Source organism: Agrococcus sp. UYP10 (assembly GCF_040547205.1).
Lineage (GTDB): Bacteria > Actinomycetota > Actinomycetes > Actinomycetales > Microbacteriaceae > Agrococcus > Agrococcus jenensis.
On sequence record NZ_JBEPPG010000001.1, the window covers coordinates 2732381 to 2844213 of the forward strand.

Here is a 111833-nt window from a genome sequence, read left to right on the forward strand (position 1 = left end):
ACGTAGACGAGGGCGAAGGAGTTGAAGTTGTTGATGAAGTCGAGCGTGGTGATCGCGATGATCACCGGCTTCAGCGCCGGCAGCGTCACCGAGAAGAAGCGCTGCCAGGTGCCGGCGCCGTCGATCTGCGCCGCCTCGTGCAGCTCGGCGTTCACGCCCTGCAGGCCGGCGAGCAGCGTGATGGTGGTCTGCGGCATGCCGGCCCAGACGCCGACGACGATCGCGGCGGGGAGCGCCGTCGACGCCTGGCCGAGCCAGTTGATGGAGTCGGGCAGGCCGACCGCGCCGAGGCCCCCGTTCACCGCGCCGTAGGTCGGGTGCAGCATGAGGCGCCACATGATCGCGATGATCACCGGCGGCATCGCCCACGGGATGAGCGCGAGCGTGCGCGCGATGCCCTGGCCCCAGAGGTTCGCGTTCAGCAGCAGCGCGAGGCTCAGCGACGCGAAGAACTGGATGATCGTGACCGAGAACGCCCAGATGAGACCGATCCCGAACGAGTTCCAGAAGAGCTCGTAGCCGGCGAGCTCGACGTAGTTCTCGACGCCGGTGAACTCGACGGTCGCGTTCCGCGCGGCCGTCGCGTTCGTGAAGCCCAGCGCGATGCCCTGCAGCAGCGGCCAGACGCTGAAGACCAGGATCGGCAGCATCGCGGGCAGGAACAGCAGCCACGCGCCGCGCTCGGGACCGAACCGCGATCTGCGGTGCAGCCTCCGCTCGGCGACGACGACATCGACGGCGCTCATGGGCGGTCCCTCCTGGTGGACGACTCGCGCACGACGAGGCGCGGCACGACGGTGGCGTGCGAGGTGGCATCGGCGTCGCCGCGGAGCGACGCGAGCAACTGCTGGGCGGCGAGCGTGCCTCGCGCCTCGGCGCCGAGGTCGACGCTCGTGAGGCTCGGGATCGCCATCTGCGCGAGCTCGGTGTCGTCCATGCCGACGACGAGGCAGTCGCCCGGCACCGCGATGCCGGCGTCCGACAGCACGCGCAGGGCGGCGAAGGCGATGAGGTCGTTCGCCGCGACGATCGCGTCGAACGATCGCGCGGACCGCTCGAGCAGCGCATCGATGGCGGGCAGCGCGGCCGCGTGCGTGAAGTCGTCGGCGGCGACGACGAGCACGGGATCGAAGGCCATCCCCGCGGCGTCGAGCGCCAGGCGGTAGCCCTCGAGGCGCATGCGCCCCGGGGTGGTGTCGACGGGGCCGTTCACGAACGCGATCCGCTGCGCGCCCTGCGCCACGAGGTGGTCGATCGCGAGCTGGACGCCGGCGCGCGAGTCGGCGCCCACGGCGCCGTGCACGGCCGTCGGCGGGAGGGAGCCGATCACGACGGTCGGCACGCGCGCCGCGTCGAGCGCCTCGAGCACCTGCTGCTCAGGGCGCAGCGGGACGACGATCAGGCCGTCGATCGTGCTCGGGCCGAAGCGGCCGATCGCCGCGGCGACGTCGGCGGGGTCCTGCGCCTGGGCGACGAGCAGGTGGCGGTCGTCGGCGGCGAGCTCGTGCTGCACGGCGCTCGTCATGCGGGCGTAGACCGGGTTGGCGGCATCCGGCACGATCATGGCGATCTGGCCGATCGTCCCGCCCTGCAGCGCACGTGCCACCGCGTTGGGCCGGTAGCCGAGCTGCTCGGCGACGAGGCGCACGCGCTCGGCCGTGGCGGCGGAGGCCCCACCGCCGTGCAGCGCGCGGCTCGCGGTGGCGACGGAGACGCCCGCGACCTGCGCGACCGCGGTGATCGTCGGGAGACCGGCCATGCCCTGCTCCGCTCCGAGCGCCATCGCTCATCCCGTGGTCGTCGCGACTGGAAACGTTTCCAATCGGTCGAGTGCGACGATACGACACGGCCGACCCGGAGCGCAAGCCCGACCTCGGAGCCGCCGACCTCAGATCCCCGGACGCGAAGCAGCGCGCGGCCCGGAGGCCGCGCGCTGCGTCGATCGTCGAGGGTGGAGGGCTACTGCGTGGAGGACTCCGGTGCCGCGGGCAGCTGCAGGTCGATCACGCCGGCATCGCGCCAGAGCCGCTCGAGCTGGTAGTAGGTGCGCTCCTCCTCGTGGAAGATGTGCACGACGATGTCGGAGAAGTCGAGCAGCACCCAGCGGCCGTCGGCGCGGCCCTCACGGCGCACCGGCTTCGCGCCGACGAGGATGAGCGCATCCTCGATCTCGCGGGCGATCGCGCTCACCTGGCGCTCGTTGCGGCCGGTCGCGATGAGGAAGACGTCGGTCAGCGGCAGCTGGCCGGAGACGTCGAGCCCGACGAGATCGACGGCGAGCGCCTTGTCGGCGGCGAGCGCCGCGGCGCGGGCGAGCGCGACGGCCTTCTGGTCGGCGCTCATCGAGCGCCCGTGGTGTTCAGTGCCATACCTGGTCAGAGCCATCCCTGCGTGAGCGCCAGCGCGAGGAAGCCCGCGACGGCGACGGCGAATCCGCCCGCACCGACGCCGATGGCGATGGGCCACACGGTCGAGCGCTGCTTCTGCGGTGCGATCTGCACCCGAGCGTTGGCATAGGAGGAGACGGCCTTCGATGCGCGCACCGGCGCCGCCTCGGGGCTCGAGACCTCGCCGTCGGCGACGTCGGCGTCGACGTCGCTCCCGTCGATCGAGGCGCTGCCGCGGCCGGACGAGGCGAAGCCCTCCGGCACGTCGATCGAGCCGGTGACGAGGAGGCCGTCGGCGCCCTCGAGCTGGAAGTCGGGGGCGTCCGAGCCGGCGGGCAGCACGAGCGCGTTCGCCGTGATCGACGAGGCCGACGAGCCGCCGGTGCCGGCGACGCCCTGCTCGCGCAGGTCGGCGATGTGGTGCTCGGAGGTGTCGGAGACGACGTTGACGATCACGGGGAGCCGCTGCGACTGGCCGCGGGTCGGTCCGGTCTGGATGATCTCCTCGGCCTCCGCGGCGGCGCGGTGGTCCTCGAGCTCGGCGGGCGTCGACTCGGCGACGCGGCGCGACGAGACGCGGGGCAGCTCAACGATGACCTCGTCGATCTCGAGGCCGTCGACCTCGGCGTCGTCGACGGTGTCGAGGCCCTGCACGTCGTCGACCGGCACGGCCGAGCGGCGCGCGGACGACGGCGCGGGCACGGATGCCTTCGGCTCCGGCGCGATCTCCGCCTCGATGACGTCGAGCTCGTCGACCTCGTCGGGCTCGATGCGGTCCATCGCGACCGTGGCCTCGAGGACGGGCTCCTCGCGGACCGGCTCCTCGCGGACCGGCTCCTCGACCTTGGCCTTGCGGCGGCCGAAGAAGCGGCCGACCGGGCTCGCGGAGCGCTCCGGCTCGACAGCCGGCTCCGGCTCGGGCTCGGGTTCGATGGCCTCGGCCTCGACCGGCTCGGCGTCGACGGGCTCCGCGTCGACCGGCTCGAGCGCGGGCGCTGCGTCGTCGAGGGACTGCGCCTCTTCCGGCGCGGCGGGCACGCTCGGCGCGGAGTGCCGGCCCTCGTGGGCCGGAGCATCGCTCGGGGCGGGGTGCTCGGGCTCCTCGTCGGGAACCGGCGGCGCCTCGCCCGTGCGGGCCAGCTCAGCAGCGCGCTCGAGCTCTCGAAGCTGCCGTCGCGTCAGCGGGCGGCCCTCGTTCGCATCGGTCATGCTGTCAGTCTCCGGTACAAGTCGTGCTTGCTGATGTATTGAACCACCCCGTCAGGGACCAAGTACCAGACGGGATATCCGGCGCGGACGCGCGCACGGCAATCGGTCGAGGATATCGCAAGTGCCGGGATCTCCAGCAGTGAGACACGTCCCGGCGGGAATCCGGAGATCGAGAGGTGGTGCCCAGGGCGGGTGACGGCGACGAAGTGGGCGAGCTCCCAGAGCTCGTCCTGGTCCTTCCACTCCACGATCGAGGCGAACGCATCCGCCCCCGTGATGAAGAACAGCTCGGCCTCGGGATGCATCGCCCGCACGTCGCGGAGCGTGTCGATCGTGTAGGTCGGGCCGGCGCGATCGATGTCGATGCGGCTGACGCGGAAGCGCGGGTTCGAAGCCGTCGCCACGACCGTCATGAGGTAGCGGTGCTCGCTCGGCGACGCGTGGCGCTTCTGGTACGGCTCTCCGGTCGGCACGAACACGACCTCGTCGAGGCCGAAGTGCTGCGCGACCTCGCTCGCCGCGACGAGGTGGCCGTGGTGGATCGGGTCGAACGTGCCGCCCATGATGCCAAGGCGGCGGCGACGCTCCGGTGCGGCGTCGATGTCAGGCGTTGCCGTGGACGTCGTGCCGCTCAGCGCGGTGCGAGACGTCGCGGAAGGAGCGCAGCACGATGGCCGAGATGATGAAGACGGCAGCGGCGATGCCGCCGGCGATGTACGGGCCAGCGCCCGCAGCCTCTTCGGCGTGCTCAGCCGCGGCGGCGAGGAGTGACAGGGTCATCATGGGTGTGCCTCCGATCCAGCAGCAAGCCTAGCGCGGGTCAGGCCCGCACCTGGCCCGTGCCGCGCACGATCCACTTGCTGCTCGTCAGCTCCGGCAGGCCCATGGGCCCGCGCGCGTGCGACTTCTGCGTCGAGATGCCCACCTCGGCGCCGAAGCCGAACTCGCCGCCGTCGGTGAAGCGGGTGGATGCGTTGTGCATGACCACCGCGGAGTCCACCTCCGCGAGGAACCGCGCCGCCGCATCCGCATCGTCCGTCACGATCGTGTCGGTGTGGTGCGTGCCGTAGCGGTTGACGTGCTCGATCGCCGCGTCGACGTCGTCGACGACGCCGATCGCGATGTCCATCGACAGGTGCTCGGTCGACCAGCCGCCCTCGCGGAGCGGCGCGGCGTCGACGACGCCGGGGAGCTGGCCGTCGGCGTGGATCGTGACGCCCGCCTGCTGCAGGGCGAGCGCGATGGCCGGCACGGCGGTGTCGGCGATGTCGCGGTGCACGAGCACCGTCTCGAGCGAGTTGCAGACGCTCGTGCGCTGCGTCTTCGCGTTGAGCACGATGTCGAGCGCCATCGGCAGGTGTGCTGCGCGATCGACGAAGGCGTGCACGACGCCCGCGCCGGTCTCGATCACGGGCACGGTCGACTCGGTGACGACGCGCTCGATGAGCGCGGCGCTCCCCCGCGGCACGAGCAGGTCGATGAGGCCGCGGGCGCGCATGAGGCGGCCGGCGCCGTCGCGGCCGAAGCGGTCGATGGTCTGCACCGACGCGCGTGGCAGTCCGGCGCGCTCGATGGCGCCCTGCATCGCCTCGACGAGCACGGCGTTCGTCCGCTCGGCAGCGGAGCCGCCGCGCAGCACGACGGCGTTGCCGGAGCCGAGCGCGATGCACGCGAGGTCGACCGTGACGTTGGGGCGCGCCTCGTAGATGACGCCGATGACGCCGAACGGCACGCGCACCTCGGTCAGCTCGAGGCCGTTCGGCAGCGTGCGCTCGCGCAGCACCTCGCCGATCGGGTCGGGCAGCACGGCGAGGGCCCGCGCGGCGGCGGCGAGGCCCGCGATGCGCGAGGCGTCGAGCAGCAGCCGGTCGAGCAGCCCCGCGTCGAGCCCGGACGCGCGACCGCGCTCGAGGTCGTCGGCGTTCGCGGCGAGGATCGCGTCGGCGGCCTCCTCGATCGCGCCGGCGATCGCCTCGATGGCGGCGTGGCGCTGCTCGGCCGGCGCGACGCCGAGGCTGCGCGATGCGCGCTTCGACTCGGTCAGCAGCGCGTCGAGCTCGTCAGGCATGCCTCGATCCTAGGAGCCTCTGAGATTCTCAACGTCGCGGGTGGCGGCTCGTCGCGCAGAGCGGCTCGTGCGACCACAGGCGACGTTGAGATCCTTGGCGGTCAGCGGCGGGCGTCGGGGTTCGGCTCGAACTCGGTGCCGAGCCGCTCGCCGCTGATGAGGCGCTCGAGCAGCGGCGTCGCCGTGACCGTCACGCGCACGCCCGCGTCGGCCGCGAGCCGAGCCGCGTCGACCTTCGTCATGGCGCCGCCGGAGCCGATGTGCGAGCCGCTCGCGCCCAGGCGCACGCCGTCCAGCGGGTCACCGTAGGCCACGTGCTCGATGGGCTCGGAGCCGGGCTCGTCCGGCGGCGCGGTGCGCAGCGAGGCGATGTCCGAGAGCAGGATGAGCCGGTCGGCGCCGACGAGCCGCGCGACGAGCGCCGCGAGCCGGTCGTTGTCGCCGAAGCGGATCTCGTGCGTCGCGACCGTGTCGTTCTCGTTGACGATGGGCAGCATCCGCAGCTCGAGCAGCCGCTCGAGCGCGTTCCGCGCGTTGACGCGGTGCGAGTCCATGTCCATGTCGGACGCGGTGAGCAGGATCTGCGCCGCGACCAGCTCGTGCCGCGTGAGGCTGCGCTGGTACCGGTTCATGAGCACGTTCTGCCCGACCGCCGCGGCCGCCTGCTGCATCGGCAGGTCGGCGGGACGCGCGTCGAGGCCGAGGTACGGCATGCCCGTCGAGATCGCGCCCGACGAGACGAGGATGACCTGGCCCTCGCGGTGCAGCCGGGCGAGCCCGTCGACGAGCGGCTCGATCTGGCCGCGCCGCTCCCCCGAGATCGACGACGAGCCGACCTTCACGACGATCCGCTCGCCGGCCCGCAGGTCGAGGGTCGTCATGCCTTCTCGTCCCAGCGCTGGACCTCGAACCCCTCGTCGTCGGTCCAGACGCCGCCGTCGCGCTCGCCCAGGAGGTCGTCGCGCGCCGCCTGCTTGGCGTCCATGCGCTCGTGGTACTCGCGGCGGCGCTGCTCCGTCGTGCGACGGTCGTTGCGGTCCAGGCGCGGGTCGGTGCCGCGGTTGCCCACGAGCTCGGCAGCGGAGGCGATGGTCGGCTCCCAGTCGAAGACGATGCCGGCGCCCGGGCCGATCACGACGGTCGCACCCGCCACCGCGCCGGCCTTGAGCAGCGCGTCCTCGGTGCCGAGCTTCGCGAGCCGGTCGGCGAGGTAGCCGACGGCCTCGTCGTTGCGGAAGTCGGTCTGCGCGACCCATCGCTCCGGCTTCGCGCCGAGGATGCGGTAGACGGGTCCGTCGTGGCTGCCCTCGACCTTGACGACGTAGCCGTGGTCGTCGATCGCCTTCGGGCGCAGCACGATGCGCTCGGGCACCGGCTCGACGGCCTTCGCCGCGCGGTCGGCCTCGACGAGGTCGGCGAGCGCGAACGACAGCTCGCGGAGGCCCGTGTGGGCGACCGTCGAGATCTCGAACACGCGGTAGCCCATCGCCTCGAGCTCGGGCCGCACGAAGTCGGCGAGCTCGCGCGCCTCGGGCACGTCGATCTTGTTGAGCGCGATGAGCTGCTGGCGCTCGAGCAGCGGCGTCTGGCCGTCGGGCACCGGGTACGCCTCGAGCTCGCGCAGGATGACCTGCAGGTCGGTGATCGGGTCGCGGCTCGGCTCGAGCGTGGCGCAGTCGATGACGTGCAGCAGCGCCGAGCAGCGCTCGACGTGGCGGAGGAACTCGAGGCCGAGCCCCTTGCCCTCGCTCGCGCCCTCGATGAGGCCGGGCACGTCGGCGATCGTGTAGCGGGTCTGGCCCGACTCCACGACGCCGAGGTTCGGGTGCAGGGTCGTGAACGGGTAGTCGGCGATCTTCGGCCGCGCGGCGCTCATCGCGGCGACGAGGCTCGACTTGCCGGCGCTCGGGAAGCCCACGAGCGCGACGTCGGCGACGGTCTTCAGCTCGAGCGTGACGTCGCCCTCGACGCCGGGTGTGCCGAGCAGCGCGAAGCCCGGGGCGCGGCGCTTCGTGCTCGATAGCGCGGCGTTGCCGAGCCCGCCCTGGCCGCCGGCGGCGACGACGAGCCGCATGCCGGGCTGGTTGAGGTCGGCGAGCTGCTCCCCCGACGCATCCGTCACCACGGTGCCGACGGGCACGGGCAGCTCGAGGTCCTGGCCGGACGTGCCCGACTTGTGGTCGCCCTGGCCGGGCATGCCGTTGTCGCTTGAGCGGTGCGGTGCCCGGTGGTAGCCGAGCAGCGTCGTGATCTGCGGGTCGGCGACGAGCACGATGTCGCCGCCGTCGCCGCCGTTGCCGCCGTCGGGGCCCGCGAGGGGCTTGAACTTCTCGCGCTTGACGGAGACGCAGCCGTGACCGCCATGCCCTGCGCGCAGGTGCAGCGTCACCTGGTCGACGAATGTCGCCATGAACTGTCTCCTTCGATGCGAGAGCGGGGCGGGCCGAAGCCCGCCCCGCTCATCGGATGCTGATGTGGTGCGTCAGACCGCTGCCACGATGTTGACGACCTTGCGGCCGCCCTTGTTGCCGAACTCGACAGCGCCGGCCTCGAGGGCGAACAGCGTGTCGTCGCCGCCACGGCCGACGTTGGCGCCGGGGTGGAAGTGGGTGCCGCGCTGACGGACGATGATCTCGCCCGCCTTGACGACCTGGCCGCCGAAGCGCTTCACGCCGAGGCGCTGCGCGTTCGAGTCACGACCGTTGCGGGTGGACGATGCGCCCTTCTTGTGTGCCATTGTCTGTCAGCCCCTTTACTTGATCTCGGTGACCTTGAGGCGCGTGAGCTCCGAGCGGTGGCCCATGCGGCGCTTGTAGCCGGTCTTGTTGCGGTAGTGCTGGATGCGGATCTTCGGGCCGCGCAGGTCGGTGACGACCTCGGCCGTGATCTTCACCTTGGCGAGCGCGTCGACATCCGTCGTCACCTTGTCGCCGTCGACGAGCAGCACGGGGGCCAGCTCGACGTTGCCGTTGTCGTCACCGGCGATGCGGTCGACGACGAGCACGGTGCCGACCTCGACCTTCTCCTGCCGGCCGCCGGCGCGCACGATTGCGTACACCACGATGGGATCCTCACTGTTGGTACGACTCCCGGCCGAACCGGGACGAAGCTTGTAGCGCGCGCGAAGTCGCGACGTGCGCCAGCGAACAACGATACAGGTTCGCAGCGCTCTCGGTCAACACGGCCGGGCCAGCGTGGCGCGGACTACGGTGGGCGGATGGCGATCCTCGTCGACGAGCCCCTGTGGCCGAACCACGGCACGATGTGGGCGCACCTCGTGAGCGACGCGTCGCTCGACGAGCTGCACGCCTTCGCGCGCGCCGCGGGCATCCCGGCGCGCGGGTTCGACCACGACCACTACGACGTGCCGGCGGAGCGGATCGACGCGCTCGTCGCGATGGGCGCGCAGCGCGTGCCCCCGAAGGAGCTCGTGCGGCGGCTCATCGCGAGCGGGCTGCGCGTGAAGGAGCGCGACCGCCCCTAGCGCTGCTCGTCGGGCTTCGCGGTGATGACGCCCGAGGATGCGCGGCGCGACCGCCGAGCGGCCTTGCCGGTGCCGGGCGCGGGCGTCGCGATGGCGTCGAGCGCGCTGCCGAGCAGCCCGTCGAGGTCATCGGGGGTCGCCTTCGCCGCGACCGGCTCGTGCGCGGGAGCGACCGGGATGTCGAGGATCGTGACGACCGGCTCGGCCGCGACGGCCTCGACCGCCGCCTTCGACGGGGTCACGATGCCGCTGACCTGCTCGGCCTGCTGCTCGGTGCGCCGCTCGCGCTGCTCGGCGGGCTGCTCGACGTGCTGCGGTGCCTGCTGCTCGTCGTGCGCATCGCCGACGGGCGCGTGGTGGCCGTGCTGCTCGCCCTCGACCTTGCCCTTGCCCGCCGCGGCGATCTGCGAGAGGCCCTTGCGCAGGTCCTCCGTGATCGCGTGCGTGCCGCCCGCGGGCTGCTGGTGCTGGTGCTGGTCGGGCTGCTGCGAGTCCGACTGCTTGCCGCGGCCACGTCGGCTGCGGCCGTTGCCTGCGCCGCCGCCGCTCTCGGGCTGCTGCTGCTGGCGCTGCGACTTCGAGATCGGCTCGTGGTGCACGATCACGCCGCGCCCCGCGCAGACCTCGCACTGCTCGGAGTACGACTCGAGGAGCCCGAGGCCGAGCTTCTTGCGCGTCATCTGCACGAGGCCGAGGCTAGTGACCTCTGCCACCTGGTGCTTCGTGCGGTCGCGGCTCAGGCACTCGATGAGGCGCCGCTGCACGAGGTCGCGGTTCGACTCGAGCACCATGTCGATGAAGTCGATCACGATGATGCCGCCGATGTCGCGCAGCCGCAGCTGGCGCACGATCTCCTCGGCCGCCTCGATGTTGTTCTTGGTGACCGTCTCCTCGAGGTTGCCGCCGGCGCCGACGAAGCGGCCGGTGTTGACGTCGACGACCGTCATCGCCTCGGTGCGGTCGATCACGAGCGAGCCGCCAGAGGGCAGCCAGACCTTGCGGTCGAGCGCCTTGTCGATCTGCTCCGAGATGCGGAAGTGCGAGAACGGGTCGTCGGTGCCCTCGTAGGCCTCGACGCGGTCGAGCAGGTCGGGCGCGATCGCCTCGAGGTACTCGCGGATCGTGGTGAGCGCCTCCGAGCCCTGGATGACGAGCTTGTGGAAGTCCTCGTTGAACACGTCGCGGACGATCTTCACGAGCAGGTCGGGCTCGGCGTGCAGCCGCTGCGGCGCGGAGCCGGTCTTCTTCTGCTGCTGGATGCGCTCCCACTGGCGGGTGAGCCGCTCGACGTCGCGCGTGAGCTGGTCCTCGGTCGCGCCCTCGGCGGCGGTGCGCACGATGACGCCCACGCCCTCCGGCAGCACCTGCTTCAGGATCTTCTTGAGGCGCGCGCGCTCGGTGTCCGGCAGCTTGCGCGAGATGCCGTTCATCGAGCCGCCCGGCACCGACACGAGGTAGCGGCCGGGCAGCGAGATCTGGCTCGTCAGGCGGGCGCCCTTGTGGCCGACCGGGTCCTTCGTGACCTGCACGAGCACCGTGTCGCCGGGCTTGAGCGCGAGCTCGATCTTCCGGGGCTGTCCCTCGAGCTCGGCAGCGTCCCAGTCGACCTCGCCGGAGTAGAGCACGGCGTTGCGGCCGCGGCCGATGTCGACGAAGGCGGCCTCCATGCTCGGCAGCACGTTCTGCACGCGGCCGAGGTAGACGTTGCCGATCAGGCTCGACTCGGATGCCTTGGCGACGTAGTGCTCGACGAGCACGCCGTCCTCGAGCACGGCGAGCTGCACGCGGTCGTGCTTCGAGCGCACGATCATCTGGCGCTCGACGGCCTCGCGGCGGGCGAGGAACTCGGTCTCGGTGACGACCGTGCGGCGACGACCGGCGTCGCGGCCCTCGCGGCGGCGCTGGCGCTTGGCCTCGAGGCGGGTCGAGCCGCGCACCTTCTGCGGCTCGGTGATGAGCGGCTTCTCGTCCTCGGCCTCGCGGGGCGTGCGACCGCGCGTGCGGGTGCGGCGCGAGCGGCGGCCACCCTGCGGGCGCTCGTCCTCGTCGTCGTCGTCCTCGTCGTCCTGCTCGTCGTCGTCGCGCAGCGACGGGAGGGCGGGCAGCGCGGCGAGGTCGGGCGCGTGGAACACGATCCCGAACGGGCTGGTCGGCAGCTCAGGGAGCGCCATCGCGGCGGCGCGCGGGTCGTCCGCGGGCTCGTCGGAGGCCGGGGCCTCGCTCGCGGGGTCGGTGAGGCCGGGCTCGTGGCCCGGCTCCGCCGCCTGCGAGCCGGCGAGCGCCGGCTCGGCAGTGTCGGCCGCGGTGGTCTCAGGCTGGACGCGCTCGAGCACGGTGTTCGCCGTGATCGGGTCGGCGGCGCCCGCCACGAGGTCGGTCGCGGCCGCCTCGGTGCCGGCATCCGGCGTCTCGGGCACCGCATCGAGCGTCGCGTCGTGCGCCGGCGCATCCGCTGCAGACCGCTTGCGCGTCGTCGCTCGCTTGCGCTTGGGCCGCTCGGCGGGCGCCTGGGCCTCGCCCGCGGTGCTCTCGGTCGGGCGGGTCGTGTCGTTGTCCACCATCGCTGGCGCTCTCCTGCCGCAACCGGCGCCGCCGGTCGCCATCTCGCTCGCGACCGGGGCGCGCCCCGGCGCGAATCCTTCCTGGCACCCCCTTGCGGGGATGGCCCGGGCTAGACGTGCTGCCCGGAAAACTGTGGTGTGCGCCCGGAGGGCGCGCTGCCGGGAAGTCTACCCCACGGCCGACGATCGCTCACGGCAGCACGACGCGCACCGCGAGGGCGACGAACGCGAGGGCCGCGACGAGGGTCGCGACGATCGCCGGCCAGCCGTGCGGCTGCACGCTCCTGCCCACTTTCGCGCCGATCAGCACGACCGCCGCGAGGTAGGCCGCGGAGATGAGCTCGAGGATCAGCATGAGCACCGCGAGGTCGGCGAGCGGCGTCGGCGAGTCCGGGTCGATGAACTGCACGAAGAACGACGCGAAGAACAGGATCGCCTTCGGGTTGAGCAGGCTCGTGACGAGCGCGGTGCGGAACGGCGCGAGCCGCGGGCGGGCGATGATCGGGTTCGGGGCGGTCGGCGGGTGCGTCGGGTTCTCGGTGGGCGCAGGCTCAGCGGAGCGGCGCCGCTTCGCCGCGATGCGGGCGACGGCGCTGCGCACGAGGCCGATCGCGAGCCAGCAGAGGTAGGCGGCGCCCGCCCACGTGAGGATGCGGAAGACGATCGGGTTCGTCGAGAGCGCCTGCGCCGACAGCACCGCGAGCACCATGAGGATGGCATCGCCGAGGAAGACGCCGAGCGTCGCCCGGAAGCCCGCGCGGCGGCCGGCGCGCAGGGCGGTGGTCGCGACGTAGAGGCTGTTGGCGCCCGGCAGCAGCACGATGACGACGACTCCCGCGGTGAAGGCGGCGAGCGTGGCCGCGTCGAGGCTCATCGGGCCGCGCCCGGGCGGATCGCATAGCGCGGGCTGGTTGGATGGGGCGCAGGAGGCTCCATGAACGACACCCGTCCCGCCCAGATCGCCGCACCCGTGTGGCTCGGCGTCGTGCTCATCATCACCGGCCTCCTCGGCCTGCTCGGGGCGTTCTCGCTCTCGGTCGAGCGCATCGAGCTGCTGCTGCACCCCGAGGAGGCGCTCGGGTGCGACCTGAACCCGTTCCTCACGTGCTCGGGCGCGATCGAGTCCGACCAGGGCGCCGTCTTCGGCTTCCCCAACCCGTTCCTGGGACTCATGGCGTTCCCGGCTCCGATCATCATGGGCGTCCTCACCCTCGGCCGCGTCGCGATGCCCCGCTGGGTGTGGACGATCTTCTCGATCGGCGTGCTCGGCGCGATCGTGCTCGTGCTCTGGCTCGCGCAGCAGTCGATCTTCGTGCTGGGCTTCGTCTGCCCGTGGTGCTTCCTGGTGTGGCTCGCGATGTACGCGATGGCGTTCCCGCTCTGGACCTGGGCCTTCGGCGCCGGTGCGCTGCCGGCGCCCGCGGGGCTGCGACGCGTGGCGGCGCGCTACTCGGCGTGGGGCTGGGTGCTCTCGCTCACCCTCGCGGTGATCCTGGTCGTGACGATCATGATCGCCCTCCCCGGCATCCCCCGCTTCCTCTTCGCCTTCTAGCCCTTCTACGCCGAACTTCCCGAGAACGCGAGTTCTCGAGCGGATTCTCGCCGTTCGGGGAAGCTCGCGGCGGGACTTGCGCCGAGCTTCCCGAACTCGCGAGCTTCGCGCGGGGATCGCGCGGTTCGGGGAAGCTCGACGGTCGGGGCGGGACGGGTCAGGCGAACCAGAGCGCGAGCTCGCGCGCGGCCGACTCCTCGGAGTCGGAGCCGTGCACGAGGTTCTGCTGCACCTTGAGGCCCCAGTCGCGGCCGAGGTCGCCGCGGATCGTGCCGGGGGCGGCGGTCGTCGGGTCGGTGGTGCCGGCGAGCGAGCGGAAGCCCTCGATCACGCGGTCGCCCTCGAGGCGGATCGCGACCGACGGGCCGGAGAGCATGAACTCGACGAGCGGCTCGAAGAACGGCTTGCCGCGGTGCTCGTCGTAGTGCTCCTCGAGCAGCGCGCGCTCGGGCTGCACGAGCTTGAGGTCGGCGACGACGTATCCCTTGGCCTCGATGCGGGCGAGGATGGCGCCGGTCAGCTGGCGCTGGACGCCGTCGGGCTTGATGAGGACGAGGGTGCTCTGCATGCCGCCAGCCTACCGAGCAGCGCTCGGCCCCTCTGGCGCCGCCGTCGGCACCATCGGCGCCTGCGCCCATGTGCGGCTCGCCGCGAGCACGAGGAGCAGCGAGCCCATCACGCCGACGAGCGCTTGGGAGACAGCGCCTGCGAGCTCGGCACTCGAGTCCCAGGGGACCATCTGCGGCATCACCAACGAACCGAGCGCCCCGGCGCTGCCCAGCCCGACCACCGCCAGGGCCGCGCTGCGCCGACGCACGGGCGGCCTGCCGCGCACCTCGGCCGCCATCCGACCGAGTGCGAGACCTGCGACGCACCCGACCAGCATCGCGAGGGACGCGAAGATGGAGCCCATGGCGATCGTGAGGCTCACCGCGCCCTCGCCAGCCGGGTTCACGCGAACGTCGACGTGCGCCGCGACGAGCAGCCCCGTGCCTGCGTACACCGCGACGAGCGATGCTCCGAGGACGGCGAGGTCGCCGCCCGTGCGTCCCCACCTGGCGGCCCCCGGTGCCTCCTCCGGCGCCGCGCGCGCGGTCCGGAAGGCCCCCACCGTCGTCATCGCGATGACGAGCGCGGCGCCCGGCGCCCACACCCAGGCAGCCGGTGTCAGCGCATCCGCCAGCTGCCCGAGCGTCGGGGAGGTCCGGTTGGAGAACGTCCATGCCACCAGCGCGAGCCACCCGGTCGCGAACAGCATCTGCGCGGCGATCGCCAGCAGGATCCGAGGCGCTCGAGACCCACGCGGGTGTGCACCCCGATGGATGATGCAGACCGCAGCGCCACAGAGCCCGGGCACGGCACCACTGATGGTGATGACGACGATGCTGAGGATGGCCCCCACATCGTTGACGTCCACGCCGGGCCCGTAGATCTGCACCAGGGTCGGCAGCAGGCCGACGCTCGCGAGCACCCCGCTCCACACCGCAGCCCGGCGAGCGACGCGGGAGACCGGGTTCCGCCACGACTCCTGCGTCGCCGATCCATCGATCATGCGCTCACTGTCGCACGGGGTCCGGGTGCTCTCGCCGCTGGCGCAGCGGGTGTCGTCGATGCCGTCGTCGTCGAGATCGGCCATGGAGCCGCTAGGTGCCCGGGGCACCCCGGGGGTCGAGGCCCTGCGCGCGCCGCTGCCGCTCAATCTGGCGCGCCTTCACGAAGCAGTAGATCCACAGCCCCACGAGCACGATCGCGACGACGCCCCACACGGGCTCGAACCAGGTGAGCGCGACGACCGCGGCCTGCGTGACGAGGCTCACGATCCAGCCCCACGGGCGGCGCAGCAGCGGCATCGTCGCGATGAGCAGCACGCCGACGACCGCGAACGCGAGGGGCCCCGGCCAGTCGCGCGTCACGCCCCAGACGGCGAGCGCCCCGAACGCGATGCCGGCGGTCTGCAGCCCGTGCACGATGCGGAGCAGCGACTCCATCGCGCCGCGCGCCGGGCGCTGCCGCGGGCTCACGGCTGCTCCTCGTCGGTGATCTCGACGGTCGCGGCCTGGCGGCGCGCATCCGGGCGTCGCAGCCACCCCTGCTCGCGCGCGTGCCCGAGCACGTCGCCGAGCAGCGTGATCGAGCCCGTGACGACCACGGCGCCGTCGCGGTCCGCGGCTGCCTCGCGCGCCGCCTCGACGGCGGTGCCGAGCTCCGGCTCGACGAGCACGCGGTCGGCGCCGAGCACGGCGACGGCCTGCGCGGCGAGGTCGTCGGCGGGCAGCGCGCGCTCCGACGTCGACTGCGTCACGACGAGCTCGTCGATGACGGGCTCGAGCTCGGTGAGCACGCCCGTGACGTCCTTGCCGACGAGCACGCCGAGCACGAGCGTGACCTTCTCGAGCCCGAACACGTCGCCGAGCGCCGCGCGCAGCGCGCGGGCGCCGTGCGGGTTGTGGGCGGCGTCGAGCACGACGAGCGGATGCGCGCCGACGACGTCGAGGCGGCCGGGCGAGGTCGCGGCGGCGAAGCCCTCGGCGAGCACCTGCGCGGTGAGCGGCTGCGAGCCGCCGCCGAGGAAGGCCTCGACCGCGACGAGCGCGAGCGCGGCGTTCGCGCCCTGGTGCGCGCCGAGCAGCGGCACGAGCTGGTCGATGTACTCGGCGGCGAGGCCGCGGACCGTGATGAGCTGCCCGCCGACCGCGACGGTCTGCGAGGCGAGCGCGAAGTCGCGGCCCTCGACGAGCAGCCGCGCGCCCACCTCGGCGGCGCGCTCCTCGAGCACCGCGAGCGCCTCGGGCTCCTGCGCGGCCGAGACGGCGATCGCGTCGGGCTTGATGATGCCGGCCTTCTCGCGCGCGATCGCCTCGACCGTCGTGCCGAGCCGGTTCGTGTGGTCGAGCGCGACGGGCGTGATGACCGCGACGTCGCCGTCTGCCACGTTCGTCGAGTCCCAGGTGCCGCCCATGCCGACCTCGAGCACCGCGACGTCGACCGGCGCATCCGCCATGATGGCGAAGGCGAGCACGGTGAAGGCCTCGAAGAACGTCAGCCGCCGCTCCCCCGCCGCCGCGAGCTCCGCGTCGACGAGGTCGAGGAACGGCGCGATGTCGTCGTAGCCGCGCGCGAACGCCTCGTCGCTCACCGGCTCGCCGTCGATCGCGATCCGCTCGTTGACGCGCTCGAGGTGCGGGCTCGTCAGCAGCCCCGTGCGCAGGCCGTGGGCGCGGAGCAGCGCATCCGCGATCCGCGCGGTCGAGCCCTTGCCGTTCGTGCCGGTGATGTGGATGATCCGGAACGCCCGCTGCGGGTCGCCGAGCAGCTCGACGGCGCGGCGGGTCGCCTCGATGCGGGGCTCGACGGCCTGCTCCCCCGCGCGCTCGAGCAGCGCCTGGTAGGCGGCCTCGGCCGCCTCGCGGTGCTCGAGCGACTCGAGGATGCGGTCGTCGATGCTGCCCTGGTCGTCGCTCCCCTGGTCGGCGGTGAGGTCGGTCATGCGGTCACCTTCTCGATCGTGATCGCGAGCGGCGACCCGTCGCCCACGCGGTGCGCGGTGCGGCCGTCGGCCAGCTCGCCCATGGTGTCGTCGACGCGCTCGACCGAGAGCTCGGTCGAGAGCGTCTCGGCGGCGATGAGCGCGCGGTTCGCCTCGAGGGCGGCGACGCCGTGGGCGTCGGACCCGAGGCCGAGGCGGATGCGGTCGGAGACGTCGAGGCCGGCCTCCTTGCGCGCCTGCTGCACGGCGCGGACGACGTCGCGCGCGAGGCCCTCGGCCTCGAGCTCCGGCGTAAGCGACGCGTCGAGCTTCACGATCGTCGCTCCCATGACGGAAGCGAGGACGCGGTCACTCGCCTCTGAGTCCGCGGTGACCAGCCGCTGGAACTCATTGGGGAGCAAACGGTGCCCAGCCACGACCGGGGTCTCGCCATCCATCGTCCATTCCCCACGCTTGACCGCTGAGAGCACCGCTTGGAAGTCACGGCCGAGTCGCGGGGCCGCCTCTCTAGGAATGACGACGAGCTCGATCTTGACCCCGGGGATTTTCGTGAAGTCCCCTTCGTGCTGGAGCAGCTGCACTTCCTTGACATTGACTTCGTCGGCGACAATCGCCTCGAAGCCTCGGAGGTCGTACGGCGTATAAGCGACGAGCAGAGGAAGCGGCTGCCGAACGCGAATCTGATGCTCCTTGCGCCGCGCATGCGCGGCATTGACCACCAGGCGCACCGCGTCCATCTGCGCGACGAGCTCGGCGTCCGCCGGGAGGTCCGCAGCATCCGGCCAGTCCGTCAGGTGCACCGAGCGGCCGCCGGTGAGGCCCTTCCAGACCTCCTCGGTGACGAGCGGCGAGAGCGGGGCGGCGACGCGCGCGAGCGTCTCGAGCACCGTGAAGAGCGTGTCGAACGCCTCGGAGCCCGAGCCGTCCTCCTGCACGCCCTGCCAGAAGCGGTCGCGCGAGCGGCGCACGTACCAGTTGGTCAGCACGTCGATGAACTCGCGCACCGCGAGCGTCGCGCCGGTCGCGTCGAGGCGCTCGAAGGCGGCGGTCGCCGTCTCGACGGTCTCGCGCAGCTTCGCGAGGATGTAGCGGTCGAGCACGTCGGTCGACGTCGTCGAGCGCTGCGCGAGGTACGGCTGCCCGCCGCGCGCGCGGTTGGCGTAGGTGGCGAAGAAGTACCAGGTCGACCACAGCGGCAGGTGGAACTGCCGCAGCGCCTCGCGGATGCCCTCCTCCGACACGATGAAGTTGCCGCCGCGCAGGATCGATCCCTGCATGAGGTTCCACCGCACCGCATCCGACCCGTAGGTGTCGAACGACTCGTTCACGTCCGGGTAGTTGCGGCGCGACTTCGACGCCTTGAACCCGTCGTCGCCGAGGATGATGCCGTGGCTGATGACGTTCTCGAACGCCGGGCGGCCGAAGAGCGCGACCGAGAGCACGTGCATGACGTAGAACCAGCCGCGCGTCTGGCCGATGTACTCGGTGATGTAGTCGGCGGGGCTGTGCTCCTCGAACCACTGCTCGTTCTCGAACGGGTAGTGGAACTGCGCGAACGGCATGGAGCCGGAGTCGAACCAGACGTCGAGCACGTCGGGGATGCGGCGCATCGTCGAGCGGCCCGTCGGGTCGTCGGGGTTCGGGCGCGTCAGCTCGTCGATCGCCGGCCGGTGCAGGTCGGTCGGGCGCACGCCGAAGTCGCGCTCGAGCTCGTCGAGCGAGCCGTAGACGTCGACGCGCGGGTGGTTCGGGTCGTCGCTCTTCCAGACCGGGATCGGGCTGCCCCAGTAGCGGTTGCGGCTGATCGACCAGTCGCGCGCGCCCTCGAGCCACTTGCCGAACTGGCCGTGCTTGACGTTCTCGGGCACCCAGTTGATCTGCTCGTTCGCGGCGAGCAGGTCGTCCTTGATCTCGGTGACGCGCACGAACCAGCTCGAGACCGCCTTGTAGATGAGCGGGTTGCGGCAGCGCCAGCAGTGCGGGTACGAGTGCACGTAGGAGGCCTGGCGCAGCACGCGGCCGGCGTCCTTGAGCAGCTTCGAGAGCGGCTTGTTGGCCTCGAACACCTGCATGCCGGCGACCGGCGCGACCGCGTCGAGGAAGCGGCCCCCGTCGTCGACCGAGAGGATCGTCGGGATGCCCGCGGCGTTCGACACCCGCTGGTCGTCCTCGCCGTAGGCGGGCGCCTGGTGCACGATGCCGGTGCCCTCGCCGGTGGCGACGTAGTCGTCGACGAGGATCTGGAAGGCGTGCTCGGTGCCCCAGGCGTCGGCATCGGCGTAGAAGTCGAAGATGGGCGCGTAGCGCACGCCCGCGAGCTCGGCGCCGGCGAGCGTGCGCGTCGCGGCGTCGACCGCGTCCTCCGCGGAGTCGTAGCCGAGGTCCTTGAAGTAGCCCGCGATCGTCGCGGTCGCGAGCAGGAAGTCGCCGTCTCCGGCGGTGGTGCCCTGCGGGCCCCCGGGCACGACCGAGTACTCGACCGCGGGGCCGACCGCGAGCGCGAGGTTCGTCGGCAGCGTCCACGGCGTCGTCGTCCAGGCGAGCGCCTTGACGCCGGTGAGGCCGAGCGCGTCCGCCGCCTCGCCCTCGAGCGGGAAGGTCACGGTGAGCGTGGTGTCCTGGCGGTCCTGGTAGACGTCGTCGTCCATCCGCAGCTCGTGGTTCGACAGCGGCGTCTCGTCGCGCCAGCAGTACGGCAGCACGCGGTAGCCCTCGTATGCGAGGCCCTTGTCGTGCAGCGTCTTGAACGCCCAGATGACGCTCTCCATGTAGGTGATGTCGAGGGTCTTGTAGCCGCCCTCGAAGTCGACCCAGCGCGCTTGGCGGGTGACGTAGTCCTCCCACTCGTCGACGTAGCGCAGCACCGACTCCTTCGCCCGCGCGTTGAAGACGTCGACGCCCATCGCCTCGATCTCGGCCTTCTCGGTGATGCCGAGCTGCTTCATCGCCTCGAGCTCGGCCGGCAGGCCGTGCGTGTCCCAGCCGAACACCCGCGGCACCTGCTTGCCGCGCATCGTCTGGAAGCGCGGGAAGACGTCCTTCGCGTAGCCGGTGAGCAGGTGGCCGTAGTGCGGCAGCCCGTTCGCGAACGGCGGGCCGTCGTAGAAGACCCACTCCTCGCAGCCCTGGCGCTGCTCGAGCGACGCCTTGAAGGTGCTGTCGCCCTTCCAGAAGGCGAGGATCCCCTGCTCGATCGCCGGCAGGTCGGGGCTCGCGGCGACGCTGCGCTGGGCGCCGGCCTCGGAGGTGAGCGGGTATCGGCTCTGCTCGGTCACGCTGGGTCTCCTGCATCCTCGGACTATCGGATGCGGGGACGCTCTCGCGCGGTACCACCCCGCTTGCGGCCCGCACGCGGACCGCCGCTTCGTGCTCGGGCTGTGACGGGCCTGCCCCGTTCGGATCTACTGGGCGTCGCCGCCGTTCTCCCGACCGCTCCCCGGTGATGGCCGGATCGATGCGTGTGCCCCGATCCTACCGGCTCTCGCCCCGCAGCGCGACGCTGCCGGCGCTCACCTGCACGTCGATCGTGGCGCGCGCATCCGCGTTCTCATCCACGTCGATCGTCGCGTCGCCCGCCGAGACGTCCTGCGTCACGGCGTAGTCGCCCGCGGGGATCCCGAGCTCGATGCTGCCCGCGCTCACCTCGGCGTCGATCGACGTCGGCTGCTCGCCGGTGAGGGCGCCGATGATGCGGCCCGCGCTCACGTCGAGCACGACAGCGCCGGGGGTCGCCAGATCGAGCCGGGCCTCGCCGGCGGAGACCTGCAGGCCGAGCGACTCGGCGTCGCCGGCGAGGTCGATGCTGCCGGCGCTCAGGCTCACGTCCGCCGTGCCCCAGGTCGCGTCGGCCTCGAAGCTGCCGGCGGCGACGTCGGCCGCGAGGTCGAGACCCTCCCGCTCGAGCTCGGCGGGCAGGGTCAGCACGACGTGCTCCTCGCCGCCGCGGCCGCCGAACCAGCCGCCGAAGCCCCACCAGCCCCAGCGGCGGTCGGTGTCGACGCGCAGGGTCGCGCCGTCGCGCTCGAGGCGCCACCGCTGCACGGGGCCGCCGTCGGTCGAGGCGTCGAGCCGGGCCTCGGCGACGTCGTCGAAGCGCACCTCGAAGCCAGCGGCCGCGCTGTCGATGCGCAGCGCCTGCACGCCGTCGGCCGACGCCGTCCACGACTGGCTCGTCGGGCTGTGCGCGGCGACCCCGCGGATGACGCCGCCGCCGACGGCGAAGACGAGGCCGATCGAGCCGAGCACGATCAGGATGATGCTGATCCACCGGCCGGGCCGGGTGGAGGTGGTGGGGATGGTCATCGGATGCCTCCGGGCTGGTCGTTCGGTCGGTGCGAGTCGTGGTCGGTCGGCGCGTCGAGGTGCGCGAGCACCGCGAGCACGCGGCGGTTGCCGTCCTCGGGCTCGAGCTCGAGCTTCTGGAACACCGCCGAGATGTGCTTCTCGACGCTGCCGGCCGAGACGTAGAGGCGGTCGGCGATCGCCTGGTTCGACGACCCCTCCGCCATGAGGGCGAGCACCTGTCGCTCGCGCGGCGTGAGCCGCTCCATCCGCGCGTCGCGCCGGCGGCGGGCGAGCAGCTGGCTCACCACCTCCGGGTCGAGCACCGTGCCGCCCGCGGCGACCTGCTCGACCGCGCTGAGGAAGTCGCGGATGTCGGCCACGCGGTCCTTCAGCAGGTAGCCGAAGCCCGACGGGCCGCTCGCGATGAGGTCGGCGGCGTAGCGCTCCTCGACGTACTGCGAGAGCACGAGCACCCTCGGCCGGTCGCCGCGCGAGCGGATCCCGATCGCGGCGAGGATGCCCTCGTTCGTCCGCGTCGGCGGCATCCGCACGTCGAGGATGGCGAGGTCGGGGTCGGTGGCCGCGATCGCGGCCTCGAGCGCGCTCGCGTCGGGCAGCTGCGCGACCACGTCGTGGCCGGCGTCGGTGAGGAGCCTGGCGATGCCCTCGCGGAGGAGCACGCTGTCCTCGCAGATCAGGATGCGCACGGGACCGTCACCTCGATCGCGGTCGGGCCGCCTGCGGGGCTCGTGAGGGTGAGGGTGCCGCCGACGCCCGCGACGCGGTGCGCGAGGCCGTCGATGCCGCCGCCGATCTGGCGCTCGGCGCCGCCGATGCCGTCGTCCTCGATGCGCGCCCAGAGGGTCGCGACGCCGTCCTGCGTCTGGCGCGTGCGGATGGCGACCCGGATGCGGCTCGCCCTCGCGTGCTTCTGCGCGTTCGTGATCGCCTCTGCGATCGCGAAGTAGACGGCGGTCTCGGCGTCGCGGGAGCAGCGGCGGTCGAGCCGCGCGTCGACCTCGACGGGGATGGGGCTGCGGGCGGCGAGCGCCGAGATGGCGGCGTCGAGGCCGCGGTCGTCGAGCACGGCCACGTGGATGCCGCGGGCGAGCTGCCGGAGCTCGGTGACCGCCGACTTCGACGAGGCGTGCGCCTCCTCGATGAGGGCCTTCGCGCCCTCCGGGTCTGCCTCGATGCGGTCGCGGGCCATGCCGAGCTGCATCGCGATCGAGACGAGCCGCGGCTGCACGCCGTCGTGGAGGTCACGCTCGATGCGGGTGCGGTCGAGGTCGGCGGCGCGCACGGCGCCGTGGCGGCGGTCGCGCTCCTCGCGCGCCTCCTGCTCGAGCCGCTCGCGGTCGTCGGGCACGAGCAGGCCGAGGGTGACGTTGCGGTGCGCGATGGCGAGGCCGATCGTGCCGGCGATGCCGGCCGCGAGGGCGAGGATGCCCAGCAGCGGCGCCCACTCGACGGGGACGGCGAAGCTCGTGAGCGGCACGGTGACCGTCTCTGCGGCACCGAGGCCCGCGAGGGCGAGCGGCACGCCGATGCCGACGAGGCCGAGCAGCGGCAGGGTGATCGCGCCGAAGATGCTCGCGAGGAAGAAGCTGAGGAGCGCCCGCCAGTGCTGGCCGTCGGAGACGATGCGCAGCAGGCGGTGCGGCACCCGCAGCCAGTCGGTGCGCGGCGAGCCGCGCCAGACGGCAGCGGGCACGGGTGCGCCGTAGAGGCCGGCGATGCGCTCCCGCTCGAACCACGCGACGGCGAGCATCGCCAGCATCGCGAGCGCGAGCAGCAGGAAGCCGACGAGCACGACGAGCGTGGCGATGCCGGTGGCCGTCAGCACGGCGATCGCGGTGAGGACGGGGAGCCCCAGCGACCCGAGGAGCGCGAGGTGCGCGACGGTCGCGAGGATGGTGCCGGTTCGTTGCATGGCTCCACGCTAGGACTGGCGGGAGCGCCCGGTACGGCGGCTGTCCAGAAGCCTTGCGGGGGCTATCCCCCAGCATCCGCAAGTCGGCGCACCCATGGTCCTCACCGGTACCCTCGCCCCATGATCGACACGCGCATCCGCACCGCCGCCGCAGCGCTCGTCCTCGCCGCCGGCCTCGTCGTGAGCGGCTGCGCGAGCGCGCCGACGCCGAGTCCCACGGCGACGGCAGACGCGGCGACGCCGACCGCCGAGCCGCAGACGCAGGCGCAGCAGTGCGCGCGGCTCATGACGGATGTGCAGGGCATCGCCGCCGACGTGCCGCGCGTCGGCGAGCTGCTCGGCACCGACCCCTTCGGAGCGCTCGCGCTCGTCGGCGACATCTCGAACCGGGTCGGCGACCTGCACCTGCGGGTGACCGACCCGGAGCTCGTGCAGCGCATCGAGCAGATCCAGGCCGGCTGGGACGCGATCGTGCAGGACGCCCAGGAGTCGCTCGGCTCCGGCGACGTGACCGCGATCGAGCGCGTCAGCGCATCGCTCTCCGAGCTCGGCCAGCAGGTGTCCGACCTGCAGCAGCTGTGCGCGGGCACCCCGTGATCGTGAACGGCACAAACGCCTACGGCACGGGCGCCCGCGCTCGCCGCGCGGGCCTCGTCGTGCTCGCCGCGCTGGCGATGAGCGGCTGCGTGATCCTGCCGCCGCCGCTGCCGACGGCCGCGCCGGTCCCGGTGCCGACCGTCGCCGAGCCCGCCGTCCCGTCCCCGTCGGCGAGCGAGCCGGGGCCGGCCGAGCCCGAGCCGAGCGAGCCGGCGCCGAGCCCGGAGCCGGCTGAGACCGAGCAGGCGCCCGAGCTGCCCGAGCCGACGGCCGAGGAGTGCGCCGCGGCCGACCAGGCGCTCGCCGCGATCGTCACCCGCTCCTCGCAGGTGCTCGACGCGGTGCCCGCCGACGGCGAGCCCGACTGGGCGGCCGCCGACGCGGTGGTGGCCGAGCTGCCGGTCATGCGCGACGCGTTCATCGCCCAGACGACGAGCGTCGCGCTCGCCGAGAGCTTCCGCGAGCTCGACCAGCCCATCGTCGACATGACCGAGGCGGTGGCAACGCGCGACAGCCTGGTCGTGACGCTCTCGTCGGCATCCGTGGCGTTCGCGGCCCCCGCCGCGCTGCTGCCGTGCGCGGGCATCCTCTGATCGCGCCCCTACGCTGAGCGCATGGCCGCTCCCCTGCTCGCACTCCTCGACGGCACGATCGCCGACGTCACCTCCCCGCTCGTGCGGGCCGACGACCTCGGCGTGGTCCGCGGCGACGGCGTGTTCGACGCGACCCTCGTCCGACGGGGCGCCGACGGCGCGCCGCACGTGCGCGACCGCGAGGCGCACCTCGACCGGCTCGAGCGCTCCGCCGAGATCCTGCAGCTGCCCGCGCCCGACCGGGCGGGCTACCAGCGGGCGATCGACGCGCTCGTCGCGGCGTGGGACTTCGACACCCGCCCGGAGGCGCTCATCCGGCTCGTGCTGACGCGCGGTCCGGAGTCGGGCGGCGACCCGACCGCGTTCGCGCTCATGGCGCCGCTCGCGGGCTCAGCGGTCGAGGAGCGCGAGCGCGGCATCGCGATCACGCTGCTGGGGCGCGGCCACGACGGCGACGAGGTCGCGGCGATGCCATGGCTGCTGCCCGGCGCGAAGAGCCTGTCGTACTCGATCAACATGGCGGCGAAGCGGCATGCCGTGCAGCACGGCTTCGACGACGTCGTCTTCGTCGCGCCCTCCGGCCGGCTGCTCGAGGGACCGACGTCGACGCTCGTCATCGACCGCGGCGGGAGGCTCCTGACGCCGTCGCAGGACGGCATCCTCGCCTCGATCACGCTCGAGCACCTGATGCGCGACGCACCGGATGCCGGGCTCGAGGTGGCGTTCGCGGCGCTCGAGCCGGCCGACCTGCTGGGCGCCGATGGCGCGTGGCTGCTCTCGTCCGGGCGGCTGCTCGCCGCCGTCACGAGCGTCGACGGGGAGCCGCTGCCGCGCTCGCCGCTCGACGGGGAGCTGCGCCGCATCCTCGACGTCTGAGCCCGCCTCAGGGCACGGCCGCGACCTGCGCCCGCACGAGCGCGGTGACGGCCTCGGTCGGCGCGCCCTCGTGGACGACCGCGATGAGGATGGCGCCGTCCGCGGCAGCATCGACCACGAGCGCGGCGCCGTCGCCCGACAGGACGGCGGCCGCCGCGAGCGTCGGGACACCGCTGCCGAGCGTGCCGTCGGGGGTCACGACCCCCTCGCAGGCCGCGCCGAGCGCCTGGATCGCGGCGACGGCCGCTTGGGCGGCGGCCTCGCTCGGGTAGCGCACGATCACGAGGTCGATCGGAGCGCCGGGCGCGGGATCGGCGTGCAGCGTCGTGGATGCCGCCTCGAGCGCCTCGCCGTCGACCGCGTCGGCGGCGCTCGCGCAGCCGCCGGTCGCCGACCTGGCTGCCGCGACGTGCGGCAGCGCGACGTCGGGCGCGACGGCGCCGGGCGGCGCCACCTCGACCCAGGGGGCCGTGTGCGAACCGGTCGCGTCGGCCCACTCGAGCGGCGCGAGCGCCGCGGCGCGCGGGAGCAGCGCGACGAGCGAGGTGGGTTCGGGCGTCGGCGAGGCCGACGGGGTCGGTGAGGGCGACGGCGGTCGCGACGGCGTCGGGGTCGCAGGCCGCGGCGTCTCCCGCGACTCGGGCGGCGTCGCGCTCGGCCGGAGCGGCGTGTGGCGCACCGTCGGGGCCGGCGGCTCGGGCACGCCGATCGGCGGGGAGAGCGAAGGAGGCTGCGCGACCGCGACGGGCGCCGGCGTGACGATCGGCGGCGGCGACACCACGGCGACCGGGGGCGGCTCAGCCGGCAGGGCGCAGCCCGCGAGCGCCGCGCCCGCCACGATGGCGGCGGCGGCCATCACCGAGCGAGGAGGGCGCCACACGAGCACCATGATGCGCCTCGATGGCGCTGTCCCCCATCAGCCGCGCGGATCGTTGCCCAACCGTGACGCCGCGGCGATCGGCTCGAGCGCGGCGCGCATCGCGTCGGCCGCTCGAGGACGGCCTGGTGTGCCGGCCCAGGCGACGAGCGCCGCGCACGCAGCGGCGACGATCGCGACCGGGGCGACCGCGGCATCCACCGACTCCGGCAGCGCGTCGCGCTCGAGCGCGAGCGCGAGCGCGGCGCGCTCGACGAGCGGCTGCAGGCGCGCGGGGGCGCCGTCGCGCAGCGCCTCCTCGGCGCGCATGGCGCGCGCATCCCGCAGCGCGGTCGGCGGGGTCGCGTTCCACGGCTCGACCGCGCGTGCGATCGCCGCGACGAGCCGGCCGACGGCATCCGAGCCACCGGCGTCGAGCGCCGCGCCGGCGCGCGCGATAGCGGCGTCGAGCTCGACCCAGAGCGCGTCAGCCTTCGAGTCGCAGTACGTGAAGACGGTGCCGCGGGAGACGCCCGCACGACGGGCGATGTCGTCGACGCTCACGGCGTCGTAGCCGTGCTCGAGGAACAGCTCGAGCGCTGCCTCGTGGATCGTCGCGGCGCTCGACGCGCGCGGCCGACCGGGGCCCTTCTTCGCGGTCATGGGAATCCTCTCGTGGCGCTATTGTTGCACTCGGTACGACAACCCCGCGCCGCGGACGGCGCGCCTGAGGAGCAACCGTGAGCACCACCACCGCGCCCGCGCGCACAGCCACGTCCCGGGTCGCGGCCGCCGCCACCGTCGGCACCGCGCTCGAGTCCTACGACTTCTACACCTACTCCTACTTCGCGGCGTTCTTCGCCGGGCCGTTCTTCTTCTCGGCGCTCGGCGCCACCGGCGCGCTGCTCGCCTCCTTCGCGACGATCGGCATCGCCTTCGTCGTCCGGCCGATCGGCGCGGTGCTCTTCGGCCACCTCGGCGACCGAATCGGCCGCCGCGCCACGCTCATCATCACGATCACCCTCATGGGCGTCGCGACGGGGCTCGTGGGCCTGCTGCCGACGGGCGAGGGCTGGGCGATGTTCGGCGGGGTCGCGCTCGTGCTGCTGCGCGTCGTGCAGGGGCTCTCGCTCGGCGGCGAGTGGGGCGGCGCCGTGCTGCTCGCGACCGAGCACGCCGATGCCCGTCGGCGCCCGTTCTTCGCGTCGCTCCCGCAGCTCGGCTCCCCCATCGGCTCGGTCGCTGCGGGCGGCCTGATGCTCGTGATGTTCTCCGCCCTCGGCGGCGAGGCGATGGCCGCGTGGGGCTGGCGCATCCCGTTCCTGCTCGCGATCCCGCTCATCGCCGTCTCGCTCTACCTGCGCTGGTCGGTCGACGAGACGCCCGTCTTCAAGGCCATCGCCGCGCAGGGCACGCGCGAGCGCAACCCCGTGTGGGCCGCGGTCCGCACGCAGCCGGCCGCCTTCGGCGTCGCGATCCTCGTCGCGCTGCTCGGCATCGGCTCCTACTCGCTCATGAACACCTACACGATGGGCTACGGCGTCGCGGAGCTCGGCTACGACGAGATGCAGCTGCTCGCCGCGGCGACGATCGGCGGCCTGCTGCAGTTCGTGACCGTGCCGTTCTTCGGCTGGCTCGCGACGCGCATCGGCTCTGCTCGTGTCGTCGCGCTCGGCGCGGTCGGCACGCTGCTCATCGCCTTCCCGATCTACTGGCTGCTCGGCTCCGCGACCTTCGCGGTGCTCGTCGCGCTCATGGTGGTCGGCGGCATCCTGCCGACCGCGTCGTGGGCCGCGCTCGGCGGCACGATGCAGGAGCTCTTCCACGGCCGCCACGCCTACTCCGCGCTGTCGCTCGCGTACGCGATCGCCGCGGTGCTCTCGGGCTTCATCCCCTACCTCACGGCCGAGCTCGGCACCCTGACCGGCGGTGCATGGTGGCACCCGGGGCTCGTGCTCGCGGCGCTCTCGGCGCTCACGCTCGTCGGCGCGATCGCGGCCGGCCGGATGCGTCGCCTCGGCGACGAGGACGCCGACGCCGCGCAGGCGATCGTCGCGGAGGAGCAGCCCGTCCCGGCCTGAGTTCGAGCCTGCGCCTGCGCGGTCCCGGCGTCAGAGCTTCGGCGGCAGCGCCTGCAGCATCGCGGGCGTCGCGCGGTCGACGCTCGCTCCCCACTCGTCGGCGTGCCGCTCGACGTACTGCTTGACGAGCGGGCAGACCGCGACGATGCGGAGGCCCTCGTCGCGCGTCGCCGTGAGCGCGTGCTCGATGACGAGGTTCGCGAGGCCGTGACCCGAGAACTCGGCGCTCACGACCGTGTGGAAGAAGATGCGATGCCCGTCGTGGTCGTGGAACTGCGCGAAGCCCGCGGCGGTGCCGTCGGCCTCGACGACGAACCGGTCCGGGCCGCTCTGCCTGCTGACGGAGGTCTCCATGCGGCCAGCCTGGCACCGCTGGCGCGCGACGGCGAGCCCCATCCGCGTCCCGCTCAGCCGAGCGTCCGGGCGACCTCGATCGCCCGCCCCGCGTAGCCGCCGCCGAACAGCAGCGTGTGCACGAGCAGCGGCTGCAGCTGCTGCATCGGGATGCGGCCCTGCCAGCCGTCGGCGAGCGGGGCCGCCTCGTCGTAGGCGTCGAGCACCGCCTCGAGGCGCGGGAGCCCGAAGAGCGCGAGCATCGCGAGATCCGTCTCGGCGTGCCCGCCCTGCGCGTGCGGGTCGATGAGCACCGCGCCGGTGTCGACGTCGCTCCACAGCACGTTGCCGCTCCAGAGGTCGCCGTGGATGCGCGCGACCGGCGGCACGCCCGCCGGCTGCGGCGCGTCGAACGCGCCCTCGGCCATCCGATCGACGGCACGCCCGACGACGCGCGCCCCATCGGCGTCGAGCCTGCCGAGCGCGACGCAGCGCTCCAGGATCGGCCGCACCGAGGTGGCCGCCCACGCCTCGCCCCAGCCCTCGCCCGTCGGCTCGGCGGCGAACAGCGTGCGCGACGAGCCCACCTCGAACGGCGCCGTCGCTCCGGGCGGCGGGCAGCAGTGCCAGCCGGCGCCGCTCCCGTGCAGCGCGGCGAGGCTGCGCCCGAGCGCCTCGGCGCGAGCGGGCGTCGCCGCAGCCTCCGCCACCCGGGCGACGTGCAGCGCCGAGCCGTCGAACCGGGCGCGCGCGATCCGCGTGCCCCCGACGTCCTCGGCCTCCGCGAGCCACGCGAGCCCGGCGGCCTCCATCGCGAGCGCGTGCGGCGCGCCCGCGCGCGCCCGCTTCACCACGTCCATGGCGCAACCCTGGCACGGCGCGGCCGATAGCGTGGTCGGCATGGCACGCTCCCCCAAGCCCGCGCCGCTGTGGATCTGGATCGTCGCGGCGGCATGCTTCGCGATCGCCGCGCTGCTGCAGCGCGACATCCTCAGCCAGGTGCTCTTCGGCGTCGCCGCCGCCGCCCTCGCGGTCACCGCCCTCCTGCAGTGGCGCAGGTCCAGCGCGCGCTGACCGCCGTAGACTCTCCCCAGCACAACCAGGCATCAAGCCGCGGCCTCGTCCCGAGGTGGCAGCACAGACGCGATGCCGCGCACATCGAAAGCGAGACGCCATGAGCGCCATGCCCACGTCCGGGACGCCCGCCACGCCGGGGATGCCCGAGAAGCCCGCCCTCGAAGGACTCGAGGCCAAGTGGGGCGAGCACTGGGAGGCAGCGGGCACCTACCGCTTCGATGCCGCCGAGCTCGACCGCGACGCGATCTACTCGATCGACACGCCGCCGCCCACCGCATCCGGCTCGCTCCACGTCGGCCACGTGTTCTCCTACACGCACACCGACCTCATCGCGCGGTTCCAGCGCATGCGCGGCAAGCACGTCTTCTACCCGATGGGCTGGGACGACAACGGCCTGCCCACCGAGCGCCGCGTGCAGAACTACTACGGCGTGCGCGTCGACCCGACCCTCGCGTACGACCCCGACTTCACGCCCCCGCAGCAGGGCGGCGAGGGCAAGAGCTCGAAGGCCGCCGACCAGCTGCCCGTCTCGCGCAAGAACTTCATCGAGCTGTGCGAGCGCCTCACCGAGGAGGACGAGGAGCGCTTCGAGCACCTGTGGCGCACGCTCGGCCTCTCGATCGACTGGTCGCAGACCTACCGCACCATCTCGGACGACGCCCGCCGCACCTCGCAGCTCGCGTTCCTGCGCAACTTCGAGCGCGGCGAGGCGTACCAGGCGGATGCGCCCACGCTCTGGGACGTGACGTTCCGCACCGCCGTGGCCCAGGCCGAGCTCGAGGACCGCGAGCAGCCCGGCGCGTACCACACCATCGTCTTCACCAGTCAGGACGGCGACCTGCGCATCGACACGACGCGCCCCGAGCTGCTGCCGTCGTGCGTCGCCGTGGTCGCGCATCCGGACGACACCCGCTACCAGCACCTCTTCGGCACGACGGTGACGACGCCGGTCTTCGGCGTCGAGGTGCCGTTCGTGGCGCACGAGCTCGCGCAGATCGACAAGGGCACGGGCGTGGCGATGATCTGCACGTTCGGTGATGTGACGGATGTCACGTGGTGGCGCGAGCTGCAGCTGCCGAACCGCTCGGTGATCGGCTTCGACGGCCGCTTCGCCGCTGAGGCGCCCGAGGCGCTCTCGAGCGACGCCGCGCAGGCCGCCTACGCGGAGCTCGCCGGCAAGACGGTGTTCAGCGCCAAGAAGGCGATGGTCGAGCTGCTGCAGGCCGCCGGCCGCATGATCGGCGAGCCGAAGCCCATCCAGCACCCGGTGAAGTTCTACGAGAAGGGCGACAAGCCGCTCGAGATCGTCTCCACCCGCCAGTGGTACATCAAGAACGGCGGCCGCGACGAGGCGCTCCGCGAGCGGCTCGTCGAGCTCGGCCGCGAGATCGCCTGGCACCCCGAGCACATGCGCACCCGCTACGAGAACTGGGTGCACGGCCTCAACGGCGACTGGCTCATCTCGCGCCAGCGATTCTTCGGCGTGCCGATCCCCGTCTGGTACGCGCTCGACGACGAGGGCGAGCGCGACTTCGACCGCGTGCTGCTGCCGACGCCCGACCAGCTGCCGCTCGACCCGACGAGCGACGTGCCCGAGGGCTACGACGAGTCGCAGCGCGGCGTGCCCGGCGGCTTCGCCGGCGAGATCGACATCATGGACACCTGGGCGACCTCGTCGCTCACGCCGCAGCTCGCCGGCGGCTGGGCGCGCGGCTCCGAGCTGTGGGACAAGCTGACGCCCTTCGACCTGCGCCCGCAGGGCCAGGACATCATCCGCACCTGGCTCTTCTCGACGCTGCTGCGCTCGATGTTCGAGGACGGGCGTGCGCCGTGGCAGCACGCCGCGCTCTCCGGCTGGATCCTCGACCCCGACCGCAAGAAGATGTCGAAGTCGAAGGGCAACGTCGTCACGCCGCTCGGCATGCTCGAGGACCACGGCTCCGACGGCGTGCGCTACTGGGCGGCGTCGTCGCGCCTCGGCGTCGACGCGACGCTCGACCCGCAGAACCCGAAGATGATCAAGATCGGGCGCCGCCTGGCGATGAAGGTGCTCAACGCGGCGCGCTTCGTGCTGTCGATGGAGGGCGCGCCGGGCGAGGTCACCGAGCGGCTCGACCGCGAGATGCTCGCCGAGCTCGCCGCCGTCGTGCGCGCCTCGACGCGCGCGTTCGAGGGCTACGACCACGCGAAGGCGCTCGAGACGACCGAGGCCTTCTTCTGGACCTTCTGCGACGACTACCTCGAGCTCGTCAAGGAGCGTGCCTACTCGGGCGACGCGGCCGGCCGTGCCTCGGCGATCGCGGCGCTCCGCACGGCGATCGACGTGCAGCTGCGGCTGCTCGCGCCGTTCCTGCCGTTCGCGACCGAGGAGGTCTGGTCGTGGTCGCACGACGGCTCGATCCACCTCGCCGCATGGCCCGACGCCGACGAGCTCGCCGCCCTGCCCGGCATGACGGATGCCAGCCCGACCGGCATGCTCTCGGCCGTCGGCCAGGCGCTCATCGGCATCCGTCGCGCCAAGACGGATGCGAAGGCGAGCCAGAAGACGCCCGTCGCCTCCGCCGTGATCGCCGTGCCCGAGGCGCTCCGCGAGCACCTCGAGGCCGCCGCCGTCGACCTCAAGGCCGTGGGACGCATCCGCGACCTGTCGATCGTCGAGGGCGACCAGCTCGCCGTCGGCGAGATCGTGCTCGAGGAGTCCTGATGCAGATCGGCACCCGGTGGGCGGTCGGCGGCGAGGCGCCGCAGACCGTGCCGGTCGCGATGCGCGCGGCCATCGACGACGAGGAGCGCACCCTCGTCGAGCTGGGTGCCGACACCTCGTCGTGGCGCTGGACGCTCACGTGGCTCGAGGGGCTGCCGGTCGTCGAGCTCGACGACGGCACCACCATCCGCCTCGACGGCGACGACGTCCTCGTCACCCGCGCCGACTGACCCGATTCTCAACGTCGCGGGTGGTCGCGCGTCGCGCTCTGCGCCTCGAGCGACCACTGGCGACGTTGAGAGATCAGTTGCGGGGCGGCGGACCGCCGACGCGGATCAGGTTGTTGTCGGGGTCCATGAACGAGAACTCCCGCAGCCCCCACGGCTCGTCCTGCATCGGCGTCGCTCGAGCGAGCGACTCGCCCCGCGCCCACCGCGCCCGCAGCTCGGCGTGGCTGAGCGCGAGTGCATCGTCGAGGTCGAGCGCGGCGCGGACCGCCTCCACGTCGTCGACGAAGACATACGCCATGCCGGCCTGCGAGAAGGGGTCGAAGCCGCCGGTCTCGGAGACGTGCAGCTGCACCCCCTCCGACCGCACGAACGCGTAGCGCCCCTCGGCGGAGATCTCCACGTCGAAGCCGATGCCGCGGTAGAACGCGACCGAGCGGTCGAGGTCGTCGACCGGCAGGATCGGGACCGCAGCTCCACGCCAGACCGCGACCATGGGCTGCACGCTACCCGGCGGTTCCGTCGCTCGCGAGGATCCAGCCGTGGACCATGGCCATCCAGCCGTCGTCGTCCGCCGTCCAGTCTGCCCAGGCGGCCGCGATCGCCTGGCGCTCCGGCGCGTCGGCGAGGCCGTGGCGCTCCGTGCCGTCGGCGAACGCCGAGTGCAGCGCGCGCTCCTGCCACTGCCCGCCCCAGAACGCCCGTCCGCGCTCCGACTCGAAGCACCACGTCTCGACGTCGGTCTCGATGCGGCCGAACCCCGCGGCGCGCGCCCAGGCCTTGAGCCGCGCGCCGGCGTCGCCATCGCCGCCGTTCGCGCCCTGCAGCGCCACCATGAGCTCGCGCCAGCGGGCGAGCTCGGGCGAGAGCGGATGGATCGTCGTCGCGGAGTAGATGACGTCGCGGGCCGCGACGAGGTCGCCGACGGCCCGCCAGGCGCTCAGCGCCGCGACGGGGTCGCCGAGGTGCTGCAGCACCTGGTGCGCGTGGACGACGTCGAAGCGCTCGCCCGGCGCGGGGTCGTAGGCGTCGCCGACGCGGAACTCCACGTTGGGCACGCCCGCCTGCTGGGCCGCCGCGCGCGCCGTCTCGACGACCTCCGCGCTCATGTCGATGCCGACGACGCGGCCGGTGCTCCCCACCCGCCGGGCGAGGTCGATCGTGATCGAGCCCGGGCCGCAGCCGACGTCGAGCACGCGCATCCCCGGCGCGAGCAGCGGCGAGAGGTAGGCGGCGGAGTTCGCGACGGTGCGTGCGGCATGCGCGGCGACGACGCTCGCGTGGTGGCCGTGGGAGTAGGTGGCGTGCCCCATGCCCGGAGTCTACGACCGCTGATTCTCAACGTCGCCAGTGGTCGTTCGCCGGGCATATCGGCCCGAGCGACCACTGGCGACGTTGAGAAGGGCGGGCGTCCTAGGGTGGTGGGATGACCAATCCCTTCCTCTCGCCCAGCACGCTCCCCTACCAGCTGCCGCCGTTCGCCGACATCCGCGACGAGCACTACGAGGAGGCGCTCGAGGCCGGGTTCGCCGAGCAGTCCGAGGAGGTGCGCGCGATCGTCGAGGCTGACGACGAGCCCACCTTCGCGAACACGATCGAGGCGCTCGAGCGCAGCGGCCAGGTGCTCTCGCGCGTCGCCCACGTCTTCTTCAGCATGACCTCGACCGACTCGTCGCCCTTCCTGCAGGAGCTCGAGGAGCGCTACGCGCCCCGCTTCGCCGCGCACGCCGACTCGATCACGCTCGACCCGCGCCTCTACGCCCGCGTGGCCGCGCTGCACGAGTCGCCCGACCCCTCCTGGACCGAGGAGCAGCGCTACCTCGTCGAGCGCAAGCACACCGAGATGACGGTCGCCGGCGCCGGGCTCGAGCCCGAGGCGCGCGAGCGGCTCAAGGAGCTCAACCAGCAGCTCGCGACCCTCTCGGCGCGCTTCGACAAGCACCTGCAGGCCGACACCAACGACCTCGCCGTGGTCATCGACGACGCCGCCGAGCTCGACGGGCTCTCCGCCGGCGAGATCGAGGCGGCCGCGCAGGCCGCCGCCGACCGCGGCCTCGAGGGCAAGCACCTCGTCACGCTCCCGCTCTTCTCGGGCCACCCGTGGCTCGCGTCGCTCACGAACCGGGGCGTGCGCCAGCGCATCATGGAGGCGTCGCTCGCCCGCGGCACGCGCGGCAACGAGCACGACAACCGCGCGACCGTGCTCGAGCTCACCGCGCTCCGCGCCGAGCGCGCCGCGCTGCTCGGCTTCGCCACGCACGCGCACGCGATCATGGCGGATGAGACGGCGCGCGACCCCGAGCGCGTGCTGTCGATGCTCACCCGGCTCGCGACGCCCGCCGCGGCGAACGCCGCCACCGAGGCTGCCGCGCTGCAGGCGCAGATCGACGCATCCGGCGAGTCCTACGAGCTCGCCGCCTGGGACTGGGACTACTGGACCGAGAAGGAGCGCACCGCGCGCTTCGACGTCGACACCGCGGCCCTCCGCCCCTACTTCGAGGCCGAGCGCGTGCTGTGGGACGGCGTCTTCCATGCCGCGAACCAGGTGTACGGCATCACGTTCGAGGAGCGCGCCGACCTGGTCGGCTACCACCCCGAGGTACGCGTGTTCGAGGTGCGGAACGAGGACGGCAGCGAGGTCGGCCTCTACCTGCTCGACCTCTACACGCGCGACTCGAAGCGCGGCGGCGCCTGGATGAACTCGCTCGTGCAGCAGAACGCGCTGCTCGGCCACCCGACCGTCGTGATGAACAACCTCAACGTGCCGAAGCCCCCGGCCGGCACGCCGACGCTGCTCACCTTCGACGAGACCACGACGCTCTTCCACGAGTTCGGGCACGCGCTCCACGGGCTCTTCGCCCAGGTGACGTACCCGTCGTTCGGCGGCACGAACACGTTCCGCGACTTCGTCGAGTTCCCGAGCCAGGTGAACGAGATGTGGATGCTGTGGCCCGGCATCGTCGAGCACTACGCGAAGCACATCGAGACGGGCGAGCCGCTCCCCGCCGACGTCATCGAGCGCCTGCAGGCCTCCGAGTCGTTCAACCAGGGGCACGACACGAGCGAGTACCTCGCAGCCTCGCTGCTCGACCAGGCCTGGCACGCGCGCACGGCGGGCGACGAGGTGACGGATGTCGCGGCGTTCGAGCGCGACGCCCTCGAGCGGGTGGGCCTGCTGAGCGACACCGTGCCGACGCGCTACTCGACCGGCTACTTCCAGCACGTCTTCTCGGGCGGCTACTCCGCCGGCTACTACTCGTACATCTGGTCGGAGGTCATGGACGCCGACACGGTCGAATGGTTCAAGGCGCAGCCGTCGATCCGGGAGGCCGGGCAGCGCTTCCGCGAGCGGCTGCTCGGCGTCGGCGGCTCGAAGGACCCGCTCGAGGCGTTCCGCGACTTCCGCGGCCAGGACGCCGACCTCGCGCACCTGCTGAAGCGCCGCGGGCTCGACGCAGCGGCCTGACCGGCGCTTCCGACCGGCGCGGCCGCTGACTCGCAGGGCGTGTCAGCGGCCGCGTCAGCGGGAGCGGCCAGCCTGCAGCACGAGCCAGATGAAGTACGGGATGCCGACGAGGGCGGTCATGATGCCGGCCGGCAGCTGGGCCGGCGCGATGAGCGTGCGGCCGAGCGTGTCGGCGAGCAGCGTCAGCGATCCACCCAGCAGCGCAGCGAGCGGCAGCAGCACCCGGTGCCTCGCGCCGACGATCGCCCGCGCGGCATGCGGCGCGACGAGCCCGACGAACGCGACGACGCCGATCGCGGCGACCGCCGTCGAGGCCAGCACGACCGCGATGGCGAGCGCGATGATCTGCACGGCCGTGAGCCGCACGCCGAGGAGCCTCGGCGTGGCCTCGTCGAGCTGCGCGAGGTCGAGGTCGCGGTGCATCCAGGTGAGCGCGAGCAGCGACAGCACCACGGCGATCGCGACCGGGATCACGTCCTCGAAGCCGCGGCCGTAGGTCGAGCCCGAGAGCCAGACGATCGCCTTGCCGCGGTTCCACGGGTCGGTGATGACGATGAGCATGCTCGTGAGCGCCGCGGTCGCGGCCGAGAGCGCGAGCCCCGTGAGCACGAGCCGGAGGCTGCCGAGCCTGCGCCAGCCGACCAGCACGAGCACGAGCACACCGGCGATGGCGCCGCCGGCGAGCGCGCTGCCCGCCACGAGCCAGCCGGTCGCGACCGGCACGAGGGTGATGATGCTCACCGCACCGAGCCCCGCACCGCCGGCGACGCCGAGCAGGTAGGGCTCCGCGAGCGCGTTGCGCGCGACCGCCTGCACGAGCGCGCCGGAGAGCGCGAGCGCCACACCCGCGAGCACCGCGGCCGCGACCCGCGGGGTGCGGGTGTCGAGCGTCACGCGCACAGCATCGCCGGCGCGACCGGCGAGCCAGTTGACGACGTCGCCGAGCAGCAGCAGCCGGTCGCCCAGCAGCACGGCCGCGACGGTCATCGCCGTGAGCACGACCGCCGCGATCACGATCGGCACCCACGCGTGCTTCGCGATCGTGCGGGCGCCGAGCACCGACATCGACTCGGTCTCGGCGGCACCGGCCATCGTGCGGGCGAGCACGATGATGCAGACCGCGCCGACGAGGCTCGTCACGACGCCGGTCGGCACGTCGAGCGAGGCCGTGCCGGGCAGCACTGCGCGCAGCAGCACATCCGCGCCGACGACGAGCACGGCGCCGGCGAGCGCCGCGAGCGGGATCGCGACGACGTGGCGGGCGGCGCCCGGGATGCGGCGCGCGACCATGCGGATCACGATGGGCGCGGCGAGGCCGACGAAGCCGATCGGGCCGGCGATCGCCACCGCGGCCGCGGCGAGCGCGACCGAGGCGATGAGCGTGCCGAGCCGCAGGCGCCCGACGCCGACGCCGATCGTGGTCGCGGCCTCCTCGCCGAGCGCGAGCACGTCGAGCCGGCGGGCGAGCACGAGCAGCACCGCGATGCCGACGAGCACGATCGGCAGCAGCTGCGCGACGGTCTCGATGCCGTTCTGCGACAGCCGTCCGACGCCCCACGCGTAGAGGCCCGCCGTCTCCTGCTCGTTGAGGATGATCGTGACGGTCGTCACCGACTGCAGCGCGAGCGCGAGCGCGGTGCCGACGAGCACCATCTGGGTCGTCGACCCGCGCCCGCGGCCGATGGCCACGACGGCGAGGGCGGCGATGAGGCCGCCGACGAAGGCGATGCCGGCGCCGCCGATGCCCGGCAGGCTGATGCCCGCGACGGCCGCGATCGCGATCGCCGCGCTCGCGCCGCCGTTGACGGCGAGCGTGTCGGGCGAGGCGAGCGGGTTGCCGGTGAGGGTCTGCATCGCGTAGCCGGCCGCGCCGAGCGCGAGCCCGACGACGATCGCCGCGGCGATGCGCGGCAGCCGGCTCTCGACGATCACGGACGCGTGGCTCGCGTCGCCGCCGAGCCAGCCCAGCAGCTCCTGCAGCCCGAGGTCCGTCGTGCCCTGCGTGGCGTGCCACCCCGAGAGGGCGACGAGGCCGACGAGGAGGGCCGCGCCGAGCGCGAGCCCTCCCGGTCGGATGCGTGTCACGGGGCGGGCGAGAGCGCCGCGACGAGCGCGTCGAGGTAGGCGGTCATCGACTGGACGCCGCCGAAGAGCCAGATGCCGTCGGGCAGCCGGTGCACGTTCCCGGCCTGCACGGTCGGCAGGTCGGTGTAGATCGCGTTCGACGCGAGCTGCTGGGTGAAGACGTCGCGCTCGCCCACCGTCATGTAGACGATGTGCGTGCCCTCCTCGAGCGCCGTCAGGCCCTCGACGTCGGTGACGCCGAGCCCGTACTGCGCGTCGCCCTCGCCCGGCCAGCCGTTGACGAAGCCGATCGACTCGAAGGCGGCGGGCAGCAGCGCGCCGTCGGCGTAGGGCCGGATCTCGACCTGGCCGCCGTTCTCGTAGCCGTCCATGTGCGCGAGCGGCGTGCCGGTGAGGCCCGCCTCCTCGACGGTCGCCGAGAGCTCCTCGACGTGCGCCTCGTACTCGGTGATCGCCGTCTCGACGGCGTCCTGGCCGCCCACGGCCTCGCCGACGAGACGGAGGTCGGCGTACATCGTGCCGATCGGGTCGGCGGCGTCGGCACCCTGCAGCACGAGCACGGGCGCGATCGCCTCGAGGTCGGCGTAGGCCGCGTCGTCGGCGCCGAGCACCGTGACGATGAGGTCGGGCGCGAGGCCGGCGATCGCGTCGATCGAGGGCTCGATGCGCGTGCCGACGTCGGTCGGCTCGCCCTCGAGGGGCGCGCCGGTGCCCGACCAGTCGGTGTAGCCCGCGACGTCGGCGACGCCGACCGGCGGCAGGCCGGCGACCTGCAGGTGCTCGACGGCGGCCCACTCGAGCGCCACCACGTCCTCGACCTCGGCGGGGATCTCGACCTCGACGCCGCGCGCGTCCGTCAGCGTGACGGCCTCGCTCGAGGCGCCGGGCGCGGCGCTCTCGGCGGGCGCCTCGGTGGTGCCGCACGCGGCGAGGGCGAGCGCGGTGAGCACCGCGACGCCAGCCAGGACGGGCCTGGCGGGCAGGATTCGCTGGGACATGGTCAGCCTTCCTCGGCCCGAGGCGGAGCCTTCGGGCCTGATGTGGAGCGAGTCACGCGGCGCGGGACACGGTGAGCCGGCGGCGGAGCCGCTGCGGCCGGATGCGCAAGCCCTCTGCGAGGGGCTCGACGTCGATGGGCACCTCGTACGCGGCGCTGAGGCGCTCGGCCGTCAGCACCTCCGTCGGGGTGCCGGTGGCGATGATGCGGCCGTGCACGAGCAGCACGACCTCGTCGGCGACCTCGGCCGCCTGCTCGAGGTCGTGGAGCACGATGCCGACGGCCACGCCGTCGTCGGCGAGGTCGCGCACGATCTCGAGGATCTCGCGCTGGTACCGCATGTCGAGGTAGGTCGTGGGCTCGTCGAGCAGCACGATCCCGGTCTGCTGCGCGAGGCATGTGGCGAGCCAGACGCGCTGGCGCTGCCCGCCCGAGAGCTGCGAGACGGGGTGGTCGGAGAGCTCGGCGATGCCGGTCGCGGCCATGGCCCGGTCGATGACGTCGGCGCCCTGGGGGTCGCCCGCACGGAAGCGGCCGCGGTGCGCGAAGCGGCCGTAGGCGACGACCTCGCGCACGCTCACGCCGGAGGGGTCGGGGTGCGACTGGGCGAGCAGCGCGATCCGGCGGGCGAGTTCGCGCTCCCCCAGCCCCGAGGCGCTGGCGCCGTCGGCGAAGACGACGCTGCCGTGGGTGGGGCGGTGCAGCGCGGTGAGGCCCCGGAGCAGCGTCGACTTGCCGCTGCCGTTCGGGCCGACCAGCGCCGTGACCGAGCCGGGCTCGAGCGCGATGGATGCGTCGTGGACGATGCGCTCGCGGCCGTAGGCGAGGCTGACGTCGGTGGCGCGCAATGCGCCGGGTCCCGTGGAGGTCACGAGGTAAGGATAGCCTTACCTCAGCGCTGGGAGCAATCCGGGCGGCGAGGCGGCCCGGATCCGCTCAGGCGGAGAGCTCCTCGATGTCGTCGGCCGTGAGGATCACCGGCGACTCGGTGCCGGCGACCGACTCCTTCGTGACGATGACGCGCTCGACGGAGTCCCGCGACGGCACCTCGAACATCACCGGCGCGAGCACGGTCTCGAGGATGGATCGCAGGCCGCGGGCGCCGGTCTTCCGCTCGACCGCGAGGTCGGCGATCGCCTCGAGCGCCTCGGCCTCGAAGTCGAGCTTCACGCCGTCGATCTCGAACATCTTCTGGTACTGCTTGACGAGCGCGTTGCGCGGCCCGGTGAGGATCTCGACGAGCGCCGACTGGTCGAGCGGCGAGACGGTCGCGATCACCGGCAGGCGCCCGATGAACTCGGGGATGAGGCCGTACTTGTGCAGGTCCTCGGGCAGCACGTCCTGGAAGACGTCGAGGTTGGGCTTGAGCGACGCCACCGGGGCGCCGAAGCCGATGCCGCGCTTGCCGGAGCGGTTCGCGATGATGTCCTCGAGGCCCGCGAACGCGCCGGCGACGATGAACAGCACGTTGGAGGTGTCGATCTGGATGAACTCGGAGTTCGGGTGCTTGCGGCCGCCCTGCGGGGGCACCGACGCGACCGTGCCCTCGATGATCTTCAGCAGCGCCTGCTGCACGCCCTCGCCGGAGACGTCGCGCGTGATCGAGGGGTTCTCGGCCTTCCGCGCGACCTTGTCGATCTCGTCGATGAAGACGATGCCGGTCTCGGCGCGCTTCACGTCGTAGTCGGCGGCCTGGATGAGCTTCAGCAGGATGTTCTCGACGTCCTCGCCCACGTAGCCGGCCTCGGTGAGGGCGGTGGCGTCGGCGACCGCGAAGGGCACGTTGAGCTGGCGCGCGAGCGTGGCGGCGAGGTACGACTTGCCGCAGCCGGTCGGGCCCACCATGAGGATGTTCGACTTCTGGATCTCGACGCCGTCGCCGGCCTTGTCGGCCGACTCGAGCTGCTGCATCGCGGCGATGCGCTTGTAGTGGTTGTAGACGGCGACCGCGAGCGACTGCTTCGCGCTGCGCTGCCCGACGACGTACTCCTCGAGGAACGCGAAGATCTCCCGCGGCTTCGGGAGCGTGAAGCCCTCCTGCGCCGTCGTCTCGCCGGCCTCAGCCATCCGCTCTTCGATGATCTCGTTGCACAGCTCGACGCACTCGTCGCAGATGTACACCGCGGGCCCCGCGATCAGCTGCTGCACCTGCTTCTGGCTCTTGCCGCAGAACGAGCACTTGAGCAGGTCGCCGCTCTCTCCGAGTCGCGCCATGTCGCTTCTCCACATCGTCGTAGGCGCAGGCCGCGCCCGTGCTACGAGCCTAGGACACCCCGGTGACACGGGTGACGCCCACGCCGAGGCGGCGCAGATCCGCGGCGCGTACGCTGAGCGCATGATCGCCGCCATCACCGCCGTCGCCGTCGCCCTGCTCCTGCCCGCCCACGCATCCGTCATCGGCTCGACGCCCGAGGACGGGGGCACGATCACCGAGCAGCCCGGCTCGGTCAGCGTCGTGCTCAACGAGGCGATCATCGACGTCCCGGGGGCCGAGGGCGGCAACGCCCTCGAGATCACGGATGCCGCAGGCCTCTACTACGGCGACGGCTGCACGACCGTCGACGGCGACACCATCTCGCTCGACGCCGAGCTCGGCGCCGCGGGCGACTACACGCTCGCCTACCAGGTGGTGTCGGCCGACGGCCACGCGGTCTCCGGCGAGATCGCCTTCGCGTTCGAGCCCGTCGACGCCGTCGGCGGCCCTGACGGCGCGGCCGCCGCGCCGGTGTGCGACACCGCGGCCGCCCCCGTCGAGACGCCCTCCGGCACGACCCCCGCGACCGCCGAGCCGGCGACCTCGGCACCCGCCGAGACCCCGTCCTCGAGCGGCGAGGTCGCCGCACCGCAGACCACGGCGACCGGCCCCGACGAGCCCGAGTCGACCGATGCGCCGGGCGTCGACCCCGGCACCGACTCGACCGGCCCGTGGCCGACGGTCGCCGTCTTCGTGCTCGCGATCCTCGCGGCGCTCGCCTTCATCGCCTACCGCGTGAACCGCCGTCGCAAGGACCGCGGCAACGCCTGACGCCCACAGAGCACGCAGGAGGGCCGGCCCCGCGGGGCCGGCCCTCTTCCATGCGATCGCGCTGCGGTCAGACGACCAGCTGCGCCGTCTTGCGGCTGCCGAGCACCTGGTCGATGAGCCCGTACTCGAGCGACTCCTCGGCCGACAGGAACGTGTCGCGCTCGATGTCCTTCGACACCCGCGCCACGTCGTGGTTCGAGTGCTTCGAGAGCGTCTCCTCGAGCCATCCGCGCATCCGCAGCACCTCGCGCGCCTGGATCTCGATGTCGGAGGCCTGGCCGCGGCCGGCGTCCGAGGTCGCCGGCTGGTGGATGAGGATGCGGGCGTTCGGCAGCGCCAGGCGCTTGCCGGGCTCACCGGCAGCGAGCAGCACGGCGGCGGCGGACGCCGCCTGGCCGAGGCACACGGTCTGCACCGCGGGACGGATGTACTGCATCGTGTCGTAGATCGCCGTCATGGCCGTGAACGAGCCGCCGGGCGAGTTGATGTACATCACGATGTCGCGGTCGGGGTCCTGCGACTCGAGAACGAGCAGCTGGGCCATGATGTCGTCCGCGGACGCGTCGTCGACCTGCACGCCGAGGAAGATGATGCGGTCCTCGAAGAGCTTCGCGTAGGGGTCCTGGCGCTTGAAGCCGTAGGGCGTGCGCTCCTCGAAGCTCGGCAGGATGTAGCGCGAGCCGGGCATCTGCAGCGCGTTGCCGCCCGCCTGGAACGTGGGAGTGTCCATCAGTTGCCCTCCTGGCCGGTCGTGTCGTCGAAGGCTGAGCCCTCCTGGTCGGTGCCGCCGCCGCCGGTCACGTCGGTCGCGGAGTCGCGGACGTGGTCGACGAAGCCGTACTCGAGCGCCTGCTGCGCCGTGAACCAGCGGTCGCGGTCGCCATCCTCGTTGACCTGCTCGACGCTCTTGCCCGTGCGCTCGGCGGTGATCTCGGCGAGGCGCCGCTTCATGTCGAGGATGAGCTGCGCCTGCGTCTGGATGTCGCTCGAGGTGCCGCCGAAGCCGCCGTGCGGCTGGTGCAGCAGCACGCGCGCGTTGGGCGTGATGTAGCGCTTGCCCGCGGTGCCGGCGGTCAGCAGCAGCTGCCCCATCGAGGCGGCCATGCCGATGCCGACGGTCACGATATCGTTCGGCACGAACTGCATGGTGTCGTAGATCGCCATGCCGGCCGTGATCGAGCCGCCGGGCGAGTTGATGTAGAGGTAGATGTCCTTGGTCTGGTCCTCAGCCGCGAGGAGCAGGATCTTGGCGCAGATCTCGTTCGCGTTCTCGTCGCGCACCTCCTCGCCGAGCCAGATGATGCGATCGCGCAGCAGTCGGTCGAAGACCGACGGCGCGAAGACGGGTTCAGCCACGGGTGACTCCTTCTCTCGATTCGTCTCCAACCCTAGGCGGCGAACACGGCGCGATCTGCCGTGTTCGCCGCAGGCGGAGGGTGCGGCGGAGGACGCCGCCGGGCACGCGAGAGGGGCCGGGCACGCAGCCCGGCCCCTCGTCGTGGATCAGTCCTCGGTGTGCTGCGCGGCGAGCTTCGCCTCGGCCTCGCGGATGGCGCCCTCGACGTCGTCCTCGTCGACCTCGTTCGACGGCAGGAAGTCCGACAGGTCGACCGTCTCGCCCTTGTCGTCGACGACCGTGACGCGGCCGAGCAGCGTCGACAGCGTCTTGCCGCGGAGGATGTCGCCGAGCAGCACCGGCAGCTGGCCGTTCGCCTCGAGCGCGGTGACGAGCTCCTGCGGCGCCATGCCGTACTGCGCGGCCTGCTGCACGATGATCTGCGTGAGCTCCTGCTGCGTGACCTGCAGGCCCTCCTCCTCCGCGAAGCGGTCGAAGATCATCTGCTGCTTGAGCACCTTGCGGGTCTCCTGGCGGACCTCCTCGCCGTGCTCGGCGTCCTCGGCGCGGTTCTCGGCCTCGAGGTGGCGGACGACCTCGTCCTCGACGACGGCCGAGGGGATCTCGATCTCGACGGCGTCGACGAGCTCGTCCTGGAGGCGCTGGCGCGCCTGCTCGGCCTGGCCGAGGCGGCCGCTGCGGCCGGCCTGCACCTTGAGGTCCTCGCGCAGCTCGTCGATCGTGTCGAACTGGCTCGCCATCTGGGCGAAGTCGTCGTCGGCCTCGGGCAGCTCGCGCTCCTTGACGGCCTCGACGACGACCTTGACCTCGGCGTCCTTGCCGGCGTGGTCGCCGCCGACGAGCGTCGAGGTGAAGGTGGTCTCCTCACCGGCGGTGAGCGACTCGACGGCCTCGTCGATGCCGTCGATCAGCTCGCCGGAGCCGACCTCGTACGAGATGCCGCTCGCGCTGTCGACGACCTCGCCGTCGATCGACGCCGTGAGGTCGAGCTGCACGAAGTCGCCGTTGGCGGCCGGGCGGTCGACCGTGACGAGCGTGCCGAAGCGGCCGCGGAGCTCGTCGAGCTCCTTCGCCACGGCCTCCTCGCCGACCTCGATCGCGTCGACGGTGATCATGCGGCCCTCGACGGTGGGCAGCTCGAAGTCGGGGCGGACGTCGACCTCGATCTCGAGCACGAGGTCGCCGGAGAAGTCCTTGACCTCGGGCCACGCGGTGACGTCGGCCTGCGGGCGGCCCATCGGACGGATGCCGGCCTCGGCGACGCCCTGGCGGTAGAACTCGTCGATCGACTCGGAGACGGCCTGGTTCAGGATGTCCTCGCGGCCGACGCGCTGGTCGATGATCGCGGTGGGCACCTTGCCCTTGCGGAAGCCGGGGACGCTGATCTGCTCGGCGACGGTCTTGTACGCCTGGTCGATCGCGGGACGCAGCTCTGCCGGCTCGACCGCGATGGTGAGCTTCGTGCGCGTGTTCTCGATCTTCTCGACCGTGGTCTTCACGAGGTGGTCTCCTGTGGTTCGTCGTTGGGCGGGCACTGGATGCCCGCGGCGCGCGTGGGCACGCCGGATCCGCCGCGAGAGGGCGGACCACCGCCCGAGTCTACCCGGTGGTCCGCCGAGTCCAATCCGAGTGGGCGCATGTGACGAACCACCGTCATGACCGCGCTCGCCCTCGTCGCTCCGCCTGCAATACTCAGGCGCGTGGAGACGACCCTCGAGCAGTGCCTCGTGCGCGCCGCCGACGGCGACCAGCGTGCGTTCGCGGAGCTGTACGACGCGACGTCGTCGCGCGTCTTCGGGCTCGTGCTGCGCATCCTGGTGGATCGCGCGCAGGCCGAGGAGGTCGCGCAGGAGGTGTACCTCGAAGCCTGGCGGCAGGCGAAGCGCTTCGACCCCGACCGGGGCGCTGCCATCAGCTGGCTGCTGCAGATCGCGCACGCCCGCGCGGTCGACCGCGTGCGCGCCTCGCAGTCACAGCGGGACCGCGACGCCCGCATCGGCGTGCGCGACACGGCGGTGCCGGTCGACATGGTGTCCGAGCAGGCGGAGATCTCGCTCGAGGCCGCTCGCGCCCGGAAGGCGCTGCGCGAGCTGAGCGACCCGCAGCGGGAGGCGATCGAGCTCGCGTACTTCGACGGGCTCACGCAGACGGAGATCGCCGAGCGCGTCGGAGCGCCGCTCGGCACGGTCAAGACGCGATTGCGCGACGGCATGGTCCGTCTGCGCGGCATCCTGGGGGTGACGGCATGAACGGCGACCAGCGGTCCATCGACGACCTCGCCGCGGCGTATGCGCTCGACGCGCTGAGCGCAGACGAGCGGGCCCGGTTCGAGGCGCTCGCCTCGCCCGAGGCGAGGGAGGAGGCGGCGGCGCTCGCCGACACCGCCACGCTGCTCGCGGGCGACGCCGTCGCACCCCCGCCCTCGCTGCGCGCGTCGGTGCTCGACGCGATCGGTCGCGAGCCGCAGCTCCCGGCTGCGGAGCCTGCAGTGCCCGCTGAGCCCGTCGTGCTCCCGTCGGTCCAGCCGGCCGCGCTCACGCCCGTCTCGATCCAGCCCGAGTCGTTCGGCGGCGGGTCGGTCGACCCGAGCCGCACGCGACGGCCCACCTCCGGCGGCCCCGGGCCTGCGGAGCGCCGTGCCCGCGCGCGCTGGCGCCCGCTCCGCGCCGTCGGTGCGGTCGCGGCCGGAGCCGCGCTGCTCCTCGGCGGCGTCGCCCTCGGCACGCAGCTCGGCGGCGACTCGCGGCAGGAGGCGCTCGGCGCCGTCGTGAGCGCCTCGGACGCGGAGCGCACCGAGGTCGAGATGCCCGACGGCTCGATCGCGACGGTCGTCTGGTCGGCCGAGCGCGGCCAATCGGCGATCCTCTTCGACGGGCTCAGCGCCGCGCCGGAGGGCAGCACCTACCAGGCCTGGTACATCGACGCCGACGGCCCGCAGAGCGCCGGCACGTTCGAGGCCGGCGGCGGCGCGACCGCGTTCCTGCTCGACGGCGCCCTCACCGCTGGCAGCGCGGTCGGCGTGACGGTCGAGCCCGACGGCGGCTCCGACGCCCCGACGACCGACCCCATCCTCGTCGTCGAGACGTAGGCCACGCCGACCCTGCGATACTCGGCAGGATGTCCGAATCGCCTGCCTCGCACGAGCCCGACGCGTCGCGAGGCCGGCTCGGCCCCGTCGCCATCGCCATCGCGGCCGTCGCGCTCATCGCCACGTGGAGCTCCGGCTTCGTCGGCGCCGAGCTCGCGGCACGGGCGCGCGGCGAACCGGTCACCGTGCTCGCGTGGCGCTTCCTCGTGCTCGCGGCGCTCCTCGCCGTCGTGATGCTCGTGCTGCGGCGGCGCTGGCCCGGCCGGCGCAGCTGGCTCCGACAGGGCAGCATCGGGCTGCTCAGCCAGGCCGGCTACCTGCTGCTCGTCTTCGAGGGCGTGCGCGCCGGTGTCGACGGCGGCACCGCATCCCTCATCGCCGCCCTGCAGCCCATGCTCGTCGCGACGATCGCGGGCCGCGTGCTCGGCGAGCGCGCCACCCGGTGGATGTGGTGCGGCATGGTCGTGGGGCTCGCGGGCGTCGCGCTCGTGGTCTCCGGCGCGCTCGGCGGTGGGGGCGCGCCGCCGTGGGCGTACGCGCTGCCGTTCGGGGCCGTGCTGTGCCTCGGCACCGGCACCGTGCTGCAGCGCCGCTGGCACCTCGACGACGACCTGCTGCAGACGATCACGATCCAGGCCGTGGTCGCCGCCGTCGCGTTCATGGCCGTCGCGCTGCTCCGCGGGCAGGCCGCGACGCCGACGACGCCGGAGGTCTGGTTCGCCATCCTGTGGCTCGTGCTGCTCGCGAGCCTCGGCGGCTACGTGCTCTACATCACGGTCACCCGCTCGCACGGCGCGACGTTCGTGAGCACGCTGCTCTACCTGACGCCGCCGACGACGATGCTCTGGGTGTGGCTCATCTTCGACGTGCCCGTCACCCCGCTCGGCCTCGCTGGGCTCGCGGTCGCCGCCGCCGGCGTCGCCATCGTGCTCGTGGCGCAGCGGCAGGCGCAGCCCGGCACTCCGTCGGACGGCTGAGCTCGCTCGATCAGCGCGCCACCCGTGCGCCGATCGCCCCGGCGACGGCGAGCGCTGGCCTGGCGAGCGCCTGCAGCCCCGGCTGCTCGAGCGCGCGGAGCACGCGCACCGGGCCGAGCGACTCCCGGATGGCGGGCGCCGCCCACTCGTCGACCCGCGCCTGGTAGCGCTCGACGGCCGCGTCGACGTCGGACGGCGCGCGCAGCAGGCAGTCGGCGAGCCAGCCGGCGTCGCGGATCGCCGTCGAGCCGGCCTGTCCACCGGTCGGCGGCATCGCGTGCACGGCATCGCCGAGCGCCGTCACGCGCGAGCGCGGCCACGGGAACCGCGGGCCGGTCGGCGACGCGGCACGGAACGGGAATGCCGCGACGCGATCGACGTCCGACCCCTCGATCCGGTCGGCGATCCACGGGTGCCAGTCGCGCACGGCGGCGGCGGACGCGGCGGCGAGTGCCGGGGGCGCTGCGCCGAGCGCCCCGGGCAGCGTGGCGCTCCGCGCGAGCACGCCCCAGACGAGCGACGGCGGCCCGACCGCGTCGGCGAGGGCATCCGGGACCGCGCCGAGCCGCATGGACGTCAGCGACAGGAACAGGCCGACGCCGCGGTGGTCGAGCGCGAGGCCCGGACCCCGCAGGAGGAAGCGCGGGAGCGCCGTCCCCGGCCGCAGCGGTGCGGAGCCGGCGATGCCCGTGAGGCCGAGGTCCCGACTGGTGGGCGTCGCTGTCACCGATCGCACCGTCGGTGAGCGCGTGCCGTCGGCGGCGACGACGAGGTCGGCCTCGAGCCGGCTGCCGTCGTCGAGCTCGACCCAGGCGCCGTCGCGCTCGGACCCCGCAGACACGACCGTCGACCCGTACTGCACGCGGTCGCCCAACCCGTCGGCGAGCAGCGTGCGGAGCGCCCGGCGCTGGCACAGCATCCGGTCCTGCCCCGCAGGCTCCGGCGCGACGACGATGGGCCGCAGCCGCCGGTCGGCGATCGTGAACTGGGCGAACGTGTCGGAGCCGTCCGAGACGTCGCGGATGCGCTGCAGCAGGGCGGCGGGCAGGTGGCGCTCGAGCACGGCGACGGCGGCCGGCGTGATGGCGATGCGGTAGCCGCCGGTGTCGCCCGGGGCGGCGTCGCGCTCGACGACCGTCACGTCGGCGTGCTCGCGGAGCGCCTGGGCGAGCACGAGCCCGCCCATGCCTGCCCCGACGATCACGATGCGCACGCGGCCAGTCTGCCGATCGAGCGCCGTCGCGGCCAGGCGTGGCTCAGTCGATCGGCTCGACCCCGGTGAGCCGCAGCTCCTCGACGTCGAGGCGCGACTGCACGCGCCTGGCGACCGCGTCGTCCACGACGCCCTCGCGGCGCAGCTGCTGCAGCACCTCCCGCTTGCGATCGAGCAGCGCGAGCCGCAGGTGCGCGTACTGCTCGTGCCGCGCACGGGGAGGCGCGGGCTGCGGCCGCGGGGCGTCGACGAGCACGGCGGACTCCCCCGCCTCCGTCTCGGTGCGCGCAGCCGACTCATCGCGAGCATCCGTCGTCACCAGGTGGTCCTCGTAGTCGCGCAGCAGGCGGGCGCGCGTCTCGTCGTCGATGCCGTGCTTCGCGGCGAGCTCCCCCATCGCCGCGAGCGCCGCGTCGGTGATGGCGCGCTCGGCGAGCTGCAGCTCGCGCTGCTCGGAGGCGTCCTCGGGCAGCCGCGCCCATCGCACCACCGCGGGCAGCGCCGGCCCCTGCACGAGGAGCGTCAGCACGATGACGCCCGCCGCGACGAAGATGATGTCGTCGCGTCCCGCGAGCGGCGTGCCGTCCGGGGCGACCGTCGGCACCGAGAGCGCGATCGCGAGCGACACCGCGCCGCGGAAGCCCGCGACCGAGCTCACCACCCGCGCGCGGTAGGTCATGCGGCGTGCGCGCTGCGACGGCCGCCGATCGAGCATCCGGATCGCGTAGGCGCTCAGCGACAAGAAGGTGAAGCGCACGAGCAGCAGGCCGGTCCAGACCGCGACGGTGAGCGCGACGAGCCTGCCGAGCGCGGCTGCGTCGGTCTGGTGCGCGATGAGCTGCACCTCGAGGCCGATGAGCACGAAGAGCGCGCCGTTGAGCACCGCGGCGCCGAGCGGCCACGCCGCCTCGGTCTGCCGGCGCGACGCCGCGGTGCTGATGCGGCTGCTGGCATAGGAGACCGCGAGCCCGGCGACGACGACGGCGAGCACGCCCGAGCCGTGGATGAGCTCGGCGGCGAGGAACGCGGCGAACGGCGTGACGAGCAGGGCGATGTTGATCGACATCGCGTCGCGCACCCGGCGCAGCACCAGCAGCGCGAGGCCTGCGACCGCGAGCCCTGCCGCGGCGCCGCCGAGGTACGAGAGCAGCACCATCCCGGTGATGTCGAGCGGCGTGAACCGGCCGCCCACGGCGACGCCGACCGCGATCGCGTACACGACGAGCGCGGTGCCGTCGTTCGTGAGGCTCTCGGCCTTCAGCAGCATGAAGTTGCGGCGCGGCAGCGAGCGTCCGAGCGCGGCGACCGCCGTCGCATCCGGCGGCGCGACCGCCGCGCCCAGGACGAGCGCGACCTCCCACGGCACCCCGAACAGGTGCGCGATGCCCGCGACCGCGAAGGCCGTCGCCACGACGAGCAGCGTGCTGGCGATGACGATGCCGCGCAGGTCGCGCCGGATGGAGCGGAGCGACGTCGTGAGGCTCTCCCAGAAGAGCATCACCGGCAGGAAGACGAGCAGCATCGTCTCGGGCGGCAGCTGGATCTCGCGCAGCTCCGGCACGAAGCCGAGCAGCAGGCCGAGCAGCACGAGCAGCAGCGGCGCCGCGAGGCGCAGCCTGGGTGCGAGCAGCACCCCCACGAGCACCGATGCGCCGAGCAGCACCGTCACCTCGAGTCCATCCATCGCGCGCCTCCCCTGCAAGCGTCCCGCGCGGCCGTGTCGCCGCGATGACACGGCGATGTCGCTTCCGCGACGGATGTCCATGGTGGGCTCGGTCGGGACGATCGCGGCAGGGTCTGTCGGTGCCCCTCTCGCGCTGCTGTTCGCGCTCCCGGGGCCGCACGGCGAGACTGGGAGCCGACCCAGGAGGACGCCATGGCCGCCGATCTGCTCTCGAGCCTCGACCTCGCGCGGCGCGACGAGCCCGCGCCGCATCGGGATATGCAGGTGAGCCTGCTCGACTGGCTCGCGTTCCAGCGGCACGAGTTCCGCCGCAAGTGGCGCGACCTCTCCCCCGAGCAGCTCGCCGCGTGGTCGGTGCCACCGGTCGAGCTGTCGGTGCTGGGCCTCATCCGTCACATGCAGCAGATGGAGCACCACTACCTGACGTGGGGACTCGGCGGCGGCGAGCGCATCGAGACCTATGGCGACGACGACTACGCGGGCGGATCCGCGGCGACCGTCGACGACGACGTGCGGCTGTACCTCGCGGAGGTCGAGCGGGCGGACGCCGCCATCGCCGCCATGCCGGCGCTCGACGCTCCCGGGCGCGGCAGCGCGGCACCGCTCTCGCATGTGCTCATCAAGATGATCGACGAGTACGCGCTGCACGGTGGCCAAGCGCACATGCTGCGCTTCGCGGCGCTCGGGCGGGTGCAGCGGTAGCGACCGCTACTTCAGCTGCCCGCGGATCTCACCCGGCGGGTTGGCCGGGGTGTGCACGTTGACGTAGTAGCCCCTCGCGTTCGCCTCGATGGCGGCGAGCAGCATCGGATCGGCGGTCGTGCACGTGTCCACCTCGAAGCTCGTGGCGGCGACGACGGACAGCGGGACGACCACGGGACCGGGCGCGTTGCGCGGTGCCACATGGATGTGCGCGGCGACGGCCGGGGCCGACAGGCCGTCGACCTCCAGCGTGTAGCAGAGCTGGTCGCCGTCGATCTCGTAGCTGAACCAGCCGTGCGCGCCGAAGCCGTTCGGCGCGGGCACCTCCTGCCCGCCGTTCAGCGGGATCGCGGGCGCGGCATTCGCGGCACCGGCGGAGGCGAGCGTCAACGCCGCAGCTGCGGCGAAGGTGAGGGCGGTGATGCGGGTGGTGCGTGTCGTGCGCATGGCTGTGCTCACTTCTCAGGGCCGACTCCTGGTCGATCCGGACGCTACGCCGGGCAGGTGCTGCGCACAATGCCCCGTCCAGCCCCTCAGGGTTCAGCAGCTCAGCGCTCAGGCGTGAGGTCGTCGAGGATCTCGGCGATCGGCGCCTGCCTCGCCTCCCGCCAGCCTTCGCCCGCCCAGAGGTGCAGCCGCGACGGGTCGCCCGCGGCTGCCGCCTCGGCGCGCATCGCGCGCGTGAGGTGGTGCAGCGCGGGGTAGCCGGAGGGCGCGCCGGCGTCATGCCGCTCGACGAAGCCGTTGACGAGCGCCCTGGCCGGCCGGCCGGTGAAGGCGCGCGTGAGCGTCGTGCGCTCGAACGAGGGGTCGGCGAGCGCCGCGCGGTGCGTCGCGGAGGTGCCCGCCTCGTCGGCGAGGAGGGCGGCGGTGCCGATCGCGACCGCATCCGCGCCGGCCCCGAGCAGCGCCCGCACCTGCTCGCGGCGGGCGATGCCGCCCGCGGCGACGATCGGCAGCGTCGATGCGGCGCGCACCTCTGCCACGAGCTCGAGGAGCGGCATGTCGACCGGCAGCGCGTCCTGCGCCCAGATGCCGGAGTGCCCGCCTGCGGCGGAGCCCTGCACGACGAGCGCGTCCACGCCGGACGCTGCGGCGTCTCGAGCCTCGTCGACCGAGGTGACCGTCTGCATCGTCGCGATGCCGGCGTCCGCGAACGCGGCCAGGACCGCGCGATGCGGCAGCCCGAACGTGAACGACACGAGCGGCACGCGGGCCTCGAGCAGCAGCGCGACCTTCGCATCCCACGCGTCGTCATCCTCGCGCTTGGATGGCACGGGTCCGGCCCCGAGCTCGTCGCGGATGCGCTCGGCGTAGGTCTCGTAGTCGGCATCCGCGATGCGGTGGAGGTTCGGCACGAAGAGGTTGACGCCGAAGCGCTCGATCCCGCGAGCGCGCACCTCGTCGATCTGGCTCGCGAGCGCCTCCGCGCTCTTGTAGCCGCCGGCGAGCTGGGCGAAGGCACCCGCCTCGGCCGCCGCGGCGACCAGCTCGGGGGTGCTCGGCCCGCCCGCCATCGGCGCGACCATCACGGGGCGGGCGTCGTGCAGCAGTGCGGCGGGGGTCACGGCTCCATCCTGTCGCAGGGCCTGCTCCGCCGGTGCGGCCTCGCTACGCTCTGGCCATGCGCGCGGCTGCCCTCGGCGGGATCCTCCTGGTGACGCTCGCTGTGGGAGCCTGCGCGTCGGCGGAGGAGGACCGCCTCGAGCGTCCGCGCATCGCGAGCGCGAGCGTCGTGACGTGCGATCTGCAGACCAACGACGTCTTCCTCCCACCAGGGGGCGAGCAGATCGCCGCCGCGCTGCGCTCGGCTCCCCTGCCCGAGGGCATGCACCTGTCCACCCGGACAATCGTCGAGCGGACCGATGCCGACCCGACCATGCTCCAGACCCACGCGCGGCTCTGCGCCGAGGAGCCGCTGGCTCGGGACGAGCTCATCATGGCGGGCACGGCGCTCGCCGTCGCGATCGGCCAGAGCGAGGTCAGTGACCTGGTCCAGCAGGTGAGCGTGCGGGCATGGCACGCCGACGCGTCGGGGACCCTCGTCGACGCCGGGGAGCCGGTCCGCACCGACTTCCAGGCGCACGGTTGGGCGCCGGGCGACCAACCGGATCCGAGCCGCTGGAAGTAGCGGCGCGCCGACTCGCGCCCGCAGCGGCCGATCGCACACGACGGCACTGCGACACGCCTGCCCTCGCCGGATGCGGCGGCAGACCTCAGCTCGCCAGCCGCTCCCGCGTGTGGTCGTGCGATGCGTCGATCGCGTCGATGTAGGCGGTGATCGCGTCGCGGTTCTGCGTCAGGAAGGCGATCTTCTCGCTCATGCGGTCACGCTCGCTGACGAGCAGCTGCCGCAGGCCCGGTTCCGCGTCGTGGACGACGATCGTGCGCGACTGATGCAGGCACGGGAGGATGTCCGCCACGATCCGAGTGGGGATGCCCGCATCCACCAGTCCCCGGATCTTCTGCACCCGGTCGACGAGGTACTCGTCGTAGTCCCGATAGCCGTTGCTCAGCCGATGGGGCGTGATGAGTCCCTGCTGCTCGTAGTAGCGCAGCATCCTCGCCGGCACCCCGGTCTTCGCAGCGAGCTCTCCGATGCGCATGTGACTGATCCTGACGTCGACTTGACCTTGACACTGATGACAACGTTGAGACTAGCAGTGCACGTTCGGACGCCAACAGGAGGAGCACCATGACGACCATCGGCTTGATCGGCAGCGGCAACATCGGCGGCGGGATCGCGCGCCTGGCGATCGCAGCGGGCTACGAGGTCGTGCTGAGCAACAGCAGGGGCCCGGAGACGCTCGCCGACCTGGTCGCGCAGCTCGGTCCCGGTGCACGAGCCGCGACGCCGACAGAGGCCGCAGCTGCGGGCGACCTCGTGGTCGTCTCGGTGCCGCTGCGCGCCTACCCGGACGTGCCGGTCGCCGAGCTGCACGGCAAGACCGTCATCGACACGAACAACTACTACCCCGAGCGCGACGGGCACATCCCGGCGCTCGACGACGAGTCGACGACCACGGCGGAGCTGCTGCAAGCCCACCTGCCGGAGTCGACCGTCGTCAAGGCGTTCAACAGCATCTACTTCCCGCACCTGGCGAGCCTGGGCCGGCCCGCCGGCGACCCCGACCGCTCGGTGCTCCCGATCGCCGGTGACGACACCGCGGCGAAGACGACGGTGACGGCGTTCCTCGATGCGATCGGCTACGACGCGCTCGACGTCGGGCCGCTGGCCGAGGGGTGGCGCTTCCAGCGCGACATGCCCGCGTACACCGCCCCCTACTTCGCCGGCACCGACCCGAACGAGGGCCGACCCGTCGGGCGGGAAGAGCTGAGCGACCGGCTCGCCGAGGCCAAGCGGTACAGCGACCTCTGAGCCGGCACCACCCAACGCCGCGGGACATCCCGCGGCCGATCCGCCGCGCCTCGGCACCCCTGCCAAGCGCCGCATCCACGAGAAGGACGAACTTGAGCAACGACCGCACGATGATCCTGGGGATGCACCTGGGCAACGGATACGGATCCCAGGGAGCCGCGTGGCGCTTCCCGGGCGTGGATCCCGCGAACTACGTCAGCTTCGAGGCGCAGGTGCGCTACGCGCAGGCCGCGGAGCGCGGGAAGCTCGCCTTCCTGTTCCTGCCCGATTTCCCCGGCCTGCAGGGCGATCTCGCCAGCGAGTCTCCGCAGATCACGCTCGAGCCGATGCTGACGCTCGCGGCGATCGCGCGCGAGACGGAGCGCATCGGCCTGGTCGCCACCGGCTCCACGACCTTCAACGAGCCGTTCAACATCGCCCGGCAGTTCAAGGCGCTCGACATCATGAGCCACGGGCGCGCCGGCTGGAACGCCGTCACCACGAGCGACCCCGGCGCGGCCGCGAACTACGGCCAGTCGATCGCGCCCCGGCCGGAGCGCTACCAGCGGGCGCACGAGACGATCCAGATCGCGCAGGCGCTCTGGGGCAGCTGGCAGCGGGATGCGTGGCTGCGGGACGTCGGGGGCGGCCGATTCGCCGATCCCAAGCAGATCCAGCCGATCAACCTCCAGGGGCAGCACGTCGCCTCCCGCGGCCCGCTGCCCATCCCTCCGTCCGAACAGGGGCAGCCCGTCATCTTCTCCGCGGGCGGCGGAGCGAACGGCGTGGAGCTCGCCGGACGCTACGCGAGCGGGGTCATCGGCGCGGCCTTCACCATCGAGGATGCGCGCAGCCAGCGCGACGCTGTCCGGGACGCCGCACGCCGGGCCGGCCGCGACCCCGACGAGGTGAAGTTCTTCGCCGGGGTCATGCCGGCGATCGGCCCCACGAAGCGGGCGGCCGTCGATCGACGGGTGATGCTCGGCGAGCACAGCGCTCCAGCCCGCGTGTCCTACCTCGGATCGATGCTGGGCCTCGCGCTGGACGCGCGGCGGCAGCTCGACGAGCCGCTGAGCGTGTCGCAGCTGGCCATCGCACGCGCCAGCGAGTTCGATCCGCGCTCCGCACGCGCGCTCGAGGTCGCGCGGGAGGGGTGGACGCTGCGCGAGATCCTCGCCCACGGCGTCATCGACTACCACCCGACCCCCGTCGGGACCGCCGCCGTCACCGCCGACCACATGCAGGAGTGGTTCGAGGCGGGCGCCTGCGACGGCTTCTGGGTCTCGATCGACGTGAACGAGGACGGCATCGACACCTTCGTCGACGAGGTGGTGCCGATCCTGCAGGAGCGCGGGCTCTTCCACCACGACTACGAGGGCGCCACCCTCCGCGACCACCTCGGGGCGCCGGCGCAGTACGGCCGCGACCCGCGCGTCTCGTAGGCAGGCATCGACTTGTCGAATCAGCATGTTCAGTCGCCGGCCGTCGAGCCGGTCCTCGAAGCGGATCGATTCCGGGCGATCTTCCGCCAGCATGCAGCCGCGGTCGCGGTGGTGACCCTCGAGGGGCCGAGCGGCCCCGTCGGCTTCACCGCGACCTCGGTCATCTCCGTCTCGGCCAGCCCACCGGTGCTCGCCTTCTCGGTCGCCGGCACGTCGTCGTCCTGGCCGACGCTCTCGACTGCCGAGACGGTCGCCGTGAACTTCCTCTCGGCCGACCAGGCCGACGTGTCGGCGCGCTTCGCGACGCCCGGCATCGACCGGTTCGCCGACAGCGGGTGGGACCGCCTGCCGACAGGCGAGCCCGTGCTGCACGGCGTGCGGGCGCGAGTGCGGGCCCGGGTCCTCGACCGGATCCCCGCCGGGAGCAGCTTCCTCGTCACCCTGCTCGGGCTCGAGAGCGATGCTCCGCGGCGGGAGGCACGACCGCTCATCTACCTCGACCGCACGTACCTCGGGCTGCACAGCCAGGGCACGCACGATGCAGCGTCACACCGTCAGCCAGCCGCGGGCTGACCGGCCGCTCGTCTTCCCCGCGAGCGCACCGCCCGTGCCGATCCTCACCCGAGCGTTCGCGCGATCTTGGCGATGGCGGCCGGGCCGACACGACAGCAGCCGCCGATGAAGCGGGCACCCGCCTCGGCCCACGAGCTGGTGAGCGCCGCGTCGAATCCGGGCTCGCCGATCCATCGACGGTCTGCGCCGTCCCAGCTCTCGCCGGAGTTGGGGTAGACGACGGCGGGCTTGCCGCTCGCCGCGACCGCGGCGCGCACCGCCGGCAGCGCATCGCCGGGCGCACAGCAGTTCACGCCCACCGCCACGATGTGCTCGCTGTCGGCGGCGAGCGCGAACGCCTCGGCTGCCGGACGACCGTCCCGCAGCCGATCCCCGGCGATGGTGCACGACAGCCAGGAGGGCGTTCCGAGCTCCTCGGCGAGATCGAGCAGGACCGAGACCTCGTCGAGATCCGGGATCGTCTCGAGTGCGAGCAGGTCGGGCCCGGCGCTCACGAGCAGCTCCATGCGTGGCCCGTGGAAGTCGCGGAGCGCGTTCCTGGTCATGCCGTAGCGGCCGCGGTACTCCGACCCGTCGGCGAGCACAGCACCGGACGGGCCGACGGACGCGGCGACCAGCCGGACCGCGCGGTCGCCGGTTACAGCGGTGACCTCGTCACGCGCCTCGCGGGCGATCGTCACGCTCCGCCGGATGAGCGCCTCGGCCTCCGCCCGAGCAATGCCGGCGCGTTCGAACCCGTCGACGCTCGCCTGGTAGCTCGCCGTCGTCGCGACCTGCGCGCCCGCCTCGAAGTACGCCCGGTGCACGGCAGCGATCTCGCCGGGCGCGTCGCGCAGCAGCCGAGCGGTCCAGAGCTCGTCGGTGAGATCGTGACCGCGGTCGGCGAGGGCATTGGAGAGCCCGCCATCGAGGACAACGACCGGCGACGTCTTCGGTGCCACCACGAGCACATCCTCTCCGAAGGATGGAGTCGGGGCGACAGGATTCGAACCTGCGACCTCCCGCCCCCAAAGCGGGCGCTCTAGCCAAGCTGAGCTACGCCCCGTAGGGATCGCTCCCGTACGAGTGGCGAGTCTACCGGCGGCCGCAGACGCCCCGGTCACCGCGAGCGGACCCCATTCCGGCTCGAGGACCCGAGATCTCGGGTCCGGGAGCCGGAATCGGGTCCGGGAGACGGGGCGGTCGGTCACCACGGCCGCTCAGCGCCTGCCGATCACCCGAAGGTGAACGAGTAGGCCTCGACGCCCGCCGGCACCGTCACCTCGATCGTGCCCTCCTGGCTCGCATCGGCTCGCAGCAGCTCGTACGACCGCGGTGTGCCCGAGACCGGGATCTCGACGCGCTCGCCATCGACGTCCGCGACGACCGTGCCCTCGCCTGCCAGCACCATCCGCACCTCCTGGCCGCGGTACTGCAGCCGCACGTCCGCCGAGTCACCGCGCGGGGTGACGAACTGCGTCTCGAGCTGCCACGCGCCGTCGAGCGCGAAGGTGTCGGCGGCCTGCTCGGCCGGGTAGGCGAAGTCCTCCGTCTGCGTCGAGTAGCGCTCCTCGCCGCCGAAGTTCTGCACCTTGGTCGTGCCGAGGTACGACTCGGGCGTGATCTCGGTGTTCACCGGCGTCTCGTCCGACATCTCGGTGACAGGGGGCAGCTCGACATCCGGGTTCGCCTGCTGCAGCAGCTCGCGGATCATCTGCTCGCCCTCGCGGTACTGCCCCTCGCCGAAGTGCACGTTGCGCACGGTGCCCTCGGCGTCGATGAGGTAGCGCGCGGGCCAGTAGGCGTTGCGGTAGTTCGTCCACGTGGAGAGCGAGTTGTCGATCGCGACCGGGTACTCGATGCCGAGCGCCTCGGCACCCTGGATGACGTTCGGGCGCTCCTTCTCGAACGCGTACTCGGGGCTGTGCACGCCGATCACCTGCAGGCCGGCATCCGCGTAGGCGTCGTACCAGGCGTTCATGTGCGGCGTCGAGCGCTGGCAGTTGATGCAGGAGTAGGCCCAGAAGTCCACGAGCACGACCTGGCCGCGCAGCTCTGCGAGGTCGATCGGCTGGTCGCCGTCGGTGTTGAACCACGAGTCGATGCCGCGGATGCTCGGAGCCGTGCCGCACTCCTGCAGCTCGGTCGCGCCCGGGTCGCAGAGGTCGAGGTCCTGGTTCTCCTCGGTCTCGAGGCCACCGATCGAGATCGCCTCCTGCACCTCCTCGTTGCCGGCGATGTACTCCTGGATCGCCGACGTGTAGTCGGGCACGAGCCGCTGCAGGCGCGCGGGCACGTCGAAGACGAGGCCGAGCGCGAGCAGCAGCATGAGCGCACCCGAGACGGTGCGGATGACGCCCTGGCGCTTGCGGAACGCCTTGATGCGCTCGGCGAGGCCGCGGCCCGCGAGCGCGAAGAACAACAGCGGCAGCGCCGCGCCGATCGCGAAGGAGACGGTGAGCACGACGGTGTCGGCGCCGATCTGGCCCGTCGAACCGGCGACCGTGATGGCCGCGAGCACGGGACCTGCGCACGGCACGTAGACGGCGCCGAGCGCGAGGCCGAGCGGGAAGCCCTGGAGCTTCGACGACTTCTCGCCCGCGGTCTGCAGGAACGGGAGCTTCTCGAAGGGCTTCTCGAGCAGGTGCTGGAACTGCGGCACGATGAGGCCGACGCCGATGAGCGCGAGCACGATGATGCCCGCCCAGCGCAGCACGTCCTGCGGGAGGCCGAGGAGGCTCAGCACCAGGCTGCCGGCGAGCGTCATGAGCGTGAAGCTCACGACGATGCCCGAGATCACGAGGTAGGGCCGCCAGCGCGAGATCGACCGCTGCTTGACGCTCGCGCGCGTCGCGGTGGCGACGCCGCCGCTCCCCTGCGCGGCGTCGGCGGACGCATCCGACGCCTGCTCGTCGCGCGCGGACTGCATGCCGCCGGAGAAGAGGATGACGGGCAGCACCGGGATGATGCAGGGCGAGATGCCGGTGATGAATCCACCCAGCAATCCGATCAGGGCGAGCATGGTGCCTCCTTGGCGAGTTGCCGTTGGTTCGGCGCGGCGGCCCTCCCGGATGGCCTCGGATGTCGATGAGCGATCTTCCAATCCGCGCTCCGCACGCCTCCGAACCCCTGGCATCACCGGCTCGCACGGGCCGGCAACCCAACAGGGAAGGAGAGCAGCGATGCTCACCAAGAAGAACCCCAAGATGGCCGGGCTCGTGCTCGTCGGCACGGCGACGCTCGTGCTCGCGGGCTGCTCGATGGGCGGCTCCACGACGGCCGACGAGACGATGGAGCCGACGACGGCCCCCAGCGCCTCCGAGGAGTCGATGGAGACCGAAGCCGCGATGGACCCCGCCTACGACAACCTCGTCGGCGCCGGCTGCGCGATGTACGACGAGGCGGTGCCGGACGGCGCTGGCTCGATCGTCGGCATGTCGCAGGACCCGGTCGCGGTCGCGGCCTCGAACAACCCGATGCTCACGCAGCTCGTCGCGGCCGTCTCTGGACAGCTGAACCCGGATGTCGACCTCGTCGACACGCTGAACGGTGACGAGTTCACCGTCTTCGCACCGGTCGACGACGCCTTCGCGGCGCTGCCCGCTGAGACCGTCGAGATGCTGCAGACGCCTGAGGGCGCCGAGACGCTCGAGTCGGTGCTGACCTACCACGTCATCCCCGGTCAGATCGCGCCCGACGCGATCGCCGGCACGCACATGACCGTCCAGGGCGAGGAGCTCATGGTCGAGGGCGACGCTGACGAGCTCATGGTCAACGGCGACGCCGCGACCGTCGTCTGCGGTGGCGTCCAGACCGCCAACGCCACGGTCTACCTCATCGACTCGGTGCTCATGCCGCCGTCGATGGGCTGATCCAGCAGCACACGCATCGAAGGGGCCGGTCCGCGAGGACCGGCCCCTTCGTCGTGCGAGTACTTCTTCGGCTGAACGCGTTCAGCCATGATGGGTGCATGACGAACCAGAGCGGGGCGACGAAGGGCGCCCGCACCGCGGCCCGCATCCGCGAGGTCGCCTTCGCCGCGCTGCGCGAGGACGGGTGGCGCGCGACGACGATGCGCGGCATCGCCGACCGCGCCGGGGTGTCGCCCGGCACGATCTACCTCTCGATGCCGTCGAAGGACCACCTGCTGCTCGCGCTCTACGACGAGACGGTCGTCCGGATCGAGCAGCGGGCGACCGAGGCCATCACAGGCGTGCGGCCGTTCGCCGCGCGGCTGGACATCGCGCTCGACATCGCGCTCGATGAGATCGTGCCGTTCCACCGGGTGGCCACCGAGGCCATCGGGCAGGCGATCACCGCCGACTCCCCCGTCAGCCCGTTCGGCGAGGCATCGAGGGCGTCGCGCGAGCGGATGGTGGGGCTGTTCGCGACCCTCGTCGAGGGATCCGATCTGCTGGCCGACCGCCAGCTGCGCCGAGCGCTGCCCGAGCTGCTCTGGGGATTGCTCATGGCAGGCATGCTGGCGTGGACGAGCGACCGCAGCCGTGACCAGCGGCGCACCCGGGTGCTGCTGCAGCAGGCGGTGCCCATGATCGACCGCGCGATCCGAATCACGGCGGTGCCGCTGCTGCGGGCCCAGGTGCGGGACCTCCTCGCGCTCACGGCAGCGCTGAAGGAGCTCCCCGATGACGACGCGTGAGCGGCGCCACCGCGCCAGCAGCTAGAGCGTGCGCTCCCGGATCATCCGCGCGAGCTCGAGCCCGGAGTCCTTCACGGTGCGCTTCTGCGTGTCGTAGTCGACGCGGACGATGCCGAAGCGCTTGTGGTAGCCCCACGCCCACTCGTAGTTGTCCATGAGCGACCAGTAGAAGTAGCCCTTGACCGGCACGCCCGCGTCGATCGCGTCGAGCACCGCACCGATGTGGAGGCGCAGGAAGTCGACCCGCTCGGCGTCGTGCACGCGCTGCTCGCCCGTCGCCGCATCCGTGTCGAGCACGTCGTCGTACGCCGCGCCGTTCTCGGTGACCCAGAGGTCGACGCCCTTCGGGCCGGCGTAGTCGTCGTGGAGGCGGCGTAGCAGCCGGGTGAGCCCCTCGGGCTGCACCTCCCAGCCCATGGTCGTCGTCGGCAGTCCGCGCGGGTGGATCTCGACGCCGTCCGCGGCAGGGAACGGGCTGCGGATCGGCCGGTCGGTCGGCGCATCCTGCAGCATCGGCTCCGCCAGCGGCTCGAACGAGCACGCGTCGCCGTGGTAGTAGTTCACGCCCAGGACGTCGATCGGCGCGCCGATGATGGCGAGGTCGCCGTCCTGCACGACCGCGTCGAGGCCGAGGTGGCCGACGTCGGCGAGCAGCGTCTCGGGATAGCTGCCGCGCAGGATCGGGTCGACGAAGAAGCGGTTGTACTGCTCGTCGATGCGGCGGGCGGCGTCGACGTCGGACGGATTCGTCGGGTCGACCGGGTCGGCGACCGTGAAGTTGAGCGTGGTGCCGAGCCGCTCCGCGCCGGCGTCGCGCAGCGCCTGCACTGCCATGCCGTGCGCGAGCAGCAGGTGGTGCCCGGCAGCGAGGCCGTCGGCGACGTTCTGCCGGCCGGGCGCGTGGGCGCCGGCGATGTAGGAGAGGAACGACGAGCACCACGGCTCGTTGAGGGTCGTCCAGTTGTCGACGCGGTCGCCGAGCTTCTCGTGCACGGCGAGCGCGTAGTCGACGAAGCGGCTCGCGGTGTCGCGCGACGGCCAGCCCCCCGCCTCCTCGAGCACCTGCGGCAGGTCCCAGTGGTAGAGCGTGAGCCAGGGCATGATGTCGGCGTCGAGCAGCTCGTCGACGAGCCGCGAGTAGAAGTCGAGGCCGGCGGGGTTCGGCGCGCCGCCGTCAGGGCATACGCGCGACCAGCTGGTCGAGAAGCGGTACGACTGCAGCCCGAGGTCGCGCATCATCGCCACGTCGGCGGGCATGCGGTGGTAGTGGTCGCACGCGACGTCGCCGGTGTGGCCGTCGATCACGGCGCCCGGCACGCGGGCGAACGCGTCCCAGATGCTGGGGCGACGGCCGTCCTCGGCCGCGGCGCCCTCGATCTGGTAGGCGGCGGTCGCGCCGCCGAGGATGAGGTCTGTGGGGATGCTGCGCTGCACCGCACGAGCGTATCCCGCGATCCGGGGTGCCGATGTGCATGCCGGATGCGGTGCGGATGGCGTCGACCGGATGCGGTAGATTCGACCAGTCCCGACGCGCGAGCACGGGGCACGCGGGCGTAGCTCAATGGTAGAGCCTCAGTCTTCCAAACTGATTACGCGGGTTCGATTCCCGTCGCCCGCTCCGTCACCGGTACAGCTCGAGCGCAGGCTCCTCGGCGTCCAGGGAGCTCCAGCCCTGCACTTCGCTCCACGCGAGCGGAGCGTCGGCGTAGATCGGCTCGATGATCGACCACATCGCCGCATGGTCGTTCCCGCCGAAGAAGACCTGGTAGATCTCACCGTCGGATCCGTTGCCGTCGAGATAGCCGACGCCCGCATCGAGCAGCGCCTCACCAGCCTCGAGCTCGAGCGCGAACATGTCGTGCCACACAGGGTCGTCCGTCTCTGCGGGCCAGCCGGTGAACGTCATCATGATCGACTGCCCGGCCTCCTCCAGCGCAGGGTCGATCGCCTCCCAGTGCTCCTCGACGCGCTCGACATGCTGGACGTCGGTGACCGGCACGGCGCCGGGCGACGATGGCGGGGGCGTGATGCACGCCGTCAGGCCCATGAGCGCCACGAGCACTGCGCCCGCGCCAGCGGTCCGACCTGACTGAGCACGTCGACCGCGCGCAGTCGTGTCCCGTGTGAGCATCCGAGACTCCTGTGATCGATCGGCCGTGCGTCTGGGAGAGCATATGTGGCTCGCGAGCGGTGGCCCGCGTCAGGCACGAGGGTGCGATCTCGGCCGTTGTGGGGCAGTGCTCTCCACAGGCCCCTCCACGTCGCGCTGATCGGCCGCCCCATGTCAGTGGCCGGTGGGAGACTGCGCCCATGTCGACGGAGATCCAGGCCTCGCGGTGGCCGGCGCACCGGCAGCTGCCGGTGCCGCTGGACCCTGCCGCGGCGCAAGGACCGCAATGGCTGCGTGGGCCGCGCCCCGGGGACGCGACCGACTCCGGCGACGGCGCGGGGACGCCTGTGGAGACAGGCTCCGAGCTCGAGGCCGTGCCCGTGCCCACGGTGCAGGATGTGCGGGCGTCGGCGATCAAGATCGTCGTCGACCTCGACGCCGCGATCGCGGGGCTGCAGGCGATGCGCACCCACGCGCTCGCCGGGCTCGGGCTGCTGGCGCTCGAGGAGGCCGGCGACGCGCACCTCGACGCCGGCATCGTCATGCGCGACCTCGCGAACGAGCTCGCCCTCCGCCAGCGCCGCAGCGACCGCACCGTCGAAGCAGAGATCGACCGCGCCATGCGGACCCTCGACGAATGGCCCGCAACCCTGCGCGCCTGGGGCGAGACCCGCATCCACCAAGGCCACCTCCGCGTCATCACCGACATCGGCGCACCCCTCAAGACGCCAGAGGCTCGCGCGCAGTTCGAAGCGGCGCTGCTGCCCGTCGCCGAGACGACGACGCCGGCCAGGCTCGCGAAGATCGCCCGCCGCGAGCTGGAGAAGCTCGTCGAGGAGCCGCTGGTCGAGCGGCACCGCATCGCCCGGGACGGTCGCGAGGTGTTCGTCACCGACCTCGCCGACGCCATGTCGAAGATGGTGCTCTACATCCCCACCGTGCTGGCACACGGCATCCTGGACCGCGCCACCGAGATGGCGCGGGCAGCAGGCGACGACGACCCGCGCACCGTCGACCAGCGCCGCGCCGACGCCTGCTGCGACCTGCTCCTCACCGGCGAACCCACCGACCCGGCACTCGCCGGCATCCGCGCCCAGGTCAGCATCGTCATCCCCGCGACTGTGCTCCTCGGCGACGACGGCAACGACACGGGCGACAGCGCCAGGCTGCGCAGCGGAGCCCTCGTCGACCCCGACACCGCCCGCTGGCTCGACGGCGTCACGAAGACCTGGACCCGCGTGTTCACCGACCCCGTCAAGGGACACGTCATCGCCACCGACACGTACAAGCCGTCCCGGCAGGTCCGCCGGCTGCTCCGCGAGCGCGACCAGCGGTGCCGATGGCCCGGCTGCTGCGCCAAGGCCGAGCACGCCGACATCGACCACACCATCCCCTGGGCCGACGGCGGCACGACCACACCCGGCAACCTCGCCCACCTCTGCCGACGACATCACATGCTCAAGGGCGCCGTGCTCCCCGCCGGCAGACGATGGAAGGTCACCCAGCTCGAACCCGGCGTGCTGCGGTTCGAGTCGCCCATGGGCGCCGTCTACGTCGACGAGCCGGAGCAGGTCGGGCCGCGGTTCACCGAGAGCTACACCGAATGGCTCTGGCGAGGCACGTTCGGGCCAGCGCCGCAGGCGCCGTTCTAGTCGATCGGTCTCGATACGCGTGCCGCTTCGCGACGCGCTCCTCGACCAGCGTGGTGGCGGCGCCCTCGCTCACAGCCGCACGCAGTAGCGTGCCGGTGTGCAGGCCAGGCTCGTCACCCGTCCCCGCCGGCAGGGCTCGACCCGGCTCGGCGCGGCCCTCGTCGCGATCGCATCGCTCGCCCTCGCCGCCTGCGTCGCGATGCCGCCCTCGACGCCCGACGACCCGGCCATCCCAGCGAGCCCCACGCCGGTCTTCAGCGACATCGCGCCCGCGCCGACCACCAACGGCCCCACCGATCCCCCAGTGCCCACGACCGCCCCTGGCGAGTTCTCCTACGGCGACACCGTGACGATCCACACCGACCGCGGGTCCACGTGGGAGGTCACGGCCCTGCGCTCGATCGACCCGGCCGACGACCTCGCCGCGATGACCGGCGGGGTGCCGCGCGCCGGCGAGCGCTTCGTCATCCTCGAGCTCGAGATCACGAACGTCGGCGTCATCACGACGCATCCGATGCACGACATGACCTTCGCCTACCAGCCCGACGGCGGACCCTTCACCGACCAGAACTCCGCGTCGACCGCCGCAGCGCCGAACGACCTCGGCTACATCTACGACTTCGCGCCCGGCGACAGCGAGGTCGCGCAGGTGATCGTCGCGGTGCGCGCCGACGACCCGACCGGGTCGTGGGTCATCAGCCCGTCGGAGTCGGGGATCGACGCGGCGACGCTGTATCGGTGGCGCTGAGGCGCGACGTCAGAGCTGGCAGCCGGGGCACCAGTAGAGCTTGCGTCCCTGCATCGTCTGGAGCGCGATCGAGGTGCCGCAGCGACGGCACGGCTGCCCCTCGCGCTTGTAGACCCAGTGCCGGTCGGCGCGGTTCGCGAGCGCCGCAGCTCGTCGCGCACCGCGCAGCCCGTCGATCGTGAGCATCTGCCCGGTCTCGACGCCGATCCGCAGCAGCTTCACCCAGTCCCGCCAGAGCCGGCGCAGCTCGTCCTCCGGCACGACGTTGCCCGGGCGGTGCGGGTCCATCCGCGCGCGGAACAGCAGCTCTGCTCGGTAGACGTTGCCGATCCCGGCGACCACCGACTGGTCCATGAGCAGCTGCCCGATCGCCTGGCCCGACCGCGCCGCGCGCGCGACGAAGCGGTCCTCCGCGCGCCGGCGCGACTCGGTCGGCGCCTCCGGATCGGGTCCGAGCCGATCCGCGAGCGCCCGCACCTGCGCGGGCTCGAGCACCTCGCACACGGTCGGACCGCGCAGGTCGGCGACGGCGGTCGCCGTGAGGATCCGCACGCGCACCTGCCCGACCGGCTCCGGTGGGAAGCCCGCGACCTCGCTCGCCGTCTCGCGCTCCCCCGCCCGCAGGCGGGCGAGCCGCGGCGCCCCGATCGACGCGATCGAGTCCTCGTGCTCGCCGTCCGTTCCCGCACCGCCGCCGACGCCGCGCATGCCGGTCTGCCCCATCCGGGCAGTGCCGACCGCGAGCGTGCTCGCGAGGATGGTCGGGTCGACGGAGATGGCGCCGGCGAAGTCCCACGCGCCGTAGATGCCGAGGTGCACGTGCAGCACCCGGTCCGGCGCCGCCGCGGTGCCGTCGAACCCCAGCAGCAGGTGCTTGCCGATCGCCTCCGACGAGGTGATGGTGCGGCCGTCGAGCTCGGCGGCGCCGACCTCGAAGCGGCCCTGCGGGCTCGTCACGGCGGCGCGGCTGCCGACGAAGTTCGCCCCGAACTGCCGGGCGATGCGATGGACGGAATGCCCCTCAGGCATCGGAGCCTGCCGTCATCAGTGGATCTCGTGGCCCGCGATGCTGCCGGTCGTCTCGTACTCCCCCAGCTGCGCGATCCGTCGTGCGTGGCGCTCAGCGCCGGAGAAGGGCGTCGCGAGGAAGGCGTCGATGATGTCGAGCATCTCCTGCTCGGAGTGCTGGCGCGCACCGACGGCGACCACGTTCGCGTCGTTGTGCTCGCGGGCGAGCTCGGCGGTCGGCAGGCTCCAGGCGAGCGCAGCACGCGCGCCCTCGACCTTGTTGGCCGCCATCTGCTCGCCGTTGCCGGAGCCGCCGAAGACCACGCCGAGCGCCTCGACGCCCGCACGCTGGTCTCGCACGACCGCCCGCGCGGCGTTGATGCAGAACGAGGGGTAGTCGTCCTCGGCGTCGTACTCGGCCGGGCCGTGGTCGACGACCTCGTGGCCTGCCGCCTCGAGGTGGGCGACGAGCCGCTTCGACATCTCGAAGCCGGCGTGGTCGGTGCCGACGTGCACGCGCATCAGGCGACCTGCGGCTCGTCGGCGACCCGGTCGAAGACCGGACCGCGCGTGCGGGAGCGCTTGAGCTCGAAGAAGCCGTCGATCGACGCGGCCGCGACGACGCCGTCGAAGAGCCGCAGCGCCTCCTCGCCGGTGGGCGCCGGGCTCACGACCGGTCCGAAGAACGCGACGTCGTCGACCGCCACGACCGGGGTGCCGACGTCGTCGCCGACGAGGTCGATCGCCGCCTGGTGGGTGCCGCGCAGCGTCGCGTCGTGCGCATCCGTCTCGTCGGCGAGCGACGCGTCGAGGCCGACCTCGGCGAGCGCCTCGGCGACGATCGCGTCGTCGTCCTTGCGGCGGTCGTGGTGGATGCGCGTGCCGAGCGCGTCGTACAGCGGCTTCACGACCGCGTCGCCGCCGGCCTCGCGAGCCGCGGTCACGAGGCGCGTGAGGCGCATCGACCGCGGCATCCGCGCGAGGTACTCGGCGGGGATGTCACGGCCCTCGTTGAGCACGGCGAGGCTCATCACCTGCCAGTCGACGTCGAAGCCGCGGGTGTCGGCGACCTCGCCGAGCCAGCGGGACGTCATCCACGCCCACGGGCAGGTGGGATCGAACCACATCCGCACGCGCGGCTGGGCCTCGGGGACGGTCTCGATCGGGGTCGTCGCAGTCATGCCTCGATGCTAGCGACGGCACGGCGGGGGCCGCGCCGCGCGGCACTACGCTGGTCGCACCTGCACCACAGTCACAAGGAGTCCAGCGTGCCCGGAGAGAACCTCACTCGCGTCGAGGCCCAGGAGCGCGCGGCGCTCGTCCAGGTCGAGAGCTACGACATCGCTCTCGACCTCACCACCGGCGACGAGGTGTTCCGCTCGACGACGAGCGTGCGCTTCACCGCTGAGGCCGGCGCCTCGACGTTCATCGACCACATCTCCCGCACCGTGCACTCGGTCACGCTCAACGGCGCCGAGCTCGACGTCGCGAGCGTCAACGACGGCGTGCGCATCCAGCTCGACGGCCTGGAGGCCGAGAACGAGCTGACGGTGGTCTCGGACGCGCTGTACGTCAACACCGGCGAGGGCCTGCACCGCTTCGTCGACCCGGTCGACGGCGAGGTCTACCTCTACTCGCAGTTCGAGGTGCCCGACTCGCGCCGCGTCTTCGCGGTCTTCGAGCAGCCCGACCTCAAGGCCACGTTCCGCTTCACGATCACCGCGCCCGCTCGCTGGCAGGTCGTGTCCAATCAGTCCACGCCCGAGCCGGCCGTCGACGGCGAGACTGCCGTCTGGTCGTTCGAGCCGACGCCGCGCATCTCGAGCTACATCACCGCGCTCGTCGCCGGGCCCTACGAGGTCACGCGCTCCGAGCTCACGTCGAGCGACGGCCGCGTGATCCCGCTCGGCATCTTCTGCCGCGCGTCGCTCGCCGAGCACATGGACGCCGACTACCTCTTCGACATCACCCGCAAGGGCTTCGCCTTCTTCGAGTCGCAGTTCGGCGTCGCCTACCCGTTCGAGAAGTACGACCAGCTCTTCGTGCCGGAGTTCAACGCCGGCGCGATGGAGAACGCCGGATGCGTGACGTTCACCGAGTCGTACGTGTTCCGCGCCCAGGTGACCGACGCCATCCGCGAGCGCCGGGTCGTGACCGTGCTGCACGAGCTCGCCCACATGTGGTTCGGCGACCTCGTGACGATGCGCTGGTGGAACGACCTGTGGCTCAACGAGTCGTTCGCGGAGTGGGCGTCGACGCTCGCGACGGCCGAGGCGACCGAGTGGACGAACGCCTGGACCACCTTCCAGGCGATGGAGAAGACCTGGGCCTACCGCCAGGACCAGCTGCCCTCGACGCACCCGATCGTCGCTGAGATCCGCGACCTCGAGGACGTGCAGGTCAACTTCGACGGCATCACCTACGCGAAGGGCGGCTCCGTCCTCAAGCAGCTCGTCGCCTGGGTGGGGCTCGAGGCCTTCATGCAGGGCGTCGGCGCGTACTTCCGCAAGCACGCGTGGGGCAACACCGAGCTCGCCGACCTGCTCGCCGAGCTGGAGACCGCGAGTGGGCGCGACCTCACCGAGTGGAGCCGGCTGTGGCTCGAGACGGCCGGCGTCAACACGCTGCGCCCGCGCATCGAGACGACCGCCGACGGCATCATCTCGTCGTTCGCCATCGAGCAGACCGGCCCCGCCGAGTGGCCGACGCTCCGCCCGCACCGCCTCGCGATCGGCTTCTACGAGCAGGAGGACGACGTGCTGCGCCGCACCCACCGCGTCGAGCTCGACGTCGACGGTGCCGAGACCGCCGTGCCCTCCCTCGTGGGCCACATCCGCCCCTCGCTGATCCTCATCAACGACGAGGACCTCGCCTACGCCAAGATCCGCCTCGACGAGTCGTCGATGCGCGCCGCGCTCTCGGGCCTCCGCACGATCGAGGACCCGCTCGCCCGCGCGCTCGTCTGGGGCGCGGCATGGGACGCGACGCGCGACGCCGAGACGCCCGCGAGCGACTACGTCGAGCTCGTGCTCGCCAACATCGGCGCCGAGACCGAGTCGACGACCATCCGCCTCGCGCTCGCGCAGCTCGGCCTCGCGGCCCGCTCGTACGTGCACCCGTCGCGCCGCGCCGAGACGATCCGGCGGGTGGGCGACGGCCTGTGGGAGCTCGCCGCCTCCGCCGAGGCGGGGTCGGACGCGCAGTTCCAGTTCGCCGGCGCCTTCGCCGGCCTCGCGTCGACGCCCGAGCACGTCGAGATCCTCCGCGGCCTGCTGAGCGGCGGGACCTCGCTCAGCGGCCTGGAGATCGACGCCGACCTGCGCTGGCAGCTGCTCGACGGCCTCGTGCTGAACGGCGCGGCTGGCGAGGAGGAGATCGCCGCGGAGCTGGCGGCCGACGACACCGCGACCGGCCGGCAGTTCGCCGCTCGTGCGCGCGCGACCATCGCCACCCCCGAGGCCAAGGAGGCCGCGTTCGCGTCGGTCGTCGACGAGGCCGGTGCCTCGAACATGATCGTGCGCTACACGGGCCTCGGCCTCGCGCACGTCAACGACGCCACGGTGCTGACGGGGCTCATCCCCCGCTACCACGACGCGATCCAGCAGATCTGGGACTCGCGCACCTATCAGGTGGCCGAGGGGCTGCTCGTCGGCCTCTACCCGGCGTCGCTCGCGAGCGAGGAGCTCGCGGATGCCACCCGCGGCTGGCTCGCGGACAACACGTCAGCCGTGCCGGCGCTGCGCCGCATCGTCGTCGAGCACCTCGCGGGCGTCGAGCGCGCGCTCGCCGCGCAGGAGCGGGACGCCTGATCGGGGCCGCGGGGATGAGGTTCGAGACGAGCACGCCGTCCGACGGCGTGGACTGGGCCGCGGTCGCGGCCTGGTGGGACGTGTGGGGCGCGCCGATCGGCATCCTCATCGTCATCGTCGGCGCGTTCATCGCGTTCCGGGTCGTCAGGACGATCATCGGCCGCGTGGTCGGCGGCGTGGTGAGCGGCGTCAAGCGCCGCGCCGACGCCGCCGACACCGAGGCCCTGTCGAACTCCCCGCTCGCGCAGGTGCGCGTCGTGCAGCGCACCCGCGCGATCGGCAGCGTGCTCAACACGATGCTCGCGTGGGTGATCGCGGCGCTCGCGCTCATCCTCATCCTCAGCATCCTGGGCGTGAACGCCGCGTCGCTCGTCGCGATGGCGAGCTTCCTGGGCGCCGCGGCGGGCATCGGCGCGCAGGGCGTCATCAAGGACTTCCTCAACGGGCTGTTCATGGTCTTCGAGGACCAGGTGGGCATCGGCGACCTCGTCGACCTCGGCGCCGCATCCGGGGTCGTGGAGTCGGTCGGCATCCGCGTGACGCAGGTGCGCGACGTCGAGGGCACGCTCTGGTACGTGCGCAACGGCGAGATCCTGCGGGTCGGCAACCGGTCGCAGGGCTGGGCGCGCGTCATCATCGACCAGGCGGTGCCCTACGACGCCGACGTCGACCTCGTCGAGCGGCAGCTGCTCGACGTCGCGACGGCGATGAGCGAGGAGCCCGCGTGGCTCGGCCGCGTCATCGACAAGCCGGAGACCTGGGGCATCGAGTCGGTGTCGCCCGATGCGGTCGTGCTGCGGCTCGTCGTCCGCACGCGCGCCAACGCGCGGGAGGACGTCGCCCGCGAGCTGCGCCGCCGCGTCAAGGCCGGCCTCGACGAGCTCGGCCTCGACCTGCCGTCCGTGCAGAAGGTCGTCGGCGACGGGCTGGAGGCGAAGCCGTGATCCAGTCGCTCCACGAGGCCGTCGGCGGCGAGCCGTTCTTCCGCGCGCTTGTGCACGAGTTCTACGAGCGCGTCTGGGCCGACGACGTGCTGCGGCCGATGTATCCGCAGGACGACCGCGCGGGTGCGGAGGAGCGCTTCCGGATGTTCCTCGAGCAGTACTGGGGCGGTCCGCAGACGTATAGCGAGCAGCGCGGCCACCCCCGGCTGCGGATGCGCCACGCGCCGTTCCCCGTCGACCCGGATGCGCGCGAGCGCTGGCTCGCCGCGATGCGCGGCGCCCTCGACGCGCTCGACCCCGCGCCGCTGCACCGCGCCGAGCTCGACGAGTACTTCGAGCGAGCCGCGACGGCCATGCTCAACCGCAACCCGCTCATCCGCTGATGGACGTCATCGTCATCGGCGCGGGCCTCGCCGGCCTCGTCACGGCGTGCGAGGCGCTCGATCGCGGCCGCACCGTGCGCATCGTCGAGCAGGAGGGACCGCAGTCGATCGGCGGCCAGGCGTACTGGTCGTTCGGCGGGCTGCTGCTCGTCGACTCCCCCGAGCAGCGCCGCCTCGGCATCGCCGACTCGCTCGAGCTCGCCAGGGCCGACTGGCTCGCGAGCGCCGGCTTCGACCGCGACGAGGATGCCTGGGGCCGGCAGTGGGCGGAGGCCTACCTCGACTTCGCCCACCGCGAGCTGCGCCCATGGCTGCGCGAGCTCGGCGTGCGTCTCTTCCCTGTCGTCGGCCACGCGGAGCGCGGCGCCCGCACGCCCGGCGGGCACGGCAACACCGTGCCCCGCTTCCACATCGTCTGGGGCACCGGGCCCGGCCTCGTCGCGCCGTTCACGCGACGGCTCCGCGACGCGGTGGCCGATGGCCGCGCCTCCCTGTCCTTCCGGCACCGCGCGACGCGCCTGCTCGTGGAGGACGGCCGGGTCGTGGGCGTCGCCGGCGACCGGCTGGCCGACGACCTGACCGTGCGGGGCGAGCCGTCGAGCCGCGACGTGACGGGCTCGTTCGAGCTGCGCGCCGAGTCGGTCGTCGTCGCGACCGGCGGCATCGGCGGCGAGCTGGAGCGCGTGCGCGAGCTGTGGCCCGCGCGCCTCGGCGCGTCGCCGCGCGAGGCCGTGCGCGGCGTGCCGCTCCACGTCGACGGCTCCGGCCTGGCGATCGCGAACGACGCGGGCGCCCGGCTCGTGAACGGCGACCGCATGTGGCACTACACCGAGGGCATCGCGAACTGGGATCCGGTGTGGCCGCAGCACGGCATCCGGATCCTGCCCGGGCCGTCGAGCCTGTGGATCGATCACCGCGGGCGCCGGCTGCCCTCCCCCAACTACCCCGGCTTCGACACCCTCACGACGCTCGAGCACCTGCGGTCGGTGGGCGCAGAGCACTCGTGGTTCGTGCTCACGCAGTCGATCGTCGAGAAGGAGTTCACGCTCTCGGGCTCCGAGCAGAACCCCGACCTCACCGGCCGCAGCATCCGCCGGCTCGCGCAGCGCGTGCTGCCCGGTGCGCCCGCGCCGGTGCAGGCGTTCCTCGACCACGGCGAGGACTTCGTCGTCGCGCACAGCCTCACCGAGCTGCTCGACGGCATGCAGCGCCTCGAGGACATCGACCGCGCCGCCGTGGTCGCCGCGATCGAGGAGCGCGACGCCGCGGTCGCCGACCCGGCCTCCACCGACCCGCAGGCCGTCGAGATCCGCCGCGCGCGCGACTACGTCGGCGACCGGCTCGTGCGCACCGCGGCGCCCCACCGCATCCTCGACGAGCGCCACTGGCCGCTCATCGCGGTGCGGCTGCGCACGCTGACCCGCAAGACGCTCGGCGGCATCCAGACCGATCTCGACGCGCGAGCGCTCGGCGCCGACGGCGCACCGATCCCCGGGCTCTTCGCCGTCGGCGAGGCGGCGGGGTTCGGCGGCGGCGGCGTGCACGGCTACCGCGCGCTCGAGGGCACCTTCCTCGGCGGCTGCCTGCACACCGGGCGACGCGCGGGCCGCGCCGTCTGACCTCAGGAGCGCCTCAGGCGATCCACCGGGCCCGCCCGCAGGAGCGCCGCATCACCTAGGCTCCCCTCGTCGGACCGCTCCGGGGAGGCCCTGTTGTCGACGCTCGCACTCCCCGTCTCGCGCCGCTCCGCGATCAGCTGGATCATGCGGTCCGGCATCCGCTACTGCCTCGCCATCTGGCTGCTGCAGCGCATCGGCATCCAGCTCGTCGGGCTCGTCGTCGTGCTGGTCGCGGGCGGGCCGGAGTACGCCCCCGACGGCTTCTTCGGCCTCTTCTACCGCTGGGACAGCGGCTACTTCGCGTGCGTCGCCTCCTACGGCTACGTCGGGCAGCCGTGCGACGGCGGCTCGGGCATCGAGCGCATCGCGTTCTTCCCGCTCTACCCGATGCTGTCGTGGGCCGTCGCCTGGGTGGTGTCGCTCGGCGCCGTCGGCCTCGACAGCATCGCCTTCGGCATGTGGCTCGTGGCCGCGATCGCCTCCATCGTCGCGACCGTCGGCGTCTACCGCATCGCGCAGCACCAGTTCGACGCCGGCACGGCCCGCCGCGCCGCAGCGCTCTTCGCCTTCAGCCCCTACGCCGTCTTCCTGGTCGCCTCCTACTCGGAGGCGCTCTACCTCGCCGGCGCGGTCTGGGCCTGGCACGCGTGCCTGCGCGGCCGGTACTGGCTGGTCGGCGTCCTCGGGATCGTCGCGACCGCGAGCCGCGCGAGCGGCATGTTCCTCGTCATCGCGCTGCTGGTGCTCTACCTCGTGGGCCTCAAGCGCCGCGGCGAGCGGTTCCGCGTCATCGACCTCATCGCCGTCGGCAGCTCCGGGCTGGGCGTGCTCGCCTACTGGGTGTGGCTCTACGTCGCGACCGGCGACCTGCTCGCGTGGTTCCACGCGCAGAGCGAGGGATGGAACCGGCGGACCCGCTGGCCCTGGGAGACGCTCTTCAACCAGGGCATCCACGTGCTGCGCGAGCCGAAGCTCGACTGGCAGATCCAGGCGGTCCTCGAGGTCGTCGCGGCCGTCGGCATCGCCGTCTGCGTCGTCGTGCTCGCCCGCCGCAAGGACTGGGGGTCCGCGACGCTCGTCGGCACCACGGCCGCATCCCTCATGACGAGCAACAGCTACCTGTCGCTCGCCCGCAACACGCTGACGATGTTCCCGATCTTCATCCTGCTCGCCGACCTCACCCGCGGCCGGCGGAGGCGCTGGTTCTGGGTCGCGCTGTGGCTCGGATGCGCGCTGCTGCTCTACAACACCGTGCAGCTCGCGCTCGGCAACTGGGCCGACTGAACGACACAGCGCCCCGTCCGATGGACGGGGCGCTCTGTCGTTCGAGAAGGAGGTGCGTGCGTCAGCGACTGAAGTTGCCGCGGTAGTACTCGTACACCCAGCCGACCAGCATGATCAGCAGCAGGCCTGCGCCGATCGGGATGAGGAAGGTCGGTCCGGCCAGCGAGACGAACAGCAGCGCGAGCGAGCCCGCGAGCAGGATCGGCCACCAGCTCCACGGCGAGAAGTGCCCCTCGTCCGGGTCGGCGTCGTCGATGTCGGCGTCGAGCAGGTCGGAGGGGTGCTCCGCATGCTGCGAGCGGCGCGTCAGCACCAGGTAGAAGCCGATGAACGTCGACATGATGCCCGTGAGCGCGAGGCCCAGCGTGCCGGTCCACTCCACCGTGCCGTCGTAGGCCGCCATGTGCCACAGCGTGTACACCGCGGCGGAGAGGAAGAAGAACGCGGCGAGCACGCCGAGGATGATGATGTTCGCGCGCATGTCAGCGCACCTCTCCGTCTGCCAGGTCGACCACCGGTCGCTGCGGGGCGTCCTTCAGCGGCCCCACGCCGACCCCGTACTGCGGACCCGCGTTGGGGTGGTGCAGGTCGAAGGCGGGCGACTCCGAGCGGATGCGCGGGATCGAGGTGAAGTTGTGGCGCGGCGGCGGGCAGCTGGTCGCCCACTCGAGCGAGCGGCCGGTGCCCCACGGGTCGTCGACGGTCACCTTCGGCGCGGTGCGCGCGGTGATCCAGACGTTCCAGAGGAACGGCACCATCGACAGCGCCAGCAGCATCGCGCCGATCGTCGAGACCTGGTTCATCCAGGCGAAGCCGTCCTCCTCGAGGTACGTGTAGTACCGGCGGGGCATGCCGATGACGCCGAGCCAGTGCTGCACGAGGAACGTCATGTGGAAGCCGATGAAGAGCATCCAGAAGTGCACGTGACCGAGGCGGTCGTTGAGCATCTTGCCGGTCCACTTCGGCCACCAGAAGTAGAAGCCCGAGAACATCGCGAACACGACCGTGCCGAACACCACGTAGTGGAAGTGCGCGACCACGAAGTACGTGTCGGAGATGTGGAAGTCGAGCGGCGGCGAGGCGAGGATGACGCCGGTGAGGCCACCGAAGGTGAACGTCACGAGGAAGCCGAGCGCCCACAGCATGGGCGACTCCCACGTGATCGAGCCCCGCCACATCGTGCCGATCCAGTTGAAGATCTTCACGCCGGTCGGCACCGCGATCAGCATGGTCATGAGCGCGAACCACGGCAGCAGCACCGTGCCGGTGACGTACATGTGGTGCGCCCACACCGTCACCGAGAGGGCCGCGATCGAGATCGTCGCGCCGACGAGCGTGTTGTAGCCGAAGATCGGCTTGCGCGAGAAGACCGGGATGACCTCGGAGATGATGCCGAAGAACGGCAGCGCGATGATGTAGACCTCGGGGTGCCCGAAGAACCAGAACAGGTGCTGCCAGAGCACGACGCCGCCGTTGGCCGGGTCGTAGACGTGGCCGCCGAAGATGCGGTCGACCGCGAGGCCGAAGAACGCCGCCGCCAGGATCGGGAACGCGATCACGACGAGGATCGACGTGATGAGGATGTTCCAGCTGAAGATCGACATCCGGAACATCGTCATGCCGGGCGCGCGCATCGTGATGATCGTGGTGATGAAGTTGACGCCACCCATGATCGTGCCGAAGCCCGAGAGGGCGAGGCCGAGCACCCAGAGGTGCCCGCCGACGCCGGGCGAGAAGGCGCTGTCGCTCAGCGGCGTGTAGGCCGTCCAGCCGAACGCGGCGGCGCCCTGCGGGGTGAGGAAGCCGGCCACCGCGATGAACGACCCGAAGGAGTACATCCAGAATGCCATCGCGTTGAGGCGGGGGAAGGCGACGTCGGGTGCACCGATCTGCAGCGGCATGAGCACGTTGGCGAAGCCGGCGAAGAGCGGCGTCGCGAACATCAGCAGCATGATCGTGCCGTGCATCGTGAAGAGCTGGTTGTACTGCTCCTCGGTCGGCACGATCTCCAGGCCCGGCGCGAACAGCTGGGCGCGGATCAGCAGCGCCATGACGCCGCCGATCAGGAAGAACACGAACGACGCGATCAGGTACATGTACCCGATGGTCTTGTGGTCGGTGGAGGTGATCCACTTGACCAGGACGTTGCCCTTGCGCTCAGCGGTCGGGCTGACCGCGGGTCGGGTCGCCGTGGCGGTCATCACTCGCCCTCGCCTTCATTGGTCGTGTCGACGCTCTCGTCGCGCTCAGGGTCGATGTTGCCATCGCCCGTGTGGGTGTTGAGGGTCTCGTCGATCGGGCCGACGAAGCCCTGCTGCTCGAGGCTCTCGAGGTAGGCGTCGTACTCCTCGGGGCTGACGAGCTCGACGTTGAAGAGCATGGCCGAGTGGAACTCGCCGCAGAGCTCCGCGCACTTGCCCGCGAGGATGCCCTCCTGGTCGCCCGTCTCGAAGTACATGTGGTTCGTGACGCCCGGGAGCATGTCCTTCTTGTAGAGGAACTCCACGATCCAGAAGGAGTGCGCGACGTCGCGCGACTCGAGGGTGATCTCGATGGACGAGTTCGTCGGCAGCACGAGCGTCGGCAGGGTGCTCGCGTCGAGCTGGCTCGAGTCGGGCTCCTCCTGCACCTGGATGCTCTGGTAGTGCACCGGCTCCTGGCCCTCGCGGTCGTACACGAAGTCCCACGCCCAGCGCTTGCCGTAGACGGTGATCGAGTAGTCGGGGTCCTCGATGGGCTCCTCGATGATCGCCTGGTCACGCGCCGTGAACGCGAAGAAGCCGGCGACGAGGATGACGGGGACGATCGTGAAGAAGATCTCGATCGGCATGTGGTAGCGGAGCTGCACCGGCAGGCCGGTCTGGCCCTTGCGACGGCGGTAGGCGACGGCGGCCCAGATCATCAGGCCCCACGTGATGAGGCCGACGGCCAGCAGCACGATCCAGGAGGTCGTCCAGAGGCCCATGATGCGGTCGACGTGGTTCGTCAGGCCCGGCTGCGACGGCATCCATCCCTGGAGCTGCGCCTGGGTGCATCCGGCCAGCGCAAGCGCGACCACCACCGCCAGCGGGGCAGCGATCAAACGGGTTCGACGATTGCGCAATGTCTTCCTCCGGGTCTGTCAGCGTCTCCCTCGATCCTAGTACCCACAGACCCCGCTCAGGCGCCTGCGACGCAGCCCACAAGGCCCCGTGGAACGCGACGACGCCGCCGATCCGGAGGGGATCGGCGGCGTCGGTCGGCCGTGCGTCGGGGATCTAGTGGAACGAGTCCCCGCAGGCGCACGAGCCCTGTGCGTTGGGGTTGTCCATCGTGAAGCCCTGCTTCTGGATGGAGTCCTCGAAGTCGATCGTGGAGCCGTCGAGGTAGGGCACGCTCATGCGGTCGACGACCACGCCGACGCCGTCGAAGTCGCGCACGACGTCGCCGTCGAGGGTGCGCTCGTCGAAGTAGAGCTGGTAGATCAGGCCGGAGCAGCCGCCGGGCTGCACGGCGACCCGCAGCCGCAGATCGTCGCGGCCCTCCTGGTCGAGCAGTCGACGCACCTTGTCGGCGGCCACGTCGGTCAGGGTCACCCCGTGCGTCGCCACCTCGGACACCTGCTGATCCGTCATCTGCTGCTCCTCTCGCCAGTCTCTGCCGGGACAACGCCCGACAGCACCATCCTATTCCGCGCTGCTCCCGGCCGTGCGATCCCCTGCGCGGGCGAGCAGCAGCGCCTCGGCACCGATGGCCCGGCGCAGCACGCCGAGGTGCTGCGACTCGTTCGGGCTGTGCGCCATCGTGGCGGGGTCCTCGACGCCCGTCACGAGGATCTGCGCGCCGGGGAACTGCTGCACGAGGTCGGCGATGAACGGGATCGAGCCGCCGATGCCGGTCTCCACCGGGTCAGCGCCCCACGCATCCGCCATCGCCTGCTTCGCCTCGGTCGCGCCCCAGCCGCTCGCGTCGACGAGGAAGGGGTCGCCGAGGTCGATGCTGTCGAACTCGATGTGCGCGCCGAACGGCGTGTGCGCCCGGATGTGCCGCTCGATCGCCGCGAACGCGTCGGCGGCCGACTGGCCGGGAGCGATGCGGGTGGAGAGCCGGAACCGGACCGTCGGCAGGATCGTGTTGGACGCATCCGGCACGCTCGGCGCGTCGACGCCGGTGATCGTCGCGGCCGGCTTCGCCCAGAGGCGGCGCAGCAGCGGGCCGGTGCCGATGAGGTCGACGCCGTCGAGCACGGCGCCCTCCTCCCGGATGTGCGCCTCCGACTGCTCGGGAACGTCGAGGTCCGCCTCTGTGAGGCCCTCGATCGCGACCGAGCCGTCCTCGCTCCAGAAGCTCGCGGCCAGCTTCGCGAACGCCATCATCGCGTCGGGCACGACGCCGCCGAGCATGCCGGAGTGGCTCGCGTGGCCGAGCGTCGTGAGCCGCACGTTGAGGGCGACGTTGCCGCGCAGCGCGATCGTGAGCGACGGCACCTCGGTCGACCAGTTGTCGCTGTCGGCGACGACGATGAGGTCGGCGCTCAGCACGTCGGCGTGCTGCTCGAGGAAGCGCTTGAAGGAGCGCGAGCCATGCTCCTCCTCCCCCTCGATGAACAGCGCGATGCCGACCTCGGGGTCGAGCACCTCGGCGAGCGCGCGGACGGCGGCGATGTGCGCGATGACGCCCGCCTTGTCGTCGGAGGCGCCGCGGCCGTAGAGGCGCTCGTCGACCTCGGTGGGCTCGAACGGCGGCGTGCGCCACAGCGACTCGTCGCCCCACGGCTGCACGTCGTGGTGCGCGTAGAGCAGCACGGAGGGGCGGCCGGCCTTGGCCGCGCGGGTCGCGAGCACGGCGGGCTGGCCGAGCGCATCGGTGTCGCCGATCGGCGCGCGCTCGATCGACACGCGCTCGAAGACGCCGGTGCCCTCCGCGAGGGCGGCGACGGCCTCGGCGCTCGCCTGCACGTGGGCGGGGTCGTAGGCGTCCCACGCGACGCTCGGGATGCGCACGAGGGCCTTGAGGTCGTCGACGGCGCGGTCGAAGCCGGCGTCGACGGCGGCGAGCACCGCGCGGTCCCTGTCGGAGAGTCCGGCGCGCTCGGAGGGGTCTGTCGGAAGGGTCATGCGCTCGATCCTAGGCGGCGCGCCCGCACATGCTCGGCGGTACCATGGGATGCTGCCGCCGGCTCGATCCGACGGCGCAGCCTCCGGCGCCGACGCACTCCGCGTCGACGCATCCGACGTCGAGAAGGACCTCACGTGCCGCTCTTCAGCCGCTCCGACGCCAGCAAGGCTCAGCCCGAGCCGCAGCCGGAGGTGCGCCGCACGCCGAAGCAGTCCGAGCAGGTCGCGCGCAACCGCCGGCCGCTCGTGCCCGCCGACCGCAAGGAGGCGCGCAAGCAGTCGCAGGACAAGATCCGCGCCGAGCGCGAGAAGGCCCGCCGGGGCTTCGAGCAGGGCGACGAGAAGTACCTGCCCGCGCGCGACAAGGGCCCCGTGCGCCGCTACGTGCGCGACTTCGTCGACGCCCGCCTCTCGATCGGCATGCTCGCGATGCCGATGATGATCGTCGTGCTCGTGCTGACCTTCATCAACGACCCGCAGTGGCGCATCATCGCGAACCTCGTGCTGTGGGGCTTCGTCGTCGTGGTGATCCTCGACTCGGTGCTCATGGCCTGGCAGCTGCGCCGCGCGATCCGCGCGAAGTTCGGCGACAAGGATGCCAAGGGCCACGGCTGGTACGCGACCATGCGGTCGGTGCAGCTCCCGTTCATGCGCATGCCGAAGCCGAAGACGACGCTCTTCAAGTACCCGGTCTGAGCGCGACCCTCGCGCGAGTGGTCAGGACACGCCGCGAGCCGCGACTGTGAACCGGCGTGTCGTGACCACTCGGCCTAAGCGTGCGGGGCGAGCAGCCCGCGGTTGATCTCGCGCGCCCAGCCGGGACCGCGGTAGATGAAGCCGGTGTAGCCCTGCACGAGGCTCGCACCCGCGGCGATGCGCTCGCGCACGTCGGCGGCCGTCTCGACGCCGCCGACCGAGACGACGTCGACCTCCGCGGGCAGCGCCGCGCGCAGCAGCCGCAGCACCGCGAGCGAGCGAGCCGCGACGGGCGGGCCGGAGAGGCCGCCCTGACCTGCCGAGGCGACGGCATCCGCCGGGCTCCGGAGGCCCTCGCGGCTGATGGTCGTGTTCGTCGCGATGACGCCGGCGAGGTGCAGCCGTGCAGCGAGCGCCGCGATGCCCTCCACCTGCTCGTCGTCGAGGTCGGGCGCGATCTTCACGAGCACGGGCACGTCGCCGGCCGCGCCGCGGATCGCGGCGAGCAGCGGCTCGAGCAGCCGCTCGTCCTGCAGCCCGCGCAGCCCCGGGGTGTTCGGCGACGACACGTTGACGGCGAGGTAGTCGGCCACGGGCGCGAGCGCCCGCGTCGACGCGAGGTAGTCGCGCTCGACGGCGGGGGCGTCGTCGGCGTCGACGATGCGGCTCTTGCCGATGTTCACGCCGATCACCGGGCGCGAGACGGCTTCGCGGGCCGCCGCGATGCGATCGGCTGCTGCTGCCGCTCCCCCGTTGTTGAAGCCCATCCGGTTGACGAGCGCGCGGTCGTCGACGAGCCGGAACAGCCGCGGCTGCGGGTTGCCGGGCTGTGCGTGCGCGGTCAGCGTGCCGACCTCGACGTGCCCGAAGCCGAGCGCGCCGAGCCCGGCGATCATCGTGGCGTCCTTGTCGAAGCCGGCAGCGATGCCGAACGGCGTCGGGAACTCCCGCCCGAGCGCCCGCGTCCGCAGCCCGGCATCGGTGCGGACGCCCGGGCGGGCGGCGCCGATCGCGCGGATCGCGCGCGCGCCGAGGTGATGCGCGGCCTCAGGATCGACGCGCGAGAAGCCGTGCCGGAACAGCAGGTCGTAGGCGGTCACTGCTGCACGGGTCACTGCTGCTCCTCGTCGGGCCGCTGGTCCTCGCGCAGCGCGCGGATGGCGTCCTCGAAGTCGTCGAGGGAGTCGAACGCGTTGTAGACGCTCGCGAACCGCAGGTAGGCGACCTCGTCGAGCTGACGCAGCGGCGGCAGCACCGCGAGGCCGATCTCGTTCGCGTCGATCTGGCTCGCGCCGGTCGCGCGGATCGTCTCCTCGACCGACTGCGCGACGCCCGCGAGGTCCGCGTCGGTGACGGGTCGGCCGCGCACGGCCTTCCGCACGCCCTCGATGACCTTCTCGCGGCGGAAGGGCTCGAGCACGCCCGACCGCTTCACGACCGAGAGGCTCGCCGTCTCGGTCGTGGTGAAGCGACGCCCGCACTGCGTGCACTGCCGGCGGCGGCGGATGGAGGTGCCGTCGTCGCTCGTGCGGGAGTCGACGACGCGGGAGTCGGGGTTGCGGCAGAACGGGCAGTGCATCAGCGCGCCTCCTCGAAGCGTGCCTCGATCGCCTCGCCGTGCGCGGGCAGCCCCTCGGCGGCGGCGAGCGCGGTGACGGCGGCGCGCACCTCGGCGAGCGCGGCGCGGTCGTAGCGCACGACCTGCTGCGGGCGCAGGAAGGTCGCGGCGCCGAGCCCGGCGACCCGTCGCGCCTGGCCGCCCGTGGGCAGCACATGGTTGGAGCCGGCCGCGTAGTCGCCGAGGCTCACGGGCGCGTGCGGGCCGACGAAGATCGCCCCGGCGTGGTGGATGCGCGCGAGCAGCGCGTCGTCGTCCGCCGTCAGCAGCTCGAGGTGCTCGGGCGCGTAGGCGTCGCTCACGCGCGCCGCGGCTGCGAGGTCGGCGACGAGCACGATCGCGGACTGCTCCCCCGTCAGCGCCGCCCGCACCCGCTCGGCCGCGGGGGTCTTGGCCGCGCGGCGCGCAACAGCCGCGTCGACGCGGTCCGCGAGCCCGGCGTCGTCGGTGACGAGCACCGCGCTCGCGAGCTCGTCATGCTCCGCCTGGCTCACGAGGTCGGCGGCGACGAGCTCGGCGTCGGCGCTCGCGTCGGCGATGACGAGGATCTCGGTGGGGCCGGCCTCCGAGTCGACGCGCACGACGCCGGAGACGAGCCGCTTCGCCGCGGCGACGAAGACGTTGCCGGGGCCGGTCACGACGTCGACCGCGTCGAGGCCGATGCCGGCCACGCCGTGCGCGAGCGCCGCGATCGCGCCGGCCCCGCCCATCGCGTAGACCTCGTCGACGCCGAGCAGCGCGCACGCGGCGAGGATGGTGGGGTGCGGCAGCCCGCCGTGCTCGGCCTGGGCGGGGCTCGCGACCGCGATCGACACGACGCCGGCCGCCTGGGCCGCCACCACGTTCATGACGACGCTCGACGGGTAGACGGCCTTGCCGCCCGGCACGTAGAGGCCGACCCGATCGACCGGCTGCCAGCGCAGCTCGACGACCGCGCCGGGCGCGAGCTCGACGCGCGAGGGCGGCGGCACCTGCGCCGCCGAGCCGACGCGCACGCGGGCGATCGCCGTCTCGAGCGCCTCGCGCACCGCGGGGGCGAGCGACGCCAGCGCACCGGTGATCTCGGCCACCGGCACGCGCACCGCCGCCGGGCGGACCCGGTCGAAGCGCTCGGCCTGCTCGACGAGCGCCGCCTCGCCGCGCTCCCGCACGTCGCGCACGAGCTCGGCGACCGCGGGCAGCGCCGCGTCGACGTCGACGGCCGGCCGCGGCAGCAGCGCGCGGAGCGTGCGGTCGTCGGGCAGGGAGGTCAGGTCGAGGCGTCGGAGCACGTGCTCCATCGTATTCGCGGGGCGCCCGCTCCCGTCCCCGAGCGGTCACTCCCGCGCCCGAGCGGTCACTCCCGCGCCCGAGCGGTCACTCCCGCGCCCGAGCGGTCACTCCCGCGCCCGAGCGGTCACTCCCGCGCCCGAGAGGTCAGTACCGCACCTCAAGCGGGGCGCGGGTCCGTGGCGCCCGCACGACGAGCCCCCGCGCTCGCTTCCCAAATGCCCACCGCATCCACCGCAGTCGCGACACGCTCCGCGCACCCACGACTCACCCGCCCGACTGACCACTCACGCGCCGAAGTGACCACTCACCCGCCGGAGTGACCACTCACCGGCCCGAATGACCACTCACCCGCCGGAATGACCACTCACCCGCGGTCATGACCACTCAGGTGCCGCCAGCCGGCCGCACCGGAGTCAGGCGATGGACGCCGGGCCCAGCAGGCTCTTCAGCTCGCCGAACAGGTCGCTCGAGACGCGCACCTGCTGCGGCAGCGCGAAGACCCGCTCGATGTCGGGCCGCTCGAGCGCGAGCCGCACGTCGGTCGGGCCGGCGTGCCGCTCGAGGAGGCCGCGCAGCTCGCGCATCGCGGTCATCGACGCGCGCCGCTCCGGGATGCGCAGCTCGAGCGGGCGGGTCTCGTCGACCGGCTGCACGTCCGGCGTGTCGATGCTGTTCGCGTGGATCGTGAAGCTGTCGTCGCGCGTGCGCACGCGGCCGCGCACGACGACCACCTGGTCGGCCTGCAGCGTGTGCCGGAACTCCGTGTAGCTCTTGCCGAGCACCATCACCTCGAGCTCGCCGCCGAAGTCCTGCAGCGCGAAGATGCCGTACGGGTTGCCGGAGTTGCGGGCGACGCGGTGCTGCACGCTCGTGACGAGCCCGGCGAGGATGACGGTGTCGCCGTCCTCGGCGGTCTCGGCGAGGTCCTGGATCTGGTGCGTCGCGTGCTTCGCGAGCTCGAGCTCGAGGCCCGCGAGCGGGTGGTCGGAGACGTAGAGGCCGAGCATCTCGCGCTCGAACGCGAGCTTGTCCTGCTTGCCCCACTCGGGCCGGTCGGGCACCCGGTCAGCGACGGTGTCGAGGTCGTCGAAGATGTCGCCGAAGAGGTCGACCTGGCCGTTCGCCTCGTTGCGCTTGATCGAGACGGCCGCGTCGACGGCATCCTCGTGGATCTCGAGCATCGCCCGCCGCGTGGCGCCCATGGTGTCGAACGCGCCCGACTTGATGAGCGACTCGACGGTCCGCTTGTTGGCGACGCCGAGCGGCACCTTCTTGAGGAAGTCGTGGAACGACGTGTAGGCGCTCTCGCGCTCGCGCGCCGCGATGATGCCCTCGACCACGCCCTCGCCGACGTTCCGCACGGCGCCGAGGCCGAAGCGGATGTCGTCGCCGACGGCCGTGAAGTAGAGCGTCGACTCGTTGACGTCCGGCGGCAGCACCGTGATGCCCATCCGCCGGCACTCCGACAGGTAGATCGCCATCTTGTCCTTGGAGTCGCCGACGCTCGTCAGCAGCGCCGCCATGTACTCCGCCGGGTAGTGCGCCTTGAGGTAGGCGGTCCAGTAGGAGATGACGCCGTAGGCGGCGGAGTGCGCCTTGTTGAACGCGTAGTCCGAGAACGGCAGCAGCACGTCCCAGAGCGCCTTGACCGCGCCCGCCGAGTACCCGCGCTCGAGCATGCCGCCCTCGAAGGCCGCGTACTGCTTGTCGAGCTCCGCCTTCTTCTTCTTGCCCATCGCGCGCCGCAGGATGTCGGCCTCGCCGAGCGTGTAGCCGGCGACCTTCTGCGCGACCGCCATCACCTGCTCCTGGTAGATGATGAGGCCGTAGCTCTCCCCCAGGATCTCGGCGAGCGGCTCCTCGAGCTCCGGGTGGATGGGCGTGTTCTCCTGCAGCCCGTTCTTGCGCAGCGCGTAGTTCGTGTGCGAGTCGGCGCCCATGGGACCGGGCCGGTAGAGCGCGATGACGGCCGAGATGTCGCCGAACGAGTCGGGCTTCATGAGCCGCAGCAGCGAGCGCAGCGGCCCGCCGTCGAGCTGGAAGACGCCGAGGGTGTCGCCGCGCTGCAGCAGCTCGTAGGCGCCGCGGTCGTCGAGCGGCAGCGTCTCGAGGTCGATCTCCTCGCCGCGGTTCGCCCGGATGTTGTCGAGCGCATCCGAGACGATCGTGAGGTTGCGGAGCCCCAGGAAGTCCATCTTGATGAGGCCGAGCGACTCGCACGCCGGGTAGTCGAACTGGGTGATGATCGCGCCGTCCTGCTCGCGCTTCATCACCGGGATGATGTCGATGAGCGGGTCGGACGACATGATGACGCCCGCCGCGTGCACGCCCCACTGGCGCTTGAGGTTCTCGAGCCCGCGGGCGGTCTCGAAGACGGTCTTGGCCTCCGCGTCCGTCTCGATGAGGGCGCGGATGTCGCCCGCCTCCTTGTAGCGCGGGTGATCCGGGTCGAAGATGCCCGAGAGCGGGATGTCCTTGCCCATCACCGCGGGCGGCATCGCCTTCGTGAGCTTCTCGCCCATGCCGAAGGGGAAGCCCAGCACGCGCGACGAGTCCTTGAGCGCCTGCTTCGACTTGATCGTGCCGTAGGTGACGATCTGCGCGACGCGCTCCGATCCGTACTTCTCGGTGACGTAGCGGATGACCTCCGGCCGGCGCCGGTCGTCGAAGTCGATGTCGAAGTCGGGCATCGAGACGCGGTCGGGGTTGAGGAAGCGCTCGAAGATGAGGCCGTGCTCGAGCGGGTCGAGGTCGGTGATGCGCATCGCGTACGCGGCCATCGAGCCGGCGCCGGAGCCGCGGCCGGGCCCGACGCGGATGCCGTTGTCCTTCGCCCAGTTGATGAAGTCGGCGACGACGAGGAAGTAGCCGGGGAAGCCCATGTTCGAGATGACGTCCATCTCGTAGTCGGCCTGGCGGTGCACCTTCTCGGGCACGCCGCCCGGGTAGCGGCGCTCGAGGCCGACCGCGACCTCGTGCCGGAACCAGGTGTCCTCGGTGTGGCCCTCCGGCACCGGGTAGCGCGGCATGTAGTTGGCCTGCTCGTCGAACGTGACGTCGCAGCGCTCGGCGATGAGCAGCGTGTTGTCGCACGCCTCTGGCATGTCGCGGAAGAGGTGCCGCATCTCGGCGGCCGACTTCACGTAGTAGCCGCCGCCCTCGAGCTTGAAGCGGTTCGGGTCGTCCATCGTGGAGCCCGACTGCACGCACAGCAGCGCCTCGTGGCTCTTCGCGTCCTCGGCGTGCGTGTAGTGCAGGTCGTTCGTCGCGAGCAGCGGCAGCTCGAGCCTGCGGCCGATCTCGAGCAGGTCCTCGCGCACGCGCTTCTCGATCTCGAGGCCGTGGTCCATGATCTCGAGGAAGTAGTTCTCGCGGCCGAACAGGTCGCGGTACGACGCGGCCGCCTCGACGGCGGCGTCGAACTGGCCGAGCCGCAGGCGCGTCTGCACCTCGCCGGAGGGGCAGCCGGTGGTCGCGATGAGGCCGCTCGAGTGGCGCTCGAGCAGCTCGCGGTCCATGCGCGGCTTGAAGTAGAAGCCCTCCATCGACGCGTACGACGAGAGCCGGAAGAGGTTCTTCAGCCCCTCGTCGTTCTCGGCCAGCAGCGTCATGTGCGTGTACGCGCCGCCGCCCGACACGTCGTCGCCCGACGAGGCGTCCTGACCGCCCCACTTCACGCGCGTCTTGTCGGAGCGGTGCGTGCCGGGCGTGATGTAGGCCTCGGTGCCGATGATGGGCTTGACGCCCTGCGCCCGCGCGGCCTTCCAGAACTCGTAGGCGCCGAAGACGTTGCCGTGGTCGGTCATCGCGACGGCCGGCATCCCCTGGTCGCCGACGGCCTTCATGAGCTCGCTGATGCGAGCTGCGCCGTCGAGCATCGAGTACTCGGTGTGGACGTGGAGGTGCGCGAAGGAGTCTGCCATGGCCCCTCGATCCTACGGGCGGGGGCCGACGCGACAGGCCGGGGTCACTCCTCGCGGAGCTGCTCGAGCGCGCCCGCGAGGTCGGCGGGGTAGGTCGACTCGAAGACCACCTGCTCGCCCGTTCCGGGGTGCCGGAAGCCGAGCCGCATGGCGTGCAGCCACTGCCGCGAGAGGCCGAGGCGGGCGGCGACGGTGGGGTCGGCGCCGTACATCGTGTCGCCGAGGCACGGATGCCGGCGGGCCGCCATGTGCACGCGGATCTGGTGGGTGCGGCCGGTCTCGAGCTCGATCTCGAGCAGGCTGCCGCCGCGGTACGCCTCGAGCGTCTCGTAGTGGGTGATCGCGTGCTTGCCGCTCGACACCACCGCGAAGCGCCACTCGTGGCTCGGATGCCGGCCGATCGGCGCGTCGATGGTGCCGGTGAGCGGATCCGGGTGGCCCTGCACGGCGGCGTGGTAGATCTTCTCGACCTCGCGGTCGTGGAACGCCGCCTTGAGAGCCGAGTAGGCGCGCTCGCTCTTCGCGACCACCATGAGCCCGCTCGTGCCGGCGTCGAGGCGGTGGACGACGCCCTGCCGCTCGGCGGCGCCCGACGTCGCGACCTGGAAGCCGGCGGCGGCGAGCGCGCCGACGACGGTCGGCCCCTGCCAGCCGACGCTCGGATGCGCGGCGACGCCGGCGGGCTTGTCGACCACCACGATGTCGTCGTCGTCGTGCACGATGCCGAGGTCCGGCACGGGCGTGGCGACGAGCCGAGGCTCCTCGCGCGGCCGCCAGCTGAGGTCGAGCCAGGCGTCGGCGCGCAGCCGGTCGGACTTGCCGAGCACCGTGCCGTCCTGGACGGCGCCGCCGTCGTCGAGCATCGTCACGACCGCGGTGCGCGACAGGCCGAGCAGCTTCGCGAGCCCGGCGTCGGCACGGGTGCCGTCGAGCCCCGGCGGCACCTGCAGGAAGCGCGACTCCATCAGGGCCGGTCCTCCGGGTCGAGCGGCTGCGTCGCGTCCAGGTCGGCCGCTCGCTGGCGCTTCGGCTCGTCCGTGCGGCGCACGCCGTCGAGCCCGATGTTCAGGAGCACGAGCAGCACGACGCCGATCATCGACGAGACGATGAAGATGTCGGCGATGTTGAAGATCGCCGGGAAGCCCCAGACCTGGATGAAGTCGATCACGTGCCCGACGAAGAAGCCGGGCTCGCGCGTCAGCCGGTCGGTGAGGTTGCCGAGCGTGCCGCCGAGCAGGCCGCCGAAGGCGATCGCCCAGAGCGGCGAGCGGATGCTGCGCAGCTGCGTGACGATGAAGACCACCACGGCGGCGGCCAGGATCGTGAAGATCCAGGTCGAGCCGGCCGCGAACGAGAACGCCGCGCCGGGGTTGCGGACGAAGTGCCACTGCAGCAGCTCGCCGAGCACCGGCCGCTGCTCGCCCTCCGCCATCGAGGCGAGGACCCACTCCTTCGCGAGCAGGTCGGCGCCCCAGACGACGACAGCGGTCCCGAGGACGAGGCCCAGCATCCGCCAGGCGGTCGACCTCGGGACCGTCGTGCTGTCGCCAGCCGTGCTGTCCTCAGGCAAGGAGCGCGCGCTCAGCTTCCGCCCTGGCCGCCGAAGGCGAGCGAGGACGAGCGGTCGAGGTCGCGGAGCTGGCTCTCGATGTAGCCGCGCAGCTTGAGGCGGTAGTCGCGCTCGAAGCTCTTGAGCTCGTCGATCTTCGCCTCGAGCGCGGTCTTCTGCTGCTCGAGCTTGCCCTTCTGGTCGTCGAACTCCTGCTCGAGCACGACCTTGCGCTGCTGGGCGTCGTCCTCGATCTGCTGCGCGGCGGCCTCGGCCGCGGCGATGAGCTCGTCGCGACGCTGCTCGCCCGCGGCGACGTGCTCGTCGTGCAGACGCGTGGCGAGGGCGATGAGGCTGTTGGCCTCGCTGCTGCCTGCCGCTGCGGGTGCGGGCACCTCGGCGATCGGCGCGGGCTGCTCCTCCTGCTGCTGCTGGGGCTCTGCGGGCGCCTCGGCCGGCGCTGCGTCGCGCTCGGCGAGCTGCTGCTTGAGCTGCTCGTTCTCGGCGCGCAGGCTGTCGAGCTCTGCGGTGTCGACCGGTGCCTGGACGACCGGGGCGGCGACCTCGCCGCCGGACCGGAGCGTGGCGTTCTCGGCGCGGAGCGCGTCGTTCTCCTCGGTGAGGCGTCGCAGCTCCGTGACCACCTCGTCGAGGAAGTCGTCGACCTCGTCCTGGTCGTAGCCGTCGCGGAAGCGCGTCGTCTCGAAGCGCTTGTGGACGACGTCGTCAGGAGTCAGAGCCATGGCATGCCTTTCTTGCTCGGCTGCGGCCCCGATCGGGCCTGCAGCGCAGATTCACTGTACCCGTCGCGGACGGCGTGGTGACGATCCTAGCCCGAGGGCCCGATCCACCCCGGCGTCAGGCGAAGCGGAAGGGGTTGACGATCGCGATGAGGATGATCAGCGCGAGCATGAGCACGAGCATGGCGAGGTCGAGCATGACCCCGCCGACGCGCACGGGCCGCACGACGCGGCGCACGAGGCGCAGCGGCGGGTCGGTCACGCGGAGGAGCCACACCGACAGCACGAGCCAGAAGCCCGAGGGCTTCCAGTCGCGCCGCAGCTGCCGCACCAGGTCGAGGATGATGCGCGCCCAGAGGATGTAGAGCGCGAGGTTCGCGGCGGTGTAGACGATCCACGCGAGGATCGAGACGAAGGGCACCCGTCAGTGCGCGAAGACGGCCGAGTCGGTGTCCTCGTCGACCGAGCGGCCGCCGGAGACGGCGATGTGCTCGGGCGTCAGCAGGTACACCTTCGTCGTGACGCGCTCGATGCGTCCCTCGAGCCCCTGCGTGAGGCCCGCGGAGAAGTCGATCAGCCGACGGGCGTCGCCGTCGGTCATCTGCGACAGGTTGATGATCACGGGGGTCCCGTCGCGGAACGCCTCCGCGATCGCCTTGGCATCCTTGTACTGGCGCGGGTGCACCGTCAGGATCTCGCTCATGTCGCTCACCTTCTGCGCCGGGCGGAGCTTGGTGACGGGCGCGCGACGCGGCTCCTCCACCCGCTCCCGCGGCTGCGGGGCACGGTCGTGCCGGTCCTGCTCCTCGGTCCGCTCAACAGGGCGGACCTCCTGGGTCAGCTCGTCCTCCTCGGCGAAGCCGAAGTAGATCGCCGCCTTCTTCAGTGCGTTGCTCATGGGTCCTCCTCGTGGCTGGATTCACGCTATCCGTCGGCCGGACGGTTTCCGGTGATTGCGGTGCCGATCCGCAGGTGTGTCGCGCCGTGCTCGAGCGCCTCGCGCCAGTCGGCGCTCATGCCTGCCGAGATCCACTGCGCATCGGGGTCGATGGTGCGCACGCGCTCCGCGTGGCGGGCGAGGCGCTCGAAGGCCCTGCCCGGGTCCTCGCCGAGCGGCGCGACCGCCATGACGCCGCGCAGGCGCAGCGCCGGCGAGGCGGCGACGCGCTCGGCGAGCGCGTCGAGGTCGGCCGGCGCGACGCCGCCGCGACCGGGATCGTCGGTGAGGTTGATCTGCACGAGCGCGTCGCGCTGCGGCCGCTCGTCGCCGCCCTCGAGCACCTCGACGAGCTCGGTCGAGTCGATCGAGTGCAGCACGTCGGCGTAGCGCGCGACCTGCCGCGCCTTGTTGCGCTGGAGCTGGCCGACGAAGTGCCACGTGAGCCCGAGATCGGCGAGCTCCTCGGCCTTGTCGCGCGACTCGGGGTGCCTGCTCTCGCCGAAGTCGCGGTGCCCCGCCTCGGCGAGCTCGCGGACGAGCGCGGCGGGATGCCGCTTCGTCACCACGATCAGCGTGACGCCGCGCGCCCGGCGCGCGTCCTCGAACTGCTCGAGGAACGCGGCCAGGCGCGCGGCGGGGGCGTCGGTCACGTCAGCGGAGGAAGTCGGGGAGGAACTCGTCCTCCTCCTCGTCCACCTGCGTGAGCGGCTGCACCGGACCGGTGAGGTGGTCGGCGACCGGGGGCGTCGGGACGACCCGGCGCTCGGGCTCGGCCGCGGGCGTGCTCGAGCTCGCGGGGCGCAGCCCCATCTCGGTGCGGGCGGCGGTGCGGATGACGGAGTCGTCCTCCTTCGCCACCGGGCCAGGGCCGTCGAAGCCGGCGGCGATGACCGTCACCCGGACCTCGTCGCCGAGCGTGTCGTCGATGACCGTGCCGAAGATGATGTTCGCCTCGGGGTGCACGGCCTCCTGCACGAGCTTCGCCGCGTCGTAGGTCTCGTGGATGCCGAGGTTGCTGCCGGCCTGGATCGACAGCAGCACGCCGTGCGCGCCGTCGATCTTCGCCTCGAGCAGCGGGCTCGCGACCGCGAGCTCCGCAGCCTTGATGGCGCGGTCGGCGCCGCGCGACGAGCCGATGCCCATGAGGGCGCTGCCCGCACCCTGCATGACGCTCTTCACGTCGGCGAAGTCGACGTTGATGAGGCCCGGCGTGGTGATGAGGTCGGTGATGCCCTGGACGCCCGCGAGCAGCACCTGGTCGGCGGTCTCGAAGGCCTCGACCATCGAGATGCCCATGTCGCTGATCTCGAGCAGGCGGTCGTTCGGCACGACGATGAGCGTGTCGACCTCGTTCTTGAGCGCCTCGACGCCGGTCTCCGCCTGCTGCCGGCGACGGTTGCCCTCGAACGAGAACGGCTTCGTCACGACGCCGACGGTGAGCGCACCGAGGCTCTTGGCGATGCGCGCCACGACGGGTGCGCCACCGGTGCCGGTGCCGCCGCCCTCGCCCGCGGTGACGAAGACCATGTCGGCGCCCGCGAGCGCCTCCTCGATCTCCTCCGCGTGGTCCTCTGCTGCGCGGCGGCCGACCTCGGGGTCGGCGCCCGCGCCCAGGCCCTTGGTGAGCTCGCGGCCCACGTCGAGCTTGACGTCGGCGTCGCTGAGCAGCAGCGCCTGCGCGTCGGTGTTGATGGCGATGAACTCGACGCCTCGCAGGCCGAGATCGATCATGCGGTTCACGGCGTTCACGCCGCCGCCGCCCACGCCGACCACCTTGATGACGGCGAGGTAGTTGTTGTTGGAAGTCACGGTTCCGGCCCCTCGATCGAAGTCTCAACCTCTAGTTGAAGTTTAGAGAATTCCTCACTTCATGTTGACGAGGACGACGCTACGGGCGGGGGCGGCGTGCGCTCGGGAGCGACTCGGTGTGTCGCGACGCGATCTCGCAAGAAAAAGAATCGTCAGGTTCGGGCGGGCTCAGGAGCCGCGCACGACCGGGTGCTCGGGCGCGCGCACGTCGAGCACGCGCGCGACCGCGGGGTCCTGCGTCGCGAGGAGCGCGGCGACGACGTCGGCCTTGAGCCGGCTCTCGTCCGCGCCGCCCCACTGCACGACCTGCCCGCTCGCGAGGGTCAGGCGGATGTCCGACGGCGAGCCCGCCTCGATCGTCTGCGTGGCCGAGAGCACCTCGGTCGGCACCGACACGAGCACGCTCGCGACGGCGTCGAACTCCTCGCTCGCCGGCTCGATGCCGACGAGCCGCGGCAGCGACCCGGTGTCGGCGGCCACGCCCCCGAGCACCACGCCTGCGGCGTCGATCACGGCCTCGCCCCCGTCGCCGGGCACGATCGCGACCGGCCGGCGCTCGACGATGTGGACGATGACCGTCGACGGCGGCACGACCTCGAGCCGGAACGACTCCACCTGCGGGATGGCCTGCAGCCGCTCCGCGACGCCCGCCTCGGTGACGGTCGCGATCGGCTCGCCGACGCTGTCGGCGAGCGCCGCCTGCACGGCAGCCGGGTCCAGCCGCTCGGCGCCCTCGACGCGCACGTCGCGCACCGACATCAGCGGCGACCACACGAGCCCGACGAGGAGCAGCAGTGCGAGCACGAGCCCGCCGACGCTCAGCAGCGCCGTGCGCAGCTGGCGGCGACGGCCGGCGGTGAAGCGCCGCACCTCCGCCCGCTCGCTGCGGATGCGCGCGCGCCGCGCCTGCGCGGCGGCACGCCGGGCCTCGCGGGCCTCCTCGCGCTCGTCGGCGCGCTGCGCCTTCTGCGCGGCGCGCCACGCGCGGTCGACGCGCTGGGCGTGCGAGCCGCGCTCGGGCACGGGCTCGGCCGCGGGCTCGACGACCGGCTCGTCGTCGAGGTCGGCGTAGGCGCTCAGCGCCCAGCGTCGCTGCGGCGGCTCCGCGTCCTCGGTGGGCACCTCGACGGGATCCACGACCGGGCCGCGCGGCGACGCGCCCGGCTCCGCCTGCTCGGCCGGCTCGTCGAGCCGGTCGAACCCGTCAGGACGCCTCACGCGCCGTCGCCCACCTCGAGCGCCGACAGCACCTGCGGGATGATCCGGTAGACGTCGCCGCACGAGAGCGTGACGATGATGTCGCCCTCGCGCGCGATCGCCGCGGCCCGCTCGGCGGCCTGCTGCCAGTCGGGCAGGAAGTCGACGTCGCTCGGGTCCTCGAAGCGCTCCGCGACGAGCGCGCCGGTGACGCCGGGGATGGGGTCCTCGCGCGCGCCGTAGACGTCGAGCACGACCGTGTGGTCGGCGACCCGCTCGTAGACGGCGGCGAAGTCGCCCGCCATGTCTCGGGTGCGCGAGTAGAGGTGCGGCTGGTGGATCGCGATGATGCGGCCGTCGCCGATGACGGTGCGGGCCGCGGTGAGCGCGGCGTCGACCTCGGCGGGGTGGTGCGCGTAGTCGTCGAAGACGCGCACGCCACGCCGCTCGCCGTGCAGCTCGAAGCGGCGGCCGGTGCCGCGGAAGGCCGCGAGCGCCCTGGCGCCGTCGACCGGCGCGACGCCCATGGCGACGAGCGTCGCGAGCGCACCGGCGGCGTTCACGGCGTTGTGCCTGCCGGGGACGCCCGCCTCGAGCTCGAAGCGCTCCCCCGCGATCTCGACGGTGCAGGACGCGACGTCGCCCACGCGGATGTCGACGATCCGCACGTCGGCGCCCTCGGCCTCGCCGAAGGTGATGACGCGCTCGTGGCGCATGAGCGCGCGCACGCGCTGCGCGCCGGGGTCGTCCGCCGAGATGACGACCGCCTCGCTCGCGCGGTCGGCGAACTCGGCGAACGCGGCGTCGAACGCCTCCGGCGTGCCGTAGTGGTCGAGGTGGTCGGTGTCGATGTTCGTGATGAGCGCGACCGCGACGTCGTAGAGCAGGAACGAGCCGTCGGACTCGTCGGCCTCGAGCACGAACGCGTCGGAGGTGCCGTGGCCGCTCGAGGCGTCGAGGCCGCCGATGACGCCGCCGTTCACGAAGCCCGCGTCGATGCCGAGCCCGTGCAGACCGACGACGAGCATCCCGGTCGTGGTCGTCTTGCCGTGGGCTCCCGCGACGGCGATGACGCGCTTGCCGCGCGCGAGCACGTGGAGCGCCTGCGAGCGGTGCAGCACGGGCACGCCGCGCTCGCGCGCGGCGACGAGCTCGGGGTTGTCGGGCCACAGCGCGCTCGTGACGACGACGGCGTCGACCTCGGCGGGCAGGTGCGCGGCGTCGTGGCCGATGCCCACGGACGCGCCGCGCTCGACGAGCCGGTCGACGGTGGCGGAGCCCGAGCGGTCCGAGCCCGAGACGGCGATGCCGGCGTCGAGCATCATGTGCGCGATGCCCGACATGCCCGAGCCGCCGATGCCGATAAAGTGCACCCGCTCGATCGTCTCCGGGATCGGCTGGGTGAGGTCCGGTTCGATCACGACTGCCTCCTCGTGGCTGCGGCCCGTTCGATGAGGTCGCTCATCCGGTCGCTGCCGTCCGTCGCGCCGGCTCCCGCGCTCGCGGTGGCCATCGTGGCGATGGCATCTGCGTCCCGCAGCAGCGGCACGAGCCGTGCGCGCACCCATTCTGCCGTGAACTCGGCGTCGGCGACGAGCAGTGCGCCACCAGCGGAAACCTGATCGGCCGCGTTCATCCCCTGCTCGCCGTTGCCGTACGGCAGCGGCACGTAGACCGCGGGGAGGCCGACGGCCATGAGCTCCGACACCGTGAGGCTGCCGGCGCGGCAGACGACGAGGTCGGCGGCGGCGAGCGCGAGGTGCATGCGGTCGAGGTACTCGATCGCGACGTAGTGCGGCACCCGGGCGGGCTCGAAGTCGGTCTGCCGCCCACCGGAGAGGTGCAGCACCTGCCAGCCTGCGTCGACGATGTCGGGCGCGGCGGCGACGATCGCGCGGTTGATCGAGCGCGCGCCCTGCGAGCCGCCGGTGACGAGCAGCGTCGGCCGCGCGGGGTCGAGGCCCAGCTCGACGCACGCGTCGTCGTGGAGGCCCGCCCGGTCGAGGCCGGTGATCTCGGGGCGCAGCGGCATGCCGACGAGCTCGCCCTCCAGCCTGGTCGACCGGTACGAGAGGCCGACGAAGTCGGTCCAGCGCGCGCCGAGCAGGTTGGCCATGCCCGGCTTCGCGTTCGCCTCGTGGATGACGATCGGCACGCGCTCGAGCCGCGCGGCGCGGTAGGCGGGCGCGGACGCGTAGCCGCCGAAGCCGACGACGACGTCGATCCGACGCTCGCGGATGAGCGCCCGCACGTCGCGGACGGCGCGCCGCCAGCGCGCGGGGAAGCGCAGCGCGGCGAGGTCGGGCCGACGCGGGAAGGGCAGCTTCTCGATCGTCACGAGCTCGAGCCCGGCGCGCGGGACGAGCTCGCGCTCGAGCCCCTCTCGAGTGCCCAGCACGACGAGCTCGGCGTCGGGATGCCGCTCGCGCAGCCGCTGCGCGGTCGCGAGCAGCGGGTTGACGTGGCCGGCGGTGCCTCCGCCGGCGAGCAGGACGCGCACGTCAGCCCCTCGCCGGGAGCTCGCCGCGGTAGCGGGGGTTGTCGACCCGCTCGAGCGAGAGCACGATGCCGATGATGAGGAGCGCGGCGATGAGCTGCGAGCCGCCGGACGAGATGAAGGGCAGCGGCACGCCGAGCACCGGGAGCAGGCCCAGCACGACGCCGATGTTCACGATCGCCTGGCCGATGAGCCAGACCGTCGCGGCGCCCGTGACGACGCGCGTCATCTGCAGCGTCGCCTGCCGCACGATGCGCAGCATCGTCCAGGCGAGCAGCGCGAACAGCGCGAGCACGACGGCCGCGCCGAGGAGCCCCAGCTCCTCGCCGATGATCGCGAAGATGTAGTCGTTGTCGGCCTCGGGCAGCCACGACCACTTCGCGCGCGAGTTGCCGAGCCCGACCCCGAAGAGGCCGCCCGCGGAGAGCGCCCAGGTGCCGTGCAGCTGCTGCCAGCATCCGGAGTAGTAGTCGGCGTCGGTGCAGCCCTGCACGAAGGCCGAGATGCGGCGCACGCGCGAGGGGCTCGAGAGCACGACGGGCACGGCGAGCAGCACGAGGCCCGCGATGGGCAGCAGCAGGTGCCACCACTTGACGCCCGCGAACCAGAGCGCCCCGAGCGACAGCATCACCATGATGACGACGGTGCCGAGGTCGCTGCCGAGCAGCACGAGCCCGATCGAGAGCCCGGCCACCGGGGCCGCGGGGATCCACGCCTGCCAGAAGCTGTCGATGCGCTTCTGCTTGCGGGTCATGATCATCGCGAGCCACACGCAGAGCGCGACCTTCACGAACTCCGACGGCTGCAGCGAGAAGCCGCCGATGCCGATCCAGTTGCGGTTGCCGTTCGCGCCGAAGCCGAGCGGCGTGAAGACGAGCATCTGCAGCGCGATGCCGAGCCCGACGCCGATCCACGCGAGGCGCTGCCAGATCGTGGCCGGCATCCGCGCGGCGAGCAGCATGAGCACGATGCCGATCGCCGCGAAGGCGCCCTGCTTCGCGAAGTCGGTGAAGAAGGAGGCGTTCGCGACGTAGCTCTCGACCGACGACGACGAGAGCACCATGATCAGCCCGAAGGCGACGAGGAACATCGTCGTGCCGAGCAGCAGCGCCGCGTTGAGGGTCGGGGCGCCGAACATCGACCGCACGCGCACGAGCGCGCGCCTGCCCATCCGCTCGGCGCGGCCGCCGTCAGTGGTCGAGGCGGGAGCCGTCGTCGTCACCATGGGCTCCCCCTTCTCGATCTCGCTCGGTTCGATCTCGCTGTGCTCGCACGGCCTCGGCGAAGCGGTCGCCTCGGGCTGCGTAGTCCTCGAACTGGTCCATGGATGCGGCCGCCGGCGCCAGCAGGACCGTGACGCCGGGCGCGGCGTGCGCTGCGGCGGCCTCGACGGCCAGCCGCATCACGGCTCCAGTGTCCGCCGTCTCGACCTCCACGAGCGGGATGCCCGGCGCGTGTCGCGCGAACGCCTCGCGCACGGGGCCGCGCTCGACACCGATCGCGACGGCTGCCACGATGCGGCGGGCGTGCCGCTCGACGAGCGGCGCGACGTCGGCGCCCTTGAAGAGCCCGCCGACGATCCACACGACCCGCTCGAAGGCGCTCAGCGAGCCCTCCGCCGCGTGCGGGTTCGTCGCCTTCGAGTCGTCGACCCAGCGCACGCCGTCGACGTCGGCGATGAGCTCGGTGCGGTGGCGGTCGAGGCGGAACGAGCGGATGGCGTCGCGCACGTGCGCGGGCTCGGCGCCGAACGCGCGGGCGAGCGCCGCAGCGGCGAGCACGTTGCGCGTCATGTGCGGCGACCGCAGGCCGCCGGGCTCGAGGTCGTCGAGGCTGCCGAGCTCGAGCGCCTGGCGGTGCCGGTCGTCGAGGAAGGCGCGGTCGACGAGGATGCCGTCGACGAGCCCGAGGTCGCTCGGCCCGGGCACGCCGAGGCCGAAGCCGATCGCGCGGCAGCCCTCCACGACCTCGGCCTCCTCGACCATGTGCTGCGTCGCCGGGTCGTCGATGCCGTAGACGGCCGCGATACGAGCGTTGTGGTAGACCTTGGCCTTCGCGGCGCGGTAGGCGGCCGCGGAGCCGTGCCAGTCGATGTGGTCGTCGTCGATGTTGAGGCACGCGGCGGAGTGCGGCCAGAGCGCGCCGGGCCCGTCGTCGGCCATCGCGTGCAGCTGGAAGCTCGAGAGCTCGACCACGAGCACGTCGAAGCCCTGCGGGTCGCGGACGGCGTCGAGCACGGGGGTGCCGATGTTGCCGACCGGCGCGACCCGGAGCCCTGCCGCGCGCAGCATGTGCGCGGTGAGCTGGGTCGTGGTGGTCTTGCCGTTCGTGCCGGTGATGAGGATCCACTCGGCCGCGCGCACCTTGTCGCGCACGCGCCAGGCGAGCTCGATGTCGCCCCACACCGGGATGCCGCGGTCGGCCGCGGCGACGAGCCACGGGTGGTCGGGGCGCAGCCCAGGCGACGCGACCACGAGCTCCGCGTCGGCGAGGGCGTCGGGCACCTCGTCGCGGCCGGCGTCGACGATCGGCACGTCGAGCACGCCGAGGATCGTGCGGCGCTCGTCGTCGACGCGCTCGGCGACCGCGGTGACGGCGGCGCCCAGCTCGGCGAGGGTGTCGACGGCCGCGAAGCCGGTCACGCCGAGGCCGAGCACGGCGACGCGCAGCCCCGACCAGTCGTGGTGCCAGGAGGCGAGGTCGTCGACGCGGGTCATCGCGGGTGCACCGTCCACTCGAAGTAGAACGCGCCGACGGCCGCGGCGACGAAGAGCCCGGTGATGATCCAGAAGCGCACCACGATGGTGACCTCGGCCCAGCCCTTGAGCTCGAAGTGGTGGTGCAGGGGCGTCATGAGGAACACGCGCTTGCCGCCGGTCGCCTTGAAGTAGGCGCGCTGCACGATCACCGACCCGGTCACGATGATGGGCAGGCCGGCGATCACGATGAGCAGCAGCTGCGTGTCGGTCATCACGGCGAAGCCGGCGAGCGCGCCGCCGAGCGCGAGCGAGCCGACGTCGCCCATGAAGATCTGCGCGGGGCTCGTGTTCCACCAGAGGAACCCGATGAGCGCGCCCATGACCGTCGCGGCGAGCGTGGCGATGTCGAGCGGCTGCGCCACGTCGTAGCAGCGGGCGGCGTCGCCGGGCGGGAGCTGGCTGAGGCACGACTGGTTGAACTGCCAGAACGCGATGAACACGTAGCCCACCATCGACAGGATCATCGAGCCGGTCGCGAGCCCGTCGAGGCCGTCCGTGACGTTCACGGCGTTCGCCGCGGAGACGTTGATGACGGTGATCCAGAGGACGAACAGGATGATGCCGAGCGCGCCGAGCGGCGCGAGGTCGAGCCACGGGATGTCGCGCACGCCCGAGATCACCGGGTCGGCGAGCGGCATGCCCGTCGATCCCGCGGGGATCGTGAGCACGAGCACCGAGAACACGACCGAGACGATGAGCTGCCCGGCGACCTTCGCCCAGCCGCCGAGGCCGAGGGATCGCTGGTTCGAGATCTTCAGGTAGTCGTCGACGAAGCCGACGGCGCCCATCCCGACGATGAGCAGCAGCACGAGCAGCGCCGGCAGCGTGGGCGGGTCCTGCCCCAGCAGCTTGCCGCCGAAGTAGCCGACGAGCGTCGCCACGATGAAGATGAGGCCGCCCATCGTGGGCGTGCCGCGCTTGACGTGGTGCGACTGCGGGCCGTCGTCGCGGATGAACTGGCCCCAGCCGATGCGGGCGAAGCCGCGGATGAACAGCGGCGTCGCGAGCAGCGACACGAGCAGCGCGATCCCCGCGGACGCGAGCAGCACGAGCATCAGCGGCCACCGATCCGGTCGGCGAGGGGCTGCAGGCCCGACACGTTCGACGACTTGAACAGCACGACGTCGCCGTCGACGAGCTCGCGGCGCAGCAGCGCCTCCGCCTCGTCGGCGGTCTCGACCCAGGTGGTCTCCTGGCCGTACGACGACTCGAGCTCCGCCGCGTCGTGGATGGCCTTCGCGCCGGCGCCGACGACGACGAGGCGGTCGATGCGCACGCGCACGGCGAGGCGACCGAGCCGGTCGTGCTCCTCGACCGCGTGCGGGCCGAGCTCCGCCATCTCGCCCAGCACCGCGATCGAGCGGCGCCCGGCCTGGCGCGTCATGTGCGCGAGCGAGCGCAGCGCCGCCGCCGTCGAGTCGGGGCTCGCGTTGTAGGCGTCGTTGATCACCGTGATGCCGCCGCCCGGCTCCAGCAGCTCCATGCGACCGCGCTCCGCGCGCTCGAGCGTGCCGAGCGCCTCCACGGCCCGCCCGAGGTCGAGCCCGAGCGCGTCGGCGACCGTGAGCGCGGCGAGCGCGTTCATCACGTGGTGCTCGCCGAGGATGCGCATGCGCAGCGGCCAGATCTCGTCACCGCGATGGATGGTCGCGATCGTGCCCTCGAGGGTCGAGTCGATGCCGCTCGCCCACAGCGCGGTCGGCTCGTCGTCGCTGCCCGCGTCGGTCCCGAACCACGCGATGCGCGCTCGCGTCGATGCGGCCATGCCCGCGACGCGCTCGTCGTCGCGGTTGAGCACGGCCACGTGCTCCGGCCCGAGGTCACGCACCATCTCGGTCTTCGCGCGCGTGGTCGCCTCGACACCGCCGAACTCGCCGGCGTGCGCGAGCCCGACCTTGAGCACGACGCCCAGGTCCGGGTGCGCCATCGCGGTCAGGCGCGCGATGTCGCCCTCGACGCTCGCACCCATCTCGAGCACGAGGTACCGGGTCGCCTCGTCGATGCGGAGCATCGTCATGGGCGCGCCGACCTCGTTGTTGAACGACTTCACGGGGCTCACCGTCGGCCCGTGCTGCTCGAGGATCGCCTGCAGCATGTTCTTCGTCGTGGTCTTGCCGTTCGAGCCGGTGATGCCGATCACCGTGAGCTCCCCGGCCGCGCGCACGCGTCGGATGACCTCGGCGGCGAGCGCGCCGAGCGCCACGACGCCGTCGGGCACGACCACGTGCGGCACGTCCTGCTCGAGCGGCCGCTCCGCGACCACGAGCGCGGCGCCCGCGGCGATCGCCGCGTCGATGAAGCGGTGCCCGTCGGTGACCTCGCCCGGCATCGCGAAGAACACCGCGCCGTCGGCGACGAGCCGGGAGTCCGTCTCGACCGAGCCGGTCACCGCGACGTCGTCGCCGTGCAGCGTGCCGCCGACGGCAGCCGCGATCTCGCTCGCGCGCATCGTCAGCATCAGTTCCAGCCCGCCTCGTGGAGCGCGAGCCGCGCCTCGTCGCGCGCGACGAACGGCTCGCGGCGGCCGGCGACGTCGCGGTAGTCCGCGTCGCCGGGGCCGGCCCACAGCACGGTGTCGCCGGGACCGACGAGCGCGAGCGCGGCGCGGATGGCGTCCTCCTCGGGCGACGACTCGATGACCGGCTTGTCGCCGGCTGCGGCGCGCGCGCCCTCGAGCACCTGGGCGCGGATGCTCGCGGCGTCCTCCGTGCGCGGGTTGAAGTCGGTGACGACGACGGCGTCGGCGAGCTCGGCGGCGATGCGCCCCATCTCGGCCCGCTTCGTCGTGTCGCGGTCGCCGTCGGCGCCGAACAGCATGACGAGCCTTCCCTCGGTGACGCGGCGGAGCGCCTGGAGCGTCTGCGCGAACGCGTCGGGGCTGTGGCCGTAGTCGACGAAGACCGACGGGCCCTCGTCGCCCGAGACGCGCTCGATGCGGCCGGGCAGCGTCGCGCGCATGCCGCGGTCGATCACCTCGGCGACGCCCTCGATCTCGAACCCGTCCTCGACGAGCATGAGGATCGCGATCGCCGCGTCGACGGCCATGTGGCGGCCGATGAACGGGATCTGCACCTCGATCGCGCCGCCGTCGATGCCGGTGAGGGTGAACGAGGTGGAGACGGCCGTCTCCTCCCAGATGTCGACGTGCCAGTCGGCGCTGCGGTCCGGGTCGCTCGTCACGGTCGTGACGGGGATGCGGCTGCGCTCGGCGACCTTGACGCCCCAGTCGGTGTCGACGCACACGACGCCGCGCTCGGCGCGGTCGGGCGTGAAGAGGTCGAGCTTCACGTCGAAGTAGGCGTCCATCGAGCCGTAGTCGTCGAGGTGGTCGTGGCTGAGGTTCGTGAAGGCCACGACGTCGAACACGACGCCGTCGATGCGGTGGCGTTCGAGCGCCTGGGCGCTCACCTCGAGCACGGCGGCGCGGACGCCCGCCTCGCGCATGCGCGCGAGCAGCGCGTGCAGCTCGCTCGCCTCGGGCGTCGTGAGCTTCGACGTGACGACGAGGTCGCCGACGTGCCGCTCCGCGGTGGTCGAGAGGCCGGTGACGAAGCCGAGGTCGGCGAGCAGGCCCTCGAGCATGAACGCCGTCGAGGTCTTGCCGTTCGTGCCGGTGATGCCGAAGAGCTTCGGCGGCTGCTCGTCGGTGCGGTAGACCCACGCGGCGATCTCGCCGAGGGCCGCGCGCGGCTCGTCGACGACGATGACGGGCACGTCGGTCTCGAGCATCGCGGCGCCGGCCGGGTCGGTGACGACGGCGACGGCGCCCCGCTCGAGCGCCGTGGCCGCGAACTCGGCACCGTGCCGGTGCGCGCCCGGCAGCGCCGCGAAGATGTCGCCCGGCTGCACGTCGGAGGAGTCGATCGTGATGCCCGTGACCTCGACGCCGTCGAGGTCGGCGTCGACCTGCAGGTCGAACTCGTCGACGAGCCCGGCGATGGGCCGCGGAGCGGGATGCTCCGGACGCAGGATCCTCGGGGTCACGCCCGCCACGGACATCCTCTCCTCAGTGCTGTCACGCCCGCCGCCGTCTCGCCGGTCAAGGCTGCTCCTCCGCCGGCCACTCGAGCGGCACATCGGATGCCGGGGTGGTGCTCGGGGGGATGTCGTAGTGGCGGATCAAGAGGTTCACCATATCGTGGAAGGCCGGGATCGCCCCGCCGCTGGTGCGGATGGTCTGGGGGCTGTCGAAGAGCGTCAGCACCACGAACTGCGGGTCGTCGACCGGGAACACGCCGGCGACGGAGATCATCATCCGCGCCGGGTCGTAGCCCGAGCCGTCCTCGTAGGCCATCTGCGCGGTGCCGGTCTTCGCGGCGATCCGATAGCCCTCGATCGGGAACGTCTCGTAGCCGTAGTCGGTGACGACGTGCTCGAGCACCTCGAGCGTCTGGCGCGCGGACGACGCGCTCACGACGCGCTCCCCGTCGCCCGTCTCGGGCGACGTCACGGTGCCGTCGGCGGCCGTGCAGCTCGCGATCAGGCGGGCGGGGAGGTGCTCGCCGCCGTTCGCGAGCGCCTGGTAGGCGGAGGCGAGCTGGATGGGCGTGGCGGCGATGCCCTGCCCGAAGAGCACGTTGAGCCGGGTCTGCGGGTCGAGCGCCGACGCGTCGCGCAGCGGCACCGCCTGCTCGCCCGCGAAGCCGACGGCCGACTGCTCGCCGAAGCCGAAGCGGTCGAGGTAGTCGAAGTAGTCGGCGCGGTCCATGTCCTCGGCGAGGCGCACCATGCCCGAGTTCGACGAGTTCACGAGGATGCCGGCGGCCGTCCACTGCTTGACCTCGTGCGAGTGGGCGTCGCGCACGCGCACGCCCGGCTCGGTGTAGGTCCACGGCACGCTCAGCTGGTCGCTCGGCTCGACGAGCCCGAGGTCGACCATCGCGGCGAACGAGAAGGTCTTGAAGATCGAGCCGGGCTCGTAGGCGGCGGTGAACGCGCGCGAGCCGCGGTCGCGCTGGTCGGTCGCGGTCGGGTCGTTGGGGTCGACCGTCGACGACTCGGCGACGGCGGCGATCGTGCCGTCGGTGCGCATGATGATCGTGGTGCCGCTGCGGGCGCGCAGCTGCGCGGTGTACTGCTCGGTGAGCTGCTGCGCCTGGTACTGCACGTCGGCGTCGATCGTGAGCTGCACCGTGCCGCCGTCCACGGCCGGGTCGGTGAGCATCGAGCCCGGGATGGGCGTGCCGTCGGCACCGCGGTCGAAGGTGCGGCTGCCGTCCTGCGCGTCGAGGCAGGCGTCCTCGCTGCGCTCGATGCCGGCGAGCGGCTCGCTCTGGCCCATGAAGCCGACGAGGTTGCCGCCGACGGAGCCCGCGGGGTAGACCCGCTGCGGGTTGAGCCGCAGGTAGACGTACGGCAGGTTCAGGTCGCGCACCGCCTCGTACTGCGTCGCGGTGAGGCCGCTCGCGAGCAGCAGGTAGTCGGACTCCGGGTTGCGCTCGAGCTCGGCGAGGATCATCGCCTGCAGGTCGAGCGGGTCGTCGCCGGTGATGGCGGCGATGCGCTCGAGCGCCTCGCCGCCGGTCACGGTCGCGTCGACGCCGTCCACCTCGGGCACGAGGTCGCGCGTGTACTGCGGCGAGATCGTCAGGTCCCAGCGGTCGACGCTCTCGGCCAGCACGGTGCCCGCGGCATCGACGATCGGTCCGCGGGTGCCGAAGATCGTCTGCGAGACGCCCCGTCGGCCATCCGCCTCGGCGTTGAGCGCCTCGGCGCGCACGAGCTGGATGTCGGCGAGCCGCACGACGAACGTCGCGAGCAGCGCGAACGTCAGCGCGGCGACGAGCATCGTCCGCACCCGGTTCCGGCTGCGGTTCCGCTTCACGGCCAAGGGCACCTCCGCTTCAATCGCTCGCATCGGCGAGCCTCGGTCGAGTCACCGCACGCTAGCGGCCCGGCGGCCTCCAGGCGGGCCGCCACGCCCTCACTCCCCCGTGGTGGTCGGGAGGAGCGTGCCGGGCGCGGGCTGGTCGGCCGCCTCGGCGGCGGCCGGCGCCGCGGCGGCGCTCACGCCCGCGGGGAGGAGCATGCCCGGGTGCGGGCGCACCGCGGCGGCCTGCACCTGCTGCACGGTCGCCGCAGCCTGCGGCGCCTCCGCGAGCAGCGCGTTGGGCACGTGCATGCCGAACTGGTCGACCGCGGGCACCTGCATGTGGAGCGCGTCCGGTCCGCCCGCGGTCACGGCGCCGCCGAGCGTGAGGAACTGCGAGGGCTGGCCGGCGAGCATGCCGAGCTCGTCGGCGGCGACCGCGACGTGCTGCGGCGACGACAGCACCGCGATCTCCTCGGCGAGCGTCTGCTCGGTGCGGGCGAGCGCGGTCGACTCGCCCTGCAGCGCGCTCAGCTGGTAGGCACCCTCGCTGATGACGACCGAGAGGCCGAGCTGCGCGACGATGATGCCGGCGAGGCCCACGAGCCCGACGATGCCGTGCACGAGGCGCGGCGCGCGACGCGGCGCGATCGCGGGCAGCGCCCGCAGGTGGCGCTCGCGCTCCGGCCGCTCGGCGGTCGGCAGGGGGCGCAGGTCGATGGCGGCGTGGCTCTGCACGGCGGCGGTGCTCATGACAGCTCCTCGGTGGTCGATGCGAGTCGGATGCGCTCGGCGGCTCGGAGCCGGACGGGCGCGGATCGGGGGTTGGCGGCGCGCTCGGCCTCGTCGGCGAGCTCTGCGCCCTTGACGAGCAGCCGCAGCTGCGGTGCGTGCTCGGGCAGCTCGGCCGGCAGGTCGAGGGGTGCGGTGGAGGATGCGGCGGCCTGCAGCGCGCGCTTCACGATGCGGTCCTCGAGCGACTGGTACGCCAGCACGACGAGCCGGCCGCCCTGCCCGAGCGCACCGATCGCGGCGGGCATCGTGCGCTCGAGGATCGCGAGCTCCTGGTTGACCTCGATGCGCAGCGCCTGGAACACGCGCTTCGCGGGGTGGCCCTGGTTCGACAGCGCGCGCGGCGTCGCCGCCTGCAGGATGTCGACGAGCTGCTTCGAGGTCTCGATGGGCGCGGTGTCGCGCGCCGCGACGATCGCCCTGGCGTAGCGGTCGGCGAGCTTCTCGTCGCCGTACTCGCGGAAGAGGCGCGCGAGGTCGCGCGCCCCGCGCTCGGCGAGGATCGTGGCGGCCGTGACGTCGCCGTCCTGCCCCATGCGCATGTCGAGCGGCGCGTCCTTCGCGTAGGCGAAGCCGCGGTCGGCGGCGTCGAGCTGCAGGCTCGAGACGCCGAGGTCGAGCAGGATGCCGTCGGCGGCGCGCACGCCGGCGGCGCGCGTCGCGAGGTCGATGCGGTCGTAGGTCGCCTGCACCGGGCGGAAGCGGTCGCCGAAGCGCGCGAGGCGTGCGCCCGCGAGCCGGATGGCGTCGGGGTCGCGGTCGATGCCGGCGACGACGAGCGTCGGGTGCGCGGCGAGCATCGCCTCGGTGTGGCCGCCCATGCCAAGCGTGCCGTCGACGACGACCGGGGTGCGGCCGGCCGCGGCGGCGGCCTCGATCGCGGGGGCGAGCAGCTCAAGCGTGCGCTCGAGCATGACCGGGGTGTGGAGATCGGCTGCGTCCATGTCGTGCCCTGCTCCCGTCCCGGCCCCTGATCCCCATCCGTTCGACGCGCCACCGGGGAAGGTGCGGCGCGGCGGACAGCTGGGAGTCACGAGCCGGGTCAGAAGATGCCGGGGATCACCTCCTCGGTCGTCGAGGCGAAGTCGGCCTCCTTGGCCGCGTAGTACTCGTTCCAGGCCGCGGTGTCCCAGATCTCGGCGCGGGTGCCCGCGCCGATGACCGTCAGGTCGCGGCCGAGGCCCGCGTAGTCGCGAAGGTTCGCGGGGATGGTGATGCGGTGCTGGCTGTCGGGCTGCTCGCTCGACGCGCCCGACAGGAAGAGGCGGAGGAAGTCGCGGGCACCGGACGACGTGAGCGGCGCCTGGCGGATCTGCTCGTGCACGTGCTCGAACTCGCGCATCGAGAAGACGTAGATGCAGCGCTCCTGGCCGCGCGTGAGCACGAGGCCGCCCTCGAGCTCCTGGCGGAAGCGGGCGGGGAGGATGACGCGGCCCTTGTCGTCGAGCTTGGGCGTGTGGGTGCCGAGGAACACATCGCCCCCTCTCGTCCGGCCTGCGAGATGCGCCGACGTCTGCCGACATCCTCCACTCTACTCCACTTGCCGCCACTAAGCCCGTGTTTCATTCCCCGAATCGCCGCACTTCCCAAGCGTTTCCTGCGCTGCGTCGGTGGAGGGCTTCGACGGCCGATCGGGCGCGTCGGCAGCCCCACGCGCGTGCTGGCACGCGAAAGGGGCCAGCGCTCATCGCGCTGGCCCCGTCGTGGAGGTATGTGGAGGGACTAGCCCCTGGTGTTCCGGTCGTCCCACTCCTGGGCGAGCCGGTCCATGAGGCCGGGTCCCTGCTTGGCGGCGGCCGGACCCTCGCCCGGACGCCCGCGGCCCACGGCGTCGTCGCCGGTGGCGGGCTTCGAGGCCGAGAGCGCCCAGAGCGCTCCGACGACCGCGACGCCGAAGCCGGCGATGCCGATGATCGCGAGCTTCATGAGCACGCCGACCACGATGAGCACGAGGCCCACGGCGATGCCGAGCACGCCGATGGCGACCTTCGTGTAGTCGACGGTGCGAGGACCGCTCGACGTGTTCACGATGTCTGCCTCGTGCTTGTAGAGATTGCGCTCCATCTCATCGAGCAGACGCTGCTCGTGCTCGGAGAGGCCCATCTCGCACCCCCTTCGCTCGACCGGTGCGGATGGAAGTCTACGCGTGTCTGCTGTCAATAGCATGTGGGTTGTGTCGGCACAGCAGCGCTTCGCCCGAGCCGTCGAGGGCTCGATCCACCAGTACCTCGATGCGCGCGAGCGCGCCCTGACGGAGATCTCGCCGGATGCCGCGACGCTGCTGCGGCTCGTGCGCGAGATGGTCTCCGGCGGCAAGCGGGTCCGCAGCGCGTTCGTGCTGTGGGGCTGGCACGCCGTGACGGCGTCGCGGGCGGACGCCGACCGCACCGCGGGCACCGAGCAGGACCCGGAGTGGGCCGACGTGATCGGCATCGCGACCGCGATGGAGCTCTTCCACGCCGCCGCGCTCGTGCACGACGACATCATCGACGCCTCCGACACCCGCAGGGGCAGGCCGGCGATGCACCGCGCGCTCGAGTCGGTGCACCGCGACGGCCAGTGGGTCGGCGATGCCGCCTCGTGGGGCTCGAGCGCCGCGATCCTGGTCGGCGACCTGCTGCTCAACTGGGCGGACGACCGCATGCTGCTCGCCTGCCGCGGCGCGGCGCACGGCGACGCCGTGCACGACGCCTACCGCCGCATGCGCGAGGAGGTCACCTTCGGGCAGTACCTCGACGTGCTCGAGGAGGCGGCCTGGATCCGGCAGGACCCGGAGGCGCTGCTCGACCGCGCCCACACGGTCGCCGTCTACAAGTCGGCGAAGTACTCGGTCGAGGCGCCGCTCACCCTCGGCGCGCTGCTCGCGGGGGCGAGCGACGCGCAGCTCGACGCGCTCGCCGGGTACGGGCTGCCGGTCGGCGTCGCGTTCCAGATGCGCGACGACCTGCTCGGCGTCTTCGGCGACCCGGAGGTGACCGGCAAGCCCGCCGGCGACGACCTCCGCGAGGGCAAGCGGACGGTGCTCATCGAGATCGCGCGGCAGCGGCTCTCCCAGGGCGTCCGCACGATGCTCGACGAGCTGCTCGGCGACCGCGAGCTTGACGAGCGGCAGGTGGCGATCCTGCAGGACGCCATTCAGCGCTCCGAGGCGCCGACGCGGCTCGAGGCGCTCATCGACCGAGCGGTCGGCGAGGCGCTCGAGGCGCTGCACGAGGGCGAGCTGTCGCGCTCCGCGGTGCTCGAGCTCGAGCGGCTGGCCGACACGGTCGCGAAGCGCGACCGGTAGCGCTCAGCCGAGCAGCTGGGCCGCCTTGCGCACCGAGGCCTTGCCGCCGGCGCGCATCGCCGCGATCGGCGACATGCCGAGCGAGTCGTCCTCGGCGAGCAGCCAGTCGATCGCCTCGTCCTCGGTGATCCCCTGGTCGAGCAGCACGAGGAGCGTGCCGCGCAGCTCGGTGAGCGGCTCCCCGTCGCGGATGCACAGGGCGGGCACCTGGAGCGGTCCGTTGCGCCGCGTCGCGGGCAGCCGGTGCTCCTCGATCAGGCGGTGGATGCGTCCGACCGGCTGACCCAGGAGGGTCACGAGGTCGGGCACGGCGAGCCAGGCGTTGTCTTGCGTCACGCCTCCATCCTGCCATTCCGGCGTGGGTGCCTGGCAAGCGCGCCGGCGCCGCCTATCCTCGCCATCGTGCCCGTCGACCCCCGCGATCCCGTCATCGGACGGACGATCGACCGTCGGTACGCCGTCGGCGAGCGCATCGCCCGCGGCGGCATGGCGAGCGTCTACGAGGGGCTCGACATGCGGCTCGACCGCAAGGTCGCCGTCAAGGTCATGCACCCGCACCTCGGCGACGACGAGCACTTCCGCGAGCGCTTCATCCAGGAGGCGAAGGCCGCCGCGCGGCTCGCGCACCCCAACGTCGTCAACACCTACGACCAGGGCGAGGAGGACGGCCTCGCGTGGCTCGTCATGGAGCTCGTGCCGTCGATCACCCTGCGGGACCTGCTCGTCGACCGCGGCCGCATCACCCCCGAGCAGTCGCTCGACGTGCTCGAGGCGATCCTCGCCGGGCTCGCCGCCGCGCACCGCGCGGGCATCGTGCACCGCGACCTCAAGCCCGAGAACATCCTGCTCGCGCACGACGGCCGCATCAAGATCGGCGACTTCGGGCTCGCCCGCGCGGCGACCGCGAACACCGCGACCGGCAAGGCGCTGCTCGGCACGATCGCCTACCTCTCCCCCGAGCTCGTCACCCGTGGCCTCGCCGACGCTCGCAGCGACATCTACGCCGTCGGCATCATGCTCTTCGAGATGCTCACCGGCACCCAGCCGTTCACCGGCGACGAGCCGATGCAGATCGCGTTCCAGCACGCGAACGAGCAGGTCCCGCTGCCCTCGAGCGTGACGCCCGGGGTGCCGGAGGCGCTCGACTCGCTCGTGCACTGGGCGACGCAGCGCGATCCCAACCTGCGCCCGGCCGACGCGTCCGAGATGCTCGCCGAGCTGCACGCCGTGCGGGAGCGCGGCATCGACCGCCCGACGACCGTGCTGCCCGTCGTCGGCGAGGACGACCGGTCGACGACGATCATCGAGCGGCCCAGGACGCAGCGCCGCCGCCAGCTCGTGGCCGAGCCGCAGGTCGTCGAGGACGCCGGCGACGGCGTCGCGACGACCGCGCTCGCGCGCCGGGTCACCGTGCGCCGGCGGCGCGGCATGCTGTGGCTCGCCGTCGTCATCATCGGCGCGCTCGTCGCGGCCGGGGTCGGCTGGTGGTTCAACCTCGGACCGGGCGGCAGCGCCACCGTGCCCGCCGTGACCGGCGAGACGCAGGACGCGGCGGTCGCGCTGCTCGCCGAGCACGGCATCGAGGTGGCGGGCACCGTGTCCGAGCCCGACTACGACCTGCCGGCCGGCCATGCGCTCCGCACCGATCCGGACGCGGGCACGGTGCTCGCGAACGGCGAGGCGGTGCAGCTCGTGCTGTCCTCCGGCCGCCGCAGCCTGCCGCCGCCGGCCGTCGCGGGCAGGCCTGTCGACGACGCGCGCGCCGCGATCGAGGCGGCCGGCTTCGCGGTCGCCGAGGGCGAGCCCGACGCGATCTTCGACGGTGCCACCGCCGGCACCGTGCTCGCCGCCTTCACGCCCGACGGCACCGACGTCACGCAGCTCGAGGCGATCGAGGAGCGCACGCCGATCGCGCTGCGCGTCTCGCTCGGCCCCGTGCCCGCCGAGGCCGGCCAGGTCGCCGCCGAGGCGGAGGCGGCGCTCGTGCAGGCCGGGCTCGTCGTCGACTTCTCGGCCGAGGAGCACTCCACCGAGGTCGAGCAGGGCCGCCTCATCTCGCTCTCGATCCCGACCGACCGGCCGCTCCGCAGGGGCGAGGCGGTGAGCGGCGTCGTGTCGCTCGGGCCCCGGATGCTCGAGGTGCCGGACGTCGTCGGCAAGCCCATCACCGAGGCGGTGCAGGCCATCCGCGACGCCGGCCTCGTGCCCGACCTCCGCACCAACGTGCCCGAGCCGCTCCAGGCCCTCGCGACCATCCTGTCGCAGGACCCCGGAGCGCCAGGGCCGGTCGTCGAGGGCTCGACGATCGTGCTGGACGCGACCTACTGAGCCGGCGCGGCGCTACGGCCGCTGCGCCGCCCGCAGCTCCTCGGCGACCAGGAACGCGAGCTCGAGCGACTGCATGTGGTTGAGCCTCGGGTCGCACAGCGACTCGTAGCGCGTCTCGAGCGCGAGCTCGTCGATCTCCTCCGCGCCGCCGAGGCACTCGGTGACGTCGTCGCCCGTGAGCTCCACGTGGATGCCGCCCGGGAACGTGCCCACCGCACGGTGCGCCTCGAAGAAGCCGCGCACCTCGTCGACCACGTCGTCGAAGCGGCGCGACTTGTAGCCGTTCTTCGTCGTGATGCCGTTGCCGTGCATCGGGTCGGTGACCCACAGCGGCGTCGACTCGAGCGACTTCGAGGCCTCGAGCAGCGGCGGCAGCGCGTCGCGGATGCGACCGGCGCCCATCCGGGTGATGAACGTGATGCGGCCGGGCTCGCGCTCCGGGTCGAGCTTGTCGACGAGCGCCTCCATGTCGGCGGGCGTCGTCGAGGGCCCGAGCTTCACGCCGATCGGGTTGCGCACGCGCGAGAAGAAGTCGACGTGCGCGCCGTCGATCTCGCGGGTGCGCTCGCCGATCCACTGGAAGTGGCTCGAGGTGTTGTAGGCGAGGCCGGTGCGGGAGTCGATGCGCGTGAGCGGGCGCTCGTAGTCCATCAGCAGGCCCTCGTGGCCGGTGAAGAACTCCACGCCCCGCAGCTCGTCGAAGTTGGCGCCGGCGGCCTCCATGAAGCGCACGGCGCGGTCGATCTCGCCGGCGAGCGCCTCGTAGCGCGCGAACGACGGGTTCTGCGCGAAGCCCTTGTTCCACGAGTGCACCTGGCGCAGGTCGGCGAAGCCACCCTGGGTGAAGGCGCGCACGAGGTTGAGGGTCGACGCGGCCATGTGGTAGCCGCGCAGGATGCGCTGCGGGTCGGCGGTGCGCGACTCGAGCGTGAAGTCGAAGCCGTTGACGATGTCGCCGCGGTACGCGGGCAGCGTGAGGTCGCCGCGGGTCTCGGCGTCGCTCGATCGCGGCTTCGCGAACTGGCCCGCCATGCGGCCCATCTTGATCAC

The 111833-nt window shown here is 72.6% G+C and carries 108 protein-coding genes and 2 tRNA genes (2 of these 110 running past the window's edge); 32 read left to right on the forward strand and 78 right to left on the reverse strand.

The features are described from left to right. The 11 genes from ABIB37_RS13415 to rplU form a co-directional block, all read right to left on the reverse strand. Positions 1–746, reverse strand: the 5' portion of a protein-coding gene (locus tag ABIB37_RS13415; RefSeq protein WP_354261175.1) for a carbohydrate ABC transporter permease. Its footprint begins 172 nt before the window's first position; only the first 746 of its 918 coding nucleotides appear in the window; it begins with the start codon at positions 744–746; the stop codon falls past the left edge of the window. Then, on the reverse strand, positions 743–1759 hold the full coding sequence (locus ABIB37_RS13420; protein WP_354261177.1) for a LacI family DNA-binding transcriptional regulator: 1017 nt from the start codon (positions 1757–1759) through the stop codon (positions 743–745). The genes ABIB37_RS13415 and ABIB37_RS13420 overlap by 4 nt, the downstream gene beginning before the upstream one ends. 200 nt (positions 1760–1959) lie before the next feature. Then, entirely contained in the window at positions 1960–2343 is a 384-nt protein-coding gene (rsfS, locus tag ABIB37_RS13425; RefSeq protein ID WP_123697707.1) for a ribosome silencing factor, read from the reverse strand. A 32-nt stretch (positions 2344–2375) separates the two neighbouring features. Next, positions 2376–3596: a hypothetical protein gene (locus ABIB37_RS13430; protein ID WP_354261179.1), complete on the reverse strand. Its 1221-nt coding sequence runs from the start codon at positions 3594–3596 to the stop codon at positions 2376–2378. Further along, a complete protein-coding gene (gene nadD, locus ABIB37_RS13435) occupies positions 3593–4198 on the reverse strand; it encodes a nicotinate-nucleotide adenylyltransferase (protein WP_354261632.1) in 606 nt (201 codons plus the stop codon). The genes ABIB37_RS13430 and nadD overlap by 4 nt, the downstream gene beginning before the upstream one ends. Position 4199: 1 nt before the next feature. Continuing rightward, positions 4200–4376 (reverse strand): hypothetical protein, encoded by a 177-nt coding sequence (locus ABIB37_RS13440; RefSeq protein WP_354261181.1) that lies wholly within the window; start codon positions 4374–4376, stop codon positions 4200–4202. Between the two features lie 40 nt (positions 4377–4416). Then, positions 4417–5664 (reverse strand): glutamate-5-semialdehyde dehydrogenase, encoded by a 1248-nt coding sequence (locus ABIB37_RS13445; protein WP_354261183.1) that lies wholly within the window; start codon positions 5662–5664, stop codon positions 4417–4419. Positions 5665–5765: 101 nt separating this feature from the next. Next, positions 5766–6545 carry a glutamate 5-kinase gene (gene proB / locus ABIB37_RS13450; protein WP_354261185.1) on the reverse strand — a complete coding sequence of 260 codons (780 nt, stop codon included), beginning with the start codon at positions 6543–6545 and terminating at the stop codon, positions 5766–5768. Beyond that, positions 6542–8074 (reverse strand): GTPase ObgE, encoded by a 1533-nt coding sequence (obgE, locus tag ABIB37_RS13455; protein ID WP_354261187.1) that lies wholly within the window; start codon positions 8072–8074, stop codon positions 6542–6544. The genes proB and obgE overlap by 4 nt, the downstream gene beginning before the upstream one ends. A 72-nt stretch (positions 8075–8146) precedes the next feature. Continuing rightward, entirely contained in the window at positions 8147–8401 is a 255-nt protein-coding gene (gene rpmA, locus ABIB37_RS13460) for a 50S ribosomal protein L27 (protein ID WP_123697700.1), read from the reverse strand. 15 nt (positions 8402–8416) lie between these two features. After that, a complete protein-coding gene (rplU, locus tag ABIB37_RS13465; RefSeq protein ID WP_123697699.1) occupies positions 8417–8725 on the reverse strand; it encodes a 50S ribosomal protein L21 in 309 nt (102 codons plus the stop codon). 156 nt (positions 8726–8881) lie between these two features. Between rplU and ABIB37_RS13470 the strand changes: the two genes are divergently transcribed. Further along, positions 8882–9148: a DUF4031 domain-containing protein gene (locus tag ABIB37_RS13470; RefSeq protein ID WP_354261190.1), complete on the forward strand. Its 267-nt coding sequence runs from the start codon at positions 8882–8884 to the stop codon at positions 9146–9148. Here the strand turns inward: ABIB37_RS13470 and ABIB37_RS13475 are convergent. Together ABIB37_RS13475 and leuE are read right to left on the reverse strand one after the other, a co-directional pair. Further along, positions 9145–11709, reverse strand: coding sequence for an Rne/Rng family ribonuclease (locus ABIB37_RS13475; protein ID WP_354261192.1), 2565 nt, complete (start codon positions 11707–11709; stop codon positions 9145–9147). The genes ABIB37_RS13470 and ABIB37_RS13475 overlap by 4 nt on opposite strands. A 190-nt stretch (positions 11710–11899) precedes the next feature. After that, complete coding sequence (gene leuE, locus ABIB37_RS13480; RefSeq protein ID WP_354261194.1) at positions 11900–12583, reverse strand: leucine efflux protein LeuE; 684 nt, start codon at positions 12581–12583, stop codon at positions 11900–11902. Positions 12584–12643: 60 nt separating this feature from the next. On the opposite strand from leuE, the gene ABIB37_RS13485 reads away from it, so the two are divergent. Next, the gene (locus ABIB37_RS13485) at positions 12644–13261 is read left to right on the forward strand and encodes a vitamin K epoxide reductase family protein (RefSeq protein WP_123697695.1); all 618 of its coding nucleotides are present in this window, start codon (positions 12644–12646) and stop codon (positions 13259–13261) included. A 157-nt stretch (positions 13262–13418) separates the two neighbouring features. On the opposite strand, the gene ndk is transcribed toward ABIB37_RS13485, so the two are convergent. From ndk to ABIB37_RS13525, 8 genes are all read right to left on the reverse strand, one after another. Beyond that, the gene (gene ndk, locus ABIB37_RS13490; RefSeq protein WP_354261196.1) at positions 13419–13829 is read right to left on the reverse strand and encodes a nucleoside-diphosphate kinase; all 411 of its coding nucleotides are present in this window, start codon (positions 13827–13829) and stop codon (positions 13419–13421) included. A gap of 9 nt (positions 13830–13838) precedes the next feature. Further along, positions 13839–14813, reverse strand: a complete 975-nt coding sequence (locus ABIB37_RS13495; protein ID WP_354261198.1) for a hypothetical protein — start codon at positions 14811–14813, stop codon at positions 13839–13841. A gap of 91 nt (positions 14814–14904) precedes the next feature. Then, positions 14905–15282, reverse strand: coding sequence for a M50 family metallopeptidase (locus ABIB37_RS13500; protein WP_354261200.1), 378 nt, complete (start codon positions 15280–15282; stop codon positions 14905–14907). Beyond that, on the reverse strand, positions 15279–16748 hold the full coding sequence (locus ABIB37_RS13505; RefSeq protein WP_354261202.1) for a bifunctional folylpolyglutamate synthase/dihydrofolate synthase: 1470 nt from the start codon (positions 16746–16748) through the stop codon (positions 15279–15281). The genes ABIB37_RS13500 and ABIB37_RS13505 overlap by 4 nt, the downstream gene beginning before the upstream one ends. Continuing rightward, on the reverse strand, positions 16745–20023 hold the full coding sequence (gene ileS / locus ABIB37_RS13510) for an isoleucine--tRNA ligase (protein ID WP_354261204.1): 3279 nt from the start codon (positions 20021–20023) through the stop codon (positions 16745–16747). Before ileS ends, ABIB37_RS13505 begins: the two co-directional genes overlap by 4 nt. A 196-nt stretch (positions 20024–20219) precedes the next feature. After that, a complete protein-coding gene (locus ABIB37_RS13515; RefSeq protein WP_354261206.1) occupies positions 20220–21050 on the reverse strand; it encodes a DUF4097 family beta strand repeat-containing protein in 831 nt (276 codons plus the stop codon). After that, positions 21047–21739 (reverse strand): LuxR C-terminal-related transcriptional regulator, encoded by a 693-nt coding sequence (locus ABIB37_RS13520; protein WP_354261208.1) that lies wholly within the window; start codon positions 21737–21739, stop codon positions 21047–21049. The genes ABIB37_RS13515 and ABIB37_RS13520 overlap by 4 nt, the downstream gene beginning before the upstream one ends. Beyond that, positions 21727–22965 carry a sensor histidine kinase gene (locus tag ABIB37_RS13525; protein ID WP_354261210.1) on the reverse strand — a complete coding sequence of 413 codons (1239 nt, stop codon included), beginning with the start codon at positions 22963–22965 and terminating at the stop codon, positions 21727–21729. Before ABIB37_RS13525 ends, ABIB37_RS13520 begins: the two co-directional genes overlap by 13 nt. 120 nt (positions 22966–23085) lie before the next feature. On the opposite strand from ABIB37_RS13525, the gene ABIB37_RS13530 reads away from it, so the two are divergent. The 3 genes from ABIB37_RS13530 to ABIB37_RS13540 are packed head-to-tail and all read left to right on the forward strand — an operon-like array spanning position 23086 to position 25031. After that, on the forward strand, positions 23086–23562 hold the full coding sequence (locus ABIB37_RS13530) for a hypothetical protein (protein ID WP_354261212.1): 477 nt from the start codon (positions 23086–23088) through the stop codon (positions 23560–23562). Between the two features lie 2 nt (positions 23563–23564). Continuing rightward, positions 23565–24155: a hypothetical protein gene (locus tag ABIB37_RS13535; protein WP_354261214.1), complete on the forward strand. Its 591-nt coding sequence runs from the start codon at positions 23565–23567 to the stop codon at positions 24153–24155. Between the two features lie 21 nt (positions 24156–24176). Then, positions 24177–25031 carry an aminotransferase class IV gene (locus ABIB37_RS13540; RefSeq protein WP_354261216.1) on the forward strand — a complete coding sequence of 285 codons (855 nt, stop codon included), beginning with the start codon at positions 24177–24179 and terminating at the stop codon, positions 25029–25031. A 7-nt stretch (positions 25032–25038) separates the two neighbouring features. On the opposite strand, the gene ABIB37_RS13545 is transcribed toward ABIB37_RS13540, so the two are convergent. Together ABIB37_RS13545 and ABIB37_RS13550 are read right to left on the reverse strand one after the other, a co-directional pair. Then, the gene (locus ABIB37_RS13545; protein ID WP_354261218.1) at positions 25039–25920 is read right to left on the reverse strand and encodes a hypothetical protein; all 882 of its coding nucleotides are present in this window, start codon (positions 25918–25920) and stop codon (positions 25039–25041) included. 27 nt (positions 25921–25947) lie between these two features. After that, the gene (locus tag ABIB37_RS13550) at positions 25948–26550 is read right to left on the reverse strand and encodes a TetR/AcrR family transcriptional regulator (protein WP_354261220.1); all 603 of its coding nucleotides are present in this window, start codon (positions 26548–26550) and stop codon (positions 25948–25950) included. A gap of 77 nt (positions 26551–26627) precedes the next feature. On the opposite strand from ABIB37_RS13550, the gene ABIB37_RS13555 reads away from it, so the two are divergent. Further along, positions 26628–27968 (forward strand): MFS transporter, encoded by a 1341-nt coding sequence (locus ABIB37_RS13555; protein WP_354261222.1) that lies wholly within the window; start codon positions 26628–26630, stop codon positions 27966–27968. 30 nt (positions 27969–27998) lie between these two features. On the opposite strand, the gene ABIB37_RS13560 is transcribed toward ABIB37_RS13555, so the two are convergent. Both ABIB37_RS13560 and ABIB37_RS13565 read right to left on the reverse strand, forming a co-directional pair. Then, positions 27999–28322, reverse strand: coding sequence for a GNAT family N-acetyltransferase (locus ABIB37_RS13560; protein WP_354261224.1), 324 nt, complete (start codon positions 28320–28322; stop codon positions 27999–28001). Between the two features lie 53 nt (positions 28323–28375). Beyond that, the gene (locus ABIB37_RS13565; protein ID WP_354261226.1) at positions 28376–29161 is read right to left on the reverse strand and encodes a fructosamine kinase family protein; all 786 of its coding nucleotides are present in this window, start codon (positions 29159–29161) and stop codon (positions 28376–28378) included. A gap of 40 nt (positions 29162–29201) precedes the next feature. Here ABIB37_RS13565 and ABIB37_RS13570 point away from each other — a divergent pair, with 40 nt between their 5' ends. The 3 genes from ABIB37_RS13570 to ABIB37_RS13580 all read left to right on the forward strand — a co-directional run bounded on the left by ABIB37_RS13570 (position 29202) and on the right by ABIB37_RS13580 (position 32312). After that, positions 29202–29375, forward strand: a complete 174-nt coding sequence (locus tag ABIB37_RS13570) for a hypothetical protein (protein WP_354261228.1) — start codon at positions 29202–29204, stop codon at positions 29373–29375. Between the two features lie 100 nt (positions 29376–29475). Next, a complete protein-coding gene (gene valS / locus ABIB37_RS13575) occupies positions 29476–32082 on the forward strand; it encodes a valine--tRNA ligase (protein WP_354261230.1) in 2607 nt (868 codons plus the stop codon). Then, complete coding sequence (locus tag ABIB37_RS13580; RefSeq protein ID WP_123697680.1) at positions 32082–32312, forward strand: hypothetical protein; 231 nt, start codon at positions 32082–32084, stop codon at positions 32310–32312. The genes valS and ABIB37_RS13580 overlap by 1 nt, the downstream gene beginning before the upstream one ends. A gap of 73 nt (positions 32313–32385) precedes the next feature. Here the strand turns inward: ABIB37_RS13580 and ABIB37_RS13585 are convergent, their stop codons facing one another. Then, positions 32386–32805: a bleomycin resistance protein gene (locus ABIB37_RS13585; RefSeq protein ID WP_354261232.1), complete on the reverse strand. Its 420-nt coding sequence runs from the start codon at positions 32803–32805 to the stop codon at positions 32386–32388. A 10-nt stretch (positions 32806–32815) separates the two neighbouring features. Next, positions 32816–33622: a class I SAM-dependent methyltransferase gene (locus tag ABIB37_RS13590; RefSeq protein ID WP_354261234.1), complete on the reverse strand. Its 807-nt coding sequence runs from the start codon at positions 33620–33622 to the stop codon at positions 32816–32818. A gap of 113 nt (positions 33623–33735) precedes the next feature. Between ABIB37_RS13590 and ABIB37_RS13595 the strand changes: the two genes are divergently transcribed. Beyond that, positions 33736–35775 (forward strand): M3 family metallopeptidase, encoded by a 2040-nt coding sequence (locus tag ABIB37_RS13595; RefSeq protein ID WP_354261236.1) that lies wholly within the window; start codon positions 33736–33738, stop codon positions 35773–35775. A gap of 54 nt (positions 35776–35829) precedes the next feature. On the opposite strand, the gene ABIB37_RS13600 is transcribed toward ABIB37_RS13595, so the two are convergent. The 4 genes from ABIB37_RS13600 to clpX form a co-directional block, all read right to left on the reverse strand. Next, the gene (locus ABIB37_RS13600; protein WP_354261238.1) at positions 35830–37860 is read right to left on the reverse strand and encodes an iron ABC transporter permease; all 2031 of its coding nucleotides are present in this window, start codon (positions 37858–37860) and stop codon (positions 35830–35832) included. Then, positions 37857–38858: an ABC transporter substrate-binding protein gene (locus ABIB37_RS13605; RefSeq protein ID WP_354261240.1), complete on the reverse strand. Its 1002-nt coding sequence runs from the start codon at positions 38856–38858 to the stop codon at positions 37857–37859. The genes ABIB37_RS13600 and ABIB37_RS13605 overlap by 4 nt, the downstream gene beginning before the upstream one ends. A gap of 52 nt (positions 38859–38910) precedes the next feature. Further along, positions 38911–39729 carry an ABC transporter ATP-binding protein gene (locus ABIB37_RS13610; protein ID WP_354261242.1) on the reverse strand — a complete coding sequence of 273 codons (819 nt, stop codon included), beginning with the start codon at positions 39727–39729 and terminating at the stop codon, positions 38911–38913. A gap of 64 nt (positions 39730–39793) precedes the next feature. After that, positions 39794–41071, reverse strand: a complete 1278-nt coding sequence (clpX, locus tag ABIB37_RS13615; protein ID WP_354261244.1) for an ATP-dependent Clp protease ATP-binding subunit ClpX — start codon at positions 41069–41071, stop codon at positions 39794–39796. 121 nt (positions 41072–41192) lie between these two features. Between clpX and ABIB37_RS13620 the strand changes: the two genes are divergently transcribed. Then, a complete protein-coding gene (locus ABIB37_RS13620; RefSeq protein ID WP_354261246.1) occupies positions 41193–41882 on the forward strand; it encodes a copper resistance CopC family protein in 690 nt (229 codons plus the stop codon). Between the two features lie 67 nt (positions 41883–41949). On the opposite strand, the gene ABIB37_RS13625 is transcribed toward ABIB37_RS13620, so the two are convergent. The 3 genes from ABIB37_RS13625 to tig form a co-directional block, all read right to left on the reverse strand. After that, positions 41950–42612 carry an ATP-dependent Clp protease proteolytic subunit gene (locus tag ABIB37_RS13625; RefSeq protein WP_123697674.1) on the reverse strand — a complete coding sequence of 221 codons (663 nt, stop codon included), beginning with the start codon at positions 42610–42612 and terminating at the stop codon, positions 41950–41952. Continuing rightward, positions 42612–43238: an ATP-dependent Clp protease proteolytic subunit gene (locus tag ABIB37_RS13630; RefSeq protein WP_354261248.1), complete on the reverse strand. Its 627-nt coding sequence runs from the start codon at positions 43236–43238 to the stop codon at positions 42612–42614. Before ABIB37_RS13630 ends, ABIB37_RS13625 begins: the two co-directional genes overlap by 1 nt. Before the next feature lie 147 nt (positions 43239–43385). Then, a complete protein-coding gene (tig, locus tag ABIB37_RS13635) occupies positions 43386–44738 on the reverse strand; it encodes a trigger factor (RefSeq protein WP_354261250.1) in 1353 nt (450 codons plus the stop codon). Positions 44739–44939: 201 nt separating this feature from the next. Here tig and sigK point away from each other — a divergent pair, with 201 nt between their 5' ends. The 3 genes from sigK to ABIB37_RS13650 are packed head-to-tail and all read left to right on the forward strand — an operon-like array spanning position 44940 to position 47304. Next, the gene (gene sigK, locus ABIB37_RS13640; RefSeq protein WP_354261252.1) at positions 44940–45488 is read left to right on the forward strand and encodes an ECF RNA polymerase sigma factor SigK; all 549 of its coding nucleotides are present in this window, start codon (positions 44940–44942) and stop codon (positions 45486–45488) included. Then, entirely contained in the window at positions 45485–46327 is an 843-nt protein-coding gene (locus tag ABIB37_RS13645; protein WP_354261254.1) for an anti-sigma factor, read from the forward strand. The genes sigK and ABIB37_RS13645 overlap by 4 nt, the downstream gene beginning before the upstream one ends. Before the next feature lie 29 nt (positions 46328–46356). Continuing rightward, the gene (locus tag ABIB37_RS13650) at positions 46357–47304 is read left to right on the forward strand and encodes a DMT family transporter (RefSeq protein WP_354261256.1); all 948 of its coding nucleotides are present in this window, start codon (positions 46357–46359) and stop codon (positions 47302–47304) included. A gap of 10 nt (positions 47305–47314) precedes the next feature. On the opposite strand, the gene ABIB37_RS13655 is transcribed toward ABIB37_RS13650, so the two are convergent. Together ABIB37_RS13655 and ABIB37_RS13660 are read right to left on the reverse strand one after the other, a co-directional pair. Beyond that, positions 47315–48517 carry an FAD-dependent oxidoreductase gene (locus ABIB37_RS13655; RefSeq protein ID WP_354261258.1) on the reverse strand — a complete coding sequence of 401 codons (1203 nt, stop codon included), beginning with the start codon at positions 48515–48517 and terminating at the stop codon, positions 47315–47317. Positions 48518–48560: 43 nt separating this feature from the next. Further along, complete coding sequence (locus ABIB37_RS13660; RefSeq protein WP_354261260.1) at positions 48561–50201, reverse strand: Na+/H+ antiporter; 1641 nt, start codon at positions 50199–50201, stop codon at positions 48561–48563. A gap of 192 nt (positions 50202–50393) precedes the next feature. On the opposite strand from ABIB37_RS13660, the gene ABIB37_RS13665 reads away from it, so the two are divergent. Beyond that, positions 50394–50903: a mycothiol transferase gene (locus tag ABIB37_RS13665; RefSeq protein ID WP_354261262.1), complete on the forward strand. Its 510-nt coding sequence runs from the start codon at positions 50394–50396 to the stop codon at positions 50901–50903. Between the two features lie 6 nt (positions 50904–50909). Here ABIB37_RS13665 and ABIB37_RS13670 read toward each other — a convergent pair whose 3' ends face one another. Continuing rightward, complete coding sequence (locus tag ABIB37_RS13670; protein WP_354261264.1) at positions 50910–51350, reverse strand: CHRD domain-containing protein; 441 nt, start codon at positions 51348–51350, stop codon at positions 50910–50912. 101 nt (positions 51351–51451) lie between these two features. After that, positions 51452–52471 (reverse strand): nitronate monooxygenase, encoded by a 1020-nt coding sequence (locus tag ABIB37_RS13675; RefSeq protein WP_354261266.1) that lies wholly within the window; start codon positions 52469–52471, stop codon positions 51452–51454. Positions 52472–52527: 56 nt separating this feature from the next. On the opposite strand from ABIB37_RS13675, the gene ABIB37_RS13680 reads away from it, so the two are divergent. Beyond that, the gene (locus ABIB37_RS13680; RefSeq protein ID WP_354261268.1) at positions 52528–53034 is read left to right on the forward strand and encodes a hypothetical protein; all 507 of its coding nucleotides are present in this window, start codon (positions 52528–52530) and stop codon (positions 53032–53034) included. 85 nt (positions 53035–53119) lie between these two features. On the opposite strand, the gene ABIB37_RS13685 is transcribed toward ABIB37_RS13680, so the two are convergent. After that, complete coding sequence (locus tag ABIB37_RS13685; protein WP_354261270.1) at positions 53120–53509, reverse strand: MerR family transcriptional regulator; 390 nt, start codon at positions 53507–53509, stop codon at positions 53120–53122. 89 nt (positions 53510–53598) lie between these two features. Between ABIB37_RS13685 and ABIB37_RS13690 the strand changes: the two genes are divergently transcribed. From ABIB37_RS13690 to ABIB37_RS13700, 3 genes are all read left to right on the forward strand, one after another. Beyond that, complete coding sequence (locus tag ABIB37_RS13690; RefSeq protein ID WP_354261272.1) at positions 53599–54282, forward strand: NADPH-dependent F420 reductase; 684 nt, start codon at positions 53599–53601, stop codon at positions 54280–54282. A 92-nt stretch (positions 54283–54374) separates the two neighbouring features. Continuing rightward, positions 54375–55703: an NtaA/DmoA family FMN-dependent monooxygenase gene (locus ABIB37_RS13695; RefSeq protein ID WP_354261274.1), complete on the forward strand. Its 1329-nt coding sequence runs from the start codon at positions 54375–54377 to the stop codon at positions 55701–55703. A 12-nt stretch (positions 55704–55715) separates the two neighbouring features. Then, positions 55716–56276: a flavin reductase family protein gene (locus ABIB37_RS13700; RefSeq protein WP_354261276.1), complete on the forward strand. Its 561-nt coding sequence runs from the start codon at positions 55716–55718 to the stop codon at positions 56274–56276. A gap of 44 nt (positions 56277–56320) precedes the next feature. Here ABIB37_RS13700 and mmuM read toward each other — a convergent pair whose 3' ends face one another. The 3 genes from mmuM to ABIB37_RS13715 form a co-directional block, all read right to left on the reverse strand. After that, entirely contained in the window at positions 56321–57220 is a 900-nt protein-coding gene (gene mmuM, locus ABIB37_RS13705; protein WP_354261278.1) for a homocysteine S-methyltransferase, read from the reverse strand. 26 nt (positions 57221–57246) lie between these two features. Next, positions 57247–57321, reverse strand: a tRNA-Pro gene (locus tag ABIB37_RS13710). Between the two features lie 168 nt (positions 57322–57489). After that, the gene (locus ABIB37_RS13715) at positions 57490–59277 is read right to left on the reverse strand and encodes a redoxin domain-containing protein (RefSeq protein WP_354261280.1); all 1788 of its coding nucleotides are present in this window, start codon (positions 59275–59277) and stop codon (positions 57490–57492) included. A gap of 160 nt (positions 59278–59437) precedes the next feature. Here ABIB37_RS13715 and ABIB37_RS13720 point away from each other — a divergent pair, with 160 nt between their 5' ends. After that, a complete protein-coding gene (locus tag ABIB37_RS13720) occupies positions 59438–60127 on the forward strand; it encodes a fasciclin domain-containing protein (protein ID WP_354261282.1) in 690 nt (229 codons plus the stop codon). 98 nt (positions 60128–60225) lie between these two features. Further along, entirely contained in the window at positions 60226–60915 is a 690-nt protein-coding gene (locus ABIB37_RS13725) for a TetR/AcrR family transcriptional regulator (protein ID WP_354261284.1), read from the forward strand. Between the two features lie 21 nt (positions 60916–60936). On the opposite strand, the gene ABIB37_RS13730 is transcribed toward ABIB37_RS13725, so the two are convergent. Continuing rightward, on the reverse strand, positions 60937–62349 hold the full coding sequence (locus ABIB37_RS13730) for a GH1 family beta-glucosidase (protein ID WP_354261286.1): 1413 nt from the start codon (positions 62347–62349) through the stop codon (positions 60937–60939). Between the two features lie 113 nt (positions 62350–62462). Between ABIB37_RS13730 and ABIB37_RS13735 the strand changes: the two genes are divergently transcribed. Next, positions 62463–62533, forward strand: a tRNA-Gly gene (locus ABIB37_RS13735). A gap of 3 nt (positions 62534–62536) precedes the next feature. On the opposite strand, the gene ABIB37_RS13740 is transcribed toward ABIB37_RS13735, so the two are convergent. Then, complete coding sequence (locus ABIB37_RS13740; protein ID WP_354261288.1) at positions 62537–62914, reverse strand: hypothetical protein; 378 nt, start codon at positions 62912–62914, stop codon at positions 62537–62539. 311 nt (positions 62915–63225) lie between these two features. On the opposite strand from ABIB37_RS13740, the gene ABIB37_RS13745 reads away from it, so the two are divergent. Together ABIB37_RS13745 and ABIB37_RS13750 are read left to right on the forward strand one after the other, a co-directional pair. Continuing rightward, positions 63226–64677, forward strand: a complete 1452-nt coding sequence (locus ABIB37_RS13745; protein WP_354261290.1) for an HNH endonuclease signature motif containing protein — start codon at positions 63226–63228, stop codon at positions 64675–64677. Positions 64678–64774: 97 nt separating this feature from the next. Next, positions 64775–65425, forward strand: a complete 651-nt coding sequence (locus ABIB37_RS13750; RefSeq protein ID WP_354261292.1) for a hypothetical protein — start codon at positions 64775–64777, stop codon at positions 65423–65425. Between the two features lie 9 nt (positions 65426–65434). On the opposite strand, the gene ABIB37_RS13755 is transcribed toward ABIB37_RS13750, so the two are convergent. From ABIB37_RS13755 to ABIB37_RS13765, 3 genes are read right to left on the reverse strand one after another with little or no spacing between them, the layout of a single operon-like run. Then, positions 65435–66454 (reverse strand): Fpg/Nei family DNA glycosylase, encoded by a 1020-nt coding sequence (locus tag ABIB37_RS13755; protein ID WP_354261294.1) that lies wholly within the window; start codon positions 66452–66454, stop codon positions 65435–65437. Between the two features lie 15 nt (positions 66455–66469). Further along, entirely contained in the window at positions 66470–66955 is a 486-nt protein-coding gene (locus tag ABIB37_RS13760; protein WP_354261296.1) for a ribose-5-phosphate isomerase, read from the reverse strand. Beyond that, positions 66955–67614, reverse strand: coding sequence for a mycothiol-dependent nitroreductase Rv2466c family protein (locus ABIB37_RS13765; protein ID WP_354261298.1), 660 nt, complete (start codon positions 67612–67614; stop codon positions 66955–66957). The genes ABIB37_RS13760 and ABIB37_RS13765 overlap by 1 nt, the downstream gene beginning before the upstream one ends. Before the next feature lie 87 nt (positions 67615–67701). Between ABIB37_RS13765 and pepN the strand changes: the two genes are divergently transcribed. From pepN to ABIB37_RS13790, 5 genes are all read left to right on the forward strand, one after another. Further along, the gene (pepN, locus tag ABIB37_RS13770; RefSeq protein WP_354261300.1) at positions 67702–70242 is read left to right on the forward strand and encodes an aminopeptidase N; all 2541 of its coding nucleotides are present in this window, start codon (positions 67702–67704) and stop codon (positions 70240–70242) included. Positions 70243–70256: 14 nt separating this feature from the next. Then, a complete protein-coding gene (locus tag ABIB37_RS13775; RefSeq protein WP_354261302.1) occupies positions 70257–71186 on the forward strand; it encodes a mechanosensitive ion channel family protein in 930 nt (309 codons plus the stop codon). Continuing rightward, positions 71183–71569, forward strand: coding sequence for a globin (locus ABIB37_RS13780; protein ID WP_354261304.1), 387 nt, complete (start codon positions 71183–71185; stop codon positions 71567–71569). Before ABIB37_RS13775 ends, ABIB37_RS13780 begins: the two co-directional genes overlap by 4 nt. After that, entirely contained in the window at positions 71569–73188 is a 1620-nt protein-coding gene (locus ABIB37_RS13785) for an FAD-binding dehydrogenase (RefSeq protein ID WP_354261306.1), read from the forward strand. The genes ABIB37_RS13780 and ABIB37_RS13785 overlap by 1 nt, the downstream gene beginning before the upstream one ends. A 93-nt stretch (positions 73189–73281) precedes the next feature. Further along, a complete protein-coding gene (locus ABIB37_RS13790) occupies positions 73282–74472 on the forward strand; it encodes a mannosyltransferase family protein (RefSeq protein ID WP_354261308.1) in 1191 nt (396 codons plus the stop codon). Between the two features lie 61 nt (positions 74473–74533). Here ABIB37_RS13790 and ctaF read toward each other — a convergent pair whose 3' ends face one another. From ctaF to ABIB37_RS13815, 5 genes are all read right to left on the reverse strand, one after another. After that, positions 74534–74953 carry an aa3-type cytochrome oxidase subunit IV gene (ctaF, locus tag ABIB37_RS13795; protein WP_354261310.1) on the reverse strand — a complete coding sequence of 140 codons (420 nt, stop codon included), beginning with the start codon at positions 74951–74953 and terminating at the stop codon, positions 74534–74536. A 1-nt stretch (position 74954) separates the two neighbouring features. Then, a complete protein-coding gene (gene ctaD / locus ABIB37_RS13800; RefSeq protein ID WP_123698543.1) occupies positions 74955–76673 on the reverse strand; it encodes an aa3-type cytochrome oxidase subunit I in 1719 nt (572 codons plus the stop codon). After that, a complete protein-coding gene (gene ctaC, locus ABIB37_RS13805) occupies positions 76673–77533 on the reverse strand; it encodes an aa3-type cytochrome oxidase subunit II (RefSeq protein ID WP_502914073.1) in 861 nt (286 codons plus the stop codon). The genes ctaD and ctaC overlap by 1 nt, the downstream gene beginning before the upstream one ends. 196 nt (positions 77534–77729) lie before the next feature. Next, a complete protein-coding gene (locus tag ABIB37_RS13810) occupies positions 77730–78086 on the reverse strand; it encodes a HesB/IscA family protein (protein ID WP_123697646.1) in 357 nt (118 codons plus the stop codon). 51 nt (positions 78087–78137) lie between these two features. After that, a complete protein-coding gene (locus ABIB37_RS13815) occupies positions 78138–79568 on the reverse strand; it encodes a M20/M25/M40 family metallo-hydrolase (RefSeq protein ID WP_354261314.1) in 1431 nt (476 codons plus the stop codon). A 135-nt stretch (positions 79569–79703) separates the two neighbouring features. Here ABIB37_RS13815 and ABIB37_RS13820 point away from each other — a divergent pair, with 135 nt between their 5' ends. Beyond that, complete coding sequence (locus tag ABIB37_RS13820) at positions 79704–80264, forward strand: DUF3043 domain-containing protein (protein ID WP_354261316.1); 561 nt, start codon at positions 79704–79706, stop codon at positions 80262–80264. Between the two features lie 74 nt (positions 80265–80338). Here the strand turns inward: ABIB37_RS13820 and ABIB37_RS13825 are convergent, their stop codons facing one another. From ABIB37_RS13825 to ABIB37_RS13940, 24 genes are all read right to left on the reverse strand, one after another. Further along, on the reverse strand, positions 80339–81379 hold the full coding sequence (locus ABIB37_RS13825; RefSeq protein ID WP_354261318.1) for a quinone-dependent dihydroorotate dehydrogenase: 1041 nt from the start codon (positions 81377–81379) through the stop codon (positions 80339–80341). Next, entirely contained in the window at positions 81376–81843 is a 468-nt protein-coding gene (gene nrdR / locus ABIB37_RS13830) for a transcriptional regulator NrdR (RefSeq protein ID WP_123697641.1), read from the reverse strand. Before nrdR ends, ABIB37_RS13825 begins: the two co-directional genes overlap by 4 nt. Next, positions 81843–83153 (reverse strand): histidinol dehydrogenase, encoded by a 1311-nt coding sequence (hisD, locus tag ABIB37_RS13835; RefSeq protein ID WP_354261320.1) that lies wholly within the window; start codon positions 83151–83153, stop codon positions 81843–81845. Before hisD ends, nrdR begins: the two co-directional genes overlap by 1 nt. 414 nt (positions 83154–83567) lie before the next feature. Beyond that, positions 83568–87077 carry a DNA polymerase III subunit alpha gene (gene dnaE / locus ABIB37_RS13840; protein ID WP_354261322.1) on the reverse strand — a complete coding sequence of 1170 codons (3510 nt, stop codon included), beginning with the start codon at positions 87075–87077 and terminating at the stop codon, positions 83568–83570. Positions 87078–87121: 44 nt separating this feature from the next. Continuing rightward, a complete protein-coding gene (locus ABIB37_RS13845) occupies positions 87122–88042 on the reverse strand; it encodes an RluA family pseudouridine synthase (RefSeq protein WP_354261324.1) in 921 nt (306 codons plus the stop codon). Next, entirely contained in the window at positions 88042–88587 is a 546-nt protein-coding gene (gene lspA, locus ABIB37_RS13850; protein WP_354261326.1) for a signal peptidase II, read from the reverse strand. Before lspA ends, ABIB37_RS13845 begins: the two co-directional genes overlap by 1 nt. A 71-nt stretch (positions 88588–88658) precedes the next feature. Beyond that, positions 88659–89369, reverse strand: a complete 711-nt coding sequence (locus ABIB37_RS13855; RefSeq protein ID WP_354261328.1) for a DivIVA domain-containing protein — start codon at positions 89367–89369, stop codon at positions 88659–88661. A gap of 115 nt (positions 89370–89484) precedes the next feature. Then, complete coding sequence (locus ABIB37_RS13860; protein ID WP_211333853.1) at positions 89485–89787, reverse strand: YggT family protein; 303 nt, start codon at positions 89785–89787, stop codon at positions 89485–89487. Positions 89788–89790: 3 nt separating this feature from the next. Then, on the reverse strand, positions 89791–90264 hold the full coding sequence (locus ABIB37_RS13865) for a cell division protein SepF (RefSeq protein WP_123697635.1): 474 nt from the start codon (positions 90262–90264) through the stop codon (positions 89791–89793). Positions 90265–90290: 26 nt separating this feature from the next. Then, on the reverse strand, positions 90291–90956 hold the full coding sequence (locus tag ABIB37_RS13870; protein WP_502914056.1) for a YggS family pyridoxal phosphate-dependent enzyme: 666 nt from the start codon (positions 90954–90956) through the stop codon (positions 90291–90293). 1 nt (position 90957) lies between these two features. After that, positions 90958–92115, reverse strand: coding sequence for a cell division protein FtsZ (gene ftsZ / locus ABIB37_RS13875; RefSeq protein WP_245989851.1), 1158 nt, complete (start codon positions 92113–92115; stop codon positions 90958–90960). 168 nt (positions 92116–92283) lie between these two features. Then, a complete protein-coding gene (locus ABIB37_RS13880; RefSeq protein WP_354261331.1) occupies positions 92284–93333 on the reverse strand; it encodes a cell division protein FtsQ/DivIB in 1050 nt (349 codons plus the stop codon). Then, positions 93330–94733: a UDP-N-acetylmuramate--L-alanine ligase gene (gene murC / locus ABIB37_RS13885; protein ID WP_354261332.1), complete on the reverse strand. Its 1404-nt coding sequence runs from the start codon at positions 94731–94733 to the stop codon at positions 93330–93332. Before murC ends, ABIB37_RS13880 begins: the two co-directional genes overlap by 4 nt. After that, positions 94730–95812, reverse strand: coding sequence for a UDP-N-acetylglucosamine--N-acetylmuramyl-(pentapeptide) pyrophosphoryl-undecaprenol N-acetylglucosamine transferase (locus tag ABIB37_RS13890; protein ID WP_354261334.1), 1083 nt, complete (start codon positions 95810–95812; stop codon positions 94730–94732). The genes murC and ABIB37_RS13890 overlap by 4 nt, the downstream gene beginning before the upstream one ends. A gap of 1 nt (position 95813) precedes the next feature. After that, positions 95814–97034 carry a putative lipid II flippase FtsW gene (ftsW, locus tag ABIB37_RS13895; protein ID WP_354261336.1) on the reverse strand — a complete coding sequence of 407 codons (1221 nt, stop codon included), beginning with the start codon at positions 97032–97034 and terminating at the stop codon, positions 95814–95816. After that, a complete protein-coding gene (gene murD / locus ABIB37_RS13900) occupies positions 97000–98526 on the reverse strand; it encodes a UDP-N-acetylmuramoyl-L-alanine--D-glutamate ligase (RefSeq protein WP_354261338.1) in 1527 nt (508 codons plus the stop codon). Before murD ends, ftsW begins: the two co-directional genes overlap by 35 nt. After that, a complete protein-coding gene (gene mraY / locus ABIB37_RS13905; RefSeq protein ID WP_123697629.1) occupies positions 98523–99623 on the reverse strand; it encodes a phospho-N-acetylmuramoyl-pentapeptide-transferase in 1101 nt (366 codons plus the stop codon). The genes murD and mraY overlap by 4 nt, the downstream gene beginning before the upstream one ends. Continuing rightward, positions 99623–101026 (reverse strand): UDP-N-acetylmuramoyl-tripeptide--D-alanyl-D-alanine ligase, encoded by a 1404-nt coding sequence (locus tag ABIB37_RS13910; RefSeq protein ID WP_354261340.1) that lies wholly within the window; start codon positions 101024–101026, stop codon positions 99623–99625. The genes mraY and ABIB37_RS13910 overlap by 1 nt, the downstream gene beginning before the upstream one ends. Further along, positions 101026–102561, reverse strand: coding sequence for a Mur ligase family protein (locus tag ABIB37_RS13915; RefSeq protein ID WP_354261342.1), 1536 nt, complete (start codon positions 102559–102561; stop codon positions 101026–101028). The genes ABIB37_RS13910 and ABIB37_RS13915 overlap by 1 nt, the downstream gene beginning before the upstream one ends. A gap of 46 nt (positions 102562–102607) precedes the next feature. After that, a complete protein-coding gene (locus tag ABIB37_RS13920; RefSeq protein WP_354261636.1) occupies positions 102608–104392 on the reverse strand; it encodes a peptidoglycan D,D-transpeptidase FtsI family protein in 1785 nt (594 codons plus the stop codon). Between the two features lie 99 nt (positions 104393–104491). Then, positions 104492–105130, reverse strand: coding sequence for a cell division protein FtsL (gene ftsL, locus ABIB37_RS13925; RefSeq protein WP_354261344.1), 639 nt, complete (start codon positions 105128–105130; stop codon positions 104492–104494). Further along, the gene (gene rsmH, locus ABIB37_RS13930; RefSeq protein WP_354261346.1) at positions 105127–106113 is read right to left on the reverse strand and encodes a 16S rRNA (cytosine(1402)-N(4))-methyltransferase RsmH; all 987 of its coding nucleotides are present in this window, start codon (positions 106111–106113) and stop codon (positions 105127–105129) included. The genes ftsL and rsmH overlap by 4 nt, the downstream gene beginning before the upstream one ends. A gap of 98 nt (positions 106114–106211) precedes the next feature. Beyond that, complete coding sequence (gene mraZ / locus ABIB37_RS13935) at positions 106212–106643, reverse strand: division/cell wall cluster transcriptional repressor MraZ (RefSeq protein ID WP_354261348.1); 432 nt, start codon at positions 106641–106643, stop codon at positions 106212–106214. A gap of 248 nt (positions 106644–106891) precedes the next feature. After that, entirely contained in the window at positions 106892–107272 is a 381-nt protein-coding gene (locus ABIB37_RS13940; protein WP_354261350.1) for a DUF3040 domain-containing protein, read from the reverse strand. A gap of 70 nt (positions 107273–107342) precedes the next feature. Here ABIB37_RS13940 and ABIB37_RS13945 point away from each other — a divergent pair, with 70 nt between their 5' ends. Beyond that, a complete protein-coding gene (locus ABIB37_RS13945; protein WP_354261352.1) occupies positions 107343–108455 on the forward strand; it encodes a polyprenyl synthetase family protein in 1113 nt (370 codons plus the stop codon). A gap of 3 nt (positions 108456–108458) precedes the next feature. Here ABIB37_RS13945 and ABIB37_RS13950 read toward each other — a convergent pair whose 3' ends face one another. After that, positions 108459–108791 carry an Rv2175c family DNA-binding protein gene (locus tag ABIB37_RS13950; protein ID WP_123698539.1) on the reverse strand — a complete coding sequence of 111 codons (333 nt, stop codon included), beginning with the start codon at positions 108789–108791 and terminating at the stop codon, positions 108459–108461. Between the two features lie 66 nt (positions 108792–108857). Here ABIB37_RS13950 and pknB point away from each other — a divergent pair, with 66 nt between their 5' ends. Then, the gene (gene pknB / locus ABIB37_RS13955) at positions 108858–110783 is read left to right on the forward strand and encodes a Stk1 family PASTA domain-containing Ser/Thr kinase (RefSeq protein WP_354261354.1); all 1926 of its coding nucleotides are present in this window, start codon (positions 108858–108860) and stop codon (positions 110781–110783) included. 12 nt (positions 110784–110795) lie between these two features. Here pknB and ABIB37_RS13960 read toward each other — a convergent pair whose 3' ends face one another. Beyond that, positions 110796–111833 carry the 3' portion of a class II 3-deoxy-7-phosphoheptulonate synthase gene (locus ABIB37_RS13960; protein ID WP_123697619.1) on the reverse strand. It continues 345 nt past the right edge of the window, so the window shows 1038 of its 1383 coding nt (coding positions 346–1383); the start codon falls outside the window, past its right edge — the gene reads right to left on this strand; the stop codon is at positions 110796–110798.

Excerpts from the sequence above, each read along its gene's own strand:
- ABIB37_RS13420 (WP_354261177.1), bottom strand. The coding sequence starts at position 1,759 with ATGGCCGGTCTCCCGACGATCACCGCGGTCGCGCAGGTCGCGGGCGTC.
- rsfS (WP_123697707.1), bottom strand. The coding sequence starts at position 2,343 with ATGAGCGCCGACCAGAAGGCCGTCGCGCTCGCCCGCGCCGCGGCGCTC.
- ABIB37_RS13430 (WP_354261179.1), bottom strand. The coding sequence starts at position 3,596 with ATGACCGATGCGAACGAGGGCCGCCCGCTGACGCGACGGCAGCTTCGA.
- ABIB37_RS13440 (WP_354261181.1), bottom strand. The coding sequence starts at position 4,376 with ATGACCCTGTCACTCCTCGCCGCCGCGGCTGAGCACGCCGAAGAGGCT.
- ABIB37_RS13445 (WP_354261183.1), bottom strand. The coding sequence starts at position 5,664 with ATGCCTGACGAGCTCGACGCGCTGCTGACCGAGTCGAAGCGCGCATCG.
- proB (WP_354261185.1), bottom strand. The coding sequence starts at position 6,545 with ATGACGACCCTCGACCTGCGGGCCGGCGAGCGGATCGTCGTGAAGGTC.
- obgE (WP_354261187.1), bottom strand. The coding sequence starts at position 8,074 with ATGGCGACATTCGTCGACCAGGTGACGCTGCACCTGCGCGCAGGGCAT.
- rpmA (WP_123697700.1), bottom strand. The coding sequence starts at position 8,401 with ATGGCACACAAGAAGGGCGCATCGTCCACCCGCAACGGTCGTGACTCG.
- ABIB37_RS13470 (WP_354261190.1), top strand. The coding sequence starts at position 8,882 with ATGGCGATCCTCGTCGACGAGCCCCTGTGGCCGAACCACGGCACGATG.
- ABIB37_RS13475 (WP_354261192.1), bottom strand. The coding sequence starts at position 11,709 with ATGGTGGACAACGACACGACCCGCCCGACCGAGAGCACCGCGGGCGAG.
- leuE (WP_354261194.1), bottom strand. The coding sequence starts at position 12,583 with ATGAGCCTCGACGCGGCCACGCTCGCCGCCTTCACCGCGGGAGTCGTC.
- ABIB37_RS13485 (WP_123697695.1), top strand. The coding sequence starts at position 12,644 with ATGAACGACACCCGTCCCGCCCAGATCGCCGCACCCGTGTGGCTCGGC.
- ndk (WP_354261196.1), bottom strand. The coding sequence starts at position 13,829 with ATGCAGAGCACCCTCGTCCTCATCAAGCCCGACGGCGTCCAGCGCCAG.
- ABIB37_RS13495 (WP_354261198.1), bottom strand. The coding sequence starts at position 14,813 with ATGATCGATGGATCGGCGACGCAGGAGTCGTGGCGGAACCCGGTCTCC.
- ABIB37_RS13505 (WP_354261202.1), bottom strand. The coding sequence starts at position 16,748 with ATGACCGACCTCACCGCCGACCAGGGGAGCGACGACCAGGGCAGCATC.
- ABIB37_RS13515 (WP_354261206.1), bottom strand. The coding sequence starts at position 21,050 with ATGACCATCCCCACCACCTCCACCCGGCCCGGCCGGTGGATCAGCATC.
- ABIB37_RS13525 (WP_354261210.1), bottom strand. The coding sequence starts at position 22,965 with ATGCAACGAACCGGCACCATCCTCGCGACCGTCGCGCACCTCGCGCTC.
- ABIB37_RS13530 (WP_354261212.1), top strand. The coding sequence starts at position 23,086 with ATGATCGACACGCGCATCCGCACCGCCGCCGCAGCGCTCGTCCTCGCC.
- ABIB37_RS13540 (WP_354261216.1), top strand. The coding sequence starts at position 24,177 with ATGGCCGCTCCCCTGCTCGCACTCCTCGACGGCACGATCGCCGACGTC.
- ABIB37_RS13545 (WP_354261218.1), bottom strand. The coding sequence starts at position 25,920 with ATGGTGCTCGTGTGGCGCCCTCCTCGCTCGGTGATGGCCGCCGCCGCC.
- ABIB37_RS13550 (WP_354261220.1), bottom strand. The coding sequence starts at position 26,550 with ATGACCGCGAAGAAGGGCCCCGGTCGGCCGCGCGCGTCGAGCGCCGCG.
- ABIB37_RS13560 (WP_354261224.1), bottom strand. The coding sequence starts at position 28,322 with ATGGAGACCTCCGTCAGCAGGCAGAGCGGCCCGGACCGGTTCGTCGTC.
- ABIB37_RS13565 (WP_354261226.1), bottom strand. The coding sequence starts at position 29,161 with ATGGACGTGGTGAAGCGGGCGCGCGCGGGCGCGCCGCACGCGCTCGCG.
- ABIB37_RS13570 (WP_354261228.1), top strand. The coding sequence starts at position 29,202 with ATGGCACGCTCCCCCAAGCCCGCGCCGCTGTGGATCTGGATCGTCGCG.
- valS (WP_354261230.1), top strand. The coding sequence starts at position 29,476 with ATGAGCGCCATGCCCACGTCCGGGACGCCCGCCACGCCGGGGATGCCC.
- ABIB37_RS13580 (WP_123697680.1), top strand. The coding sequence starts at position 32,082 with ATGCAGATCGGCACCCGGTGGGCGGTCGGCGGCGAGGCGCCGCAGACC.
- ABIB37_RS13585 (WP_354261232.1), bottom strand. The coding sequence starts at position 32,805 with ATGGTCGCGGTCTGGCGTGGAGCTGCGGTCCCGATCCTGCCGGTCGAC.
- ABIB37_RS13590 (WP_354261234.1), bottom strand. The coding sequence starts at position 33,622 with ATGGGGCACGCCACCTACTCCCACGGCCACCACGCGAGCGTCGTCGCC.
- ABIB37_RS13595 (WP_354261236.1), top strand. The coding sequence starts at position 33,736 with ATGACCAATCCCTTCCTCTCGCCCAGCACGCTCCCCTACCAGCTGCCG.
- ABIB37_RS13605 (WP_354261240.1), bottom strand. The coding sequence starts at position 38,858 with ATGTCCCAGCGAATCCTGCCCGCCAGGCCCGTCCTGGCTGGCGTCGCG.
- clpX (WP_354261244.1), bottom strand. The coding sequence starts at position 41,071 with ATGGCGCGACTCGGAGAGAGCGGCGACCTGCTCAAGTGCTCGTTCTGC.
- ABIB37_RS13620 (WP_354261246.1), top strand. The coding sequence starts at position 41,193 with ATGATCGCCGCCATCACCGCCGTCGCCGTCGCCCTGCTCCTGCCCGCC.
- ABIB37_RS13625 (WP_123697674.1), bottom strand. The coding sequence starts at position 42,612 with ATGGACACTCCCACGTTCCAGGCGGGCGGCAACGCGCTGCAGATGCCC.
- ABIB37_RS13645 (WP_354261254.1), top strand. The coding sequence starts at position 45,485 with ATGAACGGCGACCAGCGGTCCATCGACGACCTCGCCGCGGCGTATGCG.
- ABIB37_RS13650 (WP_354261256.1), top strand. The coding sequence starts at position 46,357 with ATGTCCGAATCGCCTGCCTCGCACGAGCCCGACGCGTCGCGAGGCCGG.
- ABIB37_RS13660 (WP_354261260.1), bottom strand. The coding sequence starts at position 50,201 with ATGGATGGACTCGAGGTGACGGTGCTGCTCGGCGCATCGGTGCTCGTG.
- ABIB37_RS13665 (WP_354261262.1), top strand. The coding sequence starts at position 50,394 with ATGGCCGCCGATCTGCTCTCGAGCCTCGACCTCGCGCGGCGCGACGAG.
- ABIB37_RS13670 (WP_354261264.1), bottom strand. The coding sequence starts at position 51,350 with ATGCGCACGACACGCACCACCCGCATCACCGCCCTCACCTTCGCCGCA.
- ABIB37_RS13680 (WP_354261268.1), top strand. The coding sequence starts at position 52,528 with ATGCGCGCGGCTGCCCTCGGCGGGATCCTCCTGGTGACGCTCGCTGTG.
- ABIB37_RS13685 (WP_354261270.1), bottom strand. The coding sequence starts at position 53,509 with ATGCGCATCGGAGAGCTCGCTGCGAAGACCGGGGTGCCGGCGAGGATG.
- ABIB37_RS13690 (WP_354261272.1), top strand. The coding sequence starts at position 53,599 with ATGACGACCATCGGCTTGATCGGCAGCGGCAACATCGGCGGCGGGATC.
- ABIB37_RS13715 (WP_354261280.1), bottom strand. The coding sequence starts at position 59,277 with ATGCTCGCCCTGATCGGATTGCTGGGTGGATTCATCACCGGCATCTCG.
- ABIB37_RS13720 (WP_354261282.1), top strand. The coding sequence starts at position 59,438 with ATGCTCACCAAGAAGAACCCCAAGATGGCCGGGCTCGTGCTCGTCGGC.
- ABIB37_RS13725 (WP_354261284.1), top strand. The coding sequence starts at position 60,226 with ATGACGAACCAGAGCGGGGCGACGAAGGGCGCCCGCACCGCGGCCCGC.
- ABIB37_RS13745 (WP_354261290.1), top strand. The coding sequence starts at position 63,226 with ATGTCGACGGAGATCCAGGCCTCGCGGTGGCCGGCGCACCGGCAGCTG.
- ABIB37_RS13755 (WP_354261294.1), bottom strand. The coding sequence starts at position 66,454 with ATGCCTGAGGGGCATTCCGTCCATCGCATCGCCCGGCAGTTCGGGGCG.
- ABIB37_RS13760 (WP_354261296.1), bottom strand. The coding sequence starts at position 66,955 with ATGCGCGTGCACGTCGGCACCGACCACGCCGGCTTCGAGATGTCGAAG.
- ABIB37_RS13765 (WP_354261298.1), bottom strand. The coding sequence starts at position 67,614 with ATGACTGCGACGACCCCGATCGAGACCGTCCCCGAGGCCCAGCCGCGC.
- ABIB37_RS13775 (WP_354261302.1), top strand. The coding sequence starts at position 70,257 with ATGAGGTTCGAGACGAGCACGCCGTCCGACGGCGTGGACTGGGCCGCG.
- ABIB37_RS13785 (WP_354261306.1), top strand. The coding sequence starts at position 71,569 with ATGGACGTCATCGTCATCGGCGCGGGCCTCGCCGGCCTCGTCACGGCG.
- ctaF (WP_354261310.1), bottom strand. The coding sequence starts at position 74,953 with ATGCGCGCGAACATCATCATCCTCGGCGTGCTCGCCGCGTTCTTCTTC.
- ctaD (WP_123698543.1), bottom strand. The coding sequence starts at position 76,673 with ATGACCGCCACGGCGACCCGACCCGCGGTCAGCCCGACCGCTGAGCGC.
- ABIB37_RS13810 (WP_123697646.1), bottom strand. The coding sequence starts at position 78,086 with ATGACGGATCAGCAGGTGTCCGAGGTGGCGACGCACGGGGTGACCCTG.
- ABIB37_RS13815 (WP_354261314.1), bottom strand. The coding sequence starts at position 79,568 with ATGACCCTTCCGACAGACCCCTCCGAGCGCGCCGGACTCTCCGACAGG.
- nrdR (WP_123697641.1), bottom strand. The coding sequence starts at position 81,843 with ATGCACTGCCCGTTCTGCCGCAACCCCGACTCCCGCGTCGTCGACTCC.
- dnaE (WP_354261322.1), bottom strand. The coding sequence starts at position 87,077 with ATGGCAGACTCCTTCGCGCACCTCCACGTCCACACCGAGTACTCGATG.
- ABIB37_RS13845 (WP_354261324.1), bottom strand. The coding sequence starts at position 88,042 with ATGGAGTCGCGCTTCCTGCAGGTGCCGCCGGGGCTCGACGGCACCCGT.
- lspA (WP_354261326.1), bottom strand. The coding sequence starts at position 88,587 with ATGCTGGGCCTCGTCCTCGGGACCGCTGTCGTCGTCTGGGGCGCCGAC.
- ABIB37_RS13855 (WP_354261328.1), bottom strand. The coding sequence starts at position 89,369 with ATGGCTCTGACTCCTGACGACGTCGTCCACAAGCGCTTCGAGACGACG.
- ABIB37_RS13865 (WP_123697635.1), bottom strand. The coding sequence starts at position 90,264 with ATGAGCAACGCACTGAAGAAGGCGGCGATCTACTTCGGCTTCGCCGAG.
- ftsW (WP_354261336.1), bottom strand. The coding sequence starts at position 97,034 with ATGGTGACGACGACGGCTCCCGCCTCGACCACTGACGGCGGCCGCGCC.
- murD (WP_354261338.1), bottom strand. The coding sequence starts at position 98,526 with ATGACCCGCGTCGACGACCTCGCCTCCTGGCACCACGACTGGTCGGGG.
- mraY (WP_123697629.1), bottom strand. The coding sequence starts at position 99,623 with ATGCTCGTGCTGCTCGCGTCCGCGGGGATCGCGCTGCTCGTGTCGCTG.
- ABIB37_RS13910 (WP_354261340.1), bottom strand. The coding sequence starts at position 101,026 with ATGCTGACGATGCGCGCGAGCGAGATCGCGGCTGCCGTCGGCGGCACG.
- ftsL (WP_354261344.1), bottom strand. The coding sequence starts at position 105,130 with ATGAGCACCGCCGCCGTGCAGAGCCACGCCGCCATCGACCTGCGCCCC.
- rsmH (WP_354261346.1), bottom strand. The coding sequence starts at position 106,113 with ATGGACGCAGCCGATCTCCACACCCCGGTCATGCTCGAGCGCACGCTT.
- ABIB37_RS13940 (WP_354261350.1), bottom strand. The coding sequence starts at position 107,272 with ATGGGCCTCTCCGAGCACGAGCAGCGTCTGCTCGATGAGATGGAGCGC.